Source organism: Olleya sp. KJ81-1 (assembly GCF_055808135.1).
The window spans coordinates 230,685-346,027 of sequence record NZ_CM147854.1 but is presented as its reverse complement, the minus strand read 5'-3'; the positions used below and the strand labels follow the sequence as shown (position 1 = coordinate 346,027).

Annotated in this window: 112 protein-coding genes, 3 tRNA genes and 7 pseudogenes (2 of these 122 cut by a window edge); 42 read left to right on the top strand and 80 right to left on the bottom strand. The window is 30.9% G+C overall.

Translation table 11 applies throughout. The features are described 5' to 3' along the window. The 5 genes from thrS to AC0L3M_RS01640 form a co-directional block, all read left to right on the top strand. On the top strand, positions 1 to 1,922 hold the 3' portion of the coding sequence (gene thrS, locus AC0L3M_RS01660; protein WP_473431604.1) for a threonine--tRNA ligase. It extends 13 nt beyond the left edge of the window; only the last 1,922 of its 1,935 coding nucleotides appear in the window; its start codon lies off the left edge, out of view; its stop codon occupies positions 1,920 to 1,922. A gap of 91 nt (positions 1,923 to 2,013) precedes the next feature. Continuing rightward, positions 2,014 to 2,502 carry a translation initiation factor IF-3 gene (infC, locus tag AC0L3M_RS01655; protein WP_143404058.1) on the top strand — a complete coding sequence of 163 codons (489 nt, stop codon included), beginning with the start codon at positions 2,014 to 2,016 and terminating at the stop codon, positions 2,500 to 2,502. 61 nt (positions 2,503 to 2,563) lie between these two features. Beyond that, positions 2,564 to 2,761 (top strand): 50S ribosomal protein L35, encoded by a 198-nt coding sequence (gene rpmI, locus AC0L3M_RS01650; protein ID WP_090839495.1) that lies wholly within the window; start codon positions 2,564 to 2,566, stop codon positions 2,759 to 2,761. 100 nt (positions 2,762 to 2,861) lie between these two features. Next, positions 2,862 to 3,206 (top strand): 50S ribosomal protein L20, encoded by a 345-nt coding sequence (rplT, locus tag AC0L3M_RS01645; protein ID WP_028282920.1) that lies wholly within the window; start codon positions 2,862 to 2,864, stop codon positions 3,204 to 3,206. 163 nt (positions 3,207 to 3,369) lie between these two features. Next, entirely contained in the window at positions 3,370 to 4,176 is an 807-nt protein-coding gene (locus AC0L3M_RS01640; RefSeq protein WP_473431603.1) for an HAD family hydrolase, read from the top strand. Here the strand turns inward: AC0L3M_RS01640 and AC0L3M_RS01635 are convergent. The 17 genes and pseudogenes from AC0L3M_RS01635 to tgt all read right to left on the bottom strand — a co-directional run bounded on the left by AC0L3M_RS01635 (position 4,169) and on the right by tgt (position 19,356). Further along, positions 4,169 to 5,011, bottom strand: a complete 843-nt coding sequence (locus tag AC0L3M_RS01635; protein WP_473431602.1) for an adenylate/guanylate cyclase domain-containing protein — start codon at positions 5,009 to 5,011, stop codon at positions 4,169 to 4,171. The genes AC0L3M_RS01640 and AC0L3M_RS01635 overlap by 8 nt on opposite strands. A 23-nt stretch (positions 5,012 to 5,034) precedes the next feature. Further along, positions 5,035 to 5,250, bottom strand: a complete 216-nt coding sequence (locus AC0L3M_RS01630) for a hypothetical protein (protein ID WP_473431601.1) — start codon at positions 5,248 to 5,250, stop codon at positions 5,035 to 5,037. 13 nt (positions 5,251 to 5,263) lie between these two features. Next, positions 5,264 to 5,425, bottom strand: a complete 162-nt coding sequence (locus AC0L3M_RS01625) for a hypothetical protein (RefSeq protein WP_473431600.1) — start codon at positions 5,423 to 5,425, stop codon at positions 5,264 to 5,266. Continuing rightward, positions 5,426 to 5,491: pseudogene (locus AC0L3M_RS01620) on the bottom strand (EF-hand domain-containing protein); the annotation flags it as partial. 214 nt (positions 5,492 to 5,705) lie between these two features. After that, the gene (locus AC0L3M_RS01615) at positions 5,706 to 8,564 is read right to left on the bottom strand and encodes a LamG-like jellyroll fold domain-containing protein (RefSeq protein WP_473431599.1); all 2,859 of its coding nucleotides are present in this window, start codon (positions 8,562 to 8,564) and stop codon (positions 5,706 to 5,708) included. Between the two features lie 101 nt (positions 8,565 to 8,665). Then, a complete protein-coding gene (locus AC0L3M_RS01610) occupies positions 8,666 to 9,334 on the bottom strand; it encodes a LytR/AlgR family response regulator transcription factor (protein ID WP_473431598.1) in 669 nt (222 codons plus the stop codon). After that, on the bottom strand, positions 9,327 to 9,665 hold the full coding sequence (locus AC0L3M_RS01605) for a hypothetical protein (RefSeq protein ID WP_473431597.1): 339 nt from the start codon (positions 9,663 to 9,665) through the stop codon (positions 9,327 to 9,329). The genes AC0L3M_RS01610 and AC0L3M_RS01605 overlap by 8 nt, the downstream gene beginning before the upstream one ends. 60 nt (positions 9,666 to 9,725) lie before the next feature. After that, positions 9,726 to 9,836, bottom strand: a pseudogene (locus AC0L3M_RS01600) (hypothetical protein); the annotation flags it as partial. A gap of 196 nt (positions 9,837 to 10,032) precedes the next feature. Then, the gene (locus AC0L3M_RS01595; protein ID WP_473431596.1) at positions 10,033 to 10,692 is read right to left on the bottom strand and encodes a tetratricopeptide repeat protein; all 660 of its coding nucleotides are present in this window, start codon (positions 10,690 to 10,692) and stop codon (positions 10,033 to 10,035) included. After that, entirely contained in the window at positions 10,674 to 11,006 is a 333-nt protein-coding gene (locus tag AC0L3M_RS01590; protein ID WP_473431595.1) for a hypothetical protein, read from the bottom strand. The genes AC0L3M_RS01595 and AC0L3M_RS01590 overlap by 19 nt, the downstream gene beginning before the upstream one ends. 18 nt (positions 11,007 to 11,024) lie before the next feature. Then, a pseudogene (locus AC0L3M_RS01585) lies at positions 11,025 to 12,208 on the bottom strand (asparagine synthetase B). 144 nt (positions 12,209 to 12,352) lie between these two features. Then, positions 12,353 to 13,387: an AI-2E family transporter gene (locus AC0L3M_RS01580; RefSeq protein ID WP_473431594.1), complete on the bottom strand. Its 1,035-nt coding sequence runs from the start codon at positions 13,385 to 13,387 to the stop codon at positions 12,353 to 12,355. 18 nt (positions 13,388 to 13,405) lie between these two features. After that, positions 13,406 to 14,941 carry a replicative DNA helicase gene (gene dnaB, locus AC0L3M_RS01575; RefSeq protein WP_473431593.1) on the bottom strand — a complete coding sequence of 512 codons (1,536 nt, stop codon included), beginning with the start codon at positions 14,939 to 14,941 and terminating at the stop codon, positions 13,406 to 13,408. Between the two features lie 253 nt (positions 14,942 to 15,194). Then, on the bottom strand, positions 15,195 to 16,148 hold the full coding sequence (locus tag AC0L3M_RS01570) for an acetyl-CoA carboxylase carboxyltransferase subunit alpha (protein WP_292944297.1): 954 nt from the start codon (positions 16,146 to 16,148) through the stop codon (positions 15,195 to 15,197). 109 nt (positions 16,149 to 16,257) lie between these two features. Continuing rightward, a pseudogene (locus AC0L3M_RS01565) lies at positions 16,258 to 17,165 on the bottom strand (DMT family transporter). Continuing rightward, a complete protein-coding gene (locus AC0L3M_RS01560) occupies positions 17,152 to 18,171 on the bottom strand; it encodes an LptF/LptG family permease (RefSeq protein WP_473432524.1) in 1,020 nt (339 codons plus the stop codon). The pseudogene AC0L3M_RS01565 and the gene AC0L3M_RS01560 overlap by 14 nt, the downstream one beginning before the upstream one ends. 54 nt (positions 18,172 to 18,225) lie before the next feature. Continuing rightward, complete coding sequence (gene tgt, locus AC0L3M_RS01555) at positions 18,226 to 19,356, bottom strand: tRNA guanosine(34) transglycosylase Tgt (protein ID WP_292944288.1); 1,131 nt, start codon at positions 19,354 to 19,356, stop codon at positions 18,226 to 18,228. Between the two features lie 210 nt (positions 19,357 to 19,566). Between tgt and AC0L3M_RS01550 the strand changes: the two genes are divergently transcribed. From AC0L3M_RS01550 to AC0L3M_RS01540, 3 genes are all read left to right on the top strand, one after another. After that, positions 19,567 to 20,412 (top strand): transketolase, encoded by an 846-nt coding sequence (locus AC0L3M_RS01550; RefSeq protein WP_473431592.1) that lies wholly within the window; start codon positions 19,567 to 19,569, stop codon positions 20,410 to 20,412. A 20-nt stretch (positions 20,413 to 20,432) separates the two neighbouring features. Then, positions 20,433 to 21,386: a transketolase family protein gene (locus AC0L3M_RS01545; protein ID WP_145000041.1), complete on the top strand. Its 954-nt coding sequence runs from the start codon at positions 20,433 to 20,435 to the stop codon at positions 21,384 to 21,386. A gap of 142 nt (positions 21,387 to 21,528) precedes the next feature. After that, a complete protein-coding gene (locus AC0L3M_RS01540; RefSeq protein ID WP_473431591.1) occupies positions 21,529 to 22,170 on the top strand; it encodes an outer membrane beta-barrel protein in 642 nt (213 codons plus the stop codon). A gap of 65 nt (positions 22,171 to 22,235) precedes the next feature. Here AC0L3M_RS01540 and AC0L3M_RS01535 read toward each other — a convergent pair whose 3' ends face one another. Beyond that, positions 22,236 to 23,177, bottom strand: a complete 942-nt coding sequence (locus AC0L3M_RS01535; RefSeq protein ID WP_292944277.1) for an FKBP-type peptidyl-prolyl cis-trans isomerase — start codon at positions 23,175 to 23,177, stop codon at positions 22,236 to 22,238. Positions 23,178 to 23,256: 79 nt separating this feature from the next. Here AC0L3M_RS01535 and AC0L3M_RS01530 point away from each other — a divergent pair, with 79 nt between their 5' ends. Both AC0L3M_RS01530 and AC0L3M_RS01525 read left to right on the top strand, forming a co-directional pair. Continuing rightward, positions 23,257 to 23,631, top strand: a complete 375-nt coding sequence (locus tag AC0L3M_RS01530; RefSeq protein ID WP_145000046.1) for an RNA-binding S4 domain-containing protein — start codon at positions 23,257 to 23,259, stop codon at positions 23,629 to 23,631. A 4-nt stretch (positions 23,632 to 23,635) separates the two neighbouring features. Further along, on the top strand, positions 23,636 to 24,139 hold the full coding sequence (locus tag AC0L3M_RS01525; RefSeq protein ID WP_145000048.1) for a phosphoribosyltransferase family protein: 504 nt from the start codon (positions 23,636 to 23,638) through the stop codon (positions 24,137 to 24,139). Here the strand turns inward: AC0L3M_RS01525 and AC0L3M_RS01520 are convergent. Further along, on the bottom strand, positions 24,131 to 24,646 hold the full coding sequence (locus AC0L3M_RS01520) for a shikimate kinase (protein ID WP_473431590.1): 516 nt from the start codon (positions 24,644 to 24,646) through the stop codon (positions 24,131 to 24,133). The two genes, AC0L3M_RS01525 and AC0L3M_RS01520, sit on opposite strands and share 9 nt — an antisense overlap. Positions 24,647 to 24,769: 123 nt before the next feature. Between AC0L3M_RS01520 and AC0L3M_RS01515 the strand changes: the two genes are divergently transcribed. The 8 genes and pseudogenes from AC0L3M_RS01515 to AC0L3M_RS01480 all read left to right on the top strand — a co-directional run bounded on the left by AC0L3M_RS01515 (position 24,770) and on the right by AC0L3M_RS01480 (position 30,002). Then, positions 24,770 to 24,842, top strand: a tRNA-Lys gene (locus tag AC0L3M_RS01515). A 66-nt stretch (positions 24,843 to 24,908) separates the two neighbouring features. Continuing rightward, positions 24,909 to 24,981 (top strand) — tRNA-Lys (locus AC0L3M_RS01510). A 186-nt stretch (positions 24,982 to 25,167) separates the two neighbouring features. Further along, positions 25,168 to 25,464 (top strand): MerR family transcriptional regulator, encoded by a 297-nt coding sequence (locus AC0L3M_RS01505; protein WP_473431589.1) that lies wholly within the window; start codon positions 25,168 to 25,170, stop codon positions 25,462 to 25,464. A gap of 8 nt (positions 25,465 to 25,472) precedes the next feature. Further along, positions 25,473 to 26,081, top strand: a complete 609-nt coding sequence (locus AC0L3M_RS01500) for a B12-binding domain-containing protein (protein WP_473431588.1) — start codon at positions 25,473 to 25,475, stop codon at positions 26,079 to 26,081. Beyond that, positions 26,082 to 27,544, top strand: a pseudogene (locus tag AC0L3M_RS01495) (phytoene desaturase family protein). A 1-nt stretch (position 27,545) separates the two neighbouring features. Further along, a complete protein-coding gene (locus AC0L3M_RS01490) occupies positions 27,546 to 28,385 on the top strand; it encodes a phytoene/squalene synthase family protein (protein ID WP_292944260.1) in 840 nt (279 codons plus the stop codon). A 2-nt stretch (positions 28,386 to 28,387) separates the two neighbouring features. After that, the gene (locus tag AC0L3M_RS01485) at positions 28,388 to 28,837 is read left to right on the top strand and encodes a sterol desaturase family protein (RefSeq protein WP_292944257.1); all 450 of its coding nucleotides are present in this window, start codon (positions 28,388 to 28,390) and stop codon (positions 28,835 to 28,837) included. Positions 28,838 to 28,859: 22 nt separating this feature from the next. Further along, positions 28,860 to 30,002 (top strand): lycopene cyclase family protein, encoded by a 1,143-nt coding sequence (locus AC0L3M_RS01480; protein ID WP_473431587.1) that lies wholly within the window; start codon positions 28,860 to 28,862, stop codon positions 30,000 to 30,002. On the opposite strand, the gene AC0L3M_RS01475 is transcribed toward AC0L3M_RS01480, so the two are convergent. The 9 genes from AC0L3M_RS01475 to AC0L3M_RS01435 all read right to left on the bottom strand — a co-directional run bounded on the left by AC0L3M_RS01475 (position 29,999) and on the right by AC0L3M_RS01435 (position 40,778). After that, entirely contained in the window at positions 29,999 to 30,565 is a 567-nt protein-coding gene (locus AC0L3M_RS01475; RefSeq protein WP_473431586.1) for a TlpA family protein disulfide reductase, read from the bottom strand. The genes AC0L3M_RS01480 and AC0L3M_RS01475 overlap by 4 nt on opposite strands. Before the next feature lie 64 nt (positions 30,566 to 30,629). Beyond that, on the bottom strand, positions 30,630 to 31,508 hold the full coding sequence (locus AC0L3M_RS01470) for an anti-sigma factor domain-containing protein (protein WP_473431585.1): 879 nt from the start codon (positions 31,506 to 31,508) through the stop codon (positions 30,630 to 30,632). A 287-nt stretch (positions 31,509 to 31,795) separates the two neighbouring features. Further along, entirely contained in the window at positions 31,796 to 34,066 is a 2,271-nt protein-coding gene (locus tag AC0L3M_RS01465) for an aconitate hydratase (protein WP_473431584.1), read from the bottom strand. A gap of 190 nt (positions 34,067 to 34,256) precedes the next feature. Next, positions 34,257 to 35,402, bottom strand: coding sequence for an acyltransferase family protein (locus AC0L3M_RS01460; protein ID WP_473431583.1), 1,146 nt, complete (start codon positions 35,400 to 35,402; stop codon positions 34,257 to 34,259). Between the two features lie 18 nt (positions 35,403 to 35,420). Next, complete coding sequence (locus AC0L3M_RS01455) at positions 35,421 to 35,609, bottom strand: GldL-related protein (RefSeq protein ID WP_473431582.1); 189 nt, start codon at positions 35,607 to 35,609, stop codon at positions 35,421 to 35,423. 1 nt (position 35,610) lies between these two features. Further along, entirely contained in the window at positions 35,611 to 36,564 is a 954-nt protein-coding gene (locus AC0L3M_RS01450) for an AAA family ATPase (RefSeq protein ID WP_473431581.1), read from the bottom strand. Positions 36,565 to 36,573: 9 nt separating this feature from the next. Next, the gene (locus tag AC0L3M_RS01445) at positions 36,574 to 38,022 is read right to left on the bottom strand and encodes a peptidylprolyl isomerase (RefSeq protein ID WP_292944238.1); all 1,449 of its coding nucleotides are present in this window, start codon (positions 38,020 to 38,022) and stop codon (positions 36,574 to 36,576) included. Continuing rightward, positions 37,985 to 38,836: a peptidyl-prolyl cis-trans isomerase gene (locus AC0L3M_RS01440; RefSeq protein ID WP_473431580.1), complete on the bottom strand. Its 852-nt coding sequence runs from the start codon at positions 38,834 to 38,836 to the stop codon at positions 37,985 to 37,987. Before AC0L3M_RS01440 ends, AC0L3M_RS01445 begins: the two co-directional genes overlap by 38 nt. 1 nt (position 38,837) lies before the next feature. Next, positions 38,838 to 40,778 (bottom strand): peptidylprolyl isomerase, encoded by a 1,941-nt coding sequence (locus AC0L3M_RS01435; RefSeq protein ID WP_473431579.1) that lies wholly within the window; start codon positions 40,776 to 40,778, stop codon positions 38,838 to 38,840. Between the two features lie 264 nt (positions 40,779 to 41,042). Here AC0L3M_RS01435 and AC0L3M_RS01430 point away from each other — a divergent pair, with 264 nt between their 5' ends. From AC0L3M_RS01430 to AC0L3M_RS01395, 8 genes are all read left to right on the top strand, one after another. After that, positions 41,043 to 41,495: an SRPBCC family protein gene (locus AC0L3M_RS01430; RefSeq protein WP_341587879.1), complete on the top strand. Its 453-nt coding sequence runs from the start codon at positions 41,043 to 41,045 to the stop codon at positions 41,493 to 41,495. Positions 41,496 to 41,497: 2 nt separating this feature from the next. Continuing rightward, the gene (locus AC0L3M_RS01425) at positions 41,498 to 41,734 is read left to right on the top strand and encodes a hypothetical protein (RefSeq protein WP_473431578.1); all 237 of its coding nucleotides are present in this window, start codon (positions 41,498 to 41,500) and stop codon (positions 41,732 to 41,734) included. Positions 41,735 to 41,949: 215 nt separating this feature from the next. Further along, positions 41,950 to 43,794, top strand: a complete 1,845-nt coding sequence (locus AC0L3M_RS01420; protein WP_473431577.1) for a PLP-dependent aminotransferase family protein — start codon at positions 41,950 to 41,952, stop codon at positions 43,792 to 43,794. Between the two features lie 29 nt (positions 43,795 to 43,823). Continuing rightward, entirely contained in the window at positions 43,824 to 44,720 is an 897-nt protein-coding gene (locus AC0L3M_RS01415; protein ID WP_473431576.1) for a T9SS type A sorting domain-containing protein, read from the top strand. Positions 44,721 to 44,835: 115 nt separating this feature from the next. Beyond that, positions 44,836 to 45,156: a hypothetical protein gene (locus tag AC0L3M_RS01410; protein ID WP_473431575.1), complete on the top strand. Its 321-nt coding sequence runs from the start codon at positions 44,836 to 44,838 to the stop codon at positions 45,154 to 45,156. 102 nt (positions 45,157 to 45,258) lie between these two features. Beyond that, positions 45,259 to 46,107 carry an aldo/keto reductase gene (locus AC0L3M_RS01405; protein WP_473431574.1) on the top strand — a complete coding sequence of 283 codons (849 nt, stop codon included), beginning with the start codon at positions 45,259 to 45,261 and terminating at the stop codon, positions 46,105 to 46,107. Between the two features lie 101 nt (positions 46,108 to 46,208). Next, positions 46,209 to 47,081: a T9SS type A sorting domain-containing protein gene (locus AC0L3M_RS01400; protein WP_473431573.1), complete on the top strand. Its 873-nt coding sequence runs from the start codon at positions 46,209 to 46,211 to the stop codon at positions 47,079 to 47,081. 165 nt (positions 47,082 to 47,246) lie between these two features. Next, on the top strand, positions 47,247 to 47,822 hold the full coding sequence (locus AC0L3M_RS01395) for a hypothetical protein (RefSeq protein WP_473431572.1): 576 nt from the start codon (positions 47,247 to 47,249) through the stop codon (positions 47,820 to 47,822). Here AC0L3M_RS01395 and AC0L3M_RS01390 read toward each other — a convergent pair. The 9 genes from AC0L3M_RS01390 to AC0L3M_RS01350 all read right to left on the bottom strand — a co-directional run bounded on the left by AC0L3M_RS01390 (position 47,819) and on the right by AC0L3M_RS01350 (position 60,088). Beyond that, on the bottom strand, positions 47,819 to 49,342 hold the full coding sequence (locus AC0L3M_RS01390; protein WP_473431571.1) for a GH3 family acyl-acid amido synthetase: 1,524 nt from the start codon (positions 49,340 to 49,342) through the stop codon (positions 47,819 to 47,821). The two genes, AC0L3M_RS01395 and AC0L3M_RS01390, sit on opposite strands and share 4 nt — an antisense overlap. 210 nt (positions 49,343 to 49,552) lie before the next feature. After that, positions 49,553 to 51,022: an IMP dehydrogenase gene (gene guaB, locus AC0L3M_RS01385; protein WP_473431570.1), complete on the bottom strand. Its 1,470-nt coding sequence runs from the start codon at positions 51,020 to 51,022 to the stop codon at positions 49,553 to 49,555. A 73-nt stretch (positions 51,023 to 51,095) separates the two neighbouring features. Continuing rightward, a complete protein-coding gene (locus AC0L3M_RS01380; RefSeq protein ID WP_473431569.1) occupies positions 51,096 to 53,522 on the bottom strand; it encodes a TonB-dependent receptor family protein in 2,427 nt (808 codons plus the stop codon). Beyond that, positions 53,503 to 54,867 (bottom strand): HTTM domain-containing protein, encoded by a 1,365-nt coding sequence (locus AC0L3M_RS01375; RefSeq protein WP_473431568.1) that lies wholly within the window; start codon positions 54,865 to 54,867, stop codon positions 53,503 to 53,505. Before AC0L3M_RS01375 ends, AC0L3M_RS01380 begins: the two co-directional genes overlap by 20 nt. A 59-nt stretch (positions 54,868 to 54,926) precedes the next feature. Further along, positions 54,927 to 56,024, bottom strand: coding sequence for an imelysin family protein (locus AC0L3M_RS01370; RefSeq protein WP_473431567.1), 1,098 nt, complete (start codon positions 56,022 to 56,024; stop codon positions 54,927 to 54,929). Between the two features lie 83 nt (positions 56,025 to 56,107). Beyond that, positions 56,108 to 57,316, bottom strand: coding sequence for a DUF4856 domain-containing protein (locus tag AC0L3M_RS01365; protein ID WP_473431566.1), 1,209 nt, complete (start codon positions 57,314 to 57,316; stop codon positions 56,108 to 56,110). A 216-nt stretch (positions 57,317 to 57,532) separates the two neighbouring features. Then, positions 57,533 to 58,396: a hydroxymethylglutaryl-CoA lyase gene (locus AC0L3M_RS01360; protein ID WP_342862138.1), complete on the bottom strand. Its 864-nt coding sequence runs from the start codon at positions 58,394 to 58,396 to the stop codon at positions 57,533 to 57,535. 30 nt (positions 58,397 to 58,426) lie between these two features. After that, on the bottom strand, positions 58,427 to 59,053 hold the full coding sequence (locus AC0L3M_RS01355) for a LysE family translocator (RefSeq protein WP_473431565.1): 627 nt from the start codon (positions 59,051 to 59,053) through the stop codon (positions 58,427 to 58,429). Continuing rightward, complete coding sequence (locus AC0L3M_RS01350) at positions 59,054 to 60,088, bottom strand: quinone-dependent dihydroorotate dehydrogenase (RefSeq protein ID WP_473431564.1); 1,035 nt, start codon at positions 60,086 to 60,088, stop codon at positions 59,054 to 59,056. 107 nt (positions 60,089 to 60,195) lie between these two features. On the opposite strand from AC0L3M_RS01350, the gene pepT reads away from it, so the two are divergent. The 6 genes from pepT to AC0L3M_RS01320 all read left to right on the top strand — a co-directional run bounded on the left by pepT (position 60,196) and on the right by AC0L3M_RS01320 (position 64,988). After that, positions 60,196 to 61,437 carry a peptidase T gene (gene pepT / locus AC0L3M_RS01345; RefSeq protein WP_473431563.1) on the top strand — a complete coding sequence of 414 codons (1,242 nt, stop codon included), beginning with the start codon at positions 60,196 to 60,198 and terminating at the stop codon, positions 61,435 to 61,437. Between the two features lie 11 nt (positions 61,438 to 61,448). Beyond that, the gene (locus AC0L3M_RS01340) at positions 61,449 to 62,531 is read left to right on the top strand and encodes an SMP-30/gluconolactonase/LRE family protein (protein ID WP_473431562.1); all 1,083 of its coding nucleotides are present in this window, start codon (positions 61,449 to 61,451) and stop codon (positions 62,529 to 62,531) included. Between the two features lie 190 nt (positions 62,532 to 62,721). Further along, on the top strand, positions 62,722 to 63,036 hold the full coding sequence (locus tag AC0L3M_RS01335) for a hypothetical protein (protein WP_473431561.1): 315 nt from the start codon (positions 62,722 to 62,724) through the stop codon (positions 63,034 to 63,036). 23 nt (positions 63,037 to 63,059) lie between these two features. After that, positions 63,060 to 63,917, top strand: coding sequence for an autotransporter outer membrane beta-barrel domain-containing protein (locus AC0L3M_RS01330; RefSeq protein ID WP_473431560.1), 858 nt, complete (start codon positions 63,060 to 63,062; stop codon positions 63,915 to 63,917). Positions 63,918 to 64,054: 137 nt separating this feature from the next. Next, on the top strand, positions 64,055 to 64,489 hold the full coding sequence (locus tag AC0L3M_RS01325) for an SET domain-containing protein-lysine N-methyltransferase (protein ID WP_473432523.1): 435 nt from the start codon (positions 64,055 to 64,057) through the stop codon (positions 64,487 to 64,489). Between the two features lie 121 nt (positions 64,490 to 64,610). After that, positions 64,611 to 64,988, top strand: coding sequence for a hypothetical protein (locus AC0L3M_RS01320; RefSeq protein ID WP_292944176.1), 378 nt, complete (start codon positions 64,611 to 64,613; stop codon positions 64,986 to 64,988). A gap of 175 nt (positions 64,989 to 65,163) precedes the next feature. On the opposite strand, the gene AC0L3M_RS01315 is transcribed toward AC0L3M_RS01320, so the two are convergent. Together AC0L3M_RS01315 and AC0L3M_RS01310 are read right to left on the bottom strand one after the other, a co-directional pair. Next, a tRNA-Tyr gene (locus AC0L3M_RS01315) sits at positions 65,164 to 65,245 on the bottom strand. 184 nt (positions 65,246 to 65,429) lie between these two features. Further along, positions 65,430 to 67,808 (bottom strand): TonB-dependent siderophore receptor, encoded by a 2,379-nt coding sequence (locus AC0L3M_RS01310; RefSeq protein WP_473431559.1) that lies wholly within the window; start codon positions 67,806 to 67,808, stop codon positions 65,430 to 65,432. 163 nt (positions 67,809 to 67,971) lie between these two features. Here AC0L3M_RS01310 and AC0L3M_RS01305 point away from each other — a divergent pair, with 163 nt between their 5' ends. Continuing rightward, positions 67,972 to 68,574: a YdeI/OmpD-associated family protein gene (locus tag AC0L3M_RS01305; protein WP_473431558.1), complete on the top strand. Its 603-nt coding sequence runs from the start codon at positions 67,972 to 67,974 to the stop codon at positions 68,572 to 68,574. 51 nt (positions 68,575 to 68,625) lie between these two features. On the opposite strand, the gene yajC is transcribed toward AC0L3M_RS01305, so the two are convergent. The 4 genes from yajC to AC0L3M_RS01285 all read right to left on the bottom strand — a co-directional run bounded on the left by yajC (position 68,626) and on the right by AC0L3M_RS01285 (position 71,684). Beyond that, entirely contained in the window at positions 68,626 to 68,922 is a 297-nt protein-coding gene (yajC, locus tag AC0L3M_RS01300; protein ID WP_145000117.1) for a preprotein translocase subunit YajC, read from the bottom strand. Next, complete coding sequence (locus AC0L3M_RS01295; RefSeq protein WP_145000119.1) at positions 68,922 to 69,437, bottom strand: DUF1573 domain-containing protein; 516 nt, start codon at positions 69,435 to 69,437, stop codon at positions 68,922 to 68,924. The genes yajC and AC0L3M_RS01295 overlap by 1 nt, the downstream gene beginning before the upstream one ends. An 86-nt stretch (positions 69,438 to 69,523) precedes the next feature. Next, positions 69,524 to 70,435 (bottom strand): transcription antitermination factor NusB, encoded by a 912-nt coding sequence (nusB, locus tag AC0L3M_RS01290; RefSeq protein WP_473431557.1) that lies wholly within the window; start codon positions 70,433 to 70,435, stop codon positions 69,524 to 69,526. A gap of 145 nt (positions 70,436 to 70,580) precedes the next feature. Further along, positions 70,581 to 71,684: a Glu/Leu/Phe/Val family dehydrogenase gene (locus AC0L3M_RS01285; protein WP_292944162.1), complete on the bottom strand. Its 1,104-nt coding sequence runs from the start codon at positions 71,682 to 71,684 to the stop codon at positions 70,581 to 70,583. A gap of 145 nt (positions 71,685 to 71,829) precedes the next feature. Between AC0L3M_RS01285 and AC0L3M_RS01280 the strand changes: the two genes are divergently transcribed. Together AC0L3M_RS01280 and AC0L3M_RS01275 are read left to right on the top strand one after the other, a co-directional pair. Next, entirely contained in the window at positions 71,830 to 73,572 is a 1,743-nt protein-coding gene (locus tag AC0L3M_RS01280; protein ID WP_473431556.1) for an ABC transporter ATP-binding protein, read from the top strand. An 84-nt stretch (positions 73,573 to 73,656) separates the two neighbouring features. Then, on the top strand, positions 73,657 to 74,061 hold the full coding sequence (locus AC0L3M_RS01275) for a PUR family DNA/RNA-binding protein (protein WP_292944156.1): 405 nt from the start codon (positions 73,657 to 73,659) through the stop codon (positions 74,059 to 74,061). 54 nt (positions 74,062 to 74,115) lie between these two features. On the opposite strand, the gene AC0L3M_RS01270 is transcribed toward AC0L3M_RS01275, so the two are convergent. The 4 genes from AC0L3M_RS01270 to AC0L3M_RS01255 form a co-directional block, all read right to left on the bottom strand. Next, complete coding sequence (locus AC0L3M_RS01270; protein ID WP_473432522.1) at positions 74,116 to 75,051, bottom strand: 1-acyl-sn-glycerol-3-phosphate acyltransferase; 936 nt, start codon at positions 75,049 to 75,051, stop codon at positions 74,116 to 74,118. Positions 75,052 to 75,160: 109 nt separating this feature from the next. After that, positions 75,161 to 75,493 (bottom strand): tRNA-binding protein, encoded by a 333-nt coding sequence (locus tag AC0L3M_RS01265; RefSeq protein ID WP_414692208.1) that lies wholly within the window; start codon positions 75,491 to 75,493, stop codon positions 75,161 to 75,163. 75 nt (positions 75,494 to 75,568) lie between these two features. Then, entirely contained in the window at positions 75,569 to 76,111 is a 543-nt protein-coding gene (locus AC0L3M_RS01260; RefSeq protein ID WP_342862146.1) for a YfiT family bacillithiol transferase, read from the bottom strand. Positions 76,112 to 76,222: 111 nt separating this feature from the next. Beyond that, entirely contained in the window at positions 76,223 to 77,155 is a 933-nt protein-coding gene (locus AC0L3M_RS01255) for a peptidylprolyl isomerase (protein ID WP_292944147.1), read from the bottom strand. 125 nt (positions 77,156 to 77,280) lie between these two features. On the opposite strand from AC0L3M_RS01255, the gene AC0L3M_RS01250 reads away from it, so the two are divergent. Next, positions 77,281 to 77,775 (top strand): hypothetical protein, encoded by a 495-nt coding sequence (locus AC0L3M_RS01250; protein WP_473431555.1) that lies wholly within the window; start codon positions 77,281 to 77,283, stop codon positions 77,773 to 77,775. 40 nt (positions 77,776 to 77,815) lie between these two features. On the opposite strand, the gene AC0L3M_RS01245 is transcribed toward AC0L3M_RS01250, so the two are convergent. Next, positions 77,816 to 79,996, bottom strand: coding sequence for a RecQ family ATP-dependent DNA helicase (locus tag AC0L3M_RS01245; RefSeq protein WP_473431554.1), 2,181 nt, complete (start codon positions 79,994 to 79,996; stop codon positions 77,816 to 77,818). A gap of 207 nt (positions 79,997 to 80,203) precedes the next feature. Here AC0L3M_RS01245 and AC0L3M_RS01240 point away from each other — a divergent pair, with 207 nt between their 5' ends. The 3 genes from AC0L3M_RS01240 to lptB all read left to right on the top strand — a co-directional run bounded on the left by AC0L3M_RS01240 (position 80,204) and on the right by lptB (position 83,165). Then, a complete protein-coding gene (locus AC0L3M_RS01240) occupies positions 80,204 to 81,169 on the top strand; it encodes a KpsF/GutQ family sugar-phosphate isomerase (protein WP_292944138.1) in 966 nt (321 codons plus the stop codon). Positions 81,170 to 81,191: 22 nt separating this feature from the next. Next, the gene (gene tatC, locus AC0L3M_RS01235; RefSeq protein ID WP_473431553.1) at positions 81,192 to 82,349 is read left to right on the top strand and encodes a twin-arginine translocase subunit TatC; all 1,158 of its coding nucleotides are present in this window, start codon (positions 81,192 to 81,194) and stop codon (positions 82,347 to 82,349) included. 75 nt (positions 82,350 to 82,424) lie between these two features. After that, positions 82,425 to 83,165 (top strand): LPS export ABC transporter ATP-binding protein, encoded by a 741-nt coding sequence (lptB, locus tag AC0L3M_RS01230; RefSeq protein ID WP_028282850.1) that lies wholly within the window; start codon positions 82,425 to 82,427, stop codon positions 83,163 to 83,165. An 87-nt stretch (positions 83,166 to 83,252) separates the two neighbouring features. Here the strand turns inward: lptB and AC0L3M_RS01225 are convergent, their stop codons facing one another. Both AC0L3M_RS01225 and AC0L3M_RS01220 read right to left on the bottom strand, forming a co-directional pair. Then, a complete protein-coding gene (locus AC0L3M_RS01225; protein ID WP_339808274.1) occupies positions 83,253 to 84,077 on the bottom strand; it encodes a TerC family protein in 825 nt (274 codons plus the stop codon). Positions 84,078 to 84,085: 8 nt separating this feature from the next. Continuing rightward, positions 84,086 to 84,835 carry a CDP-alcohol phosphatidyltransferase family protein gene (locus AC0L3M_RS01220; protein WP_473431552.1) on the bottom strand — a complete coding sequence of 250 codons (750 nt, stop codon included), beginning with the start codon at positions 84,833 to 84,835 and terminating at the stop codon, positions 84,086 to 84,088. A 122-nt stretch (positions 84,836 to 84,957) separates the two neighbouring features. Between AC0L3M_RS01220 and AC0L3M_RS01215 the strand changes: the two genes are divergently transcribed. From AC0L3M_RS01215 to AC0L3M_RS01205, 3 genes are all read left to right on the top strand, one after another. Continuing rightward, the gene (locus tag AC0L3M_RS01215) at positions 84,958 to 86,025 is read left to right on the top strand and encodes a putative type IX sorting system protein PorV2 (RefSeq protein ID WP_473431551.1); all 1,068 of its coding nucleotides are present in this window, start codon (positions 84,958 to 84,960) and stop codon (positions 86,023 to 86,025) included. Between the two features lie 14 nt (positions 86,026 to 86,039). Beyond that, positions 86,040 to 86,480: a lipoprotein N-acyltransferase Lnb domain-containing protein gene (locus AC0L3M_RS01210; RefSeq protein ID WP_473431550.1), complete on the top strand. Its 441-nt coding sequence runs from the start codon at positions 86,040 to 86,042 to the stop codon at positions 86,478 to 86,480. Positions 86,481 to 86,826: 346 nt separating this feature from the next. Next, positions 86,827 to 87,219, top strand: coding sequence for a hypothetical protein (locus AC0L3M_RS01205; protein WP_473431549.1), 393 nt, complete (start codon positions 86,827 to 86,829; stop codon positions 87,217 to 87,219). Here the strand turns inward: AC0L3M_RS01205 and AC0L3M_RS01200 are convergent, their stop codons facing one another. The 30 genes and pseudogenes from AC0L3M_RS01200 to AC0L3M_RS01055 all read right to left on the bottom strand — a co-directional run. Next, on the bottom strand, positions 87,220 to 88,614 hold the full coding sequence (locus tag AC0L3M_RS01200; protein WP_473431548.1) for an exopolysaccharide biosynthesis polyprenyl glycosylphosphotransferase: 1,395 nt from the start codon (positions 88,612 to 88,614) through the stop codon (positions 87,220 to 87,222). Positions 88,615 to 88,673: 59 nt separating this feature from the next. Then, entirely contained in the window at positions 88,674 to 89,684 is a 1,011-nt protein-coding gene (locus tag AC0L3M_RS01195) for a glycosyltransferase family 4 protein (protein ID WP_473431547.1), read from the bottom strand. A 6-nt stretch (positions 89,685 to 89,690) separates the two neighbouring features. Next, positions 89,691 to 89,996 (bottom strand): hypothetical protein, encoded by a 306-nt coding sequence (locus tag AC0L3M_RS01190; protein WP_473431546.1) that lies wholly within the window; start codon positions 89,994 to 89,996, stop codon positions 89,691 to 89,693. A 466-nt stretch (positions 89,997 to 90,462) separates the two neighbouring features. Further along, positions 90,463 to 91,146 (bottom strand): hypothetical protein, encoded by a 684-nt coding sequence (locus AC0L3M_RS01185; RefSeq protein WP_473431545.1) that lies wholly within the window; start codon positions 91,144 to 91,146, stop codon positions 90,463 to 90,465. A gap of 131 nt (positions 91,147 to 91,277) precedes the next feature. Next, complete coding sequence (locus AC0L3M_RS01180; RefSeq protein WP_473431544.1) at positions 91,278 to 92,216, bottom strand: glycosyltransferase family 2 protein; 939 nt, start codon at positions 92,214 to 92,216, stop codon at positions 91,278 to 91,280. Then, positions 92,200 to 93,531: an O-antigen ligase family protein gene (locus AC0L3M_RS01175; RefSeq protein ID WP_473431543.1), complete on the bottom strand. Its 1,332-nt coding sequence runs from the start codon at positions 93,529 to 93,531 to the stop codon at positions 92,200 to 92,202. The genes AC0L3M_RS01180 and AC0L3M_RS01175 overlap by 17 nt, the downstream gene beginning before the upstream one ends. Further along, on the bottom strand, positions 93,531 to 94,316 hold the full coding sequence (locus tag AC0L3M_RS01170) for a glycosyltransferase (RefSeq protein WP_473431542.1): 786 nt from the start codon (positions 94,314 to 94,316) through the stop codon (positions 93,531 to 93,533). Before AC0L3M_RS01170 ends, AC0L3M_RS01175 begins: the two co-directional genes overlap by 1 nt. A gap of 1 nt (position 94,317) precedes the next feature. Further along, a complete protein-coding gene (locus AC0L3M_RS01165) occupies positions 94,318 to 94,605 on the bottom strand; it encodes a hypothetical protein (protein WP_473431541.1) in 288 nt (95 codons plus the stop codon). Next, positions 94,605 to 95,252: a glycosyltransferase gene (locus AC0L3M_RS01160; protein WP_473431540.1), complete on the bottom strand. Its 648-nt coding sequence runs from the start codon at positions 95,250 to 95,252 to the stop codon at positions 94,605 to 94,607. The genes AC0L3M_RS01165 and AC0L3M_RS01160 overlap by 1 nt, the downstream gene beginning before the upstream one ends. A gap of 4 nt (positions 95,253 to 95,256) precedes the next feature. Beyond that, positions 95,257 to 95,724 (bottom strand): hypothetical protein, encoded by a 468-nt coding sequence (locus AC0L3M_RS01155; RefSeq protein WP_473431539.1) that lies wholly within the window; start codon positions 95,722 to 95,724, stop codon positions 95,257 to 95,259. After that, positions 95,724 to 96,722, bottom strand: coding sequence for a glycosyltransferase family 2 protein (locus AC0L3M_RS01150; protein WP_473431538.1), 999 nt, complete (start codon positions 96,720 to 96,722; stop codon positions 95,724 to 95,726). The genes AC0L3M_RS01155 and AC0L3M_RS01150 overlap by 1 nt, the downstream gene beginning before the upstream one ends. A 6-nt stretch (positions 96,723 to 96,728) precedes the next feature. Next, the gene (locus AC0L3M_RS01145; protein WP_473431537.1) at positions 96,729 to 97,754 is read right to left on the bottom strand and encodes a hypothetical protein; all 1,026 of its coding nucleotides are present in this window, start codon (positions 97,752 to 97,754) and stop codon (positions 96,729 to 96,731) included. Between the two features lie 7 nt (positions 97,755 to 97,761). Beyond that, a complete protein-coding gene (locus AC0L3M_RS01140; RefSeq protein ID WP_473431536.1) occupies positions 97,762 to 98,661 on the bottom strand; it encodes a glycosyltransferase family 2 protein in 900 nt (299 codons plus the stop codon). 23 nt (positions 98,662 to 98,684) lie between these two features. Beyond that, positions 98,685 to 99,299, bottom strand: coding sequence for a hypothetical protein (locus AC0L3M_RS01135; protein ID WP_473431535.1), 615 nt, complete (start codon positions 99,297 to 99,299; stop codon positions 98,685 to 98,687). Beyond that, positions 99,296 to 100,168 (bottom strand): hypothetical protein, encoded by an 873-nt coding sequence (locus AC0L3M_RS01130; RefSeq protein ID WP_473431534.1) that lies wholly within the window; start codon positions 100,166 to 100,168, stop codon positions 99,296 to 99,298. The genes AC0L3M_RS01135 and AC0L3M_RS01130 overlap by 4 nt, the downstream gene beginning before the upstream one ends. 83 nt (positions 100,169 to 100,251) lie before the next feature. After that, positions 100,252 to 101,409 carry a glycosyltransferase family 4 protein gene (locus tag AC0L3M_RS01125; RefSeq protein ID WP_473431533.1) on the bottom strand — a complete coding sequence of 386 codons (1,158 nt, stop codon included), beginning with the start codon at positions 101,407 to 101,409 and terminating at the stop codon, positions 100,252 to 100,254. Positions 101,410 to 101,412: 3 nt separating this feature from the next. After that, positions 101,413 to 101,787: a hypothetical protein gene (locus AC0L3M_RS01120; RefSeq protein ID WP_473431532.1), complete on the bottom strand. Its 375-nt coding sequence runs from the start codon at positions 101,785 to 101,787 to the stop codon at positions 101,413 to 101,415. 770 nt (positions 101,788 to 102,557) lie between these two features. Then, complete coding sequence (locus tag AC0L3M_RS01115; protein WP_473431531.1) at positions 102,558 to 102,842, bottom strand: hypothetical protein; 285 nt, start codon at positions 102,840 to 102,842, stop codon at positions 102,558 to 102,560. Continuing rightward, positions 102,839 to 103,554 (bottom strand): annotated as a pseudogene (locus tag AC0L3M_RS01110) (glycosyltransferase family 2 protein). Before AC0L3M_RS01110 ends, AC0L3M_RS01115 begins: the two are co-directional and overlap by 4 nt. Positions 103,555 to 103,575: 21 nt before the next feature. Further along, a complete protein-coding gene (locus AC0L3M_RS01105) occupies positions 103,576 to 104,244 on the bottom strand; it encodes a hypothetical protein (protein WP_473431530.1) in 669 nt (222 codons plus the stop codon). A gap of 3 nt (positions 104,245 to 104,247) precedes the next feature. Next, the gene (locus AC0L3M_RS01100; RefSeq protein WP_473431529.1) at positions 104,248 to 105,309 is read right to left on the bottom strand and encodes a UDP-glycosyltransferase; all 1,062 of its coding nucleotides are present in this window, start codon (positions 105,307 to 105,309) and stop codon (positions 104,248 to 104,250) included. Positions 105,310 to 105,655: 346 nt separating this feature from the next. Beyond that, on the bottom strand, positions 105,656 to 106,531 hold the full coding sequence (locus tag AC0L3M_RS01095) for an N-acetylneuraminate synthase family protein (RefSeq protein WP_473431528.1): 876 nt from the start codon (positions 106,529 to 106,531) through the stop codon (positions 105,656 to 105,658). 8 nt (positions 106,532 to 106,539) lie between these two features. Further along, the gene (locus AC0L3M_RS01090) at positions 106,540 to 107,694 is read right to left on the bottom strand and encodes a cytidylyltransferase domain-containing protein (RefSeq protein WP_473431527.1); all 1,155 of its coding nucleotides are present in this window, start codon (positions 107,692 to 107,694) and stop codon (positions 106,540 to 106,542) included. Positions 107,695 to 107,788: 94 nt separating this feature from the next. Beyond that, positions 107,789 to 108,691: a hypothetical protein gene (locus AC0L3M_RS01085; RefSeq protein ID WP_473431526.1), complete on the bottom strand. Its 903-nt coding sequence runs from the start codon at positions 108,689 to 108,691 to the stop codon at positions 107,789 to 107,791. Between the two features lies 1 nt (position 108,692). Further along, a pseudogene (locus AC0L3M_RS01080) lies at positions 108,693 to 110,131 on the bottom strand (MBOAT family O-acyltransferase). Beyond that, positions 110,132 to 111,016, bottom strand: coding sequence for a glycosyltransferase family 2 protein (locus tag AC0L3M_RS01075; protein WP_473431525.1), 885 nt, complete (start codon positions 111,014 to 111,016; stop codon positions 110,132 to 110,134). Further along, the gene (locus tag AC0L3M_RS01070; protein ID WP_473431524.1) at positions 111,017 to 112,168 is read right to left on the bottom strand and encodes a glycosyltransferase family 4 protein; all 1,152 of its coding nucleotides are present in this window, start codon (positions 112,166 to 112,168) and stop codon (positions 111,017 to 111,019) included. Between the two features lie 247 nt (positions 112,169 to 112,415). Then, complete coding sequence (locus tag AC0L3M_RS01065) at positions 112,416 to 113,387, bottom strand: glycosyltransferase (RefSeq protein WP_473431523.1); 972 nt, start codon at positions 113,385 to 113,387, stop codon at positions 112,416 to 112,418. 346 nt (positions 113,388 to 113,733) lie between these two features. After that, entirely contained in the window at positions 113,734 to 114,624 is an 891-nt protein-coding gene (locus tag AC0L3M_RS01060; protein ID WP_473431522.1) for a glycosyltransferase family 2 protein, read from the bottom strand. 1 nt (position 114,625) lies between these two features. Then, positions 114,626 to 115,343 carry the 3' portion of an NAD-dependent epimerase/dehydratase family protein gene (locus AC0L3M_RS01055; protein ID WP_473431521.1) on the bottom strand. It continues 209 nt past the right edge of the window, so the window shows 718 of its 927 coding nt (coding positions 210-927); its start codon lies off the right edge, out of view; the stop codon is at positions 114,626 to 114,628.

Sequence of the window (115,343 nt, the reverse complement as noted above, 5' to 3'; positions counted from 1 at the left end):
CTTTACCTGATGGTAGTGTGAAATCTTTTGAAAAAGATTCTACACCTATGGATGTTGCTAAGAGTATTAGCGAGGGATTGGCAAGAAATGTTATTTCGGCAAGTTTTAATGGTACAACCGTTGAAACATCTACGAAATTAACAACGGATGGATCTTTGGTACTTTATACTTGGACTAATGATGAAGGAAAGAAAGCATTTTGGCATAGTTCTGCCCATGTATTAGCTCAGGCGATTGAGGAGTTATACCCTAATAGTAAATTAACTATTGGTCCTGCTATTGATAATGGTTTTTATTATGATGTTGATTTTGGTAATGACACCATTACTGATAAAGATTTTAAGACTATTGAAACTAAAATGTTAGAGATTGCAAGAGGCAAACATGAGTTTGCTATGCGATCTGTTACTAAAGCCGAGGCTTTGTCTTTATATAAAGACAATGAATATAAGACTGAATTAATTGAAAATCTTGAGGATGGGACTATTACTTTTTGTGACCATTCTACTTTTACTGATTTGTGTCGTGGTGGACATATCCCGAATACAGGGATTATTAAAGCTGTAAAAATATTATCTGTTGCAGGTGCTTATTGGAGAGGTGATGAAAATAAACCTCAATTAACACGTGTTTACGGAACATCATTTCCAAAACAAAAAGAATTAACTGAATACTTAGCGTTATTAGAAGAAGCTAAAAAACGTGACCATAGAAAGTTAGGTAAAGAGCTTGAGCTTTTTACTTTTTCTCAAAAAGTTGGTGCAGGTTTACCTTTATGGTTACCAAAAGGTGCTGCTTTACGTGAGCGTTTAGAAGATTTTTTAAAGGCTGCTCAGAAAAAAGCAGGTTATGAAATGGTTGTTACACCACATATAGGCCAAAAGGAGCTTTATGTTACTTCTGGACATTATGAAAAATATGGTGCCGATAGCTTCCAACCTATTACGACTCCAAAGGAAGGAGAAGAATTTTTATTAAAACCTATGAACTGCCCACATCACTGTGAAATATATAACAGTATGCAATGGTCTTACAAAGATTTACCGAAGCGTTTTGCTGAATTTGGTACTGTTTATAGATATGAACAAAGTGGCGAATTACATGGTTTAACGAGAGTTAGAGGTTTTACGCAGGATGATGCACACATTTTTTGTACTCCAGATCAATTAGATCAAGAGTTTAAAAATGTTATTGATTTAGTGTTGTATGTATTTGGATCTTTAGGATTTGAAAACTTTACTGCACAAGTATCTTTACGTGATCCCGAAAAGCCAGAAAAATATATTGGAAGTTTAGAAAACTGGGAAAAAGCAGAACAAGCCATTATTAATGCTGCCAAGGATAAAAATTTAAATTATGTTATAGAAACTGGCGAAGCTGCTTTTTACGGACCTAAATTAGACTTTATGGTTAAGGATGCTTTAGGTAGACAATGGCAATTAGGAACTATTCAGGTTGATTATAATTTACCAGAACGTTTTGAATTATCTTATAAAGGTAGTGATAATGAAACACACAGACCTGTAATGATACATCGCGCTCCTTTTGGAAGTATGGAACGTTTTATAGCTATTTTACTGGAACATACAGGAGGAAATTTCCCGCTTTGGTTAATGCCAAATCAAGTTTCTATATTAACTCTTAGTGAGAAATACGAGAAATACGGTGAAAAAGTTTTAACTTTGCTAGAAAATCACGAAATTCGCGCACTTGTAGATAACAGAAGCGAGACCATTGGTAAGAAAATTAGAGAGGCTGAAATGAGTAAAACGCCTTATATGATTATCATTGGGGAACAAGAGGAAGCAGAAAACAAGATATCTGTAAGACAACATGGTGGTGAAGATTTAGGCACGATTAGTGTAGATACCTTTGCAGAAATTGTTAAAACAGAGATAAATAAAACAAAAAGACAATTTTAAAATTAAGTTTAACTAAAATATATAAGTCATAGCAATACGTAGAAAAAGATCAAGAGGTCCGGCAAGAATCATTAAGGAAGATCAGCACAACATTAACGGTAAGATTAGAGCAGAAAAAGTGCGTCTAGTTGGAGAAAATGTTGAAGTAGGAATTTATACCACTAAAGAAGCAAGAGAATTTGCAAGAGAGCAAGAACTTGACTTGGTAGAGATTTCGCCTAAAGCAGATCCGCCTGTATGTAAAATAATGGATTACAAGAAGTTTCTTTATGAACAGAAGAAGCGGGAAAAAGCATTAAAATCCAAGGCTACAAAAGTTGTTATCAAAGAAATTCGATTTGGTCCTCAAACAGATGACCATGATTACGAATTTAAAAAGAAACACGCCGAGAAATTCTTAAAAGAAGGTGCAAAGCTAAAAGCTTTTGTTTTCTTTAAAGGGAGATCAATTGTGTTTAAAGAGCAAGGACAAATATTATTATTACGATTAGCTCAAGATTTGGAAGAATTTGGAAAAGTAGAACAAATGCCAAGACTTGAAGGAAAGCGTATGACCATGTTTATTGCTCCTAAAAAGTAAATAGTATCCTTTATTAAGGACCACAATATTATAAGCGAAATAATTAAAACTAGGAAACAAAATGCCTAAAATGAAAACAAAATCTAGTGCTAAAAAGCGTTTCAAGCTTACTGGTACTGGTAAAATTAAAAGAAAGCACGCTTTTAAAAGTCACATCTTAACAAAGAAGTCTAAAAAACGTAAGCTTAAGTTAACTCATGACGGTTTAGTACATAAAGCGGATGAGAACAATATTAAAGTAATGATGCGTTTAAAGTAACATTACCTTAATTGGTTACAAATTATTTATAAACCCTGGAGTTAGGCCTTTACAAAGTGTTAATTAATTAACCGCCTACTACAAAAAAACAATTTAAATTATGCCTAGATCAGTAAATTCTGTTGCCAAAAGAGCCAGAAGAAAAAAGGTGCTTAAACAAGCAAAAGGTTACTTTGGACGTCGTAAAAACGTTTGGACAGTAGCAAAAAACGCGGTTGATAAAGCTATGCAATATGCATACAGAGACCGTAGAAACAAAAAGAGAACTTTCCGTGCATTATGGATCACGCGTATTAACGCTGGAGCAAGATTACATGGAATGTCTTACTCACAATTTATGGGTAAAGTAAAAGCTAATAATATCGAATTAAACCGTAAGGTTTTAGCTGATTTAGCAATGAACAATCCAGATGCTTTTGAAGCAATTGTGAACAAAGTAAAATAAAGGGCATTTTGCCATTTGTATAACAATACTTCGCTTATAAAATAGAAAATCCGATTCTTAATTGAATCGGATTTTTTTATGCCATTTAATTATAACTTAACTATAATAATTGTTTTATAACAAACTTATCCACTAGCTTTACATTTTAAATATTGAATTGCACATGTCTTTAAGCCAAATTAAATTAATAGTATCCGATTTAGATGGAACTTTATTAAACGCTAATCATCAAGTAAGTGATGAGTTTTTTGAATTATTTAAAATCTTAAAAGAAAAAAACATATTGTTTGTAGCTGCTAGCGGAAGACCTTATTATAGCATGCTTGAAAAATTAAAAGTTATTAAAGATGATATTATTATAGTATCAGAAAATGGTGGACTAGCAATAAAACAAGATCATTTACTAATTTCAAATACTTTTAAAAAAAACAGCTTAACTACAATTTCTAAATTAGTAGTTGGATTACAGGATACACATCCCGTGTTTTGCACAAAAAATAAAGCTTACGTAGTAAGTAAATCTGAAAAATTGTTATCACTTTTAAGTGAGTATTACTCAAATTACGACATTATTGATGATGTGTCTGAAATTACAGAAGACGTTTATAAAATAGCATTATATCATGAAGAAAGCTCTGAAAAGTACATCTACCCTTCCGTTAAACATTTGGAACATAAATTTAAAGTAAAGGTATCTGCCAATCACTGGGTTGATATTTCAGAAAATATAGCTAATAAAGGCTATGCCATTAAACATATTCAAGAGCTATATAATATTAATGAATCTGAAACTATGGTTTTTGGAGATTATAATAATGATATAGAGATGCTAAAGTTAGGACACTATAGTTACGCTATGGATAATGCACATCCAAATGTAAAAACCGTTGCTAACTACTTAACTAAATCAAATAATGATAAAGGGGTAGAAATTGTAATCAAGCAGTTAATTGATAGTTTGATTAATTAAGTTTATTAATTGAAAATAACTTAAGTGTGCTTTCTTTACCTTTTAAAGTAATGTCACCCATTGATGTTAGCTTATATTTATGTAATTTAAGTTTTTGAAGTAATGATTCGGATATAAGAAGCGTTTCATCATACTTATTACACTCTCCTTGTATTCTTGCAGATGTATTTATAACATCTCCATGATAAGCAATTTCTTTTTTAATAGTCCCAACTTCTGTCACTATTAATGTTCCTCCATGCAATCCAGCTTTAAACTTAGGTATTATACCAAACTGTTTCAGGTATAATTTTTCTTTTTTAACTAACTTATCTTGAAATTTATAAAATAATTCGACACAATTATTTTGTTTTAAACCTTTATCAAAAGTCCAACTAATCACAGCCTCATCACCAACATATTGATAAATATTTGCATCAAAATTATTTATTATCGAGTTAAGATCATAAAAGCATTGTTGAATCAATTGACTGTATTTATAGTGGCCTAATTGCTCTGCAATTGTGGTAGAAGATTGAAGATCTAGAAACATAAAAATACGACGTTCTTCTCTTGGTCTTTTATATTTTCCTATTAACTGGTTAAATAAAACGCCATGACCAAAGTTTTCTATCGCAATTTTTAAAAAAGAAAATATTAATGAGCATATATTAAAATACACAACTATTAGCCAAAACACTTTATTTTCCATCCACCAACCAGGTTCATTTGGAAGGTTTCTGTCTATTTGAACTTCTATTAAACCAACCACAAAACTTGTTGAAAGTATTAGTAAAATTAAATAAACAATTGTTTTAAGTAATATTAGTAAACCAGTAGAAAATTTGTACAGCAATAATTTATCAGAAATAAACTCGATTATCCCATAAAAAAACCAACAACCACACCTATTAAAATGCTAAATTGTAACCATTGTGTTATTGGTATTATTTGGTCGTAGTTAGTTACAAATGCCTTTCCTCCTTCCGTGCCTATTTCAAAATAACGGATAATAATAAATAAGCAAAACGATAATACCCAAAAAAGTATTGTAATGATTTGTAATTTGAGGAATTGTAGTATTGATTGTTTCAAAAAAAGAAAGAATTTAAAGTGCTATTTCGTCAATTGCAGTTTTAAATTCTGACCAACTTATTAGTTGATCTCCATCTAAATCATAACCTTCTATTAATTTTGAAGCGACTATACCTCTAATAAAACCACTAATTTCTGCTTCTTGCAATAGGTTTTTAATTTCTGATTTTGACAATTTTTTATCACCATCTTCGTCAAAAAAATCAAATGCATTTTTTGGAGATTCGAAGTGGTTGGTGATTAATATTTCAATTTTTTTAAGATTTGATCTTTTGTTGACATTTTAAGACTGCTTTATATTAATTGTAATGTAGTAAAAATAATATTCTTATATAATATTGTTTAGTTAAACAACACTAAAAATTAATAATTTGCTATTAGTATTCGCTAGTTATAAAGCAAAAAAAGCAGTGTTGTAAATTACAACACTGCTTCTCGAACTGTACTAAACTTCCTTAGTGTTTAATAACTCGATTAATAGCTTCTTTTTGATTAATCTTAGTCTTAATAATATATATACCATTTTGATAATCTGTTAAATCTAATAAAAAAGCATCACTTCTGTTTTTTGAGTTTAAAAGCAGTCTTCCGTTTAAGTCGTATACTGATATTTCAAAATCTTGTACTTTAGATAAAGTAATCTTAACGTTATCTGTTGTTGGATTTGGAAATACCTTTACTTCATTAATTAAAAAATTAGACACTGACAGTGTTTCATCTGTTACAGTAACTTCATTTGAAATAACATTGCAACTAGCAGTACCATTCATTACAACTCTAAATTGGAAACCAACGACAAATGAAACATTATCTCCTGAAATTGTTAGCGTATTAGTTGTAGAACCCGAAACATCCGGATCAGTAAATGAATCGTCTAAAGGCATCCATGAACCACCTTCACCATCTTCAAGAAACACTTCCCATTGGTAAGAGGTGACATTTGATGCTGAAACAGTAAAAACAACAGCAGTATCTGTTTCTGTAATAGTTTGATCCTGAGGTTGCATTGTAACTATAGGTGCTGCTCCAATAGGAGAACCAGCTAACCAATTACTAGTATTACCTGTTAAACTAAAGTTTATCAAATTACCATTATATGCATTTGTTGTCGCATCTATTAAAGTTGTTACTGATGTATTATCTGTAGCATCTGTTCCTTGATTAAACTGATAATATGCTAGTAAATTAGCTTCGTCACCTTGCAATTGACAATTACCTGTTGCATTAACATCGTCAATAGATAAGGCTGTATTCCAAATTCTAACTTCATCTATTTCTCCTTCAAAATAAACTCCTGGAGTTAAATTACTTGCTCCTAGAACTATATATCCAAAATTTTGGTTAGAAAAACTAGTATCTGTTCCTATCAATGTACCATCCACATAAAGACGTCTTTCTGTAAACGTAACAATCTCTGTAACATGATGCCAATTATTATCATTAAAAGTGGCTGTTGATGTGATATAATTTTCTGTATTATTATAAACATAAGACACTAAGTTTCCGTTTTGTAAATAAATGGTTTTATTAAAACCTCCAGAGTTAGGCATTCCTGTATCAGAAAAGTTAAAAATTGTACAGTTAGCACTTGTAGTTTTAAACCTAAACTCATGAGTATAGTTTAAGTTTTGAGTAGTAAATGTTCCTATGTTTATATTAACATAGTCGTCAATACCATCAAAATTTAAATGCGTTGCTGGCTCTAATACATTTACTACTATTTCAGTTCTTTCACTTTCACATCCATTTGCATTAGCACTTGTTACCCAATATGATGTTGACCCAGTAGTCATTGTACTTGGTGTAGGCGCAATTGCTGATCCAACTCCTCCAGTTTCTGTTTCATACCACATCAATTCTGTTCCATTTGCTCCTAAAGTAGCAGTTAATGGCGTTGCACTATCATTTTGTGTATAAATTACTGGACTACTAACACTTGCTTCTGTAGGGATAATAGATCCACTTTCAACAGGAGAACCTGCCAACCAATTAGAATTACTTCCTGTTAAAGCAAAATTAGTTAATGACCCATTATTAGAATTAATTGTAGCATCATTTAAGGTTGTAAAAGATGCATTTTCATTAGCGTCAAGGCCTTCGTTAAATTTATAATAAGCAATAAGACCTGTTTCATCACCTTGTAACTCGCAATTTTTGCTTGCAGTAACCTGATCAGCTGTTTTAGCTACATTCCAAATACGAATATCATCCAAATCACCATTAAAGAAGAACTCATTACTATTTTTTACACCTATTTGAAGGATTCCATTACCTGTATAAGGTGTTGGAACTGAATTAGATCCTACTAAAATACCATCTTGATACACTTCTCTAGTAGCATTTTCCATGTTATAAACACATGACCAATGATGCCATTCATTATCAGCCACATAATTAGTAGCAGGAATATTTATATCATTATACCAAAAAGCAAAAGTAAAATCGTTGTTGCCTCTAAAACCAATATGCAGTAAATTATTGTTTGCTTCAAAACCTTGAGTTATAATATAACTATCTATATTAGTTGAGTTACGTTTTGCATAAAACTCAACAGTAAATGATGAATTTGCTACATTTATTCCAGAAGGAACTTGGACATAATCATTAACTCCATCAAAATTTAAATGTGTAGCTGGTTGTGGTTGACCTATAGTTCCAAAGTTTTGCCAAACTGGCTCTGATTGATAAAGCGCCTCAGTACCAACAGGAACATAAAGGGTTGCGCTACCAATATTTACGTTTTGAAAAATATTAGCATTTATAGCTAATGGTGTTGACCAATTAACAGTAACTGTATTTAAATTAGAACAGTTTTGAAATGCACTATTAGAAATACTTGTAACCGAACTTGGAATCGTTACCGAAGTTAAACTAGAACAACTTGCAAATCCTTCAATACCAATAGAAGTAACTGAATCTGGTATTACCACAGAAGTTAAACTAGAACATGCATTAAATGATAATTGTCCAATACTTGTTACTGAATTAGGTATTACAACAGACGTTAAGTTAGTGCAAAATCGAAAAGCACCATTACTTATATACGTTACTGTATTAGGAATTTCTATAGAAGTTAACGTTGTACTGTTTTCAAATGCACTATCTAAAATAGCAATTACCGTATAGTCAACACTTGCATTATTAACTGTTGGAGGTACAATTAGTGCGCCTTCAAAACTAGCTGATGATACCACACCAACAGTGCTCTCAGCTGCAGAAATCACAGCATAATTAACGCCTCCTTCTTGAAAGGTTTGTGCTGAAGCCATACCAATAAATAGTACAGCAAAAAAAGTAAAATAAAATTGTTTCATAAATAATAGGTTAGTTAGATTTTTAAGAATCGCAAAACTAACTTTTACTCTATGAAATACCAATAACACGGGTTGAAACGCATCATTTTGTATGTAAAATGCTATTTAAATTGTTTGGCATACGTCCTTGATAAAGGAATATCTAAACCATTAATAACTACTGTGTTTGATGTTACTTTCTCTATCTTATTTTTATTTACTAAATAAGAACGATGCGTTTGTTTAAAACTATCTGTAGGAAGTTTATCCATAACACCCATCAATGATTGTCTAATAGTAAATCTTTTAGTGAGCGTATAAATATTTACATAATTACCTTCTGCAACAAAATATCTAATGTCCGAAAAGTTTAAATTAATAATATCGTATCCATCTTTAAATTGAAAGATTTGCGATTGCTTTTTATAAAACGATAAATTTATTGAAGCTAATAAATCTAATCGTTTTATAGGTTTGGTTAAGTAAGCGTCTGGATTGGATTTTAATGCTTCATTCATTAAAACTAAATCGTTTTGACCTGTGATAAAAATAATGGTCGCATTAATATTTTTAACTTTTGCTAACTGAATGCCCTCATTTTTCCCTTGTAAATTAATATCCATTAAAATAATATCAGGTAAAAAAGCAGTCATTTTATCTAAAGCTGTTTCTTTGTTATTCGCAATAGCTACGTTTGTAAATTGCTCTTCAAGTAATAACTCCTCTATGTAATCTGCTATAATAATCTCATCCTCTACGATTAGGATTTTTGAGTCCTGTAACTTATTCATTATTTATTTTTTTAGACATCGAAAAATTAAAACCATTATCTGTATTTATATTATAATCCATTTCTAATTGACGACAAATTTTATCTACCAGTTTAGGTTTTATCGATTTATTAGCTAAGCTTATACCATTATCACTATATATAAATAATAGCAAGCCATTATTGACCCTTAATGTAAAATCTATCACCTTATAATCTTGATTTTTAAAGGCATGTTTGATAGAATTAATTAATAACTCAGTTAGTAATAATCCAAAATACATCGCTTGATCTGTTGCTATTTCTAAAGAATTGACATCAAAATTAGTAGTAATATCATTTTCTTTAAACACATCAAAAAAACTAGTTTTTACATCTTTTAAGTAATTGGCAATATCTATAGTTTGTTTGTCTTCGTTTTTATATAAATGTTTATGTAAAGTAGAAATAGCTTCTACCTTTATTAAAATATTTTTTAGTTGAATTTTTTCTGTCTCAGAAGCTTTTTTAAGTTGATTGGTAATAAGTATTACTACTAATTGTAAGTTATTATTAATCCTGTGGTTTGCTTCACTTAATAAAAATTCGTTTTCGGAAGACAGTATTTGTAATTGCTTATTGCTTTTTTTGAGCGTTTAAGAAAATAAGCTATTAGGACTGCAACTGCAATTGAAAACATAAACAATACTAGTGCAATATATAAGTTAACCTTATTGGAGGCTAATGCTTTTTTTGATTTATAATTTCCAAATTATTAATCTTAATCTGACTCTCCTTATCTGCCAGCTTGTATTGTGTTTCTAAATTAAATAATAATTCTTCTTTTTTTATTTCATCATATTTGGTTGTTAACTCTAATCTTTGTTTTAAATACTCGTATGCTTTTTCTATATTATTTAGTCTAAAATATAAATTTTGAATATTTTGATTAAAGATTATCTCATTGTATAAAAACTTATTTTTTTTGGAAAAATCTACAGCATAAAGTGACGCATTCAATGCTTTTTCTAATTGATTACTTCTTGCCAATACCATTACATAACTAATGTAAGCATCTGCTTCTTGTTGCTTCATATTATTGCTTTTAGCAAAAGCTATAATTTCATCCAAATATTTTAGAGCAGTTTTATAATCCTTTTTACGCTCATAAACTCCAGAAATTTCTAATAACGAATAAAATATAGCATCATTATCGTTTATTTTTTTTGCAAGTACTAAGGATTTATTTGAATAATAAAGCGTGGAATCATTCAACTGGTAATGTTCTGTAAAAAGTGCGGCTTTACGATTGTAATACTTGGATAAGTATAAATCATTTATAGGCGTATTTTTTAATATAACTAACGCCTTATCTAACTCTTTTACTGCATCAAGATGCATAGCTCTTTTTCTAAAAACTCTGCTTTTTTTACATAGTACAAAAACTCTAATTGCTTGTCTTTTATTTTGGTTATCGTAATAAAAGACTTGTTGTAGTTTTCATTGGCATTAGTATAATCTAATTTTAATTTATAAGCATCTGCTAATCCAAAAAGTAAGTGTACCTGTTGTTTTTGACTACTTGGGTTAAGCAAGTGCTTTTTGTAGTAAATTATGGCTGTATCTAATTTATTTTGATCAATTAAATTTTGACCGTAAACTTGAATGCTATCTGATTGAGAAAAAGAAATTTGGAAAAAAAGATAGAAATACATAGAAATAAATATTTCATATTACGTTTTCTGCTTTTTCTTTTTAGCAGCAGGAAATAAGACATTATTTAAAATAAGTCTATAACCAGGTGATGTTGGATGCAAGGATAATTCGGTTTTTGGATCACCAACTTGGTGCGTATAATCTTCTGGATCATGTCCACCGTAAAAAGTAAAAAAGCCTTTACCTTTAATACCATGGATGTATTTAGCTTCACCATTTGTTTTGTTTTCTCCCATAACTAAAACATTTGACTTAATTTGGTCTCTAGTAAAAGAGGTTGTTTGTCCCATAAAACCTTTTACTAAAGCAGTATGATTTTGACAAAGCATGGTAGGTATTGGATCCCATTTTGCGGAAAAATCCATTAAAGAAAAGTAATCTGTTTCTTTTGGTATATTGCGTTTCATGGTCATATCTATGCTAGAAAACTCATACACTAAAGGACTACGCTCTAAAGTATAATCTTTAAAAGCAAATGTATTATCAAAATCAATTTTAGCTTGATAGTTACCATCACTTGCATCTCCATCAAACATGGGTTCGCAAATATCAATTCCATCTGCAGACAAGGCAATATCAAAGCTTTCTGTTGCGCTACACATGGCAAACATAAAGCCACCACCAACAACATAATCTCTTATTTTTAATGCAACGTCACGTTTCTCTTCAGATACTTTGGTGTAACCTAATTTAGTAGCTAATGCTTCTGCGTCTTTTTTTCTTGAATATACCATGCTGCTTGGCGATATCTTCCATAAAATTTTCCAAATTGTCCTGTAAAATCCTCATGGTGAAGATGCAACCAATCGTACAACAGTAATTCGTCCTTTAATACTTCTTCATCGTAAATGGTTTCGTAAGGTATTTCGGCATAACTTAATACCATAGTTACTGCATCATCCCAAGGTAATTTACCTTGAGGTGTGTACACAGCTATTTTGGGTGCTTTTTCCAATACCACAGATTCCATATTTTTACTTGGACTTGCTATTTCATTTAAAATTTGCTCTGTTTTTGTATCAGAAATAATTTCGAAACTAACACCTCTAATTTTACACTCACGCTGGATTGACTCGCTATCAGGTAATAAAAAAGAACCACCTCTATAATTAAGTAACCACTTAACTTTAACGTCTTTTTCTAAACTCCAGTACGTAATTCCGTAAGCTTTTAAATGATTTTTTTGGGTATCAGCATCCATTGGTATTAAAATGTAGGATGCAAACCCTTTAGAAACAAACAGAAAAAAGAATAGAAAGACTGTAAATTTATTCATTTAAAAATACTTTTTTATAACTTGAAAGATACTTAAAAAAGTACCTGATATAAAAGGATTAATAATAAATTAACTGGTAGAGCCTGAGAGTAATTCTGAAATAATTTTTGTTCGAGGAAATTGTTCAAAAATAATTTTAAGAAATACTGTAATTGGAATAGCCATAATTAAACCAGGAATACCCCAAATATAACCCCAAAACATTAACATCACTAAAACAGCAATAACATTAATAGAAAAGGATTTACCCATAAATATAGGCTCTAAAATACTACCGTATAATACTTGTGTACCTGTTATTGAAATTATAAAAAATAATAATTTACTAGAAGTTTCTAGCTCGACAAATGCAAAAATAGATAGCAAGATTACTGTAATAAAGGAACCTACCATTTGAACAAAATTAATTAAAAACGCAAATAAACCCCAAAATATAGGAAAACTTACATCAAAAAAGTAACAGGCCACACCTGTAAAAACTCCAGTTAAAAAGCTTACCAAAAACTTAACTTTAATAAATTTAATCAAGTCTTTTTCTATTTTCATAAACGTTTTAATAGACGTATGCTTTTTTCTTAAAATGGTCCTATTAATTAATTTTTCAACATTAATAGACTCTGCTAACCATAAAACCACAAAAAAGGTCGTCATTAATAAAGCTGTCAAAAATTTACTAATAAAACTAAGTGTTGGTGATAAATTATCTAGCAAGGCTTCTTTATTAACTAACCTAGTTAAAGACCTGCTACCTTCTACTTTTTCTACACCAAAAAAAGCTTCGACATTATCAACTAGTGTATTGATTTTTGTTTCTGCTTTAGCAAAAAATTGAGAATCTGATGCTAAAATTTCTCTACTTGATAGCTTTACTAATTCTACTCCAAGCTTTACACCTAAGGCTATAACTAGTAATACAATAAAAACACTAACCGCTTTAGGCAACTTGCGTTTACGTAAAAAACGCATTAAAGGTAAAAACAACAATGCTATAAACATTGAAAAAACTAGAGGTACAAATATAAACGACAGCACTTTTAATAAGTAAAATATTATAGGTATTACTATTATTAAAAGTAGGTAGTTAGTTGTTTTTATTTTATCCATTTAAATAGTTACTTATTATTAAAAAGGCACGTCGTTATCATCCTCTTCTGGTGCACCAAAAGCATCATTAGCTGACGGGAAATTGTCTGGAGCAAATGTATTATCATTTGCAGCAGCATTCATTTTACTATGAAATTCTTGACCAAATGGTGTATCAAAATCATCAAGATTATCAAACTTACCTAAATGACCGATAAATTTAAGTCTAATACTTTCCAATCCACCATTACGGTGTTTTGCAACTATAAACTCACCTTGACCTTCTGTAGGAGAGCGTTCTTCATCATCCCATTCGTCAATTTTATAATATTCTGGTCTGTAAATAAAACTTACAATATCGGCATCTTGCTCAATCGCACCAGATTCACGTAAATCGGATAGTAAAGGACGTTTACTTCCTCCACGTGTTTCTACAGCACGCGATAATTGTGACAGTGCAATTACAGGCAAACTTAACTCTTTAGCTAAAGCTTTTAAGTTACGAGAAATAGTCGATATTTCTTGTTCACGGTTACCTCCAGATCCTGCAGCTGTCATTAATTGTAAATAATCAATCATGATCATTCTAATACCATGCTGAGAAGCCAAACGTCTAGCTTTTGCACGTAAATCAAAAATAGAAAGCGAAGGTGTATCATCAATAAAAAGTGGTGCTTTTTCTAACGCTTTTACTTTTACGTTAAGCTGTTCCCACTCGTGTTTTTCAAGTTTACCAGTTCTTAATTTTTCTGAAGACAGTCCTGTCTCACTAGAAATTAAACGTGTAATTAACTGTACAGATGCCATCTCTAAAGAGAAAAAAGCTACTGGAATATTTGAGTTTACTGCAACGTTTCTAGCCATTGTTAAAGTAAAGGCTGTTTTACCCATACCTGGACGTGCTGCAATAATAATTAAATCACTTTCTTGCCAACCAGAGGTTAAATTATCTAGTTTATTAAAACCAGATGGCACACCACTCATTCCCTCTTTTTTGGAAATTTCTTCAATTTTTTTCTTAGCTTGAATTACTAAGTCTTGTGCAGTTTCACTGGATTTTTTAATGTTTCCTTGTGTGACTTCGTATAACCTAGATTCTGCTTTATCTAAAAGGTCAAATACATCTTGAGTTTCGTCGTAAGCTTCTTCAATTATTTCAGAAGAAATTTTAATTAAACTTCTTTGGATAAACTTTTGCAGAATTATACGAGCATGAAACTCGATATGGGCAGAAGAGGATACTTTTTGTGTTAAGGAAATTAAATAAAAATCTCCTCCTGCTAAATCTAATTTAGAATTTGTTTTTAATTGTGTCGAAACTGTTAATAAGTCAATTGGTTGACTTTCTTGAAACAACATAAATATCGCTTCAAAAATGTGTTGATGTGCTTCTTTATAAAAGGCATCAGCACTTAAAATGTCAATCACTTCATCAACCCCTTTCTTGTCAATCATCATTGCACCAAGTACTACTTCTTCCAGATCCAACGCTTGTGGTGGAATCTTACCTTTTTCAAGGTTTATAATAGTGCTCCTGTCAACTTGATAGCCTTTTATTTGATTGGGTTGCTTCATTTATTGAATATAGTTTTGAGTTATAACTCAGTAATTTATTGATTAAATATTTAAAAAAACCAGATGATAATTCACCTAATTCTTGACTTAGCGAAAGTAAATAAATTGTTAAGAAATATTAGGATACAAAGTTACTCAATCTTAACAGGTCGTCAACATTTATACTGTTAATAAGTCTGTTTTTTTGTTAATAAGCATAAAAAAACCTGAAGCATTACACTTCAGATTTTGTTAGCAAATGGTTTTATAAGGTCTACCCTTTAAAAACACCCATATCACAATATTTTTCTATACGCTTATTTACTAAATCTTTTGGTGATAAGTTTTTAAACTCGTCGTATGCACCAAGAATAGCTTCTGTTACAGATTTAAAAGTTGTTTCTCTATCAGAATGTGCACCTCCTAAAGGTTCTTTAATGATATCATCTACAATCTTCATTTTTTTCATGTCTGTAGCTGTTAATTTTAAAGCTTCGGCAGCTAATTCCTTATATTCCCAGCTTCTCCATAAAATTGAAGAACAAGATTCTGGAGATATAACAGAGTACCATGTGTTTTCTAACATCATAATCTTATCTCCTACACCAATACCCAAAGCTCCACCAGAAGCACCTTCACCTATTACTATTGTAATAATTGGCACTTTTAAACGTGTCATCTCTAAAATATTTCTAGCAATAGCCTCACCTTGTCCACGCTCTTCAGCTTCTAAACCAGGATAAGCACCAGGCGTATCTAATAATGTTACTACTGGTATTCCAAATTTTTCAGCAGACTTCATTAATCTTAAAGCCTTACGGTAGCCTTCTGGATTAGCCATACCAAAATTACGGTATTGTCTAGTTTTTGTATTAAACCCTTTTTGTTGACCAATAAACATAAAGCTTTGGTCACCTATTTTACCTAGTCCACCAATCATGGCTTTATCATCTTTAAAGTTTCTGTCTCCATGTAACTCTAAAAACGACTCTCCACATATAGCTTTAATATAATCTAAAGTATAAGGTCTATCAGGATGACGCGACATTTGTACTCTTTGCCAAGGCGTCAGGTTTTTATATATATCTTTTTTGGTAGCAACAAGCTTTTTTTCGATTTGCTTGCAAGTTTGTGTCACATCTACATCACTCTCTTCTCCAATAACTTGACACTTTCCTAATTGCTCTTCCAGTTCTTTAATTGGTAATTCAAATTCTAAATATTCCATAGGGAACGATAGTTTTGTTTATATGTTAGCATGCAAAATTACATTTTTTTTACTTCAAATTTTAAGATTATGATTAAAATGCGCACATTTTAACGTTAAAATTTGATAATCAATTAGTTTGTGGGCTTTTATTCTTTCTGAATTTTTTTAAATTTTTAAGGACTCCATTAAGTAATACAACCCCTAAAATTATAAATGCACCAATGTAAAATGAAGGTGACATAGTCTCTGATTCTGGAAATAGCATCAATGCCAAAATGATTCCGTAAATAGGCTCTAAATTATAAGTTAACACTACTGTGTAAGGACTAATATAACGCATGACATAAACAGAAGCTATAAAAGCATAGGCTGTACAAACAGATGCTAAAACAAACAACCATAAACCGTCAGATAGCGATATATTAAAATGATTTAAATTAAAACCATCTCCAAAAAGCAAGATGTAAAGTGAAATAAAAAAACTCCACTTAAAAACTCGTAAAATGAAATCTTGGTTGCAGAATGCTCCTCTAAAAACTTTCCGTTTAGGACTGCAAATAATGAGGATAAAAATGCAGAAATAATTCCTAAAATCATTCCGTCAATATATTTAAACTCACTTTTTACAATTAAATACACACCTAAAATCACGATAAGACCAAAAACAATCTCATAAGCAATAATTTTACGTTTATAGATTATAGGTTCTATAAAGGATGCAAAAAAAGCACCTGTAGAGAACATTGCTAAAGCAATAGAAGCATTAGATACTTGTATGGCTCCAAAAAAAGTAATCCAATGTAACGCTATTATTACTCCTGCAATGGATAATTTAATCAATGATTTTTTGGTAATAGAAATATCGACTTTAGCAATCTTGATGTAAACAAACATTAAAACCGTTGCCATTAACATCCTATACCACACTAAACTAACAGCATTGATAGTTATTAATTTACCAATAATAGCAGTAAATCCAGCTATAAAAACTAGGACATGTAAGTGAAGGTAATTTTTTAATTTATCGTTTTGCATTGCGTAACAGGAAAAAGGCTAAAACCCCAAAAATTATATTAGGAAACCAAACTGCTAGCAATGGTGAAAAGTTAGACTGAGAGGCTAGTGTACCAAATATCTTATCAAAAAAGACAAAAACCATGGCTATGCAAATCCCAAATGCTAAATTGACTCCCATTCCGCCTCGACGTTTTCTAGAAGATACAGCTACTGCAATAATTGTAAGTATAAATACTGAAACTGGTAAACTCCATTTTTGATATTTAGCTAACTTGTAACGACCTATATATTTAGAGCCTCGTTTTTCTTCTCTATCAATAAATCTAACTAGCTCATCGTACCTTAAGGTTTCAGCTATGTAACTTTCTGGTGTTAAATCCTCTAAATCAAATGAAAAAATTGTGTCTTTTTTTCTTTGAATGTCCAACACATCATCATTATCTCCAATGGTTCTTTTAAAGTAATTACGGAGTATGTAAGCTGAATCCTCTTCGATATATCTTAGGTTAGATGCACTAATTTTATAGGTCATTTTACCTTCTTCAAAATGCTCTAAAGTAAAATTTACTCCTGTTTTATTTTTTGTATCAAAGCTAGTAACATAAATAATATCGTTGTCATTAATCTGCTTTAATACATTGGTATTATTATTTTCTTTTTTACCTGAGAGGTATTTATATTTAAAATTATTAAACCCTTTACTAGCGTTAGGTGCTAGGTATAATCCTAAAACAATGGATAATAAAGCAACAATTACACCTCCAATTAAGTAAGGTCTTAAAAATCGTGTAAACGATACACCTGAACTTAAAAACGCTACAACCTCTGTATTATTTGCTAATTTTGATGTAAACCAAATTACTGATAAGAATAAAAATAACGGAAAAAGTAAATGTGCAAAGTATATTGTAAAGTCTAACAAGTACTGCATGACTTCGCCGAAAGGCACATTGTTTTCTAGTATTTTACCAATTTTTTCTGCTAAATGCACTGTAATACCAATTGGTATAAACAACAGTAGCATGACCGCAAAAGTCATTAGATAACGTTTTAATATGTACCAGTCTAATATTTTCACTTATAGACGATTATTCATTTGTTTTACCATTTTATCTTTCCAAGCTCTAAAGTCTCCTGCTAAGATATGCTTTCTTGCTTCTCTAGTCAACCATAAATAAAAACCTAAGTTATGTATGGTTGCGATTTGCTTACCTAATAATTCATTTGTATTAAATAAGTGACGTAAGTATGCCTTGCTATACTCCGTGTCTACGTAAGTAATACCCATCTCGTCAATTGGCGAAAAATCGTCGCGCCATTTAAGGTTTTTAATATTTATCGATCCGTAGGCAGTAAATAACATTCCGTTTCTTGCATTTCGTGTTGGCATTACACAGTCAAACATGTCTACACCTAATGCAATATTTTCTAGTATATTAATTGGTGTACCAACACCCATTAGATAACGTGGCTTATCCCATGGTAGTATATCTGTTACAACCTCTGTCATAGCATACATTTCTTCTGCTGGCTCACCTACTGACAAACCACCAATTGCGTTACCTTCTGCTCCAACACCTGCAATATACTCGGCTGATTGCTTACGTAAATCTTTATACGTACTACCTTGAACAATCGGAAAAAAGGATTGTGAGTAGTCGTACTTTAAAGGTGTTTTATCAAGATGTGTTAAGCAACGCTCTAACCAACGATGCGTCATGTGCATGGATCGTCTAGCATAGTTATATTCACAAGGATAAGGTGTACACTCGTCAAATGCCATAATAATATCTGCTCCAATACTACGTTGGATTTCCATTACGTTTTCTGGCGTAAAAGTGTGGTAGCTACCATCAATATGAGACTTAAACTTAACACCTTCTTCTTTAATCTTGTTATTTCCTGATAAAGAGTAGACTTGATAACCTCCAGAATCCGTAAGTATATTACGATCCCAGTTCATAAATTTATGCAATCCACCAGCTTTTTCTAAAACATCTATTTGAGGTTTTAAATATAAGTGATAGGTATTACCTAAGATAATATCTGGATTAATATCGTTTTTTAATTCTCTTTGATGCACACCTTTTACAGTTCCAGCAGTACCAACAGGCATAAAAATTGGTGTTTCAATTACACCATGATCTGTAGTTATTACTCCTGCTCTAGCGTTACTTTGTGTGTCTTTTGCTTTTAAATCGAAAGTCATTATATCTCTTTAATCTTCAGCTAGCAAATATATGTAAGAAAAATGCAAAGGGTATTAAATACTTCCTAAAATTGAAAATTTTGTTAATACTTTTTTAAAATGAATGAATTGTTAAGAAATCTAGCCATTTGGTTAATAAGTGTCCTTAATAATCTTGGTTGTGGGCTATTAAAATCCTAATTTTGGAACAAAATATTTAACCCATAAAACATGGCAAGCACACAACAATTAGAAGATTTAACCACACAGGTACGTAGAGACATTTTACGTATGGTACACAAAGTAAATTCTGGACATCCAGGAGGATCATTAGGTTGCGCAGAATTTTTAGTAGCACTTTATGATAACATCATGGATAGAAAAGAAGGTTTTGATATGGATGGCATTGGAGAAGATCTTTTCTTTTTATCAAATGGACATATTTCACCTGTATTTTATAGTGTACTTTCTAGAACGGGTTATTTTCCTGTAGAAGAATTAAACACCTTTAGATTAATTAACACAAGACTACAAGGTCACCCAACAACACATGAAAAACTACCAGGTGTTAGGATTGCATCAGGATCTTTAGGTCAAGGTCTAAGTGTTGCTTTAGGTGCTGCCCAAGCAAAAAAATTAAATGGAGACAAACATTTAGTATATAGCTTACATGGAGATGGCGAAATGCAAGAAGGTCAAAACTGGGAAGCAATTATGTATGCATCTGCTAAAAAAGTAGATAACATTATTGCAACTATTGATCTAAATGGACAGCAAATTGATGGATCAACAGATACTGTATTACCAATGGGAAGTTTTAGAGCTAAATTTGAAGCTTTTGGATGGACAGTTATAGACATTGAAGAAGGTAATAATATAGAAGCGATCCTTAAAGGAATGGCAGAAGCAAAAAGTTTAACAGGTAAAGGAAAACCTGTTTGTGTATTACTAAAAACAATAATGGGTAATGGTGTAGATTTTATGATGCATACACATGCTTGGCATGGTAAAGCACCTAATGACGAGCAATTAGCTATTGGATTAGAGCAAAACCCTGAAACTTTAGGCGACTATTAATCAACTTGAATTAAGACAACATGAAAACATATACAAATACAGGAAGTAAAGATACAAGATCAGGTTTTGGAGACGGATTAACAGAGTTAGGAAGAACAAATCCTAATGTTGTAGCTCTTTGCGCAGATTTAATTGGGTCTTTAAAAATGGATCAGTTTATTGAAGAAAACCCAGAACGTTTTTTTCAGATTGGAATTGCAGAAGCTAATATGATGGGTATTGCTGCAGGTTTAACTATTGGAGGAAAAATTCCTTTTACAGGTACATTTGCTAACTTTTCTACAGGTCGTGTTTATGATCAAATTAGACAAAGTATTGCATATTCTGACAAAAACGTTAAAATATGTGCATCTCACGCAGGTTTAACTTTAGGAGAAGATGGTGCAACACACCAAATACTTGAAGATATTGGATTAATGAAAATGTTACCAGGTATGACTGTAATAAACACTTGTGATTACAATCAAACCAAAGCTGCTACTATAGCAATTGCAAGTCATGAAGGACCAGTTTACCTACGTTTTGGGCGTCCAAAAGTAGCTAACTTTACTCCAGAAGATCAAACTTTTGAAATTGGTAAAGCTGTACAATTACAAACAGGTACTGATGTAACCATTGTTGCTACTGGACATTTAGTTTGGGAAGCTTTAGAAGCTGCAAAAACCTTAAATGATAAGGGTATTTCTGCTGAAGTAATAAACATACATACTATAAAGCCATTAGATGCTAATGCTATTATAGAGTCTGTTAAAAAGACTAAATGTGTTGTTACTGCTGAAGAGCATAACCACTTAGGAGGATTAGGAGAAAGTGTTGCACGTGTTTTATCACAACATCAACCTACACCACAAGAGTTTATTGCTACAAACGATACTTTTGGTGAGTCAGGTACACCAGCGCAATTAATGGAAAAGTATGGTCTAAATGCTGATGCTATTGTTAAAGCTGCAGAAAAAGTGATTACAAGAAAGTAAAAATATTATCTCATTACATAGTAAAGCGTTTAAAACATAAGGTTTTAAACGCTTTTTTGTTTTGTAAAACCCTATCTATTAACCATTCAAATAATTTGGCATAATTATCGTTATAACTAGTGTTAATCAAAAAACGACAATTATGAACATTTTACAAAAATTTCAGAATGGCTTAGGTTATAATTCAAACGTAAGTAAAAAAGTAATTTTAGCATCTATTGGAATACTTATATTTTCAGCTTTAGGTTATGCTCAAAATGGAAATGGATTTGGTTTTAAAGGTGGTGTAAATTACAATGGTAATGGAGATTACTTTGAGTCAATTTCTAACAGTTACCAAAATCCAGACAGAAGCGTTGGCTACCACGTTGGTGTTTTTGGAAAAATAGGCACCAAAATATACTTTAGACCAGAATTGGTTTATACTACTACAAAAAGCGATTATACTGCTGGCGAATTTGAATTACAAAAATTAGACGCTCCATTGTTAATTGGCTTAAAAGTTTTAGGTCCTATACATGTCTTTGCAGGTCCATCTTTGCAATATATAATGGATAGCGAATTTGAAAATGCTACAATTGACACTATAGAAGATGACTTTTCTGTAGGATTAAATTTTGGAATAGGATTAAGCTTAGATAAGATTGGTATAGATTTAAGATACGAGAGAGGCTTTAATAATAACGAAGCGACTATTATTAATAATAATGTATCAGTATTAAATCCAAATAGATTAGATACGCGACCAGAACAACTAATACTTAGTATATCTGTTATGTTATAAATTTCAAACAATCATAAAAAAAGAGCCACTTTATAAAGTGGCTCTTTTTTTGTAATATTTAATTTTTAGTTTGATAAATTAGTATCAAAATCTAAATAGTTTGGTATTCCGTCTCCATCAGTATCATCATTAGTTGGGTCTCCATCTTGATCGATATCTTCATCAATAGTTAATACACCATCATTATCATCGTCATTATCAATAAAGTTAGCTACACCATCACCATCAGTATCTTCATTTAAACCATCACCATCACCATCTAAATCTTCTAAATGTGAAGGGATTGAATCTAAATCATAATCGGTATCAATTCTAGTTAGTAATCCAAATGTAAAATTAATAGGAGAATAACTTGGTATAGATGTCGTTCCTGTTGAAAAATAACCTAAACCAGAAGGAATAAAAGCTGCTCCAATACCATAGTTATGGTTTGTTGTAGTTCCATCACCATTTTCAGTATAGCCATCACGCATTCTAAATTCAACTAAAGCTTCTCTAAAACCATCAACTACTCCAAAAGAAGAACCTACAGATGATAAATTAAAAGTAAGACCATCAACATCTGCTCCATCAAACTCTGTCCCATCCAATAAAGTACCAGTATATGTTACATTTACTGCATCCAAAGGGTGTGTTGCTTGTCCTAAACCTTCTCTAACACTTAAATAATATAGTTTATAATCTACATCACCTTGAGTAACCGTTTTAAATAGTAACTCTGGTCTATCTAGTAATGCTATCGCATCTAAGTTGTTATTTGCTTCACTAATTGTATCAAAAACAATTTTAAATGTATCGTTAGCTAATGAGTATGGATTAGCAAAATCAAATTCGTCATAATTATATGTATGTGTTGCTAAAAACGCCTCTATCTCAACAATGTTCTCATCATAAACCTCTTGGCTATCTCTAGGCACAAAAGTAAATGTATCTCCATCATCTGTACCACATGAAAATGCAGTAACTAACACAACTAATAACGCAAAAGTGATTTTTCTTAAATTCATTATTCTTATTTTTGATGTGCAAGATACATTTTAATATAATTTTGCACAATAACCTTAACGTCAATTTTAGATAATTTGTATGCGAGTAGATAAGTATTTATGGTGTGTTAGACATTTTAAAACAAGAAACATAGCAACGACTGCATGTAAAAAAGGCCATATTAAGGTAAATGGTAGTGTAGCTAAAGCCAGTAGAGAAGTTTATCCAACAGATATAATTGAACTTAGAAAAGACCAGGTTAACTATAAATTGACCGTTTTGGATATTCCTCCAAACAGGGTTGGTGCTAAACTTGTAGATATTTATCGTGTAGATAACACTCCTAAGTCCGCTTTTGAAGCACAAGAAATGCTTAAATTAGCCAAGGATTATTACAGAAAAAAAGGTGTTGGAAGACCAACAAAAAAAGACAGAAGAGATTTAGACAATTTAAACGCAGAAAACGAGCAATAGTATTATGAGTGTTTTAAAAGATGTAATATTAGATAATAGTGCCATTAACAATAAGTTAAGACGAATTGCTTTTCAAATATATGAGGCAAATATAAACGAGGAAGAAGTTGTCTTAGCTGGTATAGATGCGAATGGTTATATTTTAGCAAAAAAACTGAAAACCATTTTAGCAAAAATATCTCCAATCCAACCAACGCTTTGTAAAATATCCATAGACAAGAAAAACCCAAGAGACCTAATAAAGACCTCCCTAAAACCGGAACAATATCAAAACAAATCGGTTGTTTTAATTGATGACGTGTTAAATTCAGGTACTACCTTAATTTACTGTGTAAAACATTTTTTAGAAGTCCCTTTAAAACAATTTAAAACTGCTGTTTTAGTAAACCGAAATCATAAAAAATTTCCGGTTAAAGCAGATTATAAGGGTATATCGTTGTCAACCTCGTTAAATGAGCATGTTCAGGTGGATCTAGAAGGTAAAGAGTGGAAAGCTTATTTAAATTAACTTTTTTAAAATATTATTTATTGTCTCTTCTTCATTACTAGTAGCTTCAACAACTACACTTGCCTGATTATAAAAATAAGAGCGCTCAAATAAATGTTTAGCAATAAAGTCTTTTAAAGCAACTTTAGTCTCTAGATGACTAATTAATGGTCTTGTTTTATTTAAAAATAAACGGTCTGTCAAAATATCTAAATTAGTTCTTAAATATACGGTCTTAAAATTATCTAGTTTATTTAACCATTCCATAGTATTGTAAAAACAAGGTGTACCTCCTCCTAGCGCAATTATTGTTTGATCTGTATTGGAGGTTATTTGTTTTAAATAGGTCTGCTCAAGTTTTCTAAAATGGATTTCTCCTTTAGTTTTAAATATATCAGAAACACTCATTTTTTCAAACTCCTCAATATAATTATCTAAATCAATAAATTTAAATTCCATTTTTTCTGCCATTTTTTGACCAATTGTTGACTTTCCGGAAGCCATATATCCAATAAAAATTAAATTCATTTTTAAGCTTATAAATTGATTATTAAAACCATACATATTTGAGAAACAAAAAAACAAAAAAAATCAAAAATAGCCTTGTATTATTAATAAAAGCTATTATATTTGCACCCTCGTAAAACAAATGACCAGATAGCTCAGTTGGTAGAGCATCTCCCTTTTAAGGAGATGGTCCTGGGTTCGAGCCCCAGTCTGGTCACTTATTTTCAAGCTGTTGTTTGAATTTATTTTTGTGACTATTACAAAATATAAAAATTGTTTTACTGACCAGATAGCTCAGTTGGTAGAGCATCTCCCTTTTAAGGAGATGGTCCTGGGTTCGAGCCCCAGTCTGGTCACAAAAAGCTAAGCATCTTGCTTAGCTTTTTTTTTGCTTCACACCTAACATTAGGAACCGATATACATTTTATTTCTTAAAAACTTTTAATCTAAAACCGCATTAAAAGATGCAGTTTGTTAATTATTTCAAAATGTTCATGTTTTTATAGCTATAATTCATTTTGTTTAATTAATTTAGCTAAACAATGAACAATATAAAAACTAAATTTAGTATTAAAGATCTTGAGAACCTCTCAGGTATCAAAGCGCACACCATCAGAATATGGGAAAAGCGCTACAATCTATTTGAACCTAACAGAACAGAAACTAATATTAGATATTACAGCTTATCTAGTCTTCAAAAAATATTAAACATTAGCTACCTAAATAATAACGGTTATAAAATATCTAAAATAGCTAATTTGGATAGCAAAGATATACCAACTATTGTAAGACAAATTGCCGAAAAAAAGAGGGTAATAACCATTACATTAATGCTTTAAAATTGGCTATGTTCAATTTTGATCAATCGTTATTTTTTACAACTTACGAAGATTTAAAAACAGAGTTAAGCTTTAGTGATATTTTCTATAAAGTATTTGTGCCATTATTAGATGAAATTGGTATGTTGTGGCAAACAGACACCATCACGCCTGCGCATGAGCATTTTATAGTAGAACTTATTAAACAAAAGATTGTTTATAACATAGAAACCTCTTTAAACAAAAAGAACCTAGTAGATAATAGTGAAGTGTATGTGTTGTTTTTACCAGATAATGAAGTACATGAATTAGGTTTACTGTTTACCAATTACGAATTAATTAACAGAGGATTTCACTCAATATATCTAGGACAAAGTGTCCCTTTAGACAGTCTAGAATTTTTAAAATCACAATACGATAGCATCACTTTTATTTCGTGTTTTACGGTTAAGCCTGAAAAAGACGACATTAACCAATATTTAGCTGATTTTAATTCCAAAATATTGAAAAACACAAACAACAAATTAATAATTTCAGGAAGAATGACTGCTTTTATAGACAATACTTTCAACCTAAAAATAGCATCGTATCAATCCACTAAAGATGTTCTTGAATCTTTACAACACGTTTTAGCATAAATGGGTAAAAATATCGCAATTATTGGTTCTGGATTTTCAGCACTTTCAGCCTCTTGTTACTTAGCGCAATCTGGACATAACGTAACTATTTTTGAAAAAAATAGTACTGTTGGTGGTCGTTGTAGACAGTTAAAAAAAGAAGGCTTTACCTTTGACATAGGTCCAAGTTGGTATTGGATGCCAGATATTTTTGATAAGTTTTTTGCAGACTTCAATAAAAAAACATCTGACTTTTATCAATTAGATAAACTTTCGCCTGCTTATAAAATATTTTTTAAAGATGACGTAATTACCATTGGTGATACCCTAGAAAAAATATGTATTGAGTTTGAACGTATAGAAAAAGGTAGTTCCGTTCCGTTAAAAAAGTTTATTAATAAAGCTGCCACTAATTATGATATCGCTATTAATAAAGTGGTATTAAAGCCTGGAATATCACCTTTAGAATTAGTCACACCAGAAACTATAATGCGTGTTGACCAATTTTTAAAACCATTAGCAGAGATGTTAGAAAAAACTTTAAAAACCCTAAATTAATTTCAACTTTAGAGTTTCCGGTTTTATTTCTTGGTGCCAAACCTAACAAAACACCATCGTTTTATAATTTTATGAATTATGCCGATTTTGGTTTAGGTACATGGCATCCCAAAGGCGGAATGTATGAGATTATCAAAGCCATGTCATCATTGGCTAAAAGCTTAGGCGTTACTATAAAAACCGATAGTCCTGTAGCTAAAATTAATGTGTTAGACAAAAAAGCAACAGCAATAATTGTTGGCAACCAAACACTTCAATTTGATGTAGTTTTAAGTGGTGCAGATTATCACCATTCCGAAACATTATTAGACATACAACACAGACAATACTCAGAAAAGTATTGGAGCAAAAAGACATTTGCGCCTTCATCTTTACTTTTTTACATCGGTTTTGACAAAAAATTAAACAATGTACAGCATCACAATTTGTTTTTCGATACAAATTTTGAGACACACGCTGAAGACATTTACGACAATCCAAGTTGGCCAAAAGACCCTTTGTTTTATGCTAATTTTCCATCCATAACGGATCACAGTATGGCACCAGAAGGATCAGAAACTGGCTTCTTTTTAATACCTATAGCTCCAGGAATTGAAGATACTACTGAGATAAGAGAAAAATATCTAAATATTATTTTAGAACGTTTTGAGAAATTAACAAAACAAAATGTTAAAAATAATATTATCTTTAAAGAGTCCTTTTGTGTTAAAGACTTTATAAAAGAATACAATTCATATAAAGGTAATGCCTACGGAATGGCAAATACATTACTACAAACTGCCTTTTTAAGGCCTAATTTAAAAAGTAATAAACTGAAAAATCTCTACTTTACAGGACAATTAACAGTTCCTGGACCAGGTGTACCTCCTGCTCTTATTTCGGGTAAACTAGTAGCAGAATTAATTAATAAACATCATAACGTTTAAAATGAAAACATTATTCGATTCTGTATCATACGACTGTAGCAAGATTGTTACGCAATCTTACAGCACCTCTTTTTCTTTGGCTACAAAAATGCTTGCCAATACTATAAGACAAGATATTTATAATATTTATGGCTTTGTAAGATTTGCTGATGAAATTGTAGACACTTTTCATGAGTACAATAAAAAAGAACTTTTTAAACGCTTTGAAGACGATTTAGAATTTGCACTTAGAGATAAGATAAGCTTAAATCCTATACTTAACGCTTTTCAACATACCTACCATAAATGCAATATTGATAAGCATATGGTTGACTCTTTTATGAAAAGTATGAGACTAGACCTGTCCAAAACTAAATATACTACTGATCAAGAGTATAAGGATTATATTTATGGATCGGCAGATGTTGTTGGGTTAATGTGCTTAAAAGTATTTGTAAAAGGAGATAACGAAAAGTATGAAACTTTAAAAAGCACAGCAATGTCCTTGGGTTCTGCTTTTCAAAAGGTGAATTTTTTAAGAGATTTAAAAGCTGATCACGAATTATTGGATAGAACCTATTTTCCAAATACGGACTTAACCAATTTAACTGAAGCCGATAAGCTATACATCATCAATGATATAGAAAACGATTTTAATGAAGGCTTAAAAGGTATTAAACAATTACCTATTGAAGCTAAATTTGGTGTATTTATGGCTTACCGTTATTACAATCAATTATTAAAAAAATTAAAAAAAACACCAGCTTTAGAAATCAAAAACACACGTATTAGAGTCCCTAATTATAAAAAGGCAGAACTCTTAACACGAAGCTATGTTAAATATCAATTAAACTTATTATAATAATGCAAGCAATATATTGGATATTAGTTTTTATAGGAACCTTCACTGCAATGGAGTTTATGGCGTGGTTTACCCATAAATATATCATGCATGGTTTTTTATGGAGTCTACACAAAGACCATCACCACAAAGATCATGACAGTTGGTTTGAGCGTAATGATGCCTTTTTTATATTTTATGCTATTGTAAGTATGACCTGTTTTTATCTGTGGAATTACGAAAACGTTTGGTATTGTCTACCAATTGGATTAGGTATCATGGCATATGGTGCAGCCTATTTTTTAGTTCATGACATTTTTATACACCAACGTTTTAAAATATTTAGAAACGCTAATAATTGGTACGCAAAAGGTGTTAGACGTGCACACAAAATTCATCATAAACATCTAGGTAAAGGTGATGGTGAATGTTTCGGGATGTTATTTGTACCGTTTAAGTATTTCAAAAGATAAATTATTATATACTTTTTAAATAATGTCTAAAAACCATTATGACTATATTATTATTGGTAATGGTTTAGCAGGCTTACAACTTGCTTTAGCATTTAACAACGATAGCCATTTTACAAATAAGCGCATTGCTTTAATAGACCCTTCCACTAAAACAAGTAATGATAAAACTTGGAGTTTCTGGGAGAAAAATACAGGTTTATGGGAAGATATTATTCACCAAAAATGGTCAAAAGCAACTATTTTTGCGTCAAACAAAACTATAGATTTAAAACTTAATCCTTACAGTTACAAAACCATTCGTGCTATTGATTTTTATTCGCATGCTTTAGCAATTCTTAAACAGAATAAAAATATAACATTTATAACCGAAACCGTAAACTCTGTAACGGATGACAGTACTATTACGGTTAACACCAATAAAAATCCGTATACTGCCAATCATGTATTTGATAGTCGCATAGCTAATGATGCTATTTCAAGATTAGATCAATACACGACCATAACACAACATTTTAAAGGTTGGATAATAAAAACTAACGCAGACGCTTTTGATCCTGAAACTATTACCATGATGGATTATAGATTAAAGGATGGAGATCAAACCACTTTTAACTATGTATTACCTTTTACTAAACGTGAAGCTTTAGTAGAGTTTACTTACTTTACTGAACATACAGTAGAAGAACATGTTTATGATAGTTATATTAAAAAATACATAAAAGACTATTTGAAAATTGAAGATTACCAAATTATTGAAACCGAAATGGGTCAAATACCAATGACCAATTTCCCTTTTGAGCAATCTAACACCAAAAACATTACTAAAATTGGAACAGCAGGTGGTTGGGTAAAAGGTAGTACAGGCTATTCTTTTAAGCTTACAGAAAAAAAAGTTGCAACAATAATTGCAAATATTAAAGCAAACAATACACCATCAACAGACTTATTTAAAGCAAAATATAAGTTTTACGACAAAATATTTTTAAAAGTTTTAAAGGACGAAAACCATAAAGGTGAATGGATTTTTGAAAAATTTTACTCTAAAAATTCAATTCAAACTATGTTTAGATTTTTAGATGAAGACTCGTCGTTTAAAGAAGAATTACAAATCATGACCTCGTTATTTTCTTGGAGTTTTATAAAAGCTTTTTTTAAAACACTTTAGTCTTTTAGCAATTTATTGATAATTGATTTAACCGAATCACTATTCCAATTTGCTGCACCATTTTTATCGATTACAACTTCTCCCTTTTGATTAATTAAAAACGTTCTTGGAATGCTATTTACATTAAATAATTCTACGTTAGGTGCATCTAACGGACTATAAACCTTAAAAGAATAATTGTTTTTTTTCATGAAGGCTTTAATGGTTTCAGGTTTTTCATTAGAAACAAAAACAAATTCTATTTTATCCTTATAGGTTTCATATAATTGTTGCATACTAGGTAGCTCTGCAATACAAGGTGGACACCATGTAGCCCAAAAGCTGATCAAAACGATTTTATTTTCCGCTTGACGGAAATTGTATACCTTATTATCTAAATCTATTAAATTCCAGTTGTAGTTATTAATTTGTACTCTATCTGTTTCATTCTCTACGTTTGGAGCAAACAAAGCTAACCCTTTATGGATTTGTATTTGTACAAACTGTCTACTTGACGGAATTACTAATATTAAAACTATAGCTAAGTACACTATATTTTTAAGCGAAAACAAAGGTTTTTTCATGACTATAAAATAAAAAAAGCACCTAATAATTTAGGTGCTTCAAAAGTAACAAAACTATTTGTTTTTATCTGTTAACTGTTCCTGATAATGCTTGTACAGGTCCTGTTCCCATTGCTATAGAGGTATGCACAGTTGCATCTGCTGCTACCGTTTGTAATAATGGTTTTAGCGTAAAAGGTGCTGGACTATTATCTGGACTAGGCTCTACTGAAATTACAATAGTTTTTCCTCTTAAATCAGTTGGAAACGCAAATCCTGTAGGCGCATTTTGTAAATAATCTTCACCTGGATAACCTGGACCATCTCCTAAATCTCCTTTAAAAGGTGATGTTGATGCATTTGCATCTGCCATAGCTGGATCTGTAAATGTACCAGTACTTATTGGTGTACCATCAATTACAGCCCAACCTTCATATACCCAACCATCTGATAGTACTGGTAAATCTAATCCTGCAACAGCTGCTCCTGTTGCATTATCTAAAAACCATACTCCACTTTCTTCATTAGTGTCATCAGCGTCTGTTGGTGTTGCTAAAATAAATGTTCCTGCTGCTGCAGAGAAATCTGCAACTAAATTTGAGTTTACATTTGCAGAACTACCAGAAAAATCTCCTGCTAAAATTTTTGTTGCTGCTGGAGCTGGATCTAAATCTAAAGCTGGCTCGATGGACAACACAAATGCTGAAGCAGAAGCTAATTGAGAACTTGATACTTGAAATGTTTTTGGAAACGTAACATCACTAAATGTTCCTGTGGATACTGGAGATCCATCAACAATAATCCAACCTTCATACACAAAATCATTACCCAACGCTTCTAAATCAGGTAGGTTTAATGTTAACGTAGACGTTTCTGGTTGTTGTGCAGTTGCGTCGTCATCACTACTGCATGATACGCTTAATACTCCTAAAGCTAAAACAGCTAAATACATTTTTCTAATCATAATCTTGGTTTTAATTAATTAATTTTTCTTTAAAGAGTCGATTAACAAATCAATACCTTACGTATTAATCAAATAAATTCCATTTTAACCATCAATTATTCAAAATTAAACTACAATTTGATAGAAAATACTCAATAAAAATAGTTTTTAGTGACGATATTATAAAATCAAAATTAAACCTTTAAGTCATTATCATTCAGACGTATAAATTGTAATCGTTTTAAATTATGATCATAAAAAAACTCCTGATAAAAATCAGGAGTTTTAAATTTATAAAAAATTAAAAATTATGCGTTATTCTCTTTTTTAATTAAGTTTAGCGCACTTCCTTCGTTATACCAAGCTATTTGAGCTTCATTATAAGTATGGTTTAATACAATTGTATCCTTGCTACCATCTGCATGCACTAACTCTAAAGTTAATGGTTTATTTGGCGCAAATTCATTTAAATCTATAAAGTTAAATGTATCATCTTCTTGGATTAAATCATAATCAGCTTCATTTGCAAAAGTTAATCCTAACATACCTTGTTTTTTAAGGTTTGTTTCGTGGATACGAGCAAAAGATTTAACTATTACTGCTGCAACACCTAAGTGTCTTGGCTCCATAGCAGCATGCTCACGAGAAGAACCTTCACCATAGTTATGGTCTCCTACTACTACAGTTTTAATTCCTGCTGCTTTATACTCTCTAGCTGTATCTGGTACTCCACCAAACTCTCCTGTTAATTGATTTTTAACGAAGTTAGTTTTCATTCCAAATGCATTAACAGCACCAATTAAACAGTTGTTAGAAATATTATCTAAATGTCCTCTAAAACGTAACCAAGGTCCAGCCATACTAATATGGTCTGTTGTACATTTTCCAAATGCTTTAATTAATAATTTAGCACCAGAAATATCATTCCCTAAAGGCGTAAAAGGTGTTAATAATTGTAATCTTTCAGAATCTGAAGCGACTTTAACTACTACTCCACTTCCATCTTCATCAGGAGCTAAATAACCGTTATCCTTAACTTCAAAACCTTTTGGAGGTAATTCCCATCCTGTTGGCTCATCAAACATAACTTCTTCTCCATTTTCGTTTAATAACGAATCCGTTAAAGGGTTAAAGTCTAAACGACCAGCAATAGCAATAGCAGCTGTAATCTCAGGAGAGGCTACAAAAGCATGTGTATTTGGATTACCATCTGCACGCTTAGCAAAGTTTCGGTTAAACGAATGTACTATACTATTTTTTGGTGCATTTTTAGGATCGCTATATCTTGCCCATTGTCCAATACATGGACCACAAGCATTAGTAAATATTTTAGCATCTAATTTTTCAAAGATTCCTAAAATACCATCTCTATCTGCTGTAAAACGAACTTGCTCAGAACCTGGATTAATACCTAATTCTGCTTTCATTTTTATGCCTTTATCTAACGCTTGTTGCGCAATAGATGATGCACGCGATAAATCTTCATAAGACGAGTTAGTACAAGAACCAATAAGTCCCCATTCTACTTGAATTGGCCACTCATTTTCTGTTGCTTTTTCTCCCATTGTTTTACCAACTGGAGTTGATAAATCTGGAGTAAACGGTCCATTTAATAATGGTCCTAATTCTGATAAATTAATATCTATTACTTGATCAAAATACTGCTCTGGATTTGCATAAACCTCAGTATCTGCAGTTAAATACTCTTTAACTTTATTTGCTGCATCTGCAACATCTGCTCTATCTGTAGCACGTAAATAACGCTCCATAGACTCATCGTATCCAAAAGTTGAAGTTGTTGCTCCAATCTCTGCTCCCATGTTACAAATTGTACCTTTACCAGTACAAGACATTGCTTTGGCACCTTCACCAAAATATTCAACAATTGCTCCAGTTCCACCTTTAGCAGAAACAATTCCAGCAACTTTTAAAATAACATCTTTTGGTGCAGTCCATCCAGATAACTTACCTGTTAATCTTACACCTATTAATTTAGGGAATTTAAGTTCCCAAGCCATTCCAGCCATAACATCTACTGCATCAGCACCACCAACACCAATAGCCACCATACCTAAACCACCAGCATTTACTGTATGAGAATCGGTACCAATCATCATTCCTCCTGGAAATGCATAATTTTCTAAAACTACTTGGTGGATAATACCAGCTCCTGGCTTCCAGAAACCAATTCCGTATTTATTAGATACAGATTCTAAAAAGTTAAAAACCTCACTACTTACGCTATTTGCGTGTTTTAAATCGGATGCAGCACCTTCTTTAGCTTGGATTAAGTGATCACAGTGTACTGTAGTTGGTACAGCCACTTTATCTTTACCAGCTTGCATAAATTGCAATAAAGCCATTTGTGCAGTAGCATCTTGACATGCTATTCTATCTGGAGCAAAATCCACATAGTCTTTACCTCTTGTGAAGGCTTTATTAGGTGTTCCGTCCCAAAGGTGAGAATACAAAATCTTTTCAGAAAGTGTTAAAGGTTTACCTACAACTTTACGTGCTGCGTCAACACGTTCTGTCATTTGGCTGTATACCTTTTTTATCATGTCAATATCAAATGCCATATAGTATGAATTTTAAGGGTTGTTAATTTGTTTTAAAGTCTTGCGAATTTACGAAAAATTGAAGCATTTTAAAAATATATAAGGAAATTGAATATTCATTGAATTAAATTCAATAAAAAAGAATAATAACTACTTAAATGTAGTAAAATGATAAAATAAGATACTATAAAATAATAAATTAACAAGAATTCTAATTTTCAAACCATCGCTTGTACCTTTTAGAATCTCTAAATTTTAGAATTGGATATTCAAAAAAGGTAAATAGTAGGTAGGAAAGCACAAAAGTAATAACTAAATATAAAAATAAAACACCAAACTTACCTATATAAGTTAGTTCTAAGTTTTTTGTAAAATGCTGGATACTTAACAACACAATGGAGTAATTAATTAAATATATTGAATACGACCACAAACTAATATTAGTTATAGTTTTTGATAAAAATTGACTTGATTGCCAATTGGAAAATATAGGAAATGTAAGCAGTATACTTATGGATAAGAGCGATAAATAATAAACATTAAAAAACGTACTAAAACTATCTGGATTTAATTGATTAAATAGTATTAATAAATGAATCCCGATAAATAATAAGACACCAATTATAAAACTTATATACTTGTAACGCACCCAAGTACTACTGTAATAAAAAGCAAAAAAAGCACCAATAAAGCCATAATAAATGCTATCTATCCTATAGACCACGACTTTACGTAGCGACTTACTCCATGAAAAATCTTGAATAGCTATTGATGCCATATTATCAAACAAAACTCTGTGATAAATAGCACTTGCTATAATGATTAACGTTGTTAATAAAAACATCCATTTTGTCACCTTTTTAAAAATTGCTCCTAATAGAATAAGACAAAATGGTCCTATTATATAAGCAAATTCCTCGATTGTCAAACTCCAAGATTCTGTAAAAAAATCAGGTTGTTTTTGAGATAAATTTTGAAGAAAAAAGAAATACTTATATAATTGATTTGGAGCGTCCAAATTAAACAGAAATAACAACCCAATATTTATAATTAAAACCAGATAATAATTTGGCAAAGTCCTTAACCAACGTCGTAACCAAAAATTAATAAAATCTTTAATAGAAGTTTTATTATGTGCGATATGCTTTATTAAGATGGTACCAATTAAAAAACCACTTAAAACAAAAAATAAATCAACACCAATAGTTCCAAAAAACTGTATAGTTTTTATAATAGTGGATTGAGAATCCGGAAATAATAGCAACGTGGCATGAGAGCATATAATTAAAATAATAGCCAATGCTCTAACGACATCTAAACCAAATATTCTTTGTTTATATGTTGTTATAGTTTCCAATAAGTAAAGGGTAAATAACTATTGTCTAGCTACTTTAATTAATTTAATAATACCTAAAAATATAGCGCAAAATTCTATAAAAGTACCTGCTATTAATAATATACTACCATAAGGTTTATGTTGTATTTTAAACATGGCTCCTACTATGGTTAATATTATACCAATAACTAAAAGCACCAACGGAACTTTAAATTGCTTCAAACTCATATTAAAAAAGGCTTTTAATAATATGTTCGATGGTTACACCTTCGGCTTCAGCCTTATAGTTTTTAATCATTCTGTGACGCAATATACTTGTTGCTACAGCTTGAACATTTTCTATATCTGGAGAAAATTTACCGTTAATAGCAGCATGTGTTTTAGCTGCTAAAATTAAGTTTTGCGAAGCTCTAGGACCTGCTCCCCAATCTACATACTGTTTAACTAGGTCTGAAGCAGCTTCACTAAGTGGTCTTGTTTTTCCTACCATAGTTACAGCATACTCTATAACATTATCTGCCACAGGAATACGTCTAATTAGTTGCTGGAAATCTGTGATTTCTTGAGCAGTAAATAATGCATTAACATTAGGTTTATGATCTGATGTAGTTGCTTTAACCACATCTACTTCTTCTTGAAAAGTAGGATAATCAAGATTTATAGCAAACATAAAACGGTCTAATTGCGCTTCTGGAAGTGGATAAGTCCCTTCCTGCTCTATTGGGTTTTGTGTTGCTAAAACAAAGTATGGTAAATCTAATTTATAATGATGTCCAGAAACAGTTACTGCACGCTCTTGCATTGCTTCTAACAAAGCAGCTTGTGTTTTAGGAGGTGTACGGTTAATCTCATCTGCCAATATAATATTAGAAAATATTGGTCCTTTTATAAATTTAAATTGTCTGCTTTCATCTAGGATTTCGCTTCCTAAAATATCACTAGGCATTAGATCTGGTGTAAACTGTATGCGTTTAAAGTCTAGACCTAGTGCTTGTGAAATTGTATTAACCATTAACGTTTTAGCTAATCCTGGAACACCTATTAATAAGGCATGACCACCAGAAAAAATAGAAATTAAAATCTGATTAACAACATCATCTTGACCTATAATAACTTTTGCTACTTCTTGTCTTAATGCGTTATATTTTGTTACCAGAGTTTTTACTGCTGCAACGTCTGACATATGTTTTACTTATTTTTTTAACCAGTTACTACTAAAGTCACAATCTCTGTGAGATTCGCTAATTTTAATGTAAGTATCTAATATTTTTTCGTTTTGCCATTTACCGATAGCATCAAATTGCTTTTCGTTTAAAGCTAATTCTTTAATTTTTAAATAGTCACGTGCATAATCAGCATCATGCTCATCAATTCTATCCGTTACTGTTACTAACTTAAACTTGATATTACCTTGTCTGTCAGTATCTGTTAACACCTCACTAATTGTGTTGTTTTCTAGACCTTGTAATTGACCATATAATTCTGGATCCATTCTAGTTAGTTCAAAATTATAATCCTGAGTTTGTGGATTAATTAATTGACCACCTTGGTATTTAGTTTCTTTTTCGTCACTAAACTCTCTTGCTGCATCAGCAAAAGTATAATCACCTTTAGCTATGTCTGCTTTAATTTTTTCAATTTTTTCTTTGGCTTCTAAAATTTCTTCGTCAGATATTTCAGGAACTAATAAAATGTGACTTACATCATATTCTTGACCTCTAATTTTTTCTAAATAGATAATGTGGTATCCGTAATCTGTAGCAAAAGGTTCTGATATTTCTCCTTCTTGTAAAGAAAAGGCAACATCTCTAAACTCTTTAACCATTCTTGGTTTAGATCTATTCATTGGAGGTAATTTTCCTCCTGCTTTTTTAGAACCTGGATCTGCAGAATAAAAAGCTGCTCTAGATCTAAAACTTTTACCGTCTTCTTCTATTTCTCTCTTAAATTCTTTTAATCGATCTATAACACGTTGTTTTTCCTCATCGCTTACTTTAGGCTCAACAATAATTTGTGCTACTTTTAATTCTGTTCCAAATCTTGGACGTTCTTCTTTTGGTATTTTATTAAAAAACTGACGTACTTCTTCTGGAGTAACTTCTATATCTGCAATAATTTTCTTTTGCATCTCAGAAGCTAACTTATTGCTTTTGTTAATTTCAAACATTTCTTCTCTAAAACTAACTTCGTCTTCTTTTTTATAAAACTTAAGTAACTCATCCATGTTACCATTAGTTTGTTGTAAAAATTGTTGAACTTGTTGGTCTACGTATGAACGAATTTCGGCATCACTAATAACAATACTATCTTGGATGGCGTGATGTGCATATAATTTATCTTCTAATAATTTACCAAATAATTGACAACGTGATACACCTTGTATAGATGCACCTTGTGCTTTAAGTTGTAAAATCATTTTGTCAATATCACTATCTAAAACAATGTAATCACCTACTACCGCAGCAACACCATCTACTTTAAGTGCTCCACCAGTATTAGTGGTATCTTTAACTTGCTCTTGTGCTGTTTCGTCAATTATTTCTTGAGCCGAAGTAGCAAACGTTGCTAATAATATAAACGCTAAGGCATTTAACGTTTTACTTTTAATTGTAAATTTCAAATTGTTTGTTTTTAATGGCATCTTTAGTAATGTCCTTTTCTAATTGTTTTATTAATTCCAATTTTCGTTTGTTAACAACGATTTGGTTAATGGTTGGTCTAACGTACTCCAATGGAGCAGTATCGTTTCGTAACAACACATTATTTATTTGCATCAAATATAATCCTAATGAGTCTTTGAGTTGTATAAAATTAGATTTTTTTAACAATTCATTTTTGTTATCTAATGTCACGACAGGTATTTTATTAATAGCCTGATCAACCCTTATCCATAACGAATCTTTTAATGAATAAGATTTAAATTGTATTGAAATTGAATCTAACTCTTTTTTATCTGACTTATTAAAGCGTTTAAATTTGGTTTTAATTTTTTCTAAATCTAAGCGATTTGCTTCTACATTAATATATCTAAACTGAATTAAATCTTCATTTAACTTAAAGGCGTCTTTATTTAAATCATAATACGCAGTAGCTTCTGTTACAGATACTGTGGTATCTAAGTTTTTAGACACCAAGGCTTCCACATAGGCTTTACTATACAAATCATTTTTGTATTGTTGTATTAACCTATCAAATTTTTCCAATTTTGCATCAGACAAATTAACTTGCGCATTTTGCACAAATAGTTGTTGTGTTGCCCATTTATTAATAAAGTTATTAGCAAAAATAGTACTGTCTGATTGGCTTAAATTTTCTGGCAAGGCCTTTTTTAAATCACTTGAATATAAAAAAACTTCTTCTACTCTAGCAATAGCATTTTCTTGTTGTGCAGGTTTAAAATAGTCACAAGACCATAAAACACCTAACATTATTAATATGTAGCTTAGTTTTTTCAATTTATTTTAGTTCTTCTTTTACTTGTTTTAATGCGTCCTTGTTTATTGTAACCTTATACTTTTTAGTTAATTCTAAAAGCCAGTCTTTTTCTTTTTGCTCCTGAAAATCTGATACTACGCTGCCTTTAGCTTGCTCAAATGTTTTTTGAGTTTTAGGCAATATACTATTTACTTTAACGACACTGTAAGCATCATTATGCTTAAAGACTTTAGAAACTCCAGTTTTTAGACTCAACCCTTTTGGTAGTGCTTGATGTGTTGTATTTAAAGTATCGATGATAAAACTAACATTTATTTGGTTGTCCGCGTTAATTTGTTTTTTAATATTATCTGTAGCTATATTTTGCTCTAGTAATTTTGACACTTGTTTAATCACACTTTTTTTAGCAGAAGAGGCCACAATCGCATCAACTCTGGTGTCATAATAGTAATTAGATTTGTGTTGATTATAATAGTCTAACAGTCCTACTGAATCTTGTTTTGCAGCATTCCAAATTTGGTTTTCCATCAAATCAAACAACAACAATCCATCACGATATTCGCTTAAGACTTGTGCATATTCTTGGTTTTCAGACTCTAGGTTTTCTTCTTGATATGCTTTTAAATTACTTTCAACAAAAACTTTAAAATTATCTTCTGCCAATTGTTTTAATGACACTTTAGCTTGTCGTCTACGTTGACTTTTAAATAAAAATTGAGCAAATTCAATTTCTGGTATTTGCTTTGTTCCTATAGTTAATAGTGTTTTTTTACCTTTAAATGTTGCAGGAATAGTCCAATTACTTGCAAAATAATCATCCGTTAGGATATTAATAATAGGCGTTAACTCTACTGTTGTCAAATCAACATTATATGTTTGTAACAAATTTTCAATACGCTTATCACTAATGACTTTAGATCTAGAATCACGTTTAATTTTATTTTTTAATTCTAATTCTAAAGCCTCAAAAGGTTGTATTCCATTTTTTTCTATCAGTTTAATAATATGGTAACCAAACTCTGATTTAAAAGGTTTAGACACATCACCAACGTTAGTTAAGCCAAATGCTTGTTCTTCAAATATTTTTGAACTTAATTGACCAGCTGAAAACGCATTTAATTTCCCACCATTACTACTGGAACTTTTATCATCAGAAAACTGTTTAGCTAAAGCACTAAAGTCTTCTCCTTGCTTTAGTCTTTTATAGATTTCGTTTATACTATTCTGGGCTGTTTGCTCTGCTTTATCATCCGTTAACATAATGTGTGCAACGGTAACATCACCTCTGTTTTTACGTTTGTTATTTACAAAAACTACATGGTAACCAAACTGTGTTCTAAAGGGTTGCGACCATTCTCCAACCGCTGTATTATATGCAGCATTTTCAAATGGATATACCATTTTAAATGCGGTAAAAAAGCCCAACTCTTCAGCAAATAAAGTTTGACCATTATGTATGTCTTTTTTTACTGCTTCAAAGCCTTCATTTAAAGCTCGATCTCTTAGTTTTTTAATTTCTTGATAGGCTAACAATGTATCTTTTGGGCTTGCGTTTTCATCTATTTTAACCAAAATATGATTGGCATCCACTTCTATTAAAAGTCTTTGGTAACCTTCTTCAATTAACTGATCTGTTACCTTACTATCATTTAAATAATTTTTAGCCAATTGGCTTTTATAGCTTGAAAACTCTCTTAAATAAGCTGGTTTTTGATCCATTCCTAAAGCCTTAGCTTCAGCAATTTTAAGTTTATACTTAACAAATAAATCTAAGTAATTATCAATATCCTTTTGGGAGTCGTCTTTGACTAAATCTAAGTTTTTGCTATATACACGCTTAAACTCTGTAGTATAAACTGGCACATCATCTACTGTAAATAAAACGGTATTTGTTTGCGCATTTGCAAATAAACAGGTAAAGAAAAAAGAGAGGAATGTAATACGTAAAATATTCATTTTCATAATTAAGCCACATTTGTTAGCAATGTCTGCAAAAATAGTAATATTACACTATTAAACAATGACTTTTAAAACGATACTTTAAAGTAATTATTATAGTTTTTATATTAGTTATTTTATAAAAAACTAAGTCTTCAAATTATTGAAAATTTTAGACTTTCTTTAAAAAATAATTTACAACAAAAACTTATATTTACCATCAAACACATATTTATAGATTGTAATTATACAATTGCTTTTATTTAAGCTTACGTGTTATTTTTTTATATGAAATATACAATTACAGTATTAATTAGAAAACCTATTGAAGAATGCTTTAGGCTTTTACAAGACCATGAATCCAGAAAACATTGGCATCCTGGTTTAACTAGTTTTGAGCATTTAAGCGGTTTACCTAATGAAGTAGGTGTACAAATGAAACTAAACTACACTTTTGGCAAACGAAAATTGAGTGTTATAGAAACTGTAACTTATATTGAAAACAATAAAACGGTTCATTACAACTTTGATTCTGCAGGCATGCATAACATCCAAGAAAACCAATTTAAAGTCGTTGATGATAATAGCACATTATGGACGTGTAACAACGAGTTTATACCAACTACGTTTTCTAAACGTCTAATGTTACTTTTAATGCCAAAAGCAATAAAGTTACAATCGGAAAAATATTTATACGATTTTAAAAATTATATAGAAATAGGAAAGTCTGTTAAAAATTAAACATGAGAAAACTTAAATTAATTTGGGACTTTAGAGGTACTGATGCTTTAAAAATTGCCCAACACCACGAAATACATCTTAAAGAGTATATAACTTTAGAAAAAACCGAATTAAATATTACAGGTTTTGAAACACTTAGCGATATGCATAGCATTGCTTTTATGGTGGTTAATGAAACAGAAATGAAACCCATACGTGATGCATTAAAACCACATCGTGGACAAGTTTACACAGAATAGTTATAAAACTAGTAATAGTACATCATAATTTTAAGCTAGTTAAAACATACTATATTAGTTAAATGTTTATTAATTATAATGTTACCTTTTTGATAGACAAAATACGCTTAAATCACCTAACATTACTTATGTATGCTAGGTAACAACACTGGCTATTCTTCTTTTAAAACAAATCTAATTATTGTACCTTGCACTCCTATTTTAAAGGAGAAATTATGAACAATAATAAAATGATAAATTATCTTAAAGATGTACTTCAAAACATGCCAACTGGCTGGTTGAATTTAACCACGCATCGCTTAGATATCTATAACGAAAAATTAGCTAAAACTGAATTTTTAAATCAATTTGAGAATTTATATAATAACAATAATGCTGAAGCTTCCGCTTTAAACCAATTACCAACTGCTTACGATTATATTAGACTTGGTCATCCACTATCTTGTGTATTAGAATGGGTTATTGCTGATTTAAATAATTTAAAACCTGAAGCGGTTATAAGTTTTTCATCTAAAACAACTCCAATATTATCTGTTTTAAGAAAAAATCTTTTAGCGGATAAAAAAACACAAATCAACTACATTGGTCAATTACCAAGTATTTTTGATGCTGAAGTATTACGTAGCGTTTATGGTTATAATTTTGAATTAAAGCAAGTAGATTCTGCTCAAGACATAACTGATTTTAATGGTAGTACCATCTTTATCAATCAACAAAACGATATATGTCATGCAAATTTAACTAGTAACATAGATTTTACGGTTAACTTACATAGTGATTTAGGAAGTGTATTATTAGTTAATGGTGAACATAATACATCTTATATTTCTGACATACAACATGTAAGACGACGAGAAACCATTGCAATGACACCTATTAATTGCTTAGCTGCTTTACAGGATTTAATTAACACAACAACATCAGACTATACAAGTAGCACACTACAGACAGATAAAGCTAAGGTCCTGGAAACTATTAAAGCCATTACAGGATCACCTTCTAAACCGTTAGTAGGCTCTAGTGGATTATCAATCCAGTATGCTATCATGATGGGACTTATACATGATGCGTTAATTAACCACAAAGGAAAAGACATTAAGTTTATTGTTCCTCCAAACTGTTATGGTGGTACTAACGATCAAGCTAGACGTGTTGCTGCATGTATTGACAATGTAGAAGTAGTAGATTTACCTGTGGATGGTGACAATGACATGGTAACAAGTATTGATACCGTTTTAAACACTATTGCAAGTCAAGATGCAGTACCTTATATTATTGCAGAAATTCCGACAAATCCTAGAGTTGAAGTTCCTGATCTTTTACAATTAAAAGCTGCATTAAGTAAAGTTAGACACACACCAAATGGTGATATAGCAATAGACCCAGTTTTTATTTTAGATCAAACCTTTTGTCCAAATGTTTTATTTTTAGGTGAAGACAAAATACTATCTAGCGTACGAACAATATCTTATGCAAGCGGATCAAAATTTCCTAGTGGTGGACATTGTACTGCTGGTTATTGTGTAGGTAATACTAAAACGCAAGATTTAATGGTTCACATAGAAAACCATTTAACCCTTTGCGATAATGAAGCGACTAATCTTCAATATGAAATTTTAGCAAAGCAATTACCTTCAATGAATCAAAGAATTAAAGACGCTTACAGCAATACACGTAAGTTTGTTAATTTTATAAACGATACGCTACCAGAAGCTAAAATCAATTTTGTATCAGAGGAACTTGCTGAGCAAGATTTTACACCTTCTGTTTTCTCGTTAGACCTTCCAACAAAAGGAAACACAGCACAAGAAAAAGAAGACTATAAACGCGCTTTAAACTTAAAATTAATTAACCTAATGATTACCCAAATACCAAATGAGAGTAAATATTGCGTAAGTTATGGTCAATTAAATGGTTGCTATTGGACTATTCCTGCAACCTCAACACAAGGGACAACTAAAGAAGGTGATAAAGATTACATCGTACGTGCCTCTTTGTCTCCTAATCTAGATTTAGAACTTCACAAAAAAGTATTTCTAGACTTTGTAAAAAGTATGTAACTCAATATTATCTCCAAATATATTTTAAAATGAAAAAAAGCTACAATTTTAAATTAAACAAAATTAGCATCCTACTGTTATTATTATCTTCTTCGCTATTTGCACAAGTTAACGACGAGAATTTTGATGGATTAACTCCCAACTTAAGAGGACTAGACTACACCACTAATGGTATTAGATTTCAACAGATAGCACCAAATGTAATTAGTCAAATGGCATCCTTATCGGAAGCTTCAACTTTTATCATTACTCCTACAAGTTCTGATTTAGGCTTACTTTTTAACATAGATAATTCTGGGACTATCTCTGGTCCTAATATTGGCGCTTTTGATTACAGAATTGGAAGTGCTGACGGTTCAGAATTCAAAATGGTATCAATGGAAGCTGATATGTCCGCAAATCCTGCAAGTAATGGTTATGCTTTTACAGCAACTGCTACAGGTTACATAGATGGAGTAAGTGTGGTAAGCGATATTATTGACTTCACAATTAGTGATAATAATGGTACCATAACATACACCAAAGACGCTATACCTGCTGCCAATGGTGGCACACTTACTTTTTCGGAAGCTTGGAGTAATATAGATGAAATTAGATTTACTGGTGGTAATTCTAGCTCAATATCCCTTTTGATGATTGACCAATTAAACTTTTCTCCGCCTAATACTTTAAGTATTGTTGATAATACTTTGGATTCAAATATTACTATTTTTCCAAATCCAACCAAGGACATCGTTACTATTGACTTTGCAGTAACTACTGTTTATAATATTAAAGTTCATAATATTTTAGGAGAATTAGTTTTCGAAAAGGATAATATTATGGATAATAAATATTCATTTCAATTAAATAAACCTACTGGTCTGTATATCATAAGTTTAATAACAGAAAATGAACAGTTACAACTTAAATTGATAAAAGAGTAATTTTCTTTTTAGTTAATCAAAAAAAGCGCGACCTCAAGTCGTGCTTTTTTATACCAATTTTAAACATTACTAAAATAGATTAACTTAGTATTTATCTAATTTAAAATTCCAATGTATGTCTCAAAATAAAAACAACATAGTTTTACTTTTAAGCTTAATACTATTAACCTGGTCCTGTGCCAATACCAAAAACGACACTTCTAATTGCTTAAACAGTGTAAAAGGTACATTGGTTAATAAGACTGGTTTAGATGGTTGTGGTTGGATGATTGCATTACAAGATGGTAAAACAGTAAATCCAACTAACCTAAATAGCTTTGATGTTAAATTAATAGATAATACTAAAATCACTTTTGGTTATAAAGAAAAAAACGACCTATTTGATACTTGTATGTCTGGTAAAATTATCGAAATAACATGTTTAACCATAGACTAGCTAGTAACGCTAAAACCTTGTTAAAACAGTATAAATAGTTTAAAAAAAACAACATTAATCTTACCTTTAAATAGTACTATTTTAAACATTAAAACTATTATTATGAAACAAATCCCCTTAAACGATGGTAATCAAATTCCACTAGTTGGATTTGGAACTTATAAATGTACAGAGCAAGAAGGTATAGCATCCGTATCTACTGCTTTATCTAAAGGCTATCGATTATTAGACACAGCTGCTATTTATGGAAATGAAGAAGCTGTTGGCAAAGGTATTAAAGCTAGTGGTATGGATAGAGAAGATATATATATTACCACAAAACTTTGGCGAGAAAATTTAGGCTATCAATCTGCTAAGGACCAATTTAATAAATCCTTGCAACGATTAAATGTAGACTATATTGATTTATACTTAATCCATTGGCCTGCTAACGCTAAAAACTACGATAATTGGCAACACGCTAATGCAGAAAGTTGGCGCGCAATGGAAGAATTACAAGCTGAAGGTAAAATTAAATCCATAGGAGTTAGTAATTTTTTTCAAGAACATTTGGAAGCGTTATTTAAAACTGCAAAGGTTATTCCTGCTGTTAATCAAATCGAGTTTCATCCTGGGTATTGGCAACAAGAATTAACTGAATATTGTCAATCTAAAAATATAACCGTTGAGTCATGGTCGCCTTTAGCACGAGGAAAAGTATTTGAAAATCAAACTTTAAAAGACATTGCCAAAACACATCAAAAATCGGTTTCGCAAATATGTCTACGTTGGATTATTCAACATAACGTGGTTATTATTCCTAAATCTAATTCGCCAGAAAGAATTGAAGAGAATATTAATATTTTTGATTTTGAACTGTCTGCGGACGAAATGAATCAAATAAACAACCTTCCAAAAATGGGGTTTAGTGGAGAGCTACCAAACCATTGGCCAGACAGAGTGTCACAGTAAAAAATGTTTTTTTGATTTAATAGTTAAGATATTGTATAGAAACCTTTAATTTTGAAAAAAATTAAATTCACCCCAAACCTACAATTAACAAAATCAAAATTATGAAACAAAATTACACTTTTACAACGCTATTAATCTGCTTAAGTTGGTTATGCTCTCAATCACTACATGCGCAATCAACTGAAGATTTTGAAACAGAAACAGCAGGATCCTCTACATTTACAGATAATTCTCAAGTATTTAGTATTTCTAGCAATACAGGCGAAAACTATAATGTTTTTTTGAATGGATATAACGATAATGGTACAACAGACACATGCAATAGTTGCGGATGGAGTGGCACAACTGCTGATAATAAATTTATAGATAATACTGGTGGCTCTAACAACAATGGAAACAATAACGGAAGTAGCTTTACTGTCACTAATACAAATGAATTTACGATTAAATCTTTATACCTATATTGTGCGACAACTAATATAAGTAACCATACTGGATCACTTACTATTATTGGTAAAAAAGGTGGTATTAATCAATTTACAATTACTAAAAACTCTGGATTTAATGATGTCAATAATTTTGGCGTAAATAATGGTTTTACTTTTATAGATTTCGCAACTGAAGGTAGCTCAGACTATACTCAGATTAACATCGACGAACTAGAATTTACGAGTACAGGCAATTTAGATTACATGGCTTTAGATGGATTTTCGTGGGCTCCTCCTGCAACGTTATCTATTCTAGAGGTTACATTATCGCCAAATATAAAAATTTACCCTAATCCCTCTTCGGATTATATTAAAGTAACAAACTTGCAGCAGCCTGAACACTATACAGTGTATGATATTTTAGGAAATAAAATTATTGAAGGTCAGTTAAAAAATAACTTACTAATTGACATTCAAAATTTTCAAGTAGGTTTATACTTCTTTCAACTAGAAAACGGAGGTATTACAAAATTTGTAAAAAATTAAAAATATACTTTAGTTTTACAGTAATTTAAAGCACAACCTAAGCGTTGTGCTTTTTTTATCTAAATGTGTTAAAAAACATTAGTTAAAAGTTAAATGGTTTTGTCTTCAGTTATTATAACTTATATTATTATAATGATGTTGATTAAACTAATTATCTTAACGCTAATGACAAACCAATTATACCCTAAAACCGTAATACCTGAATCTATAAAAAATGAAATCGAAACTGCTTTGTCTTTTTATCCAGAATTAAAAGACACTGCAATTAATTTTGAATTCAAAAAAAACATTAAAAAATCGACGATGCAAGCACAACCAACTGCTAGTAGTTTTTTAAAAAGAAAAGGACAACGATCTTATAATATTTTTATAAGTGAAACTGTAAAAATTTCTGGTGAAGTTTTATACACAGTAGATATGCCACAAGAGGTATTAATAGGGTGGATTGGTCATGAGCTAGGTCACGTTATGGATTACAAAAACCGAAGCAACCTCAACCTGATGTGGTTTGGTGTAAAGTATCTATTATCCGACAATCATATTGCAACTGCAGAACGTGCTGCTGACACTTATGCTGTACAATCAGGAATGGAACAATACATTTTAAAAACAAAGGACTTTATATTAAGTCAAGCAAATTTAGAGCAATCTTATATTGCACGAATTAAAAAATATTATTTATCTCCAGAAGAAATCATGGAAATTATAAATCAAAGGGATGCTAATCTTTCCGAGTCTTAATTTTTAGCAACAAATGCTTCCCAATCCTTAAACTTATCCTCTCCCATGACACGTTCCATTTTAACTTGACCTCCTTTTTTCTTATTAGCTCCACTCCATTCTGCAAAAACCTCTGGATTAATTACTTCTACTTTTACGCCTTCTAAGGCTTTACCTCTAGCAACTTTGTAGTTTTTATTAGCGTTTTTTAAAAACTCATCTAATGCGTCTACAATACTACTATTTGCTTGGTTTAAACCTTCAGAACCTAAATACCAACTATGGTAAAAACCATCCTCAAAACGTTTAGCACATAAAGTATATTCTGGGATTGTAGTGTTAAATTTTTCTTCTAAGTGCCTAATAGCATCATCCAATTTATTTACTGATAATTGCGATCCAACTGTATTTAAAAAAAACTTAGTACGACCAGTAATCTTGATTTCGGCACGCTCAACATCAGTAAACTCAATAGTATCTCCAATTAAATAACGCCATGCACCACTTACTGTACTAATAATAACTACATAATCTTGATCTAATTGCACGTCTTTTAAAGTCACACTTGGTGCTTCGTTTTTTAAAGATCCATCTGGATTAATATATTCTGGTTTAAATGGTACAAACTCAAAATAAATTCCGCCATCTGTAACCAATTGCATCGCATCAGTCTCTGGTCTAGCTTGAAATGCTAAAAAACCTTCTGAGGCTAAATAGGTATCAATCACAGTTACTGGTTTTCCTAATAATGCATTAAAACTTTTTTGGTAAGGCCCAAAAGCGACACCACCTGAGGTATACACTTGAAGGTTTGGCCAAACATCGTGAATGTTGTCTACTTTATGATAGTCGATAACCGTTTTTAACATCAGTTCCATCCAAGACGGAATTCCGCTTAAAGCGCCAATATCCCATTGTTTAGCTCGTTTTGCTATGGTCTCAACACGCTTATCCCAATCTTCAATTTTAGCTATATCTTCACCTGGTTTATAAAACCCTTTAAACCAAGATGGAATATTACTAGCTGTAATACCACTTATTTCTCCTTCTAAATGATCATCTTTTTCTTTTAAATCGGTAGAGCTTCCCAACATCATCGCTTCTTTACTAAAAAACTCGGCTGGTAAATCAAAATTACTTAATGCTGTGACTTGGTCTATTCCAGCTTGCTTAATTGCAGATAACATATCATCAGTCACAGGAATACGCTTACTAGTTTTTCCTGTGGTACCAGAACTTAATGCAAAATAAGACGGTTTTCCAGGCCAAGTGACATCCTCTAACCCTTCATGTAGTTTAGACCACCATTTGTCATTGATTTGATTGTAATCAAAATAAGGCACACTATTAGCAAAAGCAACTTCTGGATTATCTGCTTTGCTTATTTCTTCAAAGTCATACGCCTTACCAAACATGGTATCTTTAGCAGTACTCAATAAGTTTTGTAATACTCTTTGTTGTGCTTCTACAGGATTAACTTCCGGAGTTAATGCCTCCTTTATGTTTATGGCACCTTTAATAATGTTTCCTATAATTTCCATGCTAAATATTGTTGGTTATGATGGTATATTTTGAAGCAAATACCTTTACTAATTTTATAGTTTGAAAATAGAAATATTTAAGCACTTCTTTAGTGTCGTTATAGTAAAATTAACACTTAGATCTAATTGGCTACAACAACATAAAATTTTAAAACAATAAAAAAGCACAACCATTGGTTGTGCTTTTTTATAAAATATTTGCCTTAAAATCTATCTAGAATAATTAGGAGACTCTTTAGTAATGGTAACATCATGTGGATGACTTTCGTTGATACCTGAAGCGGTAATTTTGACAAAGCGTCCTGTGTCTTGTAAAGTGGCAACATCTTTTGCTCCACAATATCCCATTCCTGCTCTTAAACCACCTATAAATTGGTGTAAGCTTTCATATAATTCTCCCTTATAAGGTACACGTCCAACGATACCTTCTGGTACTAATTTTTTAATATCGTCCTCTACATCTTGGAAGTAACGGTCTTTACTACCTTGCTTCATAGCTTCAACAGATCCCATACCTCTATACGATTTAAACTTACGTCCTTCATATATAATAGTTTCACCTGGACTTTCTTTTGTTCCTGCTAGTAAGGATCCTAACATAACTGTATCTGCTCCTGCAGCTAATGCTTTAGGAATATCTCCTGTATATCTAATTCCTCCATCTGCAATTACTGGTACTCCACTTCCTTTTATTGCTGCTGCTACTTCTAGCACTGCACTAAATTGAGGGAAACCAACACCTGCCACAACACGAGTGGTACAAATAGAACCTGGTCCAATACCAACTTTTACTGCATCTGCTCCTGCTTCAACTAAATATTTAGCTGCTGCTCCTGTTGCTATATTACCAACTATAACGTCTAATTTTGGGAATTTTTTCTTAATTTCTTTTAACACATTTACCACACCTTTAGTGTGACCATGTGCAGTATCAATGACAATAGCATCGACACCTGCATTTACTAAAGCTTCGGCACGATCTACAGCATCTCCTGTTACACCTATAGCTGCTGCTACACGTAAACGACCAAAAGTATCTTTATTTGCTATTGGCTTTTGTGTTAACTTAGTAATATCTCTAAAAGTAATTAAGCCTTCTAACTTATCACCTTCGACAATTAAAAGCTTTTCAATTTTATGTTGTTGTAATATTTTTTCGGCATCTTTTAAAGACGTTCCAACAGGAGCTGTTACTAGATTATCGCTAGTCATTACCTCAACTATTGGTCTGTTTTTTTCATGCTCGAAACGTAAATCACGATTGGTTACAATTCCTTTTAATAAACCATTATCGTCTACTATAGGAATACCACCAATACCATGCTCTCGCATTGCATTATTAGCGTCTGCAACTACTGCAGTCATTGGTAACGTTACAGGATCTATAATCATACCACTTTCGGCACGTTTTACTTTACGTACTTTAGTAGCTTGCTGCTCTATAGTCATGTTTTTATGTAATACACCAATACCACCTTCTCTAGCCATAGCTATAGCCATTTGACTTTCTGTAACGGTATCCATAGCTGCAGAAACTATTGGTACGTTAATGGTAATGTTACGTGTAAATTTTGATTGAATGTTGACTTCGCGAGGAAGAACATCAGAAAAAGCAGGTACTAAAAGGACGTCGTCGTAAGTTAATCCTTCTCCTACTATTTTATTTTCGTGTGCTGTCATTGCAATTAGAATTAATTGCGAGTAAAGATACGTTTTATATATTAATCAAACTGCATAATTAACGGATTGTTGCTTAAAATTTAACCTCTAAGGTTGTATAAAAATTTCGGTTAGCCGAAGGAATGATTCCTGGTCCTGGATATCCTGTTGCACGTCTTGTATAATAAGCGTTATCCAAAAGGTTGTTTACTCCTGCTTCTAGCTTAAATTGTTTGTACTTGTACGACAAAGACACATCTAAGACATAGTATGAAGGAATCTCTCCAATGACACCACTTAAATTACCCTCAGTCGCATTAGTCGCATCTGTAAATTGAGAGGACAAATAGGTATATTGAATATTAGATAAAAAGTCTTTGTAACCTAATCTTACACCTGTTTTAAAGTTATAGTTTGGTATAAACTCCACCTTACTACCTTCTACTCCAAGCTCTTCAGATTTTGTATACTCTGAGTCTACATATGAAAAATTGACATAATAGTTAAGTATATAATCTTCGTTTTTTAGCAGCAGGTTTTCTAAATTAAATTCTACTAAACTCTCAATACCATACATCATGGCATCACCAACGTTTCCTCTTTCACTTTTAATATTTCCGTCTGCTAGTACACGTTGCACAAATCCTATTCTGTCATTATAAAATAAGCTAAACGCACTAACGTCGTACGATATATTGTTAGACCATTTACCTCTTACTCCTGCATCCACAGTAAACCCACTTTCGTCGTCAATATCTGGACTAATAATAAATGCTGGATTATTAATACTTATATCAGAAAATGTTACTGATCTGTAGTTTTGCGAAATATTTCCGTAAACCTCAAACGCAGTACTTGGTTTATAACTTGCACCTAAACCTAATAACACAAATGAGCGTTCCTTGGTTAAGTCATCTTCAATTTTTTCATTTAAAATAACATTACCTGCAGCATCTGTATTTATACGTCTAAAAAAACCATCACTTTGGGTGTTAATATATTCAAATCTAAAACCAGGAGTTATAGATAGCTTATCGTTTAAATACACAATGTTTTCTCCAAAAACAGCTAGATTTAAATTAGGATAAGTAAAGTTAGATTGGTTACTGTAATTTGGAAATGCATCATACTGAAAATCAAAATTGGGATCAGAACCATCACTTCCAGGACCTTGCTCAGAGGTATTTTCTGCTTTATAAAACTTAGCACCAAGTAAGCCAATGGACTTTTTATTAAACAAATTATAGTTGGTTAATACTCTGGTTTCAAAACCAAAATTATTAAATTCGCCTTTTATTAAATCTCTTTCTGTATTAGCATCAGGTTGATCCACACGGTTAGTCCTAAATCCTAAAGCATTTCTAGACGCATTTAATCCAAAAGCATTAAATGTAAAGTTTGTGTTTTCAGAAAACTTATGAGACAGTTTTAAATTATACAATAACCAATCTACCTGAAACCAGTTTCTAGAACGATTACTTTGGTATGGATCTGCTTCAAACTGATCATCGTTTAGTCCTCCACCTTGCTTAGCTAAGTATCTTAAATACGTTACCTCTCCTTCCAACTTGGTATTATCGTTAAATTGATAACCTAAATGCGTGTAAAAATTTTTAGATTCAAAATTAGAGTTTGGTCTAAACCCATCTCCTTTTTTGTAATTAAAAAAAGTGTAATAACTAAACTTACCTTTAGTACCACTTGCGCTAGTAAAGTTGGTGTATAGTCCATTACTTCCAACCGTGTTTCTAGTAATTAGCTCTAATGGTTTTTCTTTATTTGGAGTTTTCATTTTAAAATTAACCAAACCACCAAATTGTGTTCCGTATTGTAATGAGGCTGCACCTCTAACAATTTGTATTTCTTGTAAGGCCTCTGCAGTTGGTGTATAATAACTCTCAGGATAACCTAGTACATCTGCACTAATATCGTATCCATTTTGACGTGTATTAAAATTAGCTGTACGATTTGGATCCAAACCACGTCCACCAATATTTAACTGTAAACCTGCATCGTCATTTTGATAAATGTTTAAACCTGCTACTTGACTGTATAATTGTCTGGCATTATTAGCACCAAGATTAGCCATAGATTGGTCTATTAAAACCACTTCTGTCTTTTTTCCTGCGTAAATAGCAGTTTCTTCGACGTCTGCTAATTGTTTTAGGCTAAATAATTTTGCTTTTCTAACCGTAATTTCTACCTCAGATAGTGTTGTTTCGCTTAGAGGTAGTAATATAATTTTTAAGTTTTTAGCTTCGGTTGACGTCACTGTTTGCTCTAAAACTTGATATTCGTAATTAAAAAAGGTTAAATTAAGTGTTGCTTTTTCAGTTTCAAAATTAAAATTACCGTTAACGTCAGACTTGGTTATCAAACCCTTAACGGTATCATAAACGCCAACATCGCTTAGTGCCTCGCCATTTTGATTAGTAATTGTACCAGAAATTTGCTGTTGTGCTAACGTGCTAAAAGCAGATAACATCAATAATAGTAATAGGTTATAGTCCTTTAATTTCATCTGTAAATGGTAAAATCCAGTGTTTGTGTTTAAACGATTCTTTTTCTTGGTACAAATTTACGCTTTCGTCAATAAATAATTGGCTTAATCGTCCATTTAAAGCTACATAACTTTTAGCATATACTTGCACACCTTTATAACCTTGTTTAGAAAAATGATTGCCTAAGTAATGTGCATATTCTAAAATAAAATCAGGCTGAAAACTCATTTGTTTTTCCTGTAAAGGAGTTAAAAAATCGGCATTATTGACTAAAAACGCATTCCCTTGTTCGTCCTTAATTTTAAAGGTTGTGTTTCCCATTTTTTCCATTAACATGACTCGCCATGAGAAGCGATAACCTTCTTCTGTCCAAAACAATTCGCCTGGATACAACAGATATCTAAACGGAAGTAACAATTGCAACACAAAAAATAATCCTAGAATTGGTAGTACTAATTTACGATGCCTTATTGTGTAAACTGATTTAAATGTTATGGGTTGCGCTTTCGCGGAAATAAAGCCAAGCAGCGATTTTATTTTGTGTATTATTTTATGATGAAACGAGGCATCAAAAAAGATTAATGCACTTACTATCATTACAAACGGAAACATCCCAATAGGAAACAAAACACGTGTGAATACATGGAAAAATATGACCATTATAAAAGCTACAAATCGTGTACGTTTGTACAGTAAAAAAAACGGAATTAGTAAATCATATAACATACCTGACCAGCTCATAGCATAATGAAACCAATCTTGCTGCATAATAGTTTCGCCAATAATAGGTAAGTCGTATTTAGAGCGTAACCAAATTTTTAAGGGTTGGGCTTTTAATAACCAATCGCTGTTTATTTTGGCTAATCCTGCGTAAAAATAAACAATACCTAACAGTAGTTTTATAGCGTCTATACTCCATTTAGGAATACTTTTATAGCTAATTTTTGATGTATAGTTATCTAATGAAAAATAAGCATTAGCTGGTAAAAACAACATTAAAAAGCTAAGAATACTTATAAAATAGTAATGATTTAAATAGGTGGTTTTTTCGATTAACTCTATATAAGTAAAACTAATAAAAAAGGTAATTATGGCTAATCTGTATTTATAACCAATAGCGACAAATAAAGCTGACAAACCACATATTAAAAAAAGTAAATAGGTATACTCACCTAAGGATTTAACCCAATCAAATCCGTAATACTTAAAATGAAATTGAGGTTGTACATAAACCGTATCAATCCATCCTTTTAACCAATAACGAATCATGCCATAACACATCATTAATCCAAAACCAATCCTGAACACAGCCAAAGGAGCTGCATCTGTGGTTTTGTTTAAATATGTTTTTAGGTTTAATTCCATAATATAAAAAAAGGTTGACTCTTTTAAATCAACCTTTTATTTATTATTGTTACTTGATATTAATCTCCATCTGCATCAACATAATCTACGCTTACATTAAAAGCTTGTAACATATCTACTTTTAAAGATATAACTACTAATTGTAAGGCGTCATACGCTTCAGTCATTTTTACACTATCAACTTCAACTTGTGTTTTTAAATCCGCATTTAAATTTTGTATTTTTTGTCTAGCATCATCAATTCTTGTATTAATTAATGTTGCTAAATCTGTTCTGTCCAATGCTACTAAATACTTATAAAAACCTTCTCCAGTTGGAGTTGTACTAGATGCTTTACCATTAAAGATATTTTGTACATTATTCAAAGCTATAATTGCTAAATCTCTGGAGATTGTTCCATTATAAATAGCTTCTGCTTTGTCTGACAGTGACGTTGCAGAAAATACACCTGCAGGAATACCAAACTTATTAGCACGTAATCCTTTTTCGAAATAAAAAATATAGTCGTTTATAAATTTATTTACTGCACTTGATGCTGTATTTTCTGTACTGTTAATAAATACAGTTCTGTAATTTGTTGTCCAATCCGTTAACACGTTTTGTGTTAAGCTATTCATTTGTGCAATTAAATCTGTTAAGTATGTTACGTAGTTTGCATTTGTATACTTATTTAAAATGTCTGCATCTGTTGCTGCTATACCATGTAACATGTAGTCTACAGCAGGAAAACCTACTGCATCATTATTAGCAGCTGCTAATAAATCGTAGTTTCCGTTGGCGATATTAGCTTCAATGTCTGCTACTGTTGTAGGATAGACATTCATTTTAAAGTTATATTGTAATATTTCGGCTTGACCGATATTAAAAGGCTCTACTAATTGCCAATCTTTATATGCACTTACAAAAGCAGCTCTAATATTATCCAAATTAGCTTGGTTTGGCGTTGCTGTAAACGTATTATTTACATCAGATAACGTTTGTAAAGCTGATTTTAAATTTTGAATCCTTGGTATAATTATATTGTCTGCTAAGTTGGTTTGCATAGCAACTCTATTATAATTATCAGGCGAAGCACTAGTGCTGCTTCCTGTGTCATCAGACTCTGAACATGCTACTATTACTAACATAATAGCAAAGATGTAAACTAACTTTTTCATAATTAAAATTTTTCTTTTTCAGTGTGCAAAAATAAAACATAGCAGTAGTTTAAATAAACAACTGCTATAATAAATTATATATTTTATAAACTACTAGCTTGACCTGCAGTAAAATAAAACTGAGCAGCTATAGTATTAGAAATGGCATCTAATGAAGACGCTGTTACATCCCAAAATCCATCTCCTAACATTAACTGATCTAACATTTGTTGTACTTCGTCTTTAGTAAAGTATGGATCGTTTGTACCTGGTTGTCTTGTAAATTGTAAGCTATAAATAAATCCGTAAGCTTCTGACAATGCATGAAATGCTGATGCCTTATCTAAATCTAAATTAGCTTTACCTTGTTGTAAATAATAGATGGCTCTAATACCAATAACTGCAGATATTTTTCCTCTAATTACTTGTGCTTGTACATCACGTAATTCATAATCTTTAGCAACGATTGCTGCACGACCTAATTTAAATGCGTTATAGATATCTAATGCTATACCTTCAAAATCAGGATCTTCATTTACCTTAGCAACATATTCACTTAAAAATTTATCTGCTTCGTATACTGGTACAGCTGGATTGTCTTCATTACCATATAAGTAACCGTAAGCCTCATCCCATTTGTGCTCCATTGTAGTATAGTTATTTGTACCATCTAATACACCTGCCGAATTATTAGCTTTGTTATCAGCTTCGTCTAAAACAGATAGACTTAAATAATTATTTAACATTTGGTCTACCATCAATGCACCAATTACACCTTTTGCAAATGCTTGATTATACTCTAAACCTTTGTCATTTACATAACGTGTTGCTCCACCACCTATTTGCTGTAATTGTCCTGCAACTCCTGCTGTTGCTGTTGTTGACCAATTAGGGAATACTGTATTTACTTGTTCTTCAATAAAAAAATCAAAAGTCGCTTTGATGTTATTGGCATCTGTTGTGTTTGCTGAATAAAAATCTGTAGAGGCTGCAATTTTACTTCTTACGTTTTTATCTGATGCGTTTAAATTTGCGTCTGAAAAATCGTTAGCATCTTGCACGTGTGCAAACATGTTATCTAGAATAGCTTCTGTATTAGAAGGGTCTACCATACCTGAAACAATTTCTTGAGCCATTTGGATACGTGTTGTTTGACCACCAAAGCTAACTGTCGAGTTTCCATCTCTTTCAAACGTATACGTATCTGGAGCTGTTACATTATTAGTAAAAACCTGATTGTTGTCATCGTCACTGCTACAAGACGTTAGTGCTAACGTAGCAAATGCAGCTAATCCTAATGCGATTTTTTTCATTTTTTTGTGTTATATTAAGTTTAATTGTTATTTAGACTAATTACAAATAGATTTGCAATTTGACTGCAAAAATAAAAACGAAAAGCATTTCATGCAAGTTTATTTAGAATAAATTTAAATTAAAACCACGCAAAGCTATTAACAGTATGTAAATCAAAAAGTTACACCTGTTAAAGTTCTTTCATTTTTAATGAAAGTTAATGAGTTATAGTATGGTTAGTGGTAAGCTTTAAATATTTTAGAAGCCTCATTGTAAGCACTTTCAAAAGACATCGCATTTAAATTATTAACCTTTTTTGAAGTTAAATAGGATAACACTTTTTCGGTTGGCATATTACCTGTTAAATCGTCTTTAGCCATAGGACAGCCACCAAAACCTTGGATTGCACCATCAAAACGTTTACAGCCTGCTTTGTAAGCAGCGTCAATTTTTTCAAACCAAGAATCTGGTGTGGTATGTAGATGTGCACCAAACTCGATTTCCTTATAATGCGGAATTAAATTAGAGAAGAGGTACTCTATATTTTCTGGATTTGAGGTTCCGACAGTATCACTTAATGATAAAATTTTTACTCCCATTTTACTTAAACGCTCAGTCCACTCTCCTACTATTTCTACATTCCATGGATCTCCATAAGGATTACCAAATCCCATGGATATATAGACTACAACTTGTTTATTAGCTGCATCTGCTTGATTTAAAATATCCTGAAGTAATACGATTGATTGTGCTATAGTCTTATGCGTGTTACGCATTTGAAAATTTTCTGAGATAGAAAACGGATAACCTAAATAGTCTATTTCTGGGTGTTTGCAAGCGTCTGCTGCACCTCTAGAGTTTGCTATAATAGATAACAATTTACTACTAGTAGTACTTAAATCTAGTTTAGATAATACCTCTGCAGTATCCACCATTTGCGGAATTGCTTTTGGAGATACAAAGCTTCCAAAATCAATTGTATCAAAACCAACACGAAGCAACGATTGTATGTATTGCACTTTTTGATCTGTAGGTATAAACTGTTTAATGCCTTGCATGGCATCTCTTGGACATTCTATAACTTTTACTTGATTTGACATTTTAAAATTTAATTCTTCTATAAAAGTAGTTTAATTTTCTGAAAGGAATATAAAAATAGCTATTCCAATAAACACAACAATCTGTAACCACTTTAAAACCAACCCGATATTTTTACTCTGTTTTAAGTAATCCGAAATAAATCCTGCTAAAATTGCGATTAATGCAAAAACCATAAAAGACGTAGCCATAAACAATAGACCTAAAACATAAAACTGCGTGACCGTACTTATAGTTTTGCTAAATAAATAAGCAGGAAAAAAGGCCAAAAAGAAAATAGACACTTTAGGATTTAAGACATTCATGATAACACCTTGTTTAAACAATTGCATCATACTTTTTTTTGGAGCAGCATCATTACTTAAGCTCACAGTTGCATCACTTTTAAAAACTTTAAAAGCCAAGTATAGTAGGTATATTGCACCTAAGCTCTTGATTATAAAAAACAACGTATCACTTTCTTTTATAATAGCAGACACTCCAAAAGCAACTAAAGTAGTATGCACTAAACAACCAGAAATTAAACCACAAACGGTCGCTATACCATATTTACGTCCATTAGTAATGCTTTGCATTAAAACGTAAATATTATCAGGTCCTGGTGATAAAGCTAATGCTGTTGTGGCTAAAATAAATCCGAAAAGTATTTCGTAATTCATTTACCCTTTGTTTAAAATAGCTTTATTAATTTTTTTAATAAGACTTGGTCCTTCATAAATAAAACCTGTATAAATTTGGACTAAGTCCGCTCCTGCTTGAATCTTATCTAAAGCATCTTGTCCAGAATGGATACCTCCAACGCCAATAATTGGGAAGGCTTTATTGCTTTTATCTGCAAGGTATTTAATCACTTTAGTAGATTTATCTTTAACTGGTTGTCCGCTAACACCACCATTACCTATTTCGGCTAAGCGTTCTGCGGAAGCTTTTAAATTAGAGCGATCCACAGACGTATTACTTGCAATTACACCATCTAAATTAGTTTCGGCAATTAGCTCGATAATTTCATCTAATTGAATAGTATTTAAATCTGGTGCAATTTTAAGTAAGATTGGCTTTTGTTTTTCAAACGTGTTATTAGCTTTTTGCACAGTACTTATAAGCTCTAACAAATAGTCTTTATCGTTTAATTTAGCATGGCTACCCACATTTGGGCAACTTACATTAAGTACAAAATAATCTACGTAAGGATGTAAACCGTTAAAACACTCTAAATAATCTTTGGTATAATCCTCAGGCTTAGTTTGTGTATTTTTCCCAATATTACCACCAATAATAAGTTTTCCTTTATTTTTTTTAAGTTGAATAATAGCTTGTTCTAAACCTTCGTTATTAAAGCCCATTCTGTTAATAATCCCTTGATCGTCTTTTAGCCTAAACAGACGTTTTTTTGGATTACCAACCTGACCTTTTGGCGTAACAGTACCAACCTCTATAAAACCGAAACCAAAGTTTGCCAATTCATTATACAACACCGCATTTTTATCAAAACCTGCTGCTAATCCGACTGGGTTTTTAAAGGTTAAACCGAAAAGTTTTCGTTCTAATTTAAGATCTTCAATAGTATACAAACGTCTATACAATGACGCCATACCTGGAATCTTAGACGTTACTTTTACTAATGAAAATGTGAAATGATGGATTTTTTCAGGATCGAAACTAAAAAATAAAGGTCTTAGAAGGGATTTGTACATCTTAATAGGTTTGCACAAAAGTAATTCTAATTAAAAAAATGAGCAATTCAAAAGCTAAAAAACTTAATAATTGTAACTTTATACCCTGAATTAAAAGTTAAAGGAAAATGATTTCAAAAGAAGATATAATTAAAAGATTTGTAGGTTATGTAACTGTGGATACTGAGTCTGATCCAGCAAGCGACACAACACCTAGTACTGCTAAACAATGGGATTTAGCAAATGCATTAGTAGACGAGCTAAAAGCTATTGGTCTAGAAGATGTTACCATAGACAAGCACGCTTATATAATGGCAACTTTACCTAGTAATGTGGATCATGATGTGCCAACTCTTGGATTTATTTCTCATTTTGATACAACTCCAGATTTTACAGGTGCTAATGTAAAGCCTCAAATTATTGATAAATATGATGGAAAAGATATTGTTTTAAATGCAGCAGAAAACATTGTATTATCTCCTGATTATTTTGAAGACCTACTGTTATACAAAGGTCAAACATTAATTACAACAGACGGAACAACACTTTTAGGAGCAGATGATAAAGCTGGTATTACAGAGATTGTATCTGCAATGGAATATCTTGTTGCTAACCCACAAATCAAACACGGAAAAATTAGAGTTGGTTTTACACCTGATGAAGAAATTGGTCGTGGTGCACATAAATTTGATGTCGAAAAATTTGGTGCAGATTGGGCTTACACCATGGATGGTAGCCAAATTGGAGAATTAGAATACGAAAACTTTAATGCTGCAGGAGCAGTTGTAAAAGTAAAAGGAAAAATTGTACATCCAGGTTATGCTAAAGGTAAAATGGTTAACTCAATGTACATTGCTACAGAGTTTATCAACTCGTTGCCAAGATTAGAAACTCCGGAACATACTGAAGGTTACCAAGGATTTTTCCACCTGTACTCTATCTCTGGAGAAGTTGAAGAAACTGTTTTAGAATACATTATTAGAGATCACGATTTAGGTCATTTTGAAGCTAGAAAAGAAATGATGCAAAAACTAACCGATGAGCTTAATGAGCAATATGAAAGAGAAGTTGTGACTATTGAAATTAAAGATCAATATTTTAATATGAAAGAAAAAGTGGAACCTGTAATGCATATTGTTGATATTGCAGAAGAAGCTATGAAGCAATTAAATATCAAACCATTGATTAAAGCCATTCGTGGTGGTACAGACGGATCGCAATTAAGTTACATGGGCTTACCTTGTCCAAACATCTTTGCTGGAGGACATAATTTTCATGGACGTTATGAGTATGTTCCTGTGGAAAGTATGATAAAAGCAACAGAAGTGATTTGCAAGATTGCCGAAATTACTGCAGAACAAAACAAGTAAAATAAACAACTATGAAAAAGTTATTTCTTTTAACCTTTATTACGTTTAGTCTTATAGCCTGTAAAACGGATAAAACTAAAACAACAATAGATACCGTAAACCAAGCCATAAAGCAAGATAGCATTAAAGTTACCAAAGTAGCAGAATTTACAGGTCAACAAGTTACAGGTGTTACAGTAAGCGATTCTGGTCGTGTTTTTGTTAACTTTCCGCGTTGGAGACCTACAGTTAAACATTCTGTCACAGAAGTAATTGGCCAACAATCCATGGCTTATCCAAATCAAAAATGGAACAGTTGGACCACTGATGCTAAAATATCAGATTCTGTTTTTGTAGCTGTGCAATCTGTTGTAGCTTCTAAAAATCAACTGTTTGTAGTAGATACTAGAAATCCATTTTTTAAAGGTGTACTATCAAACCCAAAGCTGTTTGTATTTAATTTAGACAATAACAGTTTGCAAAAGGTCTACACCTTGACTGATGCCGTATTTTTTAAAGACTCTTACATAAATGATGTACGCATTGATAGAGAAAATAACATGGCTTATTTTACAGATTCTGGACATGCAGGTTTGTTAGTTTTAAATTTAGAAAGTGGATTATTTAAACGTGTATTAACAGACCACAGCTCTACAGCCTCTGAGACAGACCATCTAACTATTAATGGTACACAGTGGAAAAATACCGTTCATTCTGATGGTATAGCACTAAATCCATTAGATAATAAACTGTACTATCATGCTTTAACTGGCTATACTTTATATGCTATACCTACGACGTTATTGATTAATGGAAGTGATAAAGCTATTGAAGTTGGAGTAGAAACTATAGCCAAAACAGCTGCTCCTGACGGAATGATATTTGACAAATATGCCAATTTATATTACGCAGATTTAGAAAATAATGCTATTATAAAAAGAACTCCAGATGGTCAAACAACAACAGTAGTTGAAGGCGATTTAGTCCGTTGGGCAGATACTTTTAGTATTTTTAATAATGAGTTATATTACACTAATTCTAGGATAAACGAAATCACAGGACCAATACCTACCATGACGTTTCAAGTAAATAAAATAGCTTTAGAGGAGGAGTAAACTTATAATTTTCATTGTAACAATAAGCCAAAACAAATGTTTTGGCTTTTTGTTTTGTAACCCTTTGGTGTTCTAATAATTTAATATATTTTAGTTTAGATGGAAAATTATTTTTTTTCAAAATCAATTCGCTATAAACCAAATAATTAAATTAAAAAACCGAACCAATGAAAAAACATTTACTATTTTTTTGACCACTATTTTAAGTCTAAGTGGCTATTCACAAATCACTTTTAATAATGGCTACTACATAAATAATGCTAATCAAAAAATTATTTGCCAAATTAAAAATATTGACTGGAAAAATAATCCAACTGAATTTGAATATAGATTATCAGAAAATAGTGATTACCAAACAGCCTCAATAACAACAGTTAAGGAGTTTAATATTAATGACGACATAAAATACATACGAGCAAAAGTTGATATTGATAGATCTAGTAATAAACTTGAAAAATTAAGTAATAATAAAAGACCTATTTTTAAGGAAGAAGAACTTTTTTAAAAGTATTAGTTGAAGGAGAATTTATGTTATTTCAATATGTAGACAACAATCTATCACGATATTTTTACAGTAAAAATAATAGCGACATCGAGCAGTTAATTTACAAATCTTATAAATCTGATTACAATAAAGTTAATACAAACAATAGGTTTAGACAACAGTTATGGAATGATTTAAAATGTTCAACATTTGAATTAAGTGACATTGAAAATTTAAAATACAAAGAACAATCGTTAGTTAACTTTTTCGAAAAATATAACACGTGCAATAACTTAGAGTATAAAGTCTTTGATCAAAGTAAAAAGGATTTGTTTAATTTAAACATTAGACCTCAAGTAAGAAATACATCACTTGCTTTTCAACACGACAATACTGACAATAAAGACACTGACTTTGGTAGTAAAACAGGTTTTGCAATTGGATTAGAAGCAGAATTTATACTTCCTTACAACAAAAACAAATGGGCTGTTATAGTTGAGCCAACATACCAAAATTTTAATATAGAAAAAACCTCAAATGTAAGAGAAGTATCTGGAGGCATTTTAATCACTTCGATTAAATATAGTTCTATTGAAATTCCTTTAGGGCTAAGACATTATTTCTTTTTAAATAATGATTCTAAAATATTTTTAAACGCCTCATACGTTATTGATTTAGGGACAAATTCCATAATAGAATTTGAAAGAAAAGATGGCTCTAAATTATCACCTTTAGAGATTGAAACTAGACCAAATGCAGCTTTTGGATTAGGTTACAAACATAATGACAAATATAGTTTAGAAATAAGATACCAAACTAATAGACAGTTTTTTGGTAATGACCTTTCCTGGACTTCTGATTACAAATCAATAGCTGTAATTTTTGGATATACCATATTTTAAATAGCTATACAGTACAAAAGCAATATAAACCTAAGCTATAATTTTATAGCTTAGGTTTTTACAAAGCATTATCTTTAATGACTATTAATTTATAAGTTGTTTTTTTATCTTAAAACAGTTTAAATTAACTATATTTAATTATCAAAACAACACCTACACAAAACAATACTATTGACGCTTTAGAAGCAGACTATTTATATGTCAAAACCTCTCAGATACATGAAGCAGGTAATGGGTTATATACTGCTATAGATATATATAAAGATGAAATTATTTCTATTTTTAAAGGAGAAATTCTTGATGCATCAGAAGCAGCAAGCAGAGTACAACAAAACCTATATCGTTATTTTATTAATTTATTAGATGGTCGCATCATGGATAGTATGCATACCGACTGTTTTGCTAAATATGCAAACGATAGTAAAGGTAAAAACAATAGTCCATTAAAAAACAATGCTAAAATAGGTTTAGACGATGATGGCAATGTTTGTATTATAGCAACAAAACAGATTGTTTCTGGTGAAGAAATTTTTTGTGGTTATGGTAAGCAATACTGGAAAAAACACAGATAATTTAAAACGAGATAAAGTTTTATCATTAATTTTAAAATAAACATCTACAATTGATTTTTTCTAAGGACAAAAAAATTAAATTTGCATCAAAAAGCAACTAACCCTATTTTAATCTTACCCTTTGGAAAATAAACAAGCCATTACTGTAATAGACCGTATTCTGAAAAACTTAGACGCTACAGGTATTACTTCAGATACATTAATAGACGATATTAAAACTTTAAGAACTTATACTATTGAGGTAGAAAACCCTTTGGCAGTAAAAGTCCTTCGTTATACTTACGAGCATATCGAAAATAACGACTCTTTTCTTATTCCAATACCAGAGGATACACCATTAGAGGATGAAGCATTAGAATCTGATACAGAAGATGTTACAGAAACAGAATTAGATCCAATAGAGAGTTTAAAGTATGTGATTTCATTAATTAGAAATCTTGACAATGCTTCTAACATATCAGATTTAAAATATTACAAAAAAGCTTTAGTAGAATTTTAATTTATAAAAAGCAATTATAAGTTTAATAGACTTATTTATATAAATAAAAGCCTTTATCAGTATATCTGTTAAAGGCTTTTTTTTGTAAAATTATATTAAGACATATCTTAAAATAAATAAATTTATAACGCATAAAAAAAGCCTTCTTAAATTTAAGAAGGCTTTTTTAAAAATGTGGGGAGAGCAGGATTCGAACCTGCGAAGACGTAGTCAGCAGATTTACAGTCTGCCCTCGTTGGCCGCTTGAGTATCTCCCCAAAACTGATTGCAAATATATTTAAGTTTTACTATTAAACAAACAAAAAAGTACTGTTTTTTGATGTCATTTTTTTCGGTATTGATTTTTAATAAGTTAGCTTCAATTTATTTTTAATTAAAAATAATAAACTAAAAAAAGCGTAACATTTTTAGTGTTACGCTTTAAAGACTAACTCAATTTATTTAAAATTTGTAGGTCAAAATTCCTGCAAAATTTCTTGGGTCTGTTTGATTAATATAGCTTGTTCTATAAGCGTTGTAACCTATTGAATCAAATACATTATTAACCAACACTCTAAAATTCCAATGGTTATTTAAAGTATAAGCAACTTGAGCATTTACCTGTGTATAAGCTTCAACATTAAAAGGCTCTTGATTTGGAACTATCCCTTGGTGAGTAACTGCACCAGAACTCCAATCATTAATAGGTCGTTCGCCAGTATAATATACTCCTCCTCCAACAGACAAACCTTCAAGTTGTTGTTTAAAGCTATAGTTAGCATAAATATTAAAAGTATGCTTTGGTGTATTTAATGGTGCAGATCCATAGACATAAGATGTATGCTCCTTATATTGTGCATCAATGTATGAATATCCTGTAATTACTTCCAAGTTATCCAAAACACGACCACTTAATTCCACTTCAACACCTTTTCTCTCATCATTACCACCTTTTGCATAATATCCAGTTTCTTCCCAGTTAATATCATAAACAGGAAGGTTAATGTCTTTATTATTTATTTTAAAATAAGTTAAGTTAAAACGCAACCTACTATTTAACCAATTAGTTTTAATACCTGTTTCAAATTGATCATAACGTTCGTTACCTAACTCATTACCATTAACATCTAATCTAGTTCCTGTTCTAGGATACGAACTGTTTGTATAAGAAGCAAACAGGTTAATGTTTTTTAATGGTGATATAATAATACCTCCTAATGGATTAAAAGCATCACTTTCGGTAGTTTCAGTGTCTGTAATTGTTCTTGTTTTACTGTAACGTAAACCCAAAAAACCTTTAAAATATTTATTAAAAGTTACCACATCCTGAGCAACAAAACCAAAAGCTTTAGACTTTGCAGCTAATGCGGATTGTGTAGACAGTGTAATATCATTTGGTAATTTATTACTATTACTTGCAAACACGTCTATAGTATCTATAATAGATACATTTTGCGAAGTTGTGTTATAATTAGTCGTACGATAATCAAAACCAACTTGAAATGTATGAGAAATAGTTCCTGTTTTTAATTGATCACCAACTAAATCAAATTGCAGCACACTGTTATTATCTGCTCTTGTAGACACCGAATAACCTCTAGATTTTTGATTATATATTGCATTACCATCAACATCACTAACAACACTACCTAGACTTGCTCCTTTGTCATCCAAATCCAAATTTGACTTATAATAGGCACCTTTAAGACTCAACTTATCTGATAACTCACGATCAAATCTAACTGCATATGTTGTGTTAGTTGTTAATGATTTATCATTCTCAAAACCTAAAAATTGATCATAAGGTAAATCATAAATCAAATTCTGGTCATTATCTCCAAGGTTAATAGTACCAACGTCTGGTGTCCTACTATCTTCAAAATAATCCAACTCAAAAGTTATGGTTGTTTTGTCATCAGTTTTCCATTGAAATGAAGGATTGATATAAAATCTATCAGAAGTAATTCCGTCTCTATAACTATCAGCACGCTCTAATGCACCATTCAATCTAAATGCAGTCGTTTTAGATGTAGTTAAAGGTCCATAAACATCAAAAGTTGTTCTTGCTTGACCAAAGCTTCCTCCTCTAAGTGACACATTGCCTCCAAATTCATATTTAGGTGTTTTGGTTACAATATTAATTATTCCACCTGGACTTCCTAAATCTGTAGCAACACCTTGTGTAACTGATGCTGCACCTTTTAAGACTTGTATATTATCAACACCTTGCATATCGGTTAGTATCCCTTGACCTCTAAAATCTGAATGCACTCTAACTCCATTTTTTAAAATAGGAATCCCTCTAAATCCACGAGAAGACATACTCTCCCTTTTATTACCATAGGTTGCAAATGTATAAACTCCAGGTACATTTTTTACAGCATCCGAAATGGTTAAATTACCTTGTTGTTCAATCACTTTTTCAGAAATAATAGAAATACTCTGAATTTGCTCATAAGGTGCTAGAGGCAATCTGGTTAAAGCCTCAATTTTATCTGGATGAGTAAAACGACTTCCAAAAACTTCGACTTCGTCTAAATCGCCATCATATTGTAATTTAAACGCTATAGATTTCGATTCATTATCCGTAATAGTTATGTCTTGTTTAATTGACGTATAACCTACTGAAGATACTTTGATAGTATAACTTCCAGCCTTTACATCTTCAAGGATAAAAAACCCATCAACATTAGCTGACACTCCAACATTAATCTCTTCCAATAAGATGGTTGCAAATGGAATTTTTTCGTCGGAATCACTAGTCACAGCTCCTGTAATTTTGGATTGCGAGAATGATAATTGAACTGCTAAAATTAGTATAAAACTTATTTTTTTAAACATGACACTATTTAGATTTATTATAAATAAAGCGCAAATATAAATCTCATTTTGATAATCGCAAAGTTTATTTAGACTAAATCTAAATAAAAAATCATACTTATTTGATATAGAATAGAATACCCTTTTAAAAAATATTATCTTTAAAATTTAACTTAAATATCAAATGAAGAAAATATCATCCATAGAAGAGTATATACAAGATCATCCCAAATTTATAGATTCCCTTAACTATTTAAGACACTTACTTTTAAAGGCTGGCTTAAAAGAAACTATAAAATGGAATGCTCCTGTTTATATGATTGAAGGAAAAAATGTGATTGGTTTAGGTGCTTTTAAACACCATTATTGCTTATGGTTTTTTAATGGCAGCTTATTGACTGACAAACAAAATGTATTACATAATGCACAAGAAGGAAAAACTAAAGCTTTACGACAACTACGTTTTAATGACACAAGTGATTTATCCGAAACGTTACTAATGTCTTACATAGAGGAAGCCATAATAAATCAAAAAAATGGTAAGAACATTAAACCTATTAAAACTACAGTAAAAGATATTGTGATACCTGATGAATTACAAAGTGTTTTTAAAGAAGATAATACACTTTTTAAGGCGTTTAAAGCTTTAACACCATCTAAACAGCGTGAATACTGTAACTATATAAGTGAAGCTAAAAGAGAGACTACAAAACTATCTAGAATAGATAAAATAACACCTATGATTATTGAAAATAAGGGTTTACATGATAAGTACAAAAATTGCTAAATAAAAAAGGCGACCAAATGGTCGCCTTTTAATATTTAATCTAGCTGTAAATTACTTTTTTAATTCAACAGCTGGCTTGTTTAAAGATTTACTCATTTCCATAGAAATAGCAGAACGATCAAACTTTAATTTTCCAGACATAGTTTCTATAACGCAACTATTATCCTTATCATTAAGCTGTGCAATTTTTCCATGCATTCCGCTTTTAGTAATTACCTTATCACCTGCTTTTAAATCCGAAGCAAAACGCTTTTCTTGTTTAGCACGTTTCATTTGTGGTGCAATCATAAAGAAATACACTACAGCAAACATTGCTATTATAGGTAAAAATCCGCTAATTCCTTCCATTATTGTGTAAGTGGTCCTGGGTTAGCATTTGGATTTGTTCTAAGTGGTGCCTGCTTAACAGGTGCGTTAGGGTCTGGAGTAATAAAAGCTGATATTTTTACAGACTCTTTACCAGTAGCTGTGTTAGCTGTGATGTTAATTACTTTAGATGTTTTGTTAGCTCCTTTTCCGTTAAATTTAACAGTAAAAGAATCAGACTCTCCAACAGCTAAAGGTGCTCTAGACCAATCTTGAGGAACTGTACATCCACAAGTACTTTTAATATCTGTAATAACTAAAGGCGCTTCTCCTTTGTTTGTGTAAGTAAATACTGTCTCTTGAGGTGTACCTGATACTATTTGACCAAAATCATGTTCTTTTTTATCAAACTCGATTACTGGTAACTTACCTGATTGTGCATCTCTCTCAGAAGCTGCTACTACATTGTTTGCATCAATTTTTGCTGCTGCATCTTGCTTACAAGATGATAAAGATATTAAGCATACTGCACTTAATAGAATCATTACTTTTTTCATAATACTTATTTTAGAATTTGTGTAGTTTATTATTAAACTGCCACTTAAATTAATTTTTGGTTTGTAAAAATAATAATATTTTTTGACTACATCAATCCTCGACCAACTTTATTTAATTTTCCTTCTTCTTGATATTCTTTTAACAATTTGTCTAGAATTCCGTTAATAAAAATACTGCTTTTAGGCGTTGAGTATTCTTTAGCAATTTCTAGGTATTCATTAATTGTTACTTTAGTCGGAATTGATGGAAAACTAGTTAACTCGCAAATAGCCATTTTTAATAAAACCATGTCTATAGTTGCGATACGTTCTGTATCCCAATTTTTAGTTTTATTAGCTATTTCTTCGCTTAATTTGGATTGGTTTAACATTGTTTTTTTAAACAAGTTAATTGCGTATTGTTTATCCTCGATATCTTTGTACAACTTAGGGGTAAGGAAACGCTCGTCTGATGTTTCTTTAATTTTTCTAAGTAATTTTAAAATAGCTGTATTTACTGTTGGAAGATCATCTAACCAGGTAAGGTTTTTATCTTCAATATAATCGTAAAGTTTCTCGTTAGGAGCTATTATTTCTTTAAATACATCTACTATAAAGTTTCTATCCTCTTTAAAGGTAGACGATTTAGTTTGCATGTATTCTTTATATAAATCACTAGCAATTATTTCTTTATAGATAATATCTACATACTCATTATCTAGTTGCCAATTTTTAATATTGTTGACTTCAAAAGCTGTTTTTAAAGCTACGTTATTAGACAGTAGTTCTAGAACCTGATTATTTATAAATTTTTTGTTGGGATTTTTTTCTTCTGCTGTAGCTAAATGCTTTTTTTGAATAGTTTCTAACTGCGTTTTAGATTTTTTACCGACCTCTATCATTAAGGATAGTGTCATTAAATATAAATTATACATATTGTCTATACTGTATAATAAAAATTTTTGGTCTTTAGAAAAATCATCACTTTCTGTACCATCAAATGCATATAAAACTTGCATTACTTTAACACGAATATGTCTTCTACTTAGCATACTTACAAAGAACTTTAGATTTCAATTATATTGAAATACTTTTAAATTATTAATTAAAAAAGGCGAAAGCTTTCGCTTTCGCCTTGCAAAAATAGTCTATTTTATAAGATATCTATTGCTGATTTTCTTTTTTTCTAGCTTCAATTCTGCTTAAAGCTATATTTAACGCTGCTTGATGTGTTGTTATATCATTAGTTTCAGCATTACTTAAAATCTCCAAGGTTGTATTGTAGATGTTTTCTGTCTTTCTCATTATTTCTTGTTTACCGTAGTTTTCTAATTCTGCGTAAACATTAATAATTCCTCCTGCATTAATTAAAAAGTCTGGGGCGTATACAATACCTTTTTCTTGTAATATACGACCATGCTTAAGCTCGTCTGCTAATTGGTTATTTGCTGCTCCAGCAATAACTTTAGCTTGGATACTGTTAATCGTAGCATCGTTAATTGTTGCTCCTAAAGCACAAGGTGCGTAAATATCTACAGCCTCTGCATACACATTACTTCCTTTGTATATAGATGCTCCGTATTTTTTACTGATTGCCTCTAAACGTTCTTGATTAATATCATCGATAATTACTTTTGCACCATCATTTGTTAGGTGCTCCACTAAAGATTCTCCAACATGTCCAATACCTTGTACAATTACTGTTTTATCTTCTAGGACGTCTGTACCAAATTTGAATTTAGCAGCTGCTTTCATTCCCATAAAAACACCATAAGCTGTAATTGGAGATGGATTACCTGCTCCACCTTTGTCTTCAGAAATACCAGTAACATAAGGTGTTACTTCTCTAACTAAATCCATATCTGCAGTTTCCATTCCTACATCTTCTGCAGTAATGTACTTTCCGCTTAAGCTGTGCACAAACTCTCCAAAACGCTTCATTAATTCTGGCGTTTTTTGTGTTTTAGCATCACCAATAATTACTGCTTTTCCACCACCAAGGTTTAAACCTGTGATTGCTGACTTAAAGGTCATACCTCTAGACAAACGTAAAACGTCATTAACAGCTTCCCATTCGTTAGCATATTGCCACATTCTAGTACCTCCTAAAGCAGGTCCTAAAACTGTGTTATGTATTCCAATTATTGCTTTTAATCCTGTATCTTTGTCGTTGCAAAAAACGACTTGTTCGTGATTATCAAATGATAATTGTCCAAAAACAGGATCTGCTTTTGATAATTGATTAGTGTTGATTACTTCTGAAACCATTTAGTTGACATTTAATTAATGTATTGAAATTACACTATTTGTAATTTCAGCATGCGAAATTAGCTTATAATTAATATTAAAACAATAATTAGCATGTTAAAATGTGAAATTGTTAAAAACTTTTTAAACTTAGGTTTTCATTTAAATGAAAGAATTACAACATCTTAACAAATACTTTTACAAATATAGAACACAAATTATAATTGGTGTTTTAATTACTATCGTTTCTAAACTATTTACTGTATTTGTTCCCAAATTTATAGGTTCTATTATAGACGTGGTTAACGACCAATTACAAAATCCAGAAAGTAGTGAGGTTGCTTACAAAGCCAAACTATTGAAGTACATTTTATTTTTGGTAGGTTCTGCAATATTGTCTGGTATATTAACCTTCTGGATGCGTCAAACAATAATTAATGTATCGCGTTATATTGAATATGATTTAAAAAACGAAATCTACCAACAATACCAAAAACTATCTTTAAATTTCTATAAAAAAAATAGGACTGGTGATTTAATGAATCGTATTAGTGAGGACGTGACCAAAGTACGTATGTATACTGGTCCTGCAATTATGTATAGTATTAATACCTTAACATTATTTATTGTAGCTCTAGTTTTTATGTTTAGACAAGCACCAATGTTGACGCTTTACACAATTATTCCGCTACCAATTTTATCAATAATTATTTATAAAATTAGCTCAGAAATACATAAACGTAGTACCATTGTACAACAATACTTATCCAAACTATCCACGTTTTCTCAAGAAACTTTTAGTGGAATTTCTGTAATTAAGGCTTATGGTATAGAGCCACAAACCTCAGCTAATTTTGATGAATTATCAGAAACCAACAAAGAGAAACAATTAAGTTTAGTACGTATACAAGCGTTATTTTTTCCGATGATGATTTTGCTTATTGGGTTAAGCAACGTGTTAGTTATATATATTGGAGGTAGACAATATATGAATGGCGAAATTAGCTTAGGTACAATTTCTGAATTTATTATGTACGTCAACCTTCTAACTTGGCCAGTTGCAACTGTAGGTTGGGTAACCTCTATTGTACAGGAAGCAGAAGCTTCTCAAAATAGAATTAATGAGTTTTTAAAAACCGAACCAGAAATACAAAATAACAACGCTGAATTATCAGAAATTAATGGCGAAATAGAATTTAAAAATGTGTCTTTTACCTATGATGACACCAACATACAAGCCTTGAAAAATGTTAGTTTTAAGGTAAATACAGGTCAAACTTTGGCTGTTATAGGAAAAACAGGGTCCGGAAAATCTACAATCTTAGATTTAGTAGGACGTTTGTACGACGTAGACTCAGGCACTATTTTAATAGATCAAAAACCTATTGAAACCCTAAACTTATATAGTCTAAGGGACGCTACAGGTTATGTACCACAAGATGCCTTTTTGTTTAGCGACTCCATTAATAACAACATCAAGTTTGGTAAAGAAAACGCTACAGATCAAGAGGTTATAGATGCTGCTAAATTAGCACAAGTGCATAAAAACATAATCAAATTTAACAAACAATACGACACTGTTTTAGGTGAGCGAGGCATCACACTATCTGGAGGACAAAAGCAACGTGTATCCATTGCTAGAGCTATTATTAAAAAGCCTCAAATCATGTTATTTGATGACTGTTTATCTGCAGTTGATACTGAAACTGAAGAGAAGATTTTAAATAACTTAAAAACAATTACTAAAGGAAAAACAACCATAATTGTAAGTCACAGAATCTCTTCTGCTAAAAATGCAGATCAAATTATAGTTTTAGACGATGGTCAAATTGTACAATCAGGTACACATGAAAACCTTATAAACACTGATGGTTATTACAAAGAACTGTATTTAAAAACAACTAAGTAAAAAGATTTACACTAAAATGTTGTTTCATTCAACTTTTTTTGACTTTTGAGTTTACGAATTAACTAACAACACAAATCAAGGATTATGCATAATAACGAGATGATGGAGAAGGAAGAAATTTTTTCGAAAGTATTAAGAGCAGGAAGACGAACTTATTTTTTTGATGTAAGAGCTACTAAAGCAGATGATTACTACCTGACTATTACAGAAAGTAAAAAGTTTACAAATGACGATGGATCATTTCATTATAAAAAACATAAAATTTACTTATATAAAGAAGACTTTAGTGAGTTTAATGACATCTTAAAAGAAATGACAGATTACATCATCAACGAAAAAGGAGATGAAGTTATTAGCGAACGTCACCAAAAAGATTTCAAAAAAGAATATGATACTCCAGCTACTCCTGCTTCCGAAGCTAAGACTGAAACGTCTGAAACACCAAGTGCTGAAAGTAGATTTACAGATGTAGATTTTGACGATATTTAATATAAAAATCACCTTATATCAAAAAAGCCTTTTCTAAATTTAGAGAAGGTTTTTTTATGCTTTATTGTAAATCAAAATTAAAATTAGACTTCCCAAAATAAATATAAGACTTGCAACAAAATTAAAGGCAAGCCAAATAATAGCAGATATTACAAATAACCAAAGTGGTACTAAAGTTATACTTATGGCAAACCTAAAGGTAGATAAAAACTCAGCTTCCTTAATTTTTGGTTTTATATTATGTCTCCAAACCAGAATAGGCACACATAATAACAAATAAAGGATTGGCTTTATTAAGACTTTAAAATTAGACTGTTTTACACGCTTAACTTGACATGTTTTAAACTGACTTACAATACAACGATTAACAATGTTGGGATTGGTAAAATCCACATTTAACTTATTAAGTTTTTCTACTATTGAAGCATAATTACTTTGTGGTATGTGAGTCGTTAAGCTTATTAAAGAATTAAAAACATCCTGTTTAATTTGTTTAGTCGCAATAAAATCGTCTAAATGATTATAAGATTTAGACGCTAAAGCTTTTCCAAAACAAATAGAAACAGTACTACCCATTGCTTTAGGCGCTTGGTAATTTAAACCCACTGGAATTAAATGTATTGACTGCTTAGGATACGTTTGTCTATGTTCTAAAATAATTCTTGTAAACCCCTTACTTAGTGGTCTAACTCGTCTTTCTAAATTGTGATTTCCTTCTGGAAAAATAGTCACTGCTTTGTTATCATGTAACAAATTAACAGTATTACTAAAAACAGATTTATTTTTTGCAATCGTGCTCCAGCCATCTCTAACACGATAAATTGGTCGCATATGCAAGCTATGCAATAACCTACTAACAAATGGTTTTTTAAAAACACCAGCTCTAGTTAAAAAATAACTTAAGCGTCCAGACTTTGTAGCCAATAGCAAAGCATCTATTAACGCATTTTGATGATTGGATAAAAATAAAACGGGTTGGTCTTTTGGGATGCTTTTTTTCCGTTTACAATTATTTTTTTATAGTAAAAAAACAATCCTAATTGAATATAAATCCTAACGGTATGTAATACTATTTTATTCAAATATCTTAACCATACTACTATGATACAGAAGTTCCGTTAGGAACTTTGGTTTCTGGATTTAACAAAATAACATCTTTAGCATTAACAGCTCCCAATACTAAACACTCACTCATAAATTTTGCAATCTGCTTACGCGGAAAATTTACCACTGCAACAATTTGCCTATTTAGTAAGTCTTCTTTTTTATAAAGCGTTGTAATTTGTGCGCTAGTTTTTTTAACTCCCAAACCTCCAAAATCTATGGTTAATTGATACGCAGGATTTTTGGCTTCTGGAAAATCATTAACTTCTAAAATGGTACCTACACGTAAATCTACTTTGGTAAAATCTTCAAATTGAATAGTGCTCATAATTACCCTTGGTTATAATTTAATTTAGGACTTTAAAATAAAACTAATTTTAAGTCAAAACAAACAATTATTAATCTAAATCCAGCCTTTACTTTTTAATACACCTTCTATATGCGCGTAATGATGATTACTATGCCAAGCATAATTACCTAAATTTTTATCTAAAGCTATCATTTGATTGTTTTCCGGATGAATAAAGGTACGTTGCAATTGTTCTGCTGTTAAGCCTTTTAAATAATACACCAATTTAGCATGTACTACTTTAATATGTAATAGAGATAGCGCTATTGGCTGATTATAATCATGCTGAGAAGCCCAAGTGTTTTCATCATAGGCTTTTATTACTGGGTTATCTTCTGTCATTGCCCATTTAAATCTTATATAACTATGATGGTGACTGTCTGCAATATGGTGTATTACTTGTCTAATAGTCCAGCCTCCTAACCTATAAGGTGTATCTAATTGCTTGTCTGACAAGTTAATCACCAACTGCTCCAACCTATTTGGAAAATGTTTTAGTATAGATAACCAAGCATCAATAGTCGCTTCCGTTATTGTTGATGGACATTCAAATTTTCCGATAGGATATTTTAACCTTTCTAATTTTTGATCTAACATTGGATTAATTTAATTAAAAAACCTCAAAAGATATTACTCTTTTGAGGTTTTAAATATTTATAATTTTTGTTTTAGAATATCTAAATAGAACAATAAATAAATAATTAATTATTATTTAACGTCTACAAGTTCTACATCAAATACAAGTACAGCATCTGGTGGAATTGCTCCTCCTGCACCTCTTGATCCATAACCTAAATCTGAAGGTATAACAAAACGGGCTTTATCACCAACTTGTAATAATTGAATCCCTTCATCCCATCCAGAAATAACTTGACCAACTCCTACTTGAAAATCTAAAGGTTGATTACGCTTGTAAGAACTATCAAAAACAGTTCCATCTGCTAATTGTCCTTTATAGTGTACAGAAACTTGATTACCTTTTTCAGCTTTTTTACCACTACCTTTTTGGATAATTTGGTAACGTAAACCGCTTTTAGTTTCTTCAAAACCTGCAGCTAATTTATCTAATTCTGCACGTTTAGCTTCACGTTCTGCAGCTACACGTTTTTCTCTTGCACCTTCAAATGTTCTAAAGGCTTCAATTGCATTAAAGTTTTCTGCATCAGCACCAACTCTAACAATTTCTAAAGTTTCAATCTTATCTCCTTGTGCAATAGCATCAACAATGTCTTGTCCCTTTACTACGTTTCCAAAAACAGTATGGTTACCATCTAACCAATCTGTAGCAACATGAGTAATAAAAAACTGACTTCCGTTAGTACCAGGTCCAGCATTTGCCATACTTAATATTCCAGGTCCACTATGCTTTAAATCTGGGTGAAACTCGTCATCAAACTTATATCCTGGATTACCTGATCCGCTACCTTGTGGACAACCTCCTTGGATCATAAAATTATCAATTACTCTATGAAACTTTAATCCATCGTAATAAGGTGTCCCTTGTGGTTTAACATCGTTTTCCATGTTACCTTCAGCTAAAGCAACAAAGTTACCAACTGTTCCAGGAGTTTTCTCAAATTCTAAAGCGACTAAAATTTCGCCTTTATTCGTATTAAATTTTGCGTATAAACCGTCTTGCATTACATTGTTTTTTAATGAACTGCAAAGATATAAAGAAGTTAAAAGTAATAAGTAATGACAGATGATTTTTTTATCCAATCCTATTTTACTAAATTTTGTTAGATTTGAAAAAATAAAAAATTATTATGGGTGTATTTAATAAGCTATTTGGAGGTAATGATAAAAAATCAAAAAACAACCAATTAGCTGATACCAATTATATTGAGGCTATTTTAAAGCATAGTGAAGACCAACCTGTAGGTATTGCAGATCAAAATGTGATTTATGCAGGTTATGCAGAGCTTGGTGGTTATTATTTTTTACAAACTTTTATTGTTGGAAAACTAAATATTAAAGCAAAAAAAGGCGCTAGACTTTTAATGGTTAACAACGATCATACTTTAGATTTAAAATCAGACATGGATGAGTTTGAGTCTGAAAACATGGGTGTTTTTGATGGTTATGTTACTAGAATAGATTTTGAAATTGAAAAAGAAGCTGCCGAAAACATCAAACGATCTGCAATTAAAAATATAACACTACAAGTAAAAAAACACGCCATTACTTTTACACCGCTTACCATAGAAGGTTTAGATGAATTACAAATAGCAGAAGAAAACAAAAAAGACCTAACAAATTAACTTGTTAGGTCTTTAATAAAGTGTTTTTTTGGTATTATATTTAGTTTGCTACTTCACTTATAAATTTAATACGATATAATCGTAACTCTTCATCATCATAATCTCCATCAAACTCGTCTATTGCAACGTCAATCTTATCTGTTTGTGACTCCATAAAATAATCATGGATTTCTTCTTGTTGGTCTTCATCTAAAATATCGTTAATCCAATAATTAATATTTAATTTTGTCCCTGAAAAGACAATAGCTTCCATTTCTTTAATAAATGCAGACATTTCCATTCCTTTAGCAGATGCAATATCTGTTAATGGTAATTTTCTGTCCACATTTTGTATGATATATAATTTAAGTGCAGAGTTGCTACCTGTAGATTTAACCACTAAATCATCTGGTCTTACAACGTCGTTATCTTCTACATATCTTGCAATAAGCGCGACAAAATCTTTACCATACTTTTTAGCTTTCCCTTCTCCAACACCATGAACGTTAGATAACTCTTCCACAGATACTGGATATTTTAAAGCCATATCCTCTAAGGATGGATCTTGAAATATTACAAAAGGAGGTACACCTAATTTTTTAGCATTAGTTTTTCTTAAGTCTTTAAGCATTTTCATTAATGCCTCATCCACTACTGCTCCACCACCACTTTCTGCAGTGATTATAGTATTGTCTGACTCGTCACCAAACTCATGATCTTTAGTCATCATGAAAGATTCAGGATTTTTTATAAAATCCCTTCCTTTATCTGTAAGCTTAATAACACCATAGGTTTCAATATCCTTTTTTAAAGATCCTGATACTAATATTTGTCGTGTTAAAGCCATCCAATAGGATTTATCTTTATCTTTTCCTTTACCAAAAAAGGGTTGATCGTCGGTTTTATGAGAGCTGATTAACGCGTTAGATTTACCTACAATAACGTTTACTAACTCTTTAGCCTTATATTTCTCATTGGTAGCATCGACAATTTCTAGGACAAGTTTTACATCATCTTTAGCTTCTTGTTTTTCCTTTGGATGACGCATATTATCATCCATGTCTCCACCTTCACCTGTTTTGTTATCAAATGATTCACCAAAATAGTGCAATATAAATTTACGTCTTGATATTGAAGTTTCCGCGAAAGCGACAACCTCTTGCAATAGTGCTTGACCAATTTCTTGCTCTGCTACAGGTTTACCTGACATAAACTTCTCTAACTTTTCTATATCCTTATAGGCATAATAAGCTAAACAATGCCCTTCTCCTCCATCTCGTCCTGCACGACCAGTCTCTTGGTAATAGCTTTCTATACTTTTAGGAATATCGTGATGAATTACAAATCTTACATCTGGTTTGTCTATTCCCATACCAAAAGCTATGGTTGCAACTACAACGTCAATGTCTTCCATTAAAAACATATCTTGGTGATTGGATCTTTTTTTAGCATCCAAACCTGCGTGATATGGTACCGCTTTAATACCATTAACTTGTAAGACTTGAGACAACTCCTCTACACGTTTACGACTTAAACAATAAATGATTCCGGATTTACCTTCGTTTTGCTTTACAAAGCGAATAATATCAGCGTCTACGTTTTTAGTTTTTGGACGTATCTCGTAATATAAATTAGGTCTATTAAATGAGGCTTTAAAAGTGTTAGCGTCATTCATCCCTAAGTTTTTCAGGATATCCTCTTGTACCTTAGGTGTTGCTGTAGCTGTTAGACCAATTATAGGAATATTATCTCCTATACGTCTAATTATAGATCTTAAATTACGGTATTCTGGTCTAAAATCGTGACCCCATTCACTAATACAATGGGCTTCATCCACTGCCATGAAAGAAATTTTTACGGTACGCAAAAACTCTACATTTTCTTCTTTAGTTAAGGATTCTGGTGCTACATATAATAATTTTGTAATACCATTTGTAATGTCTTCTTTGACTTGTTTAATTTCGGTCTTATTTAAAGATGAATTTAAAACATGAGCCACACCATTTTCATTGGAGACACCTCTAATTGCATCAACCTGATTTTTCATTAAAGCAATTAAAGGAGACACAACTATAGCTGTACCTTCTTGCATTAACGCAGGTAATTGGTAGCATAAACTTTTACCACCACCTGTAGGCATTATTACAAATGTATTTTTTTGTTCTAGGATACTTTTAATGACTTGTTCTTGAAGTCCTTTAAACTCGCCAAAGCCAAAGTATTTTTTTAGTGCTGAATGCAAATCGCTTTTCACTATGTATAACTTTCGTATTTAATTAATTATTTACACTTACATACTTTTGACAAACTATAAATAGTTGCTAAGAATTGAATTCCCCTCTCAATTTTTTCGCTAAATTTGTCGAAATTATTAATCTAATAATCTTAAGGTGATTTAGATTAAGACTAAAGATAGTAAAATCTTTATAAACCAAAAAAAATAAACACATTGAAAACAAAAGCTTCCATTATTAGTAGTGCCAAAGAAACTATTAAACTTGAAGGACAGTCCATATTAAATTTATCAAATTTAATTGATAACGACTTTGCTGAAGCTGTGGAATTGATTTATAATTCTAAGGGTAGAGTCATAATTACTGGAATAGGAAAAAGTGCTATTATAGCAACAAAAATAGTGGCTACACTAAACTCGACTGGTACTCCTGCTGTATTTATGCATGCTGCAGATGCTATACATGGTGACTTAGGTTTAATACTTCAGGATGATGTGGTGATTTGCATTTCTAAAAGTGGAAACACACCAGAAATTAAAGTTTTGGTACCATTAATTAAAAATGCAAAAAATAAAATGATTGCTATAACTGGTAATAAAGATTCATTTTTAGGCCAGCAAGCGGATTTTGTTTTAAATGCATTTGTAGAGAAAGAAGCTTGCCCAAACAATTTAGCACCAACAACCAGTACTACTGCACAACTAGTATTAGGTGACGCATTAGCGGTTAGCCTTTTAGAATTAAGAGGGTTTTCTAGCAAAGATTTTGCTAAATACCATCCAGGTGGTGCATTAGGTAAAAAATTATATTTAAGAGTTCAGGATATTTCTTCTGTTAATCAAAAACCAGAAGTTACTTTAGACACTAACATTAAACAGGTAATTGTTGAAATTTCTGAAAAAATGCTAGGTGTTACAGCTGTTACTGAAAACCATAAAATTGTCGGAATAATTACTGATGGTGATTTAAGACGAATGCTAAGTAAAGTGGACAACTTTAGCGACTTAACTGCTAAAGATATTATGAGTGCCAATCCAAAACGTATCGAAGAAGACGCTATGGCTATTGATGCTATGGAGGTTTTAGAGACCTATGGGATTTCTCAATTACTTGTGCAAAAAGATGGTAAGTACGCTGGTGTTGTGCATATCCACGATTTAATAAGAGAAGGAATTTTATAATGGCAAAAAAAATGTAAACGAGATGTCTTTTTTAGATCATCTTGAAGATTTAAGATGGCATTTAATTAGGATTGTATCTGCTGTAGTTATTTGTGGTACAATCGCTTTTTGTTTTCCAAGTATACTATTTGATAGCATCCTATTTGCACCTCAAAAAATGACGTTTCCCACTTACCAATGGTTATGTGAAATGTCTAATTTTTTTGGATTGGATGACATGAGTTTTTGTGCAGATTCGTTTCCGTTTATAATACAAAACCGTGAAATGGCTGGACAGTTTTCTATTCATATATGGACGTCCATTTATGCTGGATTTATTGTAGCATTCCCTTATGTAATTTACCAATTATGGCGATTTATTAGTCCTGGTTTAACCTCTAAAGAACGTCGAACATCTACAGGTTTTATCATAATATCTTCTTTACTGTTTTTTATGGGTGTATTATTTGGATACTACATTATAACACCTTTATCCATAAACTTTTTAGGAACCTACTCCGTAAGTACAGAAGTATCCAATGAGATTGATATTTCATCATACGTTGGGTTAATCAGAGCGTCTGTTTTAGCGTCTGGAATAATATTTGAGCTACCAATATTAATCTACTTTTTAACTAAAGTTGGTTTGGTAACACCTCAGTTTTTAAAAAAATACAGAAAATTTGCTTTAGTTATAGTTCTAATTTTATCTGCAGTCATAACACCTCCAGATGTAGCAAGTCAAATAATTGTAGCGATACCTGTACTAATTTTGTATGAAGTTAGTATTCATATCTCTCGAATTGTAGTGAAAAACGAAAATAAAAAACAAAAAAAGATGTCAGAACTAGTTAAAGAATTTAACGACTATCGCGAAAAAATGAATGATAAAATTCTAGGCGATAACAATAAAATAATCAAACGTATTTTTAATTTAGACACTAATGCCTTTACTGAAGGTGCATTGGACGTAAAAACTAAAGAGCTATTAGGCTTAGTAGCCTCTACCGTTTTACGTTGTGATGATTGTATTAAATACCATTTAGAGTCAAGTTATAAAGAAGGTTTGTCTAAAGAGCAAGTAATGGAAACCCTAAGTATTGCTACATTAATTGGTGGTACTATAGTGATCCCACATTTAAGACGTGCGTATGAGTTTTGGGAAGCTTTAGAAGCGCAGGATCAAGACCAACAAGGTTAAACTTTATATAAATTAAAGCGCCTTTTTAATAAGTTATATTGAAATGCTTATTTTTAGGACAATTAAACACACCAAATGAAGCTAAGAGCCGAACATTTAATGAAGTCCTACAGTGGACGTAAAGTTGTAAAAGACGTATCTCTTGAAGTTAGTCAAGGTGAAATTGTTGGGCTTTTAGGTCCTAATGGTGCAGGAAAAACAACATCATTTTATATGACTGTTGGTTTGGTAAAACCAAATGCAGGAAACATCTATTTGGATGACACTAATATTACCAATTACCCTATGTATAAACGTGCACAAAATGGTATTGGTTATCTAGCACAAGAAGCATCTGTATTTAGAAAACTAAGTATTGAAGACAATATTTTAAGTGTTTTACAAATGACCAAACTGAGCAAAAAAGAACAATTGCACAGGATGGAAGCATTAATTGAAGAGTTTAGTTTAGGTCATATTAGAAAAAGTAGAGGTGATTTATTATCTGGAGGAGAACGTCGTCGTACCGAAATTGCACGTGCCTTAGCAACTAACCCAAGCTTTATTTTATTAGACGAACCCTTTGCTGGAGTAGATCCAGTTGCAGTGGAAGATATACAACGTATTGTAGCGCAATTAACCAAAAAGAACATTGGTATATTAATTACTGACCACAACGTACAAGAAACGTTAGCTATTACAGATAGAACTTATTTAATGTTTGAAGGAAGTATTTTAAAAGCAGGAGAACCTGAAGAATTAGCTAATGACGAAATGGTACGAAAAGTATACTTAGGTCAGAATTTTGAATTACGTAAAAAGAAGATTAGAGATTAATCAGAATGTTGTAAGTAAATAATTTATAATTAAAAGCCCAATTGAAAATTCAATTGGGCTTTTAATATTTAATGACTATTTATGTCACTATATTTTTTCTTCAGACTTAGCTTTAATCCTAGCATTCTCTGCCAATATCTTTTTTTGATAACGACCCTGAACAACATCTACAATAATTAAAATAAACAACACAAAATAAAAGGTTGTTTTACTCATAGACTCAATTGGGTTTCCAAATAACTTTAAGTGTGCTAAATGTCCACCTTCGGTAACTAACATTATACCTACAATAAATAGAATAAACAACCCAAGCACTTCATACATTCGGTTTTTTGCTAAAAACACAGAGATTCGATCTGCCAAAAACAACATTAATAATCCGCTAATTACAATAGCAATAGCCATTACAATAAAGGCTGTTGTAGCGTTTTCAATATCACTTGTTAACCCTATGGCAGCTAAAATAGAATCAAAAGAGAATACTAAATTCATTATTACAATACTGGTTATAACAGCACTTGCAGACTTACCTCGCGTGCCATCACCTTCAATATCATGATCTAAATCATGAGCACCAATCATATGCCAAATTTCTTTTATTGCTGTATAAATAATAAAACCTCCTCCAGCTAATACAATTAAACTGTGTCCATTAAAAGCAAAGCTGGCCACATTACCTAATTCACCTGTCATAAACGAAAAAGGCTCTTTAAAAAAATCAATTATCGATACTAATACAAACAATAGTATGATACGTAAAACAATCGCAATTAAAATACCAACTTTTCTAACGCGCTTTTGTTCAGATTCTGGTGCTTTTTTTGACTCTAAAGAGATATATAATAAGTTATCAAATCCTAAAACAGCCTGCAACAAAACAAGCATTAAAAGCGTAAAAATAATTTCTAGCATAGTGGGTATTAATTGATGTTTTTAAATAAGGAAAGTAATATGTATAGTATTATTATTAAAGGGATTGCTGCAAAATGCAACACCACTAAAAGCACAATACTTAAGATTATAAAAATGTAACGTACTGCATTTGACTTAAAACTCCAGTTTTTAAATTTTAAAGCAAATAGTTTTACAGATGAATTTAATATGTAACAACTTAAAATAGTTAACACAATTAAAAACCATTTATTAAGTATAATACTATTTATTAAATCATTATTCTGAAATTCTAAAATTAACGGTAATGATAAAATTAATAAGGCATTAGCAGGTGTAGGTAGTCCTTTGAAATAACTTTGTTGTTCTTCGTCAAGATTAAAACGAGCCAATCTATAAGCAGACGCTAATGTTATAAACAGCCCAATAAACGGTAATAAGTTAAATGTATAACCTGTCCATTGCATAGTTTCTGACCACTCATCAATGAATGTTACTGCTTTACTATTACTAGCTAATTCTAACAGTTTAAAAACTACTATTCCTGGTACTAATCCACTAGTTACCATATCTGCCAAACTATCTAATTGCAAGCCTAAATCGCTTTGCACATTTAACTTTCTTGCTAACAAACCATCAAAAAAATCAAAAAAGATGCCTAAAAACACAAAAAAGGCAGCAAAAATAAAGTGGTTATTAACAGCAAATATGACTGCCACACTTCCGCTAAATAAATTAAGAAGTGTGATAAAATTTGGTATAAAAGCTTTGATGTTCATCAGTTAGTTTTTTGTAAAAATAACAAAGTATTTGTGTCTATTCCAAACACTATGCAATATAGTATTAAAATTGAAGTTTAATATATAGAAAAATTATAGCATCTTTGTAAAAAAAATTGAAATTGAAAGTAAGTTTACTAGCCTTTTTATTACTGAGTGTCTCATTATCTTTTGCTCAAACCCGAAAATATTCAAACGAATTTATGAATATTGGTGTGGATGCAGCAGCTTTAGGGATGAGCAATGCTACCGTTGCTAGAACCAACGATGTAAATTCTGGCTATTGGAATCCTGCTGGATTAATTAAACTAGAAGACAATCAATTAGCCTTAATGCACTCTAGTTACTTTGCTAATATTGCAAATTATGACTATGCAGCTTTTGCAATGCCTTTAGATGATAATAGTGCTTTCGGAATCTCTTTAATACGTTTTGCTGTGGATGATATCCTAGATACTACACAGCTTATAGATGAACAAGGTAATGTTAACTATGACCGAATCAGCTTATTTTCTACAGCAGATTACGGTTTAACTTTATCTTACGCTAGAGACTTACCGCTAGAAGGGTTAAGTTATGGTGTTAATGCTAAAATTATTAGACGTATTATAGGAGACTTTGCTTCAAGTTGGGGTTTTGGTTTGGATGCTGCTATTCAATTTGAAAGTGATAATAATTGGAAATTTGGTATCATGGCACGTGACATTACCACAACTTTTAATGCTTGGACTATTAATGAAGATGAATTTGCTAAAGTCCAAAATGCAGTAGAAGGTCAAAATCAAGAATTACCAGAAACCACCGAAATTACAATACCAAAACTACAATTAGGTGTAGCTAAATTATATCGTTTTCATTATGATTATACTCTGGAAGCAGAGCTAGACTTAAACGTAAGATTTGAGCAAAATAATGATATTATATCAACCTCTTTTGCTAGTATAAATCCTGCTTTAGGCTTAGAGTTTGGCTATATTGATATGATTTATCTTAGAACTGGTGTTGGTAATTTTCAAAATGAATTACAGATAGACAACTCTGAAGATTTAACGTTTCAACCAAGTTTTGGTGTCGGTTTTAAATATAAAGGCATCCAAGTAGATTACGCGTTTACAGATATTGGCGATCAAAGCGTTGCTTTGTATTCTAATGTATTTTCGTTAAAACTAGATTTTAGCGTTTTTAGATAAGTTATCTTTGTAGCATGAGACTATTATTATACATTGTTTTTGTACTTAGTACAACTACAGGATTTACACAAGCAACACCTTTATCCCAGGACACGACAGTAAGTGTTATCACATTTGGACCAGGTAGTAACTTAAACGATGCTTTTGGACATAATGCCATCCGTATTAAATCCCGATTTGCTGATATTGCATATGACTTTGGCAGGTATAATTTTGACGATCCAAATTTTTATTTAGATTTTGCTAGAGGAAAACTTAATTACCTACAAGGTAAATCCAACTATAAAAACTTTATAGCGTTTTATATTAGTGAAAATCGCACAATAAAAGAGCAACAACTGCGCTTAACTCAAGCTGAAACCAAGCAACTATATGATTATTTAGAGGCTAATTACAAGAAAGATCAAGGAGCTTACCTGTATGATTTTTTTATGATAATTGCGCCACTAAAATAAGAGATGTCATTGAAACTACTTTAGATGGAAATCTAGAGTATAACCTACCAGAAGACTATAAACAGCAAACTTTTAGACAATTAATTGACCATAATTTACATTGGAATACTTGGGGAAGCTTTGGGATAGATATTGCACTAGGGTCTATAATTGATAGACAAGCAACGCCAAGAGAACAGCTTTTTTTACCTGAAAAAGTTAATCAGTTTTTTGAGCTTGCTACTTTAAAGGATTCAAAAGAAAAATTGGTTACTGCATCTAAAACAATTTTTACTAAAAAAGGAGAAAACGAAAATAAAAACAGCTTTTTTTAACTAGTCCGTTACTGCTAACATTGGTTTTAGCATTGGTTATTCTTTACATAACCTATAGCGATAATAAAAATAACGCTAGAAATAAAGGGTTAGATTTAGCTCTATTTACAGTCACAGGACTAATAGGTGTTTTACTATTTTTATTATGGTTTGCAACAGATCATACAGGTACTACTTACAACTACAATTTATTATGGGCTTTTCCTTTAAGTCTGTTTTGTATCCTACAAATTTTAAAGACTAGTCCTAAAAAATGGTTTATAGCTTATATTAAATTTTCAATTTTAATGTTATGCTTGATTGTGATGCATTGGACTATAGGTGTGCAACGCTTTGCTCCTGCTTTAGCACCTTTATTACTAGCGTTAGCAGTTAGGTATATATACCTTTTAAGGTTTTATAAATTAACTGAAAATAAAGCCTAATTATTGTCCTCTAAAAAAGATGACAGTACTTAACGTTTTAACTATAATATTGATATCTAATAAAAAGCCTCTATGCTTAATATAGTACAAATCATATTGTAATTTTAACAAACTATCATCCACGCTTGAACCATAGCGTGCTTTAACCTGAGCCCAACCTGTTAGTCCTGGTTTAACGATATGTCTAGTTTCGTAAAAAGGAATGACTTGGGACAATTCGTCTACAAAATAAGGACGCTCTGGTCTAGGACCAATCAAACTCATGTCGCCTTTTAAAATATTTAAAAATTGAGGTATTTCGTCCAATCTGGTAACTCTTAAAAACTTACCAAAAGCTGTAATTCTGGTATCATTTTTTGTTGCCCACACTGCTCCTGCTACTTCTGCATTTTTAACCATAGTCCTATACTTAAAAATCTTGAAAGGGATTCCGTTTTTTCCAACACGTTCTTGAGTGTAAAATAACGCACCTCTATTACCCAAAGCGTTACCAATTAAAATAAAAGGTAAAATTAGTAATCCTAAAAACAAACCAAGTAATGATAACAAAATATCAAAAAGACGTCTGTAGGCTAAATATAATTTGTTTTTATTGTTTCGACTAAATGGAAAATATTTATAAAAATCCTTACCAACAAACTGTACAGGAACACGATAGGTTATATCTTCATAAACCTGAGTATACTCTTTTATTGGAAACCCTTTTTCTAATAAAGTAATTAAATCCGAATATATATTAGAAGTAATGTTTTCTGAATTATAGCTTGCAATTACGACTTCAGATATATTTTCATCTTTAATTATTTGATGCATTTTAGAAGGCTCGTATTCCTTTAAACCCTTATATTTTATAGTGTCTTTTTTACTTATTTCGCAATTAATAAAACCAATAATCTTATAATTAGGATCAGCACTAGCAAAAGCGTCAACAATGGTTTTAATATTAGAAATTTCGCCAACTAAAAGCACCCTTTTAAAAAACCTAGGAGAAGAAATAAATGTTATGTAAGCCCATCTCCAAAAATATAAACCAAATAAAATAGCCAAATAAAAGTAAAGTATTTGTAATCTATTTTCGGGTAATGATGGTGTAAAAAACGGAGTTAAAAGATAAAATAAAACGGTCACAGAAGTGGTAAGTAAAACCGTACCTAAAACCGTGTCTAATCGGCTTGATTTTTGCAAATCATATAGCTCTAAGACTGTTCCAAAAACGGTAATATAAATGGCAAGCACAATAAACCAGCTCCAATGTTGGTCATACACTTTAAAATAGTCAAAGTCAAAAAAAGTGCTTACTGTAAATAGTGATAAGCCTATAAAAAGTAAATCAAATAAACGCAAAAGTATTTTACGTTCAGAAATTTCAAAGTGGATACCACTACTTGTATTCATTGTTACTGGTTGGTAGAATTATTTCAAAGATAACAAGTAAATGTTTTAAACCAAGTTTTTTACTTTAAAGTGCTAATCCATTTTTGTTTAACGGTGTTCCAATCAAATTGTTCTGCTTTATTTCTGGCAGAAGTAATTACAGATTGTGTCCATTTTGGATTGTTCTTATAATGTAATACGGCTTTAGTAAATGCCTTTACATCATTTGGAGGCACTAATTGTCCATCTATAGTATTATCAATTAAAAAAGGTAAACCACCTACATGTGTTGACACTATAGGTAACCCTAAAGCCATAGCTTCGATAACGCTAACAGGTGTATTATCAAAATTAGTGGTATTAATAAATACATTGTATTTTTTAGATAAAGTAATCCACTCTTGTTTAGTCAATTTCCCTGTAAAGGACACCTCTAAACCTAGATTGTTGGCATATTTTTTAACTTCTTGCAAACTGCCATCATTGTCAGGACCAACCATGCACAACGAACAATTGTAACCTTGTTTCTTTAATTCAGATAAGACATTGATTGCTAATTTTGGATTGTACAAGTTTGAAAAAGAACGTACCCAAAGTAGATCTATGGTATCTATTTCTCTAACTAAAAAAGGATAATTTATAATGTCAATACTATTTGGTATCACCTCTACATTTATATAACCTTTTTCATTAAAAGATGTTTTAATATAATTTGAAGGTGCAATATTAACATATGCATTTTTAAAGATAGAAGCACTTAATTTAGGGTTTTTAGTAAGCCTAATAGGTAGATTCCCTCCATGTAAAATAGGAATGTATTTTAAGCCTAAAATTTGGCATAACTTACTTACAGCATAGGCATAATAAAAATTTAGCGTACTATAGGTATCGATTAATACGTAGTTTGTAGATTGTCTATGTCTAAAAACAGTCCATAGCATATGGACCAATCGAAAAAATACATTTTTATAACTAGAAGCATAGTTTATTTTAAAACCAGCTGCCTCTAGACCTTCTCCCAAAGTATCTATGGTTGTAGCTGTTTTACCTTTTAAAGCTAACTTATTACCTATGTAAACTATGTTTTTCAAAAATGTTTAAAGTTTATATAAAAATATTGGACCTTCGGTATGCACAAGTGTTGCAGGAACACCAATATTTCTAGTAACAAAATAATCAACATTGAAAAGCTTTAAATAATCAACAACTTCTTGCATGGACTGTAAATTACTGATTTTTTGTTGTCGTAAATGCCACTTAATAAATTGTTCTGGATTCCCTTCAATTAACATAGAAGCTCCTTTACCATCAAAAACTACTGACCGTTTTGTAGCGCCTCTGTAAATATGACTGCCACAAATTAAATCTGACACCTCTGTGTTAGTTTCAATATAATTAGACATCCTATCTATATCTAATTGCGAGTCTTTTACTGTGGAAAAAAACTTAAATTATGAGGTAAAATAGTGTTTGAAATATCATCACCTATAAAGGGTACATTTTTTAACCATGGACTTTGACTGAAGCTTAATAATACAAAATATAACCCTACTACATAAGGAAATAATTTAATGCTTATCCTATTGAATTTAATTAAATTTTTTAATAGAAATGCTAATGCAAAAAACCCTGGTATAATCGCTACTTTTTGAACACGAATTAACTGAAAGGATAATCTCAAATTTAAACCTAACACATTATTAACCAATTGCTCAATAGGGACACTAATAGTTGGTATTAGTACTAAAATAAAAGTCAAAATAATTAATACTTTTGCTTTTTGTAATTCCTCTTTTATTTTGAAAGAATATACATAAAACAACCCTAAAGGAAGAATAAAAAATAAGGTTTTAAAATGAAACCATTGTTTTAAAAAAATAAAGGCTGACTAAAATATTCAGGAATTCTGGTATTGAATGCTGCATTAAATTCAGCTATACTATAAGTAACCTCTGAAGTTGTTTTACCAAAGTATGTTAAGATAAACGGTAGCATACCCATTAGAATACATATTAAAACTGTAATGGATTTAGTTAAGGTTAACCACTCTTGCTTTTTAAAATAAATTTGACTTAATGATAAATAAGAAACAAATAATAATATACCACCAAGTCCTGTTATTGGATGAAAATTAAAAATTAATCCAATTATAAAAGCAGCAAATATGACTCTAGTAAAAGTATTGGACAGAAGTATAAAAGGTAATGGCAGTAGACTAATATAAAGGGTCCTTGGCATAATAGTCCATAAATCTGAAATACCCCAAATTTCTAGTCCAGGAAGCCAAATAATCCCTCTCATTAATATGGAAACAAATAATGCTACCCAAAAACTATTAATGTATTTGTAAAGTAGAAAAAACCATAAAATTCCAAATGCTAAATGACAAAATAAACCTAAAACATTAATAGCTTGAACGTAATTATAATTTGTAAACTTAGCAATAAACCTTAAAGATTGCACATAAAAAGGTGTATAATACTTAACATTACTTAGATTATCTAAATATAAATCATGTGTAAATAATTGTGGATTATCAAATTTTTGAGCCACCGGAATTATATTTTGAATATCTGAAGATAACTCGCTATAACTAGCGTCTTTATTATCTATAAAATAAGCGACAGCTATTATAATGTTAATAAAAAAACTAACAATAACTTGTACTTGCCAAGACGCTTCATTTAGTTAGATTTTGGGGCTTTAGTGATATCATAATGCACTGCTTGTAACAATAACTGAAAACCAATTATTATGGTTAAAGTCACTAACATGATAGTCCCTGTAGGCGCAAATATAGATTGACTGCTATAAAACCACCATGTATATAATCCATATATTAAACCAAATAAAAATAATGGAAGACCAAATAATATATATATTGAAGACATGTTAAAATCGTAAATAAAATATGATTTTATAATACGCTTTATAAAGGTTTTAAAAAGCTTTGGTAGAAACACAAAAGGCATTTTCCAGACGCTCATACTTGATTTTTCATCACCATAAATAGCAGGCATTGAAATGTCTTTGATTCTTGACTCCTGAAAATAAAGTTCGGCTATTAAAGAGGTTTCAAAATAATATCTGTTAGCAATATTATCAAAATCCAGCTTTTCTAGTGTTTCTGTTTTAACAGCAAAAAAACCATTTGTAGGATCAAAATTATTCCAATAACCAGTTGCAGCTTTTGTTAAAAAAGATAAGCCCAAATTACCAACTTTACGCGTTAATGGCATTGCTTTTAATGCTTTAAAATCTCTAAAGCGATTACCTTTAGAATAGTCTGCTTGGTTATTTATTAGTGGTTTAATTAAATCCTCAATATAGCTTGTATCCATTTGGTCATCTGCATCTACTTTAACAACAATATCTATCTTATCTGCTATTGCAGCTTTAAAACCTGTTTTTGTAGCACCTCCAACCCCTAAATTATTATCATTTTTAATATAGACTACGTTTTGAAATGTCTCTAAAACTTGTTGTGGTAAAGTCTGATTACCACAATCATCAATAATGTAAATCGTGTCAATAATCTTTGGTAGTTTAACCAATACACTTACAATATGCTGTGATGCATTATAGTAAGGGATTACAACAGCTATTTTATTTTGATTTAACATTAGTAAAGTAATAACGTGGTGCGATTAACATAACCACAATTAACAAAAAGTAACCTAAAATTGTAAACAATGAACGGTAAATATATAAATGTTCTCCAAAAAACAAGGTCACAAGCATAGCTAATACTAAACCATTTAAAACGGATTTTAAAGACTTAGCTTTTCCAAACTTTAAATACAAATAATTTGTTAGCCATTTAAAATATAAAAACAAGCCTACTAATCCTACTTCATTAATCAAACTTAAATAGATATTATGTGCCGAAAACTGAATTAGTAACCTATTATTTAAACCAATACCAAAAGGCATAATCAATGGGTTTTCAATTAAATAATAAAAGTAACGCACAGATAATTGTTTACGACCTGCACCTAAATCTTCATATAAATCACCCACGTCCAAGCTTTCTCCTGTAAATATTCCAGGATTAGATACTTTATTGACCACTCTATTTTCAATGGTGGTTGTAATGGCTTCAATAAATTCCAAATTCAAGAAAAACGCAACAATAACGCCTAATGAAATAATTATAGATAGTCCAAAAAACTTTTTAGTACTTGAAACAAATAAATAACAAACAAATATAATTAAAGCTAAATACGTTGTTCTAGATCCAGAAACACCTATGGTTGCCAAAGAGGCTAGCAATGCTATAATCACTAATATTCGGTTTACTTTTAAGTGTTTTTGTAATAATAATCCAGTCGCAAAAATAAAAGAGAAAAACATATTCATCCCTAAATTAATTTTATTTGGACCCAAAGCACCAGATAAAAATCCTCCATAAGATTCAAGGTAGATATCATTCCATAAAAAGGGAACCAATCCAGCATGTTGAGAAAAGACTAAAACAGACTCTGCAATAGCCAAAACTAATATTAAACTAGCCAAGTATTTATAACGTGATTGTTTTCTTAAATACATTGCTATTAAAACAGCTGTATAAAAAAAGACTAATAAATGATAATAATATAAGCAGGTTTGGACAAACCACAATGGACGACCTTTGTATATGCTAAATGCAGCATTGAAAATAAGCGTAAATCCAGCCCATATTATAAAAGTGTTTAAATACTTTAAATACGTTTTAGATTTGACATAAACTGTTATTAATTTAAGGTTATTGAATACAATAAATAGGATTACTAATCCAACCATATCATATAATCGCAATTCATTATTTCCGTTTAAACTATATTTTAATGCAGGAAGGTTATAAAAATAAGAAACTATCATTAACAGCAAAGCAATCCTTATATACAAAGGTTTAAATAGATTTTCTATCTTTTTAATAATGTAATCGCTTTGTGTCATTAACTAGTAATAGTTTGATATAGTAACTCTATTTTTTTTAATGTTGAATGTTCTGAAAATGCGTATTCCACTTTAATTTTTAAATGATTTCCATCACTTTTTGCTTGTTTTAAATCTGTTATAAAGTGAAGCATAGCCTTTTGTAATGCTGTACTATTTTCTGAAGGAATTAATCTACCTTCATTAACATCAGAAATCACCAAACTACAATCGCCTACATTGGTACAAATTACAGGTAAACCAGCTAATCCATACTCTAACAACGCCAAAGGTAAGCCTTCAGATTTTGAAGACAAAACACCTATTGTACTTTGCTGTAAAATAGCAGAAGTATCTGCGCAACTACCATAAATAAAGACAGACGTTTCTAATTTATTTAAATTAATAAAGTCAAAAATAGATTTAGAATATGCATCCTCAAAATCCTGACCTATTAAATGCAAAGTCCAAGTTGGTTCAGTTATTAAAACCGCTTTAAAAGCTTTCAGTAAATTTAAATGATCTTTTTGTGGTCTTAAATTTGCTAAGCAAACAATACGCTTACCTTCCACTCCTTTTAATTTTGTAGTTAGCGGATTATTATTTTTTACTGCATAATTAGGTAAATAACTAACCGATTTCACTTTAAGTGTCGTTTTTGCCCAAGCTTCTAATTTAGAATTTACACTAAATATATGATTAAAAAAACGAGAACAGACTTTTAAAACCTGCTTTGGTCGTTGCTTTAAAAATTCGCTTTTACCATAATGATCATGCCAAACTAATTTTAATTTGGGCTGTAACAACTTAATTATTGTTGCTAAAAAAAGACGAACCATGCGCATGAACAATCTGTATTTTTTCGTCCTTAATTAATTTGTATAACAGCTTAATAGCTTTACTATCTAAGGTTGTTTTTTTATTTAAAAACAAATAGCCAACGTCTTTATTTAATTCGCCTTTTAAAAGTCCTTCTGCTCTGGTAGTACACAAATAACTTGCTTCAACAAAATGCAACAAACCATTGGCATAGTTTACCGCAACACGCTCTGCACCTCCTGCTTCCAAGCTATCAATTAATTGTAATACTTTCATTATTTGGAAGTTATTAAACGTTTTATTTCTGTCTCAAAAACATCCAAAGTGTACTGTTGTGACCAGACTGAAGCTTTAATAGATTGTTCTCGAAAATGCGACTTATCTAACAAACAACTTTCAATTTTGTTAACTGCAGACTCTAAATCAGGTGCAATCAAGAGGCCTCTTTTTCCATTATCTAACATATTTGGCACACAAGATATTGACGTGGCAATAGGTATGACGCCATAAAACATAGCTTCAGCTAAGGCTTTTGGCCAACCTTCGGACTTTGATGCTAATATTGAAAAATGTGATTGTTTTAATGCTGATTTTATGGTTTCATTGGTTTGATTTCCGTGTAAAACGATATGGTTTTCTAATTTATTTATTTTTATGTATTGCTGCAATTCTGCTTTTAAAATTCCATCACCATATAATGCTAAGTGACTTGCAATCCCTTTTTTAATTAATTTTTCAACGATTTGTATTGCCAATAATGGACGTTTCCCTTCAACTAAACTACCAACAAAAATAAAATGCAAATCAGCAGAATAATCTCTAAAAATAATCGCCTCTCGGTCTTCATTATTAAAGGTTGCTGTAAAAAACGACTTGATATTTTTAGTCTGATTGTGCCACTCACCATAAACTAAAGCAGTCATATTTTTAGTCCAAGTGGTATTTGAAAGTATTTTTTTGAAGTTTGTAACTTAAGGGTTGTTTCGCATTTGGATCCCAATTACCTGCATATTTAGCAGTTTTTAATTTCTTCGGAAAAAAAACCTGAACCATACAACCTAGTAAACCAATATTTCCCGGACATCTTAAATGAATATGGTCAGCACGATTACAGGCCTGAAATAATCTAAATAGTATAAATGGTATGGCAACTAATGACTTTAAGACACTACTAAAATTAATAAAAGCGATGGATGGTATCTGAGTAAACTTAACGTTATCGTGCATGTATGCTATATCAATGTCTGAAATAGACGCATTTGTTTTTGGGGCTACGATTTCAACCTCATCTACATAGTTTAACCACAAATTCATTTCACGCACATAAGGTGCATAAGCAAACCATTGCTGTGCTTTTGGTTTATGAAAAACATGTGTGATAATTAAAAAACGCATTATTGAATTTTGGGTTTGTTAAATATAAGCGAAATCCAACCAATTTTACGACCTAACGTTTCGGTTAATACTTTTAATTTTTCTTTAGAGGTAATGATATTTGTTGCTCTAATGGTCATTAATAATAACTCGGTCGCATGAAATTTAAAGCTAGCTTTTAAAGTAGGATTTGGATATTTGACGCGCCACACATACCAACTGTTTCTAACTACCATTTTACCATATTTATACTGGTTTGGTCTTCCAGAACCATCATGATAATGAGCCAGTTTAGCATTTGTGTTAATATATAATGGTCCTAATTTAGCTAGTCTTATTGAAAAATCTGCATCTTCATACAAGCCATAACCTTCAAAATAAGTAGAAAATGATAACTGCTGAAATATTTGTGTTTTATAACTAGAAACGCCACCCATTAGTTGCTCAACGTTATAAATCTTACCAGAAGGTGGTAAAAAACTAACCGAACGTCCATGTGCAAATGTTGGTAAAAATCCAGGTTTTGTATCAGGTTGTAAACCAAAAATGGCTCTGATTTTAAATCTAGAGGGCTCATTGCGCATCCAGTTATCAAAATAGAATTTTGATGATTTATTAGCTTTATCTGATAGTTCCCATTTTACTTCGTTAGTGATATAACCTCCTACAGCTAGCGCTTGTGGATGCGTTTGATAGGTAGTAATTAATTGCTGAAAATAATCACTTTCTAATACAACATCATCATCCAAAAAGCAAACAACATCATTGGATTTATCGACTTTACTAATTCCAAAATTACGTTGTTTGGTCAAGCCTCTATTAGACTCATCAACATTAAAATATTTTAGGTTCTTAAAAGTATTTTTATTTAAAACTATTTCAGTTTCAGAATTTGAAGAACCATCTATTACAAGTATTTCATTAGGATACAATGTCTGCAAGGCAACGGAATTCAAAAGTTTAATGATAGCTTCTGGTCGCATATACGTGCAAATGACTAATGAAAAAGATAAATTCATGAATTACTATGTAGTTTTAAACTGTTTATAAATTTCTAAAAAATAAGCCTCCCGCTGCAACGTATTAAGCCATAAGTTGCGATTAGAATGTTGGATATCCTCAAATTCAGATGCCGATAATCCTTTATGAAATTCTAAAATTTGATCTGCTATTTTAATGTGACTTGATGTATCTAAAATTAAACAATGTTTAGACCAATCAATATGTGTGTTTAATGGTAATCTACAATCTGTATTTAACAAAATAGGAATCCGTCCTACAGCCAAAGTTTCGTAAAATCTAACCGAAAAATTCCCAACACCTCTTATGCAAAAAGTATAGGCATTGTTAAATAGATTATTATAAAATTGCTGAGTAGTTTTTTGTTGTGTTTCAGGAGAATGCGAGCCTGCTCTATATTTAGTTCTAAGAATAAAATTGGTTTCTAAACCTTCATTTATAGCTAGTGTTTGTAAATAGTTGGCACGCTTAACACTGGATGGATAAAACCTCTGTTTATCTGCCAGTATTTTATTAGACTTTCGTTTGACTTGATATTTTAAATGATTGGAATAGTCTTTTAAATATTTTAAAACGCCAGATTGTGCATGACCAACAAAACCAATACTTGGCTTACTTGTTTTTTTTAAAACAGAAAAATCTTGAGTCAAAACGGAAGCATACGGATCGTTTATAAAAGATGGTAAAACATAAGTGCTTTTATCCATTTTACTATCAAAACCACCTAACCTAAAGGTATAACTATTAGGTATGTAATTAGTAAACCCATAGTCTCCTGCAGTATAAATCCATATAGGAAGCTTTGCTGTTTTAGCAGCTTTTAAAAGCTCTAAAAAAGGTTTGCTTTGCTTTAAAAACACTGCATAATCTACTGGTAAAACCACAATATTTGCATCTTCAATACTAGAAACAATACTGTACTTTTCAAGTAGCTTTTGGTTTTGCTTAAATACCAAATCAAATAACAACGGAAAGACTTGACGTCGATACGCTTCGGTTAAAAAATTAGTATTTGTGTATAGTTTAAGCATCTCGATTTTACTGTAATTTTTTACTCCAAAATTGACTACGCTCCCATTGTTTTTTATACTGTTTTAAATAAGTATAAGGGTTTTTATTAGCGCTACTTTTAAAGCTGCGTAAACCTAATAATAATTTATAACCTAATAATTGTTCAGGCGTAAAATAAGTTTGATATAACAGTTGTATGGTTGGCGATGGTTTTGGTACAATCTCATCCTCTGACCAAGGATGACTCACTTTGATACGATAACCACCAATTGGAGCTTTAAGATGGTCTATTTTTATGTCTGCAAAGTAAACCACATCTTCACCTAAGTGTCGCAACTGCATACCAAAATCAGTATCTTCTCCATAGTTAAACTCATAGTTTAAATTAAATTTCACCTGTTGGATTAGGCTTGATTTAATAATACTATTACCTGCCCCAAAAATACTAGTTTGCGCTGTTTTTAAATAGGTTTGCAGTTCATTTTTCTGCAGATAAACTGTTGTACCTACTTGGACGCCATATTGGTTAATTCGGTTAAATAAAGTCTCAATTAAATTGGAATCAAATCTGTTATCATCATCTCCTAAAAAAGTCCATTCGCTTTCTACTTGTGATAAGGCTAAATTTCGCGCATTACAAACACCTGATTGATATGTGAAAGTATGTTTAATGTTGAAAGGCCATGCTTCATTTGTTAAATAATCCAATTCAGATTTTGAAGTTTTTAAGGAGTTTTGTTCTACAATAATTACATTTTTTGGCAAAATGGTTTGCGTCGCCAAATCCTTTAAAACATCGTATAAATATTGTTTTCTACCAATGGTTGGAATTATAACATCAATTTCTCGCTTATTAATTACGCTTTTGGTGGACTGAACAGGTATTTGTTGTAAATTAAATGTTGTGCTAAGTTGTTTATAAAACAAGCTTTTGATTAAAGGTAATAACGTTATTTTTTTTCATAAATAAGATAAGATAGACTTAAAAAAAACACCCAAACCCATTTATAATGTTGCTTTACAAATTTAAAAGTTTCATAAATCGAACCTTGTTTTATTTCAGCTGTAGCTGAAAAATTTCCTTGTAACAATTTTGGTTCAGAATAACAAAACAACCCTTCAACCATAGCTCGTTTGGCTAACGAATTTATAAAATAATCAAAGTTTATATTAAAATTTAAGTCTTTATATAAGTTATTTATGACTGAAGCATGTATACCTCCAACACAACTTGACATCATCCAAGTTGGATAAGTCATTTTTTTATTGACTTTAACATAAAATGACCGTTCCACATACCCTATTTGTTTTTGCAGAAAATAATTAGCTGCTGGATTATAACTAGCTAAAATACGTCGATGATGGAATACTTTAGGTATACTATTAAAATCTAAAACATCTAAATAGTCCGCATCACACCAAACAATTAATACATCAGCAAATGTCGTCGACACATCATAAATAGTTTGAGTTATAGAATTACCAATAGCAATACTTGTAATGGTTTGCATTTTAGCATCCAATACTTGAGTTGTTTTGTATTTATGATGAACAATAATTATCATGCTTCTAGTACTTCAAAATTAGCTTGACCAACAATTGCAGCATATTTAGAAAAACTACTATTATACATTGGTTTTACATTTAAAAAATAGACCGTATCGCTTTTGGCAATCATAAAAAAATCAATTAATGTTTTTAAATGACCATCTGTATTGTTGTTATTACTAAAATTATCCATGTGAAACGGTTGACCTTCTATACTACTAACTTGCCCTTTTTGTTTAGCAAATTTGATAAAATTAATACTATCTGAAAACACAAACGCATTAATGTTATGCGTTGCCTTAACTCGGTTAATAATAGTCACTAAATTGTTACACAAAACGTCCTGCTCGTCCACAGATAAAACTTTAGTAGTGCTATCTTTAAAATCTCCCATTAATGTTGTAAATCGAGAATGAAATGAAATAAATGGTGTTGTTGTAATAGCATTTAATTTGGCTTCCAATAATTCACTTTTTTTAAATAAATGATTAAAATCAGTACGCCATTTATTCTCTAATTGCTCTGTATTTAAATCCGGAAAAATGGTTTTACCATAATCAATATTAGCGTACACATAAAACTGTTTGGCTTTAGAGTTTTTAATCAGTTTTAATGGGTTAACCTTAAAATTATTTACTAAACACACAGTTTTTGATTTAGTTGGATGCCAACTCATTTTACTTGTGTTAATCTGCCAATCCACAGTATTGGGTTGTAAAAAGAGGTTTAAATCAAATGGATTATTAAAGATTATTTTAAAATCGTAATCCAATATTTGTGCTATTTGATAAAAAGAGATAATGCCTTTTAAACGATCAACCAATCCACCATGCGGAAACAAGCCATCAAAGCAAACTATAATTTGTTTTTGATTGGTTGGCTTCAAACTAAAGTATTTTAGATAGTGAGCAAATACCTTTGTCTTTTTGTGATTTTTACCTAAAAATTGTTTTATTTTTTTTAAAATCATTAAGCTTTAGCGTCTGATATTACAGATTTATAAAAGGTAATATTTTTATCTGCAATACTATTAATATCAAAAGATAATTCGGTTTTTTTTCTAGCAGCACGACCAATAGTTGCCGATAACTCAGGATCTTTAAATAATTTTAAGATAGCTTTACTATAACCTTCAATGTCAGAAGGATGCACTAAAAATCCATTGATACCATCATCAATCAACTCTTGTGCCCAACCAATGCTAGTATTTACAACTGGTTTTTGTAATGCCATACTCTCTATAGTAACCATACCTAAAGTTTCAGCAAGACTAGGAAAAGTACAGACATGGGCTTTTTTAATATGTGCTTTAACATCGCTGTAAGGTATTTTACCCAAATACGCCACATTTTGTTTAGCTTGATCTGAAAAGATAGACTGCATTAAAGCAAAAGTAGATGTTTGTCCTGTTTTTATGTCAGGAGAATCACCACCTATTAATTTTAATTTAGCCTTAGGTTCTGTCTCTAAAATTGTATTAAAAATTTCAGCTAGCTCCAAAACACCTTTTTTTCTGATAATTGTACCTACATATATTAACGTTTTAGGGTCGTAAATTTCAGGTGTATAATTATTAAAATAATCTAGTTGTACTCCATTATGAATCGTCTTTATTTTTTTTCGGTTTAAACCGAAAATCTTAGCAGTAATTTCTCCTGCAAAGGTAGTTGGAGCGATGTAAGCAATAGCTGATTGTAGTGCTAATTTTTCAAAAACAAAATTTTTAAATTTCTGTCGTCTTTTCTCTAGATTGCAAAAGTAAGCATCACTACCATGAAGCTTAATGACTACAGGTGCTGTTAGCTTCATAAAAGCTGTAATACCAGTCCAATCAGGTGCTTCTATTATATCTATCTTTTGTGTTTCTATTACAGTGTTAATATAGTCCTGAAGTTTCTTTCTATAAAAATACCAAGTAAAAAATGGTGATTTCTTTTTAGGAATCAGGTGGATTGTCACGCCTTGATCTTCTATAATTTGTGAGGTATCCTGATGATACACAAAAACAGTAACTTGCTCACCTTTATTCACTAAAGCATCTGCCAGATTTTTTATGCTAGTACCTATTCCTGCAGCGTGAGACACTTTAGGATGTGGATACTCTGATGTTAAAAAAGCGATGTGCATTTTCTATTTTAGAATTTTATAAATATTAAATCCATTGAATTGATTTTCAATCTTAATTCTATGATTGCTTAATAAACTTGTAATCATTTTGTTTTCTTCAGATACTTTATTTGGTTTTAATTTATTATGAATCCTAGTTAAAAGATAATCCGATTTATTAAAACTAGAATTAATTTCTAGCAAATCTAAATTAGAATTAAAATATTCATTTGTAAATACATTAAAATCTACAATGCTATTTTTTGCTTTTGAAGTAACATAGACACCTTTAATATTGTTTGTTTTGCAATACTTTAAAACAGAATTTACATCATTTTCTTTAAAAGTATAATATTTAGAGTACCCAAAAATCAATAATGAAACGAAAATAAATGGCACTGATTTTAAAATTAAATTTTTATTTTTTAATGAACTTACAAAATGTAATGCAGAACTGGTTAAAAGTATAAACAGCAAAATGAGATACAGAAATAATCTGTCTGATAATGGATATAGTTTTAAAACATTTAATAGTAGATGTACACCAAATATAAAGAGACACAATTTGATTTCGTGCTTTAAAAAAATAATTTTGTTTTTAAATATTTGATACCCTAAAACTAAAAAAGTAAAACTAAAAATTAATAGTCCAATAGACTCTAACATATTATAAAAATAAGTCCAGAAAGCATGAAGTAGAATAATCCAATAGTAAAAAAAATTAGAGTTTAACGGTATAAATGAACCTGACCAATATGCAATCATATATATTTTTAAATCAGATGCACCTTGCTGCGACATAAACCAGAAATAGTACAGAGTATAAGGAAAAACTGCAATTATAAATTTATAGTTCTTTAAACTAAAAGGTATAATTGCTTTAAAAAAAGAGCGTAAATTATACTTTTTATTGTTTAAAAATAAATAGCATAAATAGCCAACACAACTAAAAAGACCTATATTGGAAATAAGACTCCATACTAGAAAAAATAAAGGACCATAACTAGAAAACTTTGAATTTTTAAAATATAGGATTAATAATATTACTCCTAATAAATCAAACGTATACTGTTTTAAAGCTAATGTATTATATATTACAAATGGATTAAAAAGTAAGATTACAAAAGGAACTAAGAAAATTAGCTGAAAGCGATGTCTTTTTATAAAAATTAAAAAAAATAAATTGAAGCTATTGAAACCAAAAAACTTAATAATTTAATATTTATCCAAAACTCCAATGGAGAATTTGAAATTATAAACTTTTGAATCCATAAAAATAATGGAGGTGCACTTTGACCAGCACTTAATGGTTTTAATAACTCAAAATAACTTAGGGATTTAATATTATTACCTAAATTAATTTCATCCACATTAAATGCAGGCTGTATAAATTGATAATAAAAACGATATACAATTCCTATAATTAATAAAATATAGAAAGCTATTTTTTTCATAAAAATCGATACTTTATGATACAATACATAGCTCTAAATCCATCTTTCCATCCTATTTTTTTCCTTCTTCATAAGTCCTTCCGTAATAAGAAATACCTACTTCGTAAATCCTTATGTTTTTAACTCTTGAAACTTTAGCTGTTACTTCAGGCTCAAAGCCAAAACGGTTTTCTTTTAAATCAAGTGATTGGATAATATCAGTCTTGAATAACTTATAACAAGTTTCCATATCTGTTAAATTTAAATTAGTCATTAAATTAGATAGAAATGTCAAAAACTTGTTCCCAATAGTATGCCAGAAAAAAAGTACACGATGTGGATTACCTCCCATAAAACGACTTCCATAAACTACATCTGCAAATCCATCTAAAACAGGTCTTAATAATAGATTATATTCTTTTGGGTCATATTCTAAATCTGCATCTTGAATGATTAAATAATCACCTGTAGCCTCCTTAATACCTCTATGCAAAGCGGCTCCTTTACCTTTATTTTTATCTTGTTTAAAATATTTGATAGACAAACCTTGATTATTTATCATATATTTTTTTATGGCATTTTCTGTATTATCAGTTGAAAAATCATTAACAATAATAACTTCCTTTTCTATACTATTTAACAAGTCAATAGCTTTTACTTTATCTAAAATAAGATGAATAGTATTTCCCTCATTATATGCAGGAATTATTATTGATAGTTTTTTAACGTTCATATATTTAAATATTATTAACTTTTATTTTCTTTCCATCGTTATCTCAATACACTTAGGTCTGTCTTCACCATCAAAACCTCCTGATGGATTAATACCTAAATACACTAAATCAAATTGTGCTTGGCATGAGTTTATAAAATTATAAACGCGATCATGATGTTTATGTAAATCATGAAACTCGAAAACTAAAGCTGAGAAGCAATCCAAATTGGAAGATATTTCATCTAAAAAATCATATTCGCTACCTTCTATATCTAGTTTTAATAAAATATTCTTATTATGATTAAAAGTGGAATTTGCTATTTTCAAAATAGATTCCGGTTGTTTTAACCACAATTTTAGATGTTGACAGCGTGAGGTTCTAATTAGATAATTAAATTGTAATGCATTAAACAAATAACGCAGTTTATTAGGCTTTTTAAAAAACAATCGAGCCAATCCCTTAAAGATAAGTTTAGCTCCAGATACCGTTGGATCTACCATTACAATATTAATACGATCATTAAACCTAAACAAATCGTACTCGAACTCTACATTAGAAGATATGCCTCCACTAAATAAAACATGAGATTTTGTAATTGTTTCGGGATTCAACCAATAGCCACCATCACCAATACTTCCGAATCTAAATAGAGACGTATCGTTAACTAAAAACTGATTTTTTATGTTTTCGAAGTAGTTTTCAGTCATACGTTAATTAAGTATTGCATTAATTGCCTTCCATATGTTTTCTGAGGATTTGGTTGGTGTTTTACCAACGATAATCTCGTACCATCTTTTACCTTCTACTACATTTGATAATTGACCATCTAATATTTGTTTTACTAAATGATCCAAATCGTTTTTATCGGTACAAAATACTGCTGCTTCATCACTTGGCATACTTCTAAAATGAACGTATTTATAGTTTTGACCTATATCTCTAATCCCTTTTTTAAGTTGCGGTTGCTCATAATTATAATAAATGCAAGCTTTGTCGTGCGCAACAAAATCAAAGACAGTGGATGAGCAGACATTGGTTACAAACGCACTATGCTCGCAAACATTATACAACATTTTAAAGTCTTCCTTTGCTGGTAATACCTGGTTCCACTGGTCACCTATTGGCTTCCAAATGGGATCTAAAACGTCAATAATATCTTTATTAGCATGGATTACAGCATCGTATCTTGATGTAAAATCCACAGGACACTTCCTGTAAATAATACCTAAATTTTCGCCTTTAGCATTTAAACTCCTTACCGTATTTGCTAAATCTTCTAAATAATATTGATCTAAAGGTGACGTCGTTTCATCATCACCAGAATAGCAAATGTATTTTTTATTAATATCTAAATTATATTGCTTAAAAAAGTCTGCTCGACTTTGTTTTAAGCTAGTATTATAGTGTGGTTCAAACTGTGGTGTTCCTGTTACAAACACTTGTTCAGCTTTCACAAATGGATAGTATTGTAAGACTTCACGCTTCATGTGGTCACTCCAAACACAATAATAATCAGTCTCCACGACTTGCATCGCTTTAGGTACATTATCCCATGAGTACACAAAAGCAACCGTAGGAATGCCTAAATCTTTAGCAGCTAATAACGCACTTATCGACTGTGTAGCACGCTGCGTTGTACAAAATATTAAATCTGGTTTATGCTGTTGTAATTGTGCTTTACAATACGCATACTTAGGGTTTTGACGCTCTAAATTATTTATCTTTCGTCTAATTTTTTTAACACCTTTTTCAGAAGAATACAATCCAATCAATACTTTGGTATATAAACTTTTAAGCGTGTTTTTAACGCCTTTATAATTAAAAGGAAACTTATAAGTAGGGTAAACATCATCATTAAATTTATCTCTAGAAACGTTTAATTCGGCATGTTTTCGTGCTCTCGAATATAAGGGTGTTAATGGATGAATTTGATGGTTATCTATCTTAACTTCATTAAAACCTAAATGATCTTTTAACGAAAAAACAGTATTATTCCAATACGTGATATCAAAACCATGCTGTTCTCCAATGGATTTAAAATCTGTAAAGGCAAAGTTTCGTAAACCAACACCATCAGGAAAAAAGACAAATACTTTTTTTCATTATAATAAAATCAGGTTATCCTTTTTGATTTTTTAATTTATCACGTTGTACTTGCTCTATGGGTAAAATGTCTTGGCTTTTAAACGTTAAAGCTTTATGCACAGCATTTAAATCTCTTGATAATTTACGTAAACCCATAGGCTCCAAAGAGGCAGCATGATCCGTTCCTTTCCAAGTGCGATCTAAGGTATAATGACGCTCAATAATTGGTGCACCTAAAGTGTAAGCTGCAATATCAACTGCAATACCCAAATGGTGTCCAGAAAAACCAATATGTTTAACTTGATTACCGTATTTTTCAATCAATAAATTAATATCTAATAAACAAACATCTTCAAAGGGTACTGGATAGCCAGAAGTACAGTTATATAACACTAAATCTTTGACTCTGTTATGCTTACTAAATAACTGTACTAAATCTTCAATTTCAGATTTAGTGGTCATTCCTGTAGAAATATGAAGTTCGCCTTTGTAATGTTCACATAACCATTCTAACATGATAACATTATTATTACAAGCCGAAGGTATTTTGATAAACTTTGGCTGTAATGAAGCAATCTCTTTTGCGGATGTCAAATCCCAAACAGAGGTTGAATAATCAATCCCAATAGATTCGCAAAAAGCCTTAAGCTCTTGATGTTGAGCCACATCAAACTCTAAATACTCTCTATGTGCACCATAAGTATCACCATACGAGTTGGAAGGATTTGGGTGTGGACTGTTATATTGTTCTTCCGTTAGCAGCTCAATATTATGACGCTTCTGAAACTTGACAGCATCTACATTACAAAATATTTTAGCCATTTGGATTAACTCTTTAGCAATTTGCATATCGCCTTTATGGTTACATCCAATCTCTGCTATGATGTAAGGTTTTTTGTATGTATTCATGTATTTACTTAATATCTTATATTATAATTTTTAATAAACTGACAAGCTTCTCTGATGGCTCCTGCACCAGATGGTTTTGATAATACAACGTCTGCTATGGTTTTAATTTCGGTCATAGCATTTTGTGGTGCTAATGACCAACCAACGCTACAAATGTTAGACATATCGTTTACATCATCGCCTACATAAGCCACATTATTTAACGAAAAGCCTTGTTGTCTTGATAAGGTTTGAAGTAACGTGTATTTATCTTTTACACCTAAAAACACTTGTTTTAATTGAAGCTTCTGCATGCGTTTTGCGACCAACTCGGATTGTTCGCTAGTCATAATCATAACCTCAACACCAAATTGTCTTAAAATCTCTAATCCCATCCCATCTCGCATGTCAAAGCTTTTGGTATGTTCACCATCCTTGGTATAAGTTATGGTTCCATCCGTAAAAACGCCATCAACATCTAAGACTAAATGTGTTATTTTCTCAGCTTTTTTTAATTGTTGTTGACGTGCTATTAATAGATTTTCTACTGTAATCCAATCGGATTCTGTATCAATTTCGTGTAAACTATCTTGTGGCATTTTTACAATACCAATGTTATTTCCTAATCTATTTTTAAGGTCTTGTAACACCTGTTTAGTACAAGTGTAAACTGCACCATTCTCTATCAACAAGCCTTCAAAATCTTGACGTCTTGGACGCTTCCCGGGATTGTAGTTTATAGCAGTACCATCAGCATTCCATAAAAAACGATGGGTATTAACAACAGTTAAGGCGGAATCTTTTCCGTTATCCAAAGCGGTCAAACAATTGTTAATGTCTTGTGCTGTAGTAAAAGGTGACGTTGCTTGTAGTAAGCAAAATACATCAAAATCGTAGTTTATTTTTTCTGCAAATTCCAGCATAGCACTTTCTGTGGAAGCAGTATCTGTCGCGCTACTGTCACTTCTTAAAAGCCCTTTAATTTTATCTGTATAGTGGTATTCTTTTGTAATAAATTCTAATATGGATTGGTCGTCTGTATACACATATACTACATCTAAATTAGAGTGTAATGCTTCACCCAAAACCCAAGTGTACAATGGTCTTCCAACCATTTTACGTTTATTTTTTCCAGGAATACCTTTTGACCCTTTACGTAAAGGAATAAAACCTATTGTTTTCATATATTGGGTGACTTTAAAACTTTTTAACAATCGCTAAAATACATAATTTAACAGCGAAAATCTTTCAAAACGTTAATAAAATAAAGCAATCTTATTATTTATTTGAGTTTATAAAATCACTGATTTCTGAGGTGAAAATTTTGGCACCTTTAGAAAACATATGTGTGTGATCTCTATAAATGTCTTTTTCTTTATATCTCTCATCAAGAGTATCATAAACTATGATTTTCTCTTCAGGATTAACTAATTTTTTAAATCTTTTTAGGAAATCGGTATCGAAAGTCATTAATCCAGGTGTAAACACCAAATAAAGCTCGATATCATTATTACTACACATTCTTTGAATGGAATTAAAAGCCTCTAATTTAGCTAATTCTTCCTCGTTGATTTCATATTTTTTCACTGCATTAATGTACTCTAACTTCTCGTTGTATTTTGCTTTTAATAATTTAGAACCATGAGAAGTCATTACATCTATTTGATAAACTCTTTTAGGTTTTAAAGAAAAATCTTCTCGATTTACTTTAAAAGAATAAAAAAAGTTAGATAGAAAACTTTTTTTGTTGTTTTCTATTAATTTTTCATGAATATATCCATAGTTTTTTAAAGGATTAAGCCTATCAAATCTAAAATGTAATGAATGTTCTTTTATGAATTGATAACCGTTATCAATTACTAATAAAACTTTTTTTGGTTTATTATTATGCAGTAATAGTGTTTTTAAAATAAACTCATGAAAAATAACACTCGAGCCTCGATAAGATAAATTATAACAACTGAATCCTGTTTTTTCCTCTAATTGTTTAGCAGAGATATTATTAGCTCCTCTTGAGGATCCAATAATAACTATATCTTTTTCCATTTTACCTTCAAGAATTAATTCAAGTCTTTTATCATATTCTTTTTTAGGTGCATTTTGAATAAAGTAATACAACCCTTTTTCTACAATAAAAAATAATAATCCAAAAAGCAATATGTGCTTTACAAATAATTTCATATTAAAACTGAAAATATATAAACTCTTGCTGAGTATTACTACTAAACACAAAAACCATAGCAATTATAATCATATAAAAAGCCCATCTAATAACCCTAGATTGCTTAAGCAGCAAGACTTCTATTGCATACTGTTGACGTCTTCCAATCCATTCTATACCTATAAAAAATAGAATAAGCACTAGTAAATTAGTTGGTCTAATGGTTGGTACAGTTAATAAACTAGTACTAAATAGACCTTTTAAATACGTTAATGCATGGGTAACGCTTTCTGCCCTAAAAAAACCCACGCAATAACGGTTAAACCAAAAGTAAGTCCCATTTGCACCAGTTCTTTTATGTTTGGTAATTTTGAATCTTGTGCTACAACATCTAAATTAGTTCTGTTACGTTTGGCCAATAATAATGGTAAAAAATAAAGCGCATTTAAAAATCCCCAAATAATAAATGTCCAATTGGCGCCATGCCAAAACCCACTGACTAAAAATATTATAAACGTGTTACGCACTTTCATCCAATTGCCACCTTGACTTCCTCCTAACGGAATGTATAAATAATCCCGAAACCATGTAGATAAGGATATGTGCCAGCGTCGCCAAAATTCAGCTATATCTCTTGAAAAATATGGAAAGGCAAAGTTTTGTTTTAAGTCAAAACCAAATAATCTTGAGGTACCAATGGCTATATCAGAATACCCAGAAAAATCACCATAAATCTGAAAAGTAAAAAATAATGCACCTATTAGCAAAGTACTACCAGTATGTTCCGATGAGTTATTAAAGATCTGATTAGCAAACTGGGCACAATTGTCTGCAATAACTACTTTTTTAAAAAATCCCCAAAGTATTTGTCTACATCCATCCACAGCTTGACTGTAATGAAATTGACGTTTTTTATAAAACTGTGGTAGTAAATTGGTAGCACGTTCTATAGGACCTGCCACTAATTGTGGAAAAAAACTAACAAAGGCTAAAAACGAAACGATATCTTGTGTTGGCTCAAGTTTTCGCTTATAAACATCTATGGTGTAACTTAAGGTTTGAAAGGTGTAAAAACTTATACCAACTGGTAAAATTATATCTAACGTATTGGGCTGAATTGAACTCCCGAAAAATGAGAAAGCTTCAACAAAACTATCAATAAAGAAATTATAATATTTAAAAAAACCTAAAAACCCTAAGTTTACAAGGATACTAGACCACAGCAACAACTTTCTTTTAGAAGGTTGTGCTGCTTTGTTTAATTGTAAACCAATGGTGTAATCCACAAGAGAACTAAAAACAATTAAAGATAAAAAACGCCAATCCCACCAACCATAAAACACATAACTAGCAACAACTAATAATGCATTTTGCAGTTTTAAATTTTTATTGGTTACAAACCAATACAGTACAAAAACTATTGGTAAAAATAGGGCGAAGTCTAGCGAATTAAAATACATTTATCCTGAATAATTTAGTCCTTTTAGTTTTTTTATAATTTGCAACGTACTGACTTTAACAGGACGTCTATACTTTAAAATAGTTGGTAACTTTAAAAGAGTTGAAAAGCAAACATGCACAAAAGCTTTAAAATACTTAAAGTCTTTTAAAGCATACTTTTTAAAATTATGCAATAACAATTTAGCTATTTTTGTTAAAGGTGACTTATAATACACAAGATACAATCGTATTGTATTTTTTAATTGATGTTCAAACCTAAAATAATTTTTACCTTGTAACTTTCTTTTTGCGGTATCCACACGATGGTTTACTATTATTTTAGAATTGTAGACTATTTGATATCCTAAATCTAAAACCTCTAAAGCCAAAGCTGGTTCTTCACCATAAATATCAATCCAAACAGGAAAACCTCTTGAAGTGTTATAAACTTCTTTTTTTATAGCAAATCCACAACCAATAAAATCATTTGTATAATACGGTTCAATATATTTTGCGAAACTTAAAGCCTCGTTATCGGATTTGTATAATCCTCTTATTTCTTGAAAAGCGATTATACCAAGGTTGCTGTTGGCATTAAAATCATCTTCGATAGATTTTATAAAGGCTTCACTTATTGGATGTGCATCATCATCTAAGCCAATAAAAATTTGTCCATTCGCTTTTTTATATAAACTATTTCTAGCTGGTGAAGCACTTATACTTGTTTTAGATACTGTCCAATTAACCCATTCAAAATCATTAATAATGGTTTCGGTTTTAGGACAACCATCAATAAATACCAACACTTCATGAATAGAAAAATCCATTAAAGATTTCAACTTCTTTAATGTAAAAGCTAAATCTTCTGGTCTATTTTTTGTGACTATTAAATATGAAATTTGCATTTATTGGTTTGCGGAATAAACGGTTTGGTATAGGTTTTCTATTTGGGATTGCAAGGTAACACGATTATAATTTTCTTGGATGAAATCGATATTAAAATTTTGAGCTTGATGTCTTAAATTATCATTTTGAAGCGCATTTTTTATATGACACGCAATTTCAGTTTCATCTAAAGGATTACTTATCAAATAGCCATTACTATTATGAGTAATCACTTCTTCTGTAACTTGTCCTGGGTTAGATTGAATTGGAAATGCTCCCATTGACATGGCTTCTAGAAGTGCATTTGGCATTCCGTCGGAAATACTATTGGCTATATGAATACAACTTTGTCCCATAACAGCTAATAAGTCTGTATTTTGAATAAATTTATGTCTAGAATATACAGTAATATTAAAATCTGAGAGTTTTTCTGATGCTTCTATTTGTTGCTGAATAACGTCATCTGCACTGTAAATAACAATATGTTTATTATAAAATAAGTCTTTCGAAACTAAAAGCAACGCATCCAATACTTTAGACGCTTTGCCAACACCATCGTCATATCCTTTTATCAAAATAAGCGGTCTATTATCAAACGGTTTTATCTTAGATGTTTGGATAGTTAATCCTCCATTTCCAGGAAACACGCCTAAAAATTGATTTTTAAAACCATTTTTTAAAACTAACTTGTAATCGCGTTTACAATCTGAGATTAAATAATTAGCACGTGCATAAAACTGCTGCAATGCTTGTTTTGAGACACCTAATTGCTCAAAATAAAACACATCACTTCCCCAAGATGAATAGATAAACGGTATTTTATTTTGTAACATAATGGGCATAATCGGCAATCCTGCTAATTGCATTTCAAAACAATGGATTATATCTGGTTGTATATGATCTATCGTACTTTGAAAGGTTTTTAAAACGCTATTTTCATTTATTTTCTGAATGTTTTTATATAGATTAGGTAAATGTTTTTTTATTGTACTCCTAAAAGGAAAATTCCATTTTAACTTCCAGCCTTTTATTTGAGTAACCCACTCTATTTTTGAAGATTTAGGTCCACCATCAGTCACGTCAAACCAATACACTTCATAGCCAGACTGCTCCAATTGGTTAACCCATTGAAAAAAGTGATGGTTTGGTATGGCTACCATTAAAATCTTCATTATAATTTAAATAAGGGTTTAAATTTAGTATCTCCTTTTTTTACTAATTTAAAAACAGCTAAAGGATAATTTAACAACTGAAAGCTATTAATATTTTTAATTAAATTAATAGTTACATTAACTGTATATTCTATACTATAAACAAAGGCAAAAAAACCTTTACAAATAGTAAAGACTTGTATTTTAATAGATTGAAGATTTTTTACTATTAAATATTGAAGATTACTTATTGTTACAGCTCTGTACATCATGAGTCTATAAATTGAAAGTATTGAGTCATAACAACTTCATTTGATGCATAATCTAAATAATACTCTCGCATTTTATTTTTTAAAGCATAAATCTCTGATCTATTTTTCTGCAATAGCGATTTTATAGTATTTGTCAACTCTTCTTCTGAGTGTTCAGTTACAAATAAATCTTTATCAACTAAATTTAATCTTTGTGTCATTGCTCCAACTTTTGTAGAAAGCACGATTTTACCTGCAGCCATAGCTTCTATACCTACTAGTGGACCACCTTCGTGTTTGGACAAAACTAATAATACATCTATTTTACTTAAGAATTCAGGTACATTTTTATAAGGAATAAAATGTTCTTTAACAATTTGAGGATAGTTATTAGTTAGATTTACAATTTGGTTATTTAACGGTCCAGAACCTGCAATCCTTAATTCTAATTTATTCTTTTTAAACGTATCAACAATAATTTCTAGCCCCTTTTCGTGACTCATCCTACCCAAATAACCAAATTTTAATGGTTGTTGAAATGAAATATTTAATTGTAACAGTTCTCTTTCAAGACTACTAGACTGCTCAATACACTTAACATTAGTAAATCCTTCGTTTTTAAGTATTTCAAAATTCTCTAAAGAATGGACAACAATTTTTTCATCTTTAACAATGTTAGAGTATTTGGTTTCATTTTTTAAAGAACCAGTCACCCTTATTATTAATTTTTTATTGTTTCGATGACATAATTCTACTATTAAATTCAACCACTTATCTGTTAACAATCCACTATAAAAAACAATATCTTTATTGCTTATTTCTTTTTTTAATATTTGACCATACAACTTGTCAAAATCAAAAAAGAGTTTACTGATTTTGTTTTTCACTAAAAATAGGTTTTCAATCTGTAAATTGTTTTTCCATTTTATAATTTGTAAAAAACATCTAATAAAAAAAGATTTTAATGCAATTCTTTCAAATGAATTCATTTTTTTATCTCCTAAATACTCATCGACAATAGAAAACGAAGAGACAGGAATTGTTGAAAAAACAAAAGTGTTATATTTTTTTAAATTGTTCTAAAAAAAATACTATTTATTTCCCTACCTCCTGATTCTGAGATAGGGCCAATAATTAGAATGTTTTTTTTACTCATCTTTATTATATTTTGTTTTAATTAGTAAAATTAATATTGTCTATCCACATAATTAAACACTTGCGTCTTTGTTAATCCTTTTCTTTTTAATAAATATCTTAATAAAGATTTAATTTTTATAGCACGTTTAAAAAGTTTATTGATTATAAAATACTTAACTGTATTTTTCTTTAAAGTTTTTAAAGACGAATAGTCAATAAATTTTTGTTCTCTTTTTTTAAAGCATCAAAGTTTTTTTGCATCCATGGTTCAAACACATTACCTAAGTGATATGCATTATTGGTGTATGTTGCTAATCGATAACCATCAGTTAAAACTACTGGCTTATCCATGTACAAAAACTCGCTATCTCCATCTATTAAATAAGCGCTATTTTCTTCTGGAAGCGCTTTAAACACTTCTGATTTATAGGTGGCAACAAAATGAGAACAGCCTAAAACTGCAACAGTATTGTCTTTTGCTGTTAATGTACCAATGCTATCACCAAATTCTTCTGGTAAATGGGTCCACCCTATACTTTTTGCAAAATTCTCTAAGGCATCAACATCTTTTACTTTTTTAAATTTTAATTTATTTGAAAACAGATATTTGCTCCAGATGTTTGCTGTTAAATCTAAATGTTTTCTATAAACAGGGACAGGACACACAGCTCCTGCTTTTGGAAAAGATTTAAAAACAGAAACAACCTCATCTTCCCAATGATCCAAAAATAAAACATCTGCATCTGTAATGGTTACTAAACGCTCTTCTACTGTGCGTAAAGCTTTTAAAAGGCTATTAATTTTTCCTATGCCTTCTTTTTCTATAATAAGCTCATCAATATCATGATCTTGATATAATTGTAAAAGTCTTTGATTAACCTCAAAAGAACATTTATTACTAATAATAGAGACTTTTAATTTTGAACTTGCAGTTTTTAAAATTGAAAACAGACATAATTCAAAAATCTGATAGGCATCTTTAAAGTAATCATTTTCATGTGGAATGTGTAAAGGTATTATTATCCTATGGTCACATGGCTCTTTAACAACTAACTTACCGCCTTTAGTAGGGTTATATCCTTTACGCATGTTATAATTTACTGTAATGTTTAACTAGTTTTAAAACACCTTCTTCTAACGACATCAAATCTCTGCCTAAAACTTTTTTCATTTTTGAAGTATCTGGACAACGTCTAGCCATATCACCTTCTTCTAATGCTGGTAAGTGAACAATATTACTTTTTGAATTGGTAAGCCTAATAATCTCTTGAGCAAGAGATAAAATGGTTTGTTCTAAATCACTACCAACATTTAAAACCTCATTAACACAAGATTTATCTGTAATAGCTTTGATACAGGTCTCAACATTGTCGTCCACATAGCAAAACGATCGTGTTTGCAAGCCATCTCCATAAATATTAATATCTTTATCTTGCAGTGCTAATTTTAAAAAACGTGGTAGTACAAAATCTTCACTTTGATTTGGCCCATAGGTATTAAAAAACCTAAAAATGGTATACTCTAACCCATATTCTTGATAGTAAGATTTAAAAAAAGCTTCGCCAACGTTTTTGACTATAGCATATGGTAATCTAGAATTTAATGGCGTCGTATTCTCATTTTGAGGGATCTCAAAAGGCTCTCCATAAACTTCTGATGAACTTGAATAAAACACCCGTTTTACACCAGAATTTTTTGATAGTGAAAGCACATTTTTAATTCCTTCAATATCCTCAAGAACACTCATAGGGTTTTCTAACGTACGCTTAACACCAACCATGGCTGCATAATGAAACACATAATCAAAA

Bases quoted from the DNA above. Each gene is read 5' to 3' on its own strand.
- AC0L3M_RS01105 (WP_473431530.1), bottom strand. From the start codon at position 104,244: ATGACTGAAAACTACTTCGAAAACATAAAAAATCAGTTTTTAGTTAAC.
- AC0L3M_RS01470 (WP_473431585.1), bottom strand. From the start codon at position 31,508: ATGATTAGAAAAATGTATTTAGCTGTTTTAGCTTTAGGAGTATTAAGC.
- dnaB (WP_473431593.1), bottom strand. From the start codon at position 14,941: ATGAAGCAACCCAATCAAATAAAAGGCTATCAAGTTGACAGGAGCACT.
- AC0L3M_RS01590 (WP_473431595.1), bottom strand. From the start codon at position 11,006: ATGTATTTCTATCTTTTTTTCCAAATTTCTTTTTCTCAATCAGATAGC.
- AC0L3M_RS01175 (WP_473431543.1), bottom strand. From the start codon at position 93,531: ATGACACAAAGCGATTACATTATTAAAAAGATAGAAAATCTATTTAAA.
- AC0L3M_RS01405 (WP_473431574.1), top strand. From the start codon at position 45,259: ATGAAACAAATCCCCTTAAACGATGGTAATCAAATTCCACTAGTTGGA.
- AC0L3M_RS01550 (WP_473431592.1), top strand. From the start codon at position 19,567: ATGGCAAGCACACAACAATTAGAAGATTTAACCACACAGGTACGTAGA.
- AC0L3M_RS01480 (WP_473431587.1), top strand. From the start codon at position 28,860: ATGTCTAAAAACCATTATGACTATATTATTATTGGTAATGGTTTAGCA.
- AC0L3M_RS01425 (WP_473431578.1), top strand. From the start codon at position 41,498: ATGAGAAAACTTAAATTAATTTGGGACTTTAGAGGTACTGATGCTTTA.
- AC0L3M_RS01485 (WP_292944257.1), top strand. From the start codon at position 28,388: ATGCAAGCAATATATTGGATATTAGTTTTTATAGGAACCTTCACTGCA.
- AC0L3M_RS01305 (WP_473431558.1), top strand. From the start codon at position 67,972: ATGAAGAAAATATCATCCATAGAAGAGTATATACAAGATCATCCCAAA.
- AC0L3M_RS01365 (WP_473431566.1), bottom strand. From the start codon at position 57,316: ATGAAAAAAATCGCATTAGGATTAGCTGCATTTGCTACGTTAGCACTA.
- tatC (WP_473431553.1), top strand. From the start codon at position 81,192: ATGTCTTTTTTAGATCATCTTGAAGATTTAAGATGGCATTTAATTAGG.
- AC0L3M_RS01580 (WP_473431594.1), bottom strand. From the start codon at position 13,387: ATGGATAAAATAAAAACAACTAACTACCTACTTTTAATAATAGTAATA.
- AC0L3M_RS01065 (WP_473431523.1), bottom strand. From the start codon at position 113,387: ATGAATTCATTTGAAAGAATTGCATTAAAATCTTTTTTTATTAGATGT.
- AC0L3M_RS01330 (WP_473431560.1), top strand. From the start codon at position 63,060: ATGTTATTTCAATATGTAGACAACAATCTATCACGATATTTTTACAGT.
- AC0L3M_RS01640 (WP_473431603.1), top strand. From the start codon at position 3,370: ATGTCTTTAAGCCAAATTAAATTAATAGTATCCGATTTAGATGGAACT.
- AC0L3M_RS01435 (WP_473431579.1), bottom strand. From the start codon at position 40,778: ATGAAAATGAATATTTTACGTATTACATTCCTCTCTTTTTTCTTTACC.
- AC0L3M_RS01410 (WP_473431575.1), top strand. From the start codon at position 44,836: ATGTCTCAAAATAAAAACAACATAGTTTTACTTTTAAGCTTAATACTA.
- AC0L3M_RS01545 (WP_145000041.1), top strand. From the start codon at position 20,433: ATGAAAACATATACAAATACAGGAAGTAAAGATACAAGATCAGGTTTT.
- AC0L3M_RS01465 (WP_473431584.1), bottom strand. From the start codon at position 34,066: ATGGCATTTGATATTGACATGATAAAAAAGGTATACAGCCAAATGACA.
- AC0L3M_RS01160 (WP_473431540.1), bottom strand. From the start codon at position 95,252: ATGACTGCTTTAGTTTATGGTGAGTGGCACAATCAGACTAAAAATATC.
- AC0L3M_RS01070 (WP_473431524.1), bottom strand. From the start codon at position 112,168: ATGAAGATTTTAATGGTAGCCATACCAAACCATCACTTTTTTCAATGG.
- AC0L3M_RS01395 (WP_473431572.1), top strand. From the start codon at position 47,247: ATGACAAACCAATTATACCCTAAAACCGTAATACCTGAATCTATAAAA.
- AC0L3M_RS01200 (WP_473431548.1), bottom strand. From the start codon at position 88,614: ATGAATACAAGTAGTGGTATCCACTTTGAAATTTCTGAACGTAAAATA.
- AC0L3M_RS01145 (WP_473431537.1), bottom strand. From the start codon at position 97,754: ATGCTTAAACTATACACAAATACTAATTTTTTAACCGAAGCGTATCGA.
- AC0L3M_RS01340 (WP_473431562.1), top strand. From the start codon at position 61,449: ATGAAAAAGTTATTTCTTTTAACCTTTATTACGTTTAGTCTTATAGCC.
- AC0L3M_RS01415 (WP_473431576.1), top strand. From the start codon at position 43,824: ATGAAAAAAAGCTACAATTTTAAATTAAACAAAATTAGCATCCTACTG.
- AC0L3M_RS01060 (WP_473431522.1), bottom strand. From the start codon at position 114,624: ATGCGTAAAGGATATAACCCTACTAAAGGCGGTAAGTTAGTTGTTAAA.
- AC0L3M_RS01370 (WP_473431567.1), bottom strand. From the start codon at position 56,024: ATGAAAAAGTTAGTTTACATCTTTGCTATTATGTTAGTAATAGTAGCA.
- AC0L3M_RS01155 (WP_473431539.1), bottom strand. From the start codon at position 95,724: ATGCGTTTTTTAATTATCACACATGTTTTTCATAAACCAAAAGCACAG.
- lptB (WP_028282850.1), top strand. From the start codon at position 82,425: ATGAAGCTAAGAGCCGAACATTTAATGAAGTCCTACAGTGGACGTAAA.
- AC0L3M_RS01570 (WP_292944297.1), bottom strand. From the start codon at position 16,148: ATGGAATATTTAGAATTTGAATTACCAATTAAAGAACTGGAAGAGCAA.
- AC0L3M_RS01530 (WP_145000046.1), top strand. From the start codon at position 23,257: ATGCGAGTAGATAAGTATTTATGGTGTGTTAGACATTTTAAAACAAGA.
- AC0L3M_RS01250 (WP_473431555.1), top strand. From the start codon at position 77,281: ATGGGTGTATTTAATAAGCTATTTGGAGGTAATGATAAAAAATCAAAA.
- AC0L3M_RS01490 (WP_292944260.1), top strand. From the start codon at position 27,546: ATGAAAACATTATTCGATTCTGTATCATACGACTGTAGCAAGATTGTT.
- tgt (WP_292944288.1), bottom strand. From the start codon at position 19,356: ATGACTTTCGATTTAAAAGCAAAAGACACACAAAGTAACGCTAGAGCA.
- AC0L3M_RS01135 (WP_473431535.1), bottom strand. From the start codon at position 99,299: ATGATAATTATTGTTCATCATAAATACAAAACAACTCAAGTATTGGAT.
- yajC (WP_145000117.1), bottom strand. From the start codon at position 68,922: ATGGAAGGAATTAGCGGATTTTTACCTATAATAGCAATGTTTGCTGTA.
- AC0L3M_RS01210 (WP_473431550.1), top strand. From the start codon at position 86,040: ATGAGACTATTATTATACATTGTTTTTGTACTTAGTACAACTACAGGA.
- AC0L3M_RS01165 (WP_473431541.1), bottom strand. From the start codon at position 94,605: ATGAAAGTATTACAATTAATTGATAGCTTGGAAGCAGGAGGTGCAGAG.
- AC0L3M_RS01090 (WP_473431527.1), bottom strand. From the start codon at position 107,694: ATGAAAACAATAGGTTTTATTCCTTTACGTAAAGGGTCAAAAGGTATT.
- AC0L3M_RS01455 (WP_473431582.1), bottom strand. From the start codon at position 35,609: ATGAGTTTGAAGCAATTTAAAGTTCCGTTGGTGCTTTTAGTTATTGGT.
- AC0L3M_RS01540 (WP_473431591.1), top strand. From the start codon at position 21,529: ATGAACATTTTACAAAAATTTCAGAATGGCTTAGGTTATAATTCAAAC.
- AC0L3M_RS01220 (WP_473431552.1), bottom strand. From the start codon at position 84,835: ATGAACATCAAAGCTTTTATACCAAATTTTATCACACTTCTTAATTTA.
- AC0L3M_RS01180 (WP_473431544.1), bottom strand. From the start codon at position 92,216: ATGTTAAATCAAAATAAAATAGCTGTTGTAATCCCTTACTATAATGCA.
- AC0L3M_RS01450 (WP_473431581.1), bottom strand. From the start codon at position 36,564: ATGTCAGACGTTGCAGCAGTAAAAACTCTGGTAACAAAATATAACGCA.
- rpmI (WP_090839495.1), top strand. From the start codon at position 2,564: ATGCCTAAAATGAAAACAAAATCTAGTGCTAAAAAGCGTTTCAAGCTT.
- AC0L3M_RS01295 (WP_145000119.1), bottom strand. From the start codon at position 69,437: ATGAAAAAAGTAATGATTCTATTAAGTGCAGTATGCTTAATATCTTTA.
- AC0L3M_RS01115 (WP_473431531.1), bottom strand. From the start codon at position 102,842: ATGAAAAAAATAGCTTTCTATATTTTATTAATTATAGGAATTGTATAT.
- AC0L3M_RS01610 (WP_473431598.1), bottom strand. From the start codon at position 9,334: ATGAATAAGTTACAGGACTCAAAAATCCTAATCGTAGAGGATGAGATT.
- AC0L3M_RS01225 (WP_339808274.1), bottom strand. From the start codon at position 84,077: ATGCTAGAAATTATTTTTACGCTTTTAATGCTTGTTTTGTTGCAGGCT.
- AC0L3M_RS01535 (WP_292944277.1), bottom strand. From the start codon at position 23,177: ATGAATTTAAGAAAAATCACTTTTGCGTTATTAGTTGTGTTAGTTACT.
- AC0L3M_RS01255 (WP_292944147.1), bottom strand. From the start codon at position 77,155: ATGCAAGACGGTTTATACGCAAAATTTAATACGAATAAAGGCGAAATT.
- AC0L3M_RS01280 (WP_473431556.1), top strand. From the start codon at position 71,830: ATGAAAGAATTACAACATCTTAACAAATACTTTTACAAATATAGAACA.
- AC0L3M_RS01520 (WP_473431590.1), bottom strand. From the start codon at position 24,646: ATGAATTTAATTTTTATTGGATATATGGCTTCCGGAAAGTCAACAATT.
- AC0L3M_RS01355 (WP_473431565.1), bottom strand. From the start codon at position 59,053: ATGAATTACGAAATACTTTTCGGATTTATTTTAGCCACAACAGCATTA.
- AC0L3M_RS01525 (WP_145000048.1), top strand. From the start codon at position 23,636: ATGAGTGTTTTAAAAGATGTAATATTAGATAATAGTGCCATTAACAAT.
- AC0L3M_RS01095 (WP_473431528.1), bottom strand. From the start codon at position 106,531: ATGAATACATACAAAAAACCTTACATCATAGCAGAGATTGGATGTAAC.
- AC0L3M_RS01310 (WP_473431559.1), bottom strand. From the start codon at position 67,808: ATGTTTAAAAAAATAAGTTTTATACTAATTTTAGCAGTTCAATTATCA.
- AC0L3M_RS01475 (WP_473431586.1), bottom strand. From the start codon at position 30,565: ATGAAAAAACCTTTGTTTTCGCTTAAAAATATAGTGTACTTAGCTATA.
- AC0L3M_RS01500 (WP_473431588.1), top strand. From the start codon at position 25,473: ATGTTCAATTTTGATCAATCGTTATTTTTTACAACTTACGAAGATTTA.
- guaB (WP_473431570.1), bottom strand. From the start codon at position 51,022: ATGACAGCACACGAAAATAAAATAGTAGGAGAAGGATTAACTTACGAC.
- AC0L3M_RS01350 (WP_473431564.1), bottom strand. From the start codon at position 60,088: ATGTACAAATCCCTTCTAAGACCTTTATTTTTTAGTTTCGATCCTGAA.
- AC0L3M_RS01400 (WP_473431573.1), top strand. From the start codon at position 46,209: ATGAAACAAAATTACACTTTTACAACGCTATTAATCTGCTTAAGTTGG.
- AC0L3M_RS01375 (WP_473431568.1), bottom strand. From the start codon at position 54,867: ATGGAATTAAACCTAAAAACATATTTAAACAAAACCACAGATGCAGCT.
- AC0L3M_RS01505 (WP_473431589.1), top strand. From the start codon at position 25,168: ATGAACAATATAAAAACTAAATTTAGTATTAAAGATCTTGAGAACCTC.
- AC0L3M_RS01560 (WP_473432524.1), bottom strand. From the start codon at position 18,171: ATGCTACTGTTGTTTATACCAATTGGTATTACAGTGCATTTAGCAGAA.
- AC0L3M_RS01420 (WP_473431577.1), top strand. From the start codon at position 41,950: ATGAACAATAATAAAATGATAAATTATCTTAAAGATGTACTTCAAAAC.
- AC0L3M_RS01190 (WP_473431546.1), bottom strand. From the start codon at position 89,996: ATGTCTAATTATATTGAAACTAACACAGAGGTGTCAGATTTAATTTGT.
- AC0L3M_RS01430 (WP_341587879.1), top strand. From the start codon at position 41,043: ATGAAATATACAATTACAGTATTAATTAGAAAACCTATTGAAGAATGC.
- rplT (WP_028282920.1), top strand. From the start codon at position 2,862: ATGCCTAGATCAGTAAATTCTGTTGCCAAAAGAGCCAGAAGAAAAAAG.
- AC0L3M_RS01085 (WP_473431526.1), bottom strand. From the start codon at position 108,691: ATGAAATTATTTGTAAAGCACATATTGCTTTTTGGATTATTATTTTTT.
- AC0L3M_RS01390 (WP_473431571.1), bottom strand. From the start codon at position 49,342: ATGGAAATTATAGGAAACATTATTAAAGGTGCCATAAACATAAAGGAG.
- AC0L3M_RS01380 (WP_473431569.1), bottom strand. From the start codon at position 53,522: ATGAAATTAAAGGACTATAACCTATTACTATTATTGATGTTATCTGCT.
- AC0L3M_RS01125 (WP_473431533.1), bottom strand. From the start codon at position 101,409: ATGCACATCGCTTTTTTAACATCAGAGTATCCACATCCTAAAGTGTCT.
- AC0L3M_RS01260 (WP_342862146.1), bottom strand. From the start codon at position 76,111: ATGTTAGATCAAAAATTAGAAAGGTTAAAATATCCTATCGGAAAATTT.
- AC0L3M_RS01595 (WP_473431596.1), bottom strand. From the start codon at position 10,692: ATGCATCTTGATGCAGTAAAAGAGTTAGATAAGGCGTTAGTTATATTA.
- nusB (WP_473431557.1), bottom strand. From the start codon at position 70,435: ATGCAAGTTTTATATGCATTTGATGGTACAGAAAGTGATGATTTTTCT.
- pepT (WP_473431563.1), top strand. From the start codon at position 60,196: ATGATTTCAAAAGAAGATATAATTAAAAGATTTGTAGGTTATGTAACT.
- AC0L3M_RS01445 (WP_292944238.1), bottom strand. From the start codon at position 38,022: ATGCCATTAAAAACAAACAATTTGAAATTTACAATTAAAAGTAAAACG.
- AC0L3M_RS01075 (WP_473431525.1), bottom strand. From the start codon at position 111,016: ATGCAAATTTCATATTTAATAGTCACAAAAAATAGACCAGAAGATTTA.
- AC0L3M_RS01150 (WP_473431538.1), bottom strand. From the start codon at position 96,722: ATGAATTTATCTTTTTCATTAGTCATTTGCACGTATATGCGACCAGAA.
- AC0L3M_RS01360 (WP_342862138.1), bottom strand. From the start codon at position 58,396: ATGTCAAATCAAGTAAAAGTTATAGAATGTCCAAGAGATGCCATGCAA.
- AC0L3M_RS01275 (WP_292944156.1), top strand. From the start codon at position 73,657: ATGCATAATAACGAGATGATGGAGAAGGAAGAAATTTTTTCGAAAGTA.
- AC0L3M_RS01615 (WP_473431599.1), bottom strand. From the start codon at position 8,564: ATGAAACAATTTTATTTTACTTTTTTTGCTGTACTATTTATTGGTATG.
- AC0L3M_RS01265 (WP_414692208.1), bottom strand. From the start codon at position 75,493: ATGAGCACTATTCAATTTGAAGATTTTACCAAAGTAGATTTACGTGTA.
- AC0L3M_RS01285 (WP_292944162.1), bottom strand. From the start codon at position 71,684: ATGGTTTCAGAAGTAATCAACACTAATCAATTATCAAAAGCAGATCCT.